Source organism: Caulobacter sp. RHG1, assembly GCF_013181195.1.
Lineage (GTDB): Bacteria > Pseudomonadota > Alphaproteobacteria > Caulobacterales > Caulobacteraceae > Caulobacter.
Window position 1 is genome coordinate 503,013 of sequence record NZ_SMZP01000003.1, and the last position, 111,063, is coordinate 614,075.

At 66.7% G+C, this 111,063-nt stretch carries 109 protein-coding genes and 3 tRNA genes (2 of these 112 running past the window's edge); 67 read left to right on the top strand and 45 right to left on the bottom strand.

What is annotated here, in order from left to right:
• Positions 1–269, bottom strand: partial view of a L,D-transpeptidase gene (locus E1H18_RS10130; RefSeq protein ID WP_172267082.1) — the 5' portion only. 241 nt of this gene lie to the left of the window's left edge; only the first 269 of its 510 coding nucleotides appear in the window; its start codon is at positions 267–269; its stop codon lies off the left edge, out of view.
• Between the two features lie 75 nt (positions 270–344).
• Here E1H18_RS10130 and E1H18_RS10135 point away from each other — a divergent pair, with 75 nt between their 5' ends.
• Complete coding sequence (locus tag E1H18_RS10135) at positions 345–1,031, top strand: response regulator transcription factor (protein WP_172267678.1); 687 nt, start codon at positions 345–347, stop codon at positions 1,029–1,031.
• 33 nt (positions 1,032–1,064) lie between these two features.
• Here the strand turns inward: E1H18_RS10135 and E1H18_RS10140 are convergent, their stop codons facing one another.
• Together E1H18_RS10140 and E1H18_RS10145 are read right to left on the bottom strand one after the other, a co-directional pair.
• Positions 1,065–1,487: an HIT domain-containing protein gene (locus tag E1H18_RS10140; RefSeq protein WP_172267085.1), complete on the bottom strand. Its 423-nt coding sequence runs from the start codon at positions 1,485–1,487 to the stop codon at positions 1,065–1,067.
• Positions 1,480–2,526: a MaoC family dehydratase gene (locus E1H18_RS10145; RefSeq protein ID WP_172267088.1), complete on the bottom strand. Its 1,047-nt coding sequence runs from the start codon at positions 2,524–2,526 to the stop codon at positions 1,480–1,482. Before E1H18_RS10145 ends, E1H18_RS10140 begins: the two co-directional genes overlap by 8 nt.
• A 135-nt stretch (positions 2,527–2,661) precedes the next feature.
• On the opposite strand from E1H18_RS10145, the gene mdh reads away from it, so the two are divergent.
• The gene (mdh, locus tag E1H18_RS10150) at positions 2,662–3,624 is read left to right on the top strand and encodes a malate dehydrogenase (protein ID WP_172267091.1); all 963 of its coding nucleotides are present in this window, start codon (positions 2,662–2,664) and stop codon (positions 3,622–3,624) included.
• A 62-nt stretch (positions 3,625–3,686) separates the two neighbouring features.
• Here mdh and E1H18_RS10155 read toward each other — a convergent pair whose 3' ends face one another.
• On the bottom strand, positions 3,687–4,118 hold the full coding sequence (locus tag E1H18_RS10155; protein ID WP_172267094.1) for a CBS domain-containing protein: 432 nt from the start codon (positions 4,116–4,118) through the stop codon (positions 3,687–3,689).
• A gap of 118 nt (positions 4,119–4,236) precedes the next feature.
• Between E1H18_RS10155 and E1H18_RS10160 the strand changes: the two genes are divergently transcribed.
• The 6 genes from E1H18_RS10160 (at position 4,237) to E1H18_RS10185 (ending at position 9,529) form a co-directional block, all read left to right on the top strand.
• Positions 4,237–4,743, top strand: a complete 507-nt coding sequence (locus E1H18_RS10160) for a DUF1993 family protein (protein WP_172267097.1) — start codon at positions 4,237–4,239, stop codon at positions 4,741–4,743.
• 339 nt (positions 4,744–5,082) lie between these two features.
• Positions 5,083–6,612: a signal recognition particle protein gene (gene ffh / locus E1H18_RS10165; protein ID WP_172267100.1), complete on the top strand. Its 1,530-nt coding sequence runs from the start codon at positions 5,083–5,085 to the stop codon at positions 6,610–6,612.
• Between the two features lie 27 nt (positions 6,613–6,639).
• Complete coding sequence (rpsP, locus tag E1H18_RS10170) at positions 6,640–7,173, top strand: 30S ribosomal protein S16 (protein ID WP_172267103.1); 534 nt, start codon at positions 6,640–6,642, stop codon at positions 7,171–7,173.
• A gap of 57 nt (positions 7,174–7,230) precedes the next feature.
• The gene (gene rimM, locus E1H18_RS10175) at positions 7,231–7,797 is read left to right on the top strand and encodes a ribosome maturation factor RimM (RefSeq protein WP_172267106.1); all 567 of its coding nucleotides are present in this window, start codon (positions 7,231–7,233) and stop codon (positions 7,795–7,797) included.
• Positions 7,798–7,818: 21 nt separating this feature from the next.
• Complete coding sequence (locus tag E1H18_RS10180) at positions 7,819–8,424, top strand: NUDIX hydrolase (protein ID WP_370526475.1); 606 nt, start codon at positions 7,819–7,821, stop codon at positions 8,422–8,424.
• A 58-nt stretch (positions 8,425–8,482) separates the two neighbouring features.
• Positions 8,483–9,529 carry a S41 family peptidase gene (locus tag E1H18_RS10185; RefSeq protein ID WP_172267109.1) on the top strand — a complete coding sequence of 349 codons (1,047 nt, stop codon included), beginning with the start codon at positions 8,483–8,485 and terminating at the stop codon, positions 9,527–9,529.
• A gap of 1 nt (position 9,530) precedes the next feature.
• Here the strand turns inward: E1H18_RS10185 and E1H18_RS10190 are convergent, their stop codons facing one another.
• Positions 9,531–10,385 (bottom strand): acyl-CoA thioesterase II, encoded by an 855-nt coding sequence (locus tag E1H18_RS10190; RefSeq protein WP_172267112.1) that lies wholly within the window; start codon positions 10,383–10,385, stop codon positions 9,531–9,533.
• A gap of 81 nt (positions 10,386–10,466) precedes the next feature.
• On the opposite strand from E1H18_RS10190, the gene E1H18_RS10195 reads away from it, so the two are divergent.
• Complete coding sequence (locus E1H18_RS10195; RefSeq protein WP_172267115.1) at positions 10,467–11,378, top strand: histone deacetylase; 912 nt, start codon at positions 10,467–10,469, stop codon at positions 11,376–11,378.
• Positions 11,379–11,483: 105 nt separating this feature from the next.
• Here E1H18_RS10195 and E1H18_RS10200 read toward each other — a convergent pair whose 3' ends face one another.
• From E1H18_RS10200 to E1H18_RS10210, 3 genes are all read right to left on the bottom strand, one after another.
• Complete coding sequence (locus tag E1H18_RS10200) at positions 11,484–11,582, bottom strand: hypothetical protein (protein ID WP_172267118.1); 99 nt, start codon at positions 11,580–11,582, stop codon at positions 11,484–11,486.
• A 221-nt stretch (positions 11,583–11,803) separates the two neighbouring features.
• Complete coding sequence (locus E1H18_RS10205; protein ID WP_172267130.1) at positions 11,804–12,223, bottom strand: PaaI family thioesterase; 420 nt, start codon at positions 12,221–12,223, stop codon at positions 11,804–11,806.
• Complete coding sequence (locus tag E1H18_RS10210) at positions 12,223–12,720, bottom strand: PaaI family thioesterase (RefSeq protein WP_172267132.1); 498 nt, start codon at positions 12,718–12,720, stop codon at positions 12,223–12,225. The genes E1H18_RS10205 and E1H18_RS10210 overlap by 1 nt, the downstream gene beginning before the upstream one ends.
• Before the next feature lie 40 nt (positions 12,721–12,760).
• Here E1H18_RS10210 and E1H18_RS10215 point away from each other — a divergent pair, with 40 nt between their 5' ends.
• Positions 12,761–13,774 carry a ligase-associated DNA damage response exonuclease gene (locus tag E1H18_RS10215; protein WP_172267134.1) on the top strand — a complete coding sequence of 338 codons (1,014 nt, stop codon included), beginning with the start codon at positions 12,761–12,763 and terminating at the stop codon, positions 13,772–13,774.
• A 96-nt stretch (positions 13,775–13,870) separates the two neighbouring features.
• On the opposite strand, the gene E1H18_RS10220 is transcribed toward E1H18_RS10215, so the two are convergent.
• Positions 13,871–15,019 carry a citrate synthase family protein gene (locus tag E1H18_RS10220; protein WP_172267136.1) on the bottom strand — a complete coding sequence of 383 codons (1,149 nt, stop codon included), beginning with the start codon at positions 15,017–15,019 and terminating at the stop codon, positions 13,871–13,873.
• Positions 15,020–15,095: 76 nt separating this feature from the next.
• On the opposite strand from E1H18_RS10220, the gene E1H18_RS10225 reads away from it, so the two are divergent.
• From E1H18_RS10225 to queG, 5 genes are all read left to right on the top strand, one after another.
• The gene (locus E1H18_RS10225) at positions 15,096–16,181 is read left to right on the top strand and encodes a citrate synthase/methylcitrate synthase (protein ID WP_172267138.1); all 1,086 of its coding nucleotides are present in this window, start codon (positions 15,096–15,098) and stop codon (positions 16,179–16,181) included.
• A gap of 31 nt (positions 16,182–16,212) precedes the next feature.
• The gene (locus E1H18_RS10230) at positions 16,213–17,127 is read left to right on the top strand and encodes a cation diffusion facilitator family transporter (RefSeq protein ID WP_172267140.1); all 915 of its coding nucleotides are present in this window, start codon (positions 16,213–16,215) and stop codon (positions 17,125–17,127) included.
• A 16-nt stretch (positions 17,128–17,143) separates the two neighbouring features.
• Positions 17,144–18,592: a D-glycero-beta-D-manno-heptose-7-phosphate kinase gene (rfaE1, locus tag E1H18_RS10235; RefSeq protein WP_172267142.1), complete on the top strand. Its 1,449-nt coding sequence runs from the start codon at positions 17,144–17,146 to the stop codon at positions 18,590–18,592.
• 126 nt (positions 18,593–18,718) lie between these two features.
• On the top strand, positions 18,719–19,405 hold the full coding sequence (locus tag E1H18_RS10240; protein WP_172267144.1) for a glutathione S-transferase family protein: 687 nt from the start codon (positions 18,719–18,721) through the stop codon (positions 19,403–19,405).
• Entirely contained in the window at positions 19,386–20,504 is a 1,119-nt protein-coding gene (gene queG, locus E1H18_RS10245; RefSeq protein WP_172267146.1) for a tRNA epoxyqueuosine(34) reductase QueG, read from the top strand. The genes E1H18_RS10240 and queG overlap by 20 nt, the downstream gene beginning before the upstream one ends.
• A 113-nt stretch (positions 20,505–20,617) precedes the next feature.
• On the opposite strand, the gene galU is transcribed toward queG, so the two are convergent.
• Positions 20,618–21,493: a UTP--glucose-1-phosphate uridylyltransferase GalU gene (gene galU / locus E1H18_RS10250; protein ID WP_172267148.1), complete on the bottom strand. Its 876-nt coding sequence runs from the start codon at positions 21,491–21,493 to the stop codon at positions 20,618–20,620.
• 169 nt (positions 21,494–21,662) lie between these two features.
• Here galU and E1H18_RS10255 point away from each other — a divergent pair, with 169 nt between their 5' ends.
• The gene (locus E1H18_RS10255) at positions 21,663–22,160 is read left to right on the top strand and encodes an FKBP-type peptidyl-prolyl cis-trans isomerase (protein WP_172267150.1); all 498 of its coding nucleotides are present in this window, start codon (positions 21,663–21,665) and stop codon (positions 22,158–22,160) included.
• Positions 22,161–22,169: 9 nt separating this feature from the next.
• Here E1H18_RS10255 and E1H18_RS10260 read toward each other — a convergent pair whose 3' ends face one another.
• From E1H18_RS10260 to rfbC, 3 genes are all read right to left on the bottom strand, one after another.
• Positions 22,170–23,372, bottom strand: a complete 1,203-nt coding sequence (locus E1H18_RS10260) for a threonine ammonia-lyase (protein ID WP_172267152.1) — start codon at positions 23,370–23,372, stop codon at positions 22,170–22,172.
• Positions 23,373–23,434: 62 nt separating this feature from the next.
• Positions 23,435–24,334, bottom strand: coding sequence for an alpha/beta fold hydrolase (locus E1H18_RS10265; RefSeq protein WP_172267155.1), 900 nt, complete (start codon positions 24,332–24,334; stop codon positions 23,435–23,437).
• Between the two features lie 2 nt (positions 24,335–24,336).
• Positions 24,337–24,900, bottom strand: coding sequence for a dTDP-4-dehydrorhamnose 3,5-epimerase (gene rfbC / locus E1H18_RS10270; protein ID WP_172267158.1), 564 nt, complete (start codon positions 24,898–24,900; stop codon positions 24,337–24,339).
• 37 nt (positions 24,901–24,937) lie between these two features.
• Here rfbC and E1H18_RS10275 point away from each other — a divergent pair, with 37 nt between their 5' ends.
• Positions 24,938–25,978, top strand: coding sequence for a glycosyltransferase family 2 protein (locus E1H18_RS10275; RefSeq protein WP_172267161.1), 1,041 nt, complete (start codon positions 24,938–24,940; stop codon positions 25,976–25,978).
• Here the strand turns inward: E1H18_RS10275 and argE are convergent.
• The gene (gene argE, locus E1H18_RS10280) at positions 25,941–27,119 is read right to left on the bottom strand and encodes an acetylornithine deacetylase (RefSeq protein ID WP_172267164.1); all 1,179 of its coding nucleotides are present in this window, start codon (positions 27,117–27,119) and stop codon (positions 25,941–25,943) included. The genes E1H18_RS10275 and argE overlap by 38 nt on opposite strands.
• Positions 27,120–27,256: 137 nt before the next feature.
• On the opposite strand from argE, the gene purU reads away from it, so the two are divergent.
• The 4 genes from purU to rfbA all read left to right on the top strand — a co-directional run bounded on the left by purU (position 27,257) and on the right by rfbA (position 31,105).
• A complete protein-coding gene (purU, locus tag E1H18_RS10285) occupies positions 27,257–28,099 on the top strand; it encodes a formyltetrahydrofolate deformylase (protein WP_172267167.1) in 843 nt (280 codons plus the stop codon).
• 64 nt (positions 28,100–28,163) lie between these two features.
• Positions 28,164–29,231 (top strand): dTDP-glucose 4,6-dehydratase, encoded by a 1,068-nt coding sequence (gene rfbB / locus E1H18_RS10290; RefSeq protein ID WP_172267170.1) that lies wholly within the window; start codon positions 28,164–28,166, stop codon positions 29,229–29,231.
• Positions 29,231–30,094, top strand: coding sequence for a dTDP-4-dehydrorhamnose reductase (gene rfbD, locus E1H18_RS10295; protein WP_172267173.1), 864 nt, complete (start codon positions 29,231–29,233; stop codon positions 30,092–30,094). Before rfbB ends, rfbD (E1H18_RS10295) begins: the two co-directional genes overlap by 1 nt.
• Positions 30,095–30,217: 123 nt before the next feature.
• Positions 30,218–31,105, top strand: coding sequence for a glucose-1-phosphate thymidylyltransferase RfbA (rfbA, locus tag E1H18_RS10300; RefSeq protein WP_172267176.1), 888 nt, complete (start codon positions 30,218–30,220; stop codon positions 31,103–31,105).
• 131 nt (positions 31,106–31,236) lie between these two features.
• On the opposite strand, the gene E1H18_RS10305 is transcribed toward rfbA, so the two are convergent.
• Positions 31,237–31,677, bottom strand: a complete 441-nt coding sequence (locus tag E1H18_RS10305; protein ID WP_172267179.1) for a COG3650 family protein — start codon at positions 31,675–31,677, stop codon at positions 31,237–31,239.
• A gap of 48 nt (positions 31,678–31,725) precedes the next feature.
• Here E1H18_RS10305 and E1H18_RS10310 point away from each other — a divergent pair, with 48 nt between their 5' ends.
• The 4 genes from E1H18_RS10310 to E1H18_RS10325 all read left to right on the top strand — a co-directional run bounded on the left by E1H18_RS10310 (position 31,726) and on the right by E1H18_RS10325 (position 35,584).
• Entirely contained in the window at positions 31,726–32,850 is a 1,125-nt protein-coding gene (locus E1H18_RS10310) for a DNA cytosine methyltransferase (protein WP_172267684.1), read from the top strand.
• 87 nt (positions 32,851–32,937) lie between these two features.
• Positions 32,938–33,924: a cysteine synthase A gene (gene cysK, locus E1H18_RS10315; RefSeq protein ID WP_172267182.1), complete on the top strand. Its 987-nt coding sequence runs from the start codon at positions 32,938–32,940 to the stop codon at positions 33,922–33,924.
• Between the two features lie 5 nt (positions 33,925–33,929).
• Positions 33,930–35,129 (top strand): NAD(P)/FAD-dependent oxidoreductase, encoded by a 1,200-nt coding sequence (locus E1H18_RS10320; RefSeq protein ID WP_255500962.1) that lies wholly within the window; start codon positions 33,930–33,932, stop codon positions 35,127–35,129.
• Entirely contained in the window at positions 35,126–35,584 is a 459-nt protein-coding gene (locus E1H18_RS10325; protein WP_206679051.1) for a very short patch repair endonuclease, read from the top strand. The genes E1H18_RS10320 and E1H18_RS10325 overlap by 4 nt, the downstream gene beginning before the upstream one ends.
• On the opposite strand, the gene E1H18_RS10330 is transcribed toward E1H18_RS10325, so the two are convergent.
• The 3 genes from E1H18_RS10330 to E1H18_RS10340 form a co-directional block, all read right to left on the bottom strand.
• Positions 35,533–37,254 (bottom strand): ATP-binding protein, encoded by a 1,722-nt coding sequence (locus tag E1H18_RS10330; protein ID WP_172267188.1) that lies wholly within the window; start codon positions 37,252–37,254, stop codon positions 35,533–35,535. The two genes, E1H18_RS10325 and E1H18_RS10330, sit on opposite strands and share 52 nt — an antisense overlap.
• Before the next feature lie 152 nt (positions 37,255–37,406).
• Positions 37,407–37,691: a DUF167 family protein gene (locus E1H18_RS10335; protein ID WP_172267191.1), complete on the bottom strand. Its 285-nt coding sequence runs from the start codon at positions 37,689–37,691 to the stop codon at positions 37,407–37,409.
• 5 nt (positions 37,692–37,696) lie between these two features.
• Positions 37,697–38,011 (bottom strand): YggT family protein, encoded by a 315-nt coding sequence (locus E1H18_RS10340; protein WP_172267194.1) that lies wholly within the window; start codon positions 38,009–38,011, stop codon positions 37,697–37,699.
• Positions 38,012–38,138: 127 nt separating this feature from the next.
• Here E1H18_RS10340 and E1H18_RS10345 point away from each other — a divergent pair.
• The 3 genes from E1H18_RS10345 (at position 38,139) to E1H18_RS10355 (ending at position 40,465) form a co-directional block, all read left to right on the top strand.
• Positions 38,139–38,214, top strand: a tRNA-Ala gene (locus E1H18_RS10345).
• Between the two features lie 310 nt (positions 38,215–38,524).
• Positions 38,525–39,979 (top strand): bifunctional diguanylate cyclase/phosphodiesterase, encoded by a 1,455-nt coding sequence (locus E1H18_RS10350; RefSeq protein WP_172267197.1) that lies wholly within the window; start codon positions 38,525–38,527, stop codon positions 39,977–39,979.
• A gap of 42 nt (positions 39,980–40,021) precedes the next feature.
• Positions 40,022–40,465, top strand: a complete 444-nt coding sequence (locus tag E1H18_RS10355; RefSeq protein WP_241735964.1) for a response regulator — start codon at positions 40,022–40,024, stop codon at positions 40,463–40,465.
• A 1-nt stretch (position 40,466) separates the two neighbouring features.
• On the opposite strand, the gene E1H18_RS10360 is transcribed toward E1H18_RS10355, so the two are convergent.
• Entirely contained in the window at positions 40,467–42,116 is a 1,650-nt protein-coding gene (locus E1H18_RS10360; protein WP_172267203.1) for a ShlB/FhaC/HecB family hemolysin secretion/activation protein, read from the bottom strand.
• A gap of 99 nt (positions 42,117–42,215) precedes the next feature.
• On the opposite strand from E1H18_RS10360, the gene E1H18_RS10365 reads away from it, so the two are divergent.
• Genes E1H18_RS10365 through E1H18_RS10375 form a run of 3 tightly spaced genes read left to right on the top strand, consistent with a single transcriptional unit; the run spans position 42,216 to position 46,872 of the window.
• Positions 42,216–44,159 carry a FecR family protein gene (locus tag E1H18_RS10365; protein WP_172267207.1) on the top strand — a complete coding sequence of 648 codons (1,944 nt, stop codon included), beginning with the start codon at positions 42,216–42,218 and terminating at the stop codon, positions 44,157–44,159.
• A gap of 3 nt (positions 44,160–44,162) precedes the next feature.
• Positions 44,163–46,466 (top strand): CHASE2 domain-containing protein, encoded by a 2,304-nt coding sequence (locus tag E1H18_RS10370; RefSeq protein WP_172267210.1) that lies wholly within the window; start codon positions 44,163–44,165, stop codon positions 46,464–46,466.
• Positions 46,467–46,479: 13 nt separating this feature from the next.
• Entirely contained in the window at positions 46,480–46,872 is a 393-nt protein-coding gene (locus tag E1H18_RS10375) for a response regulator (protein ID WP_172267213.1), read from the top strand.
• 21 nt (positions 46,873–46,893) lie between these two features.
• On the opposite strand, the gene traA is transcribed toward E1H18_RS10375, so the two are convergent.
• Positions 46,894–49,752 (bottom strand): Ti-type conjugative transfer relaxase TraA, encoded by a 2,859-nt coding sequence (gene traA, locus E1H18_RS10380; protein WP_172267216.1) that lies wholly within the window; start codon positions 49,750–49,752, stop codon positions 46,894–46,896.
• Positions 49,753–49,924: 172 nt separating this feature from the next.
• Between traA and E1H18_RS10385 the strand changes: the two genes are divergently transcribed.
• Together E1H18_RS10385 and E1H18_RS26710 are read left to right on the top strand one after the other, a co-directional pair.
• Complete coding sequence (locus E1H18_RS10385; RefSeq protein ID WP_172267219.1) at positions 49,925–50,191, top strand: conjugal transfer protein TraD; 267 nt, start codon at positions 49,925–49,927, stop codon at positions 50,189–50,191.
• Between the two features lie 76 nt (positions 50,192–50,267).
• A complete protein-coding gene (locus E1H18_RS26710; RefSeq protein ID WP_370526477.1) occupies positions 50,268–50,495 on the top strand; it encodes a conjugal transfer protein TraD in 228 nt (75 codons plus the stop codon).
• Between the two features lie 7 nt (positions 50,496–50,502).
• Here the strand turns inward: E1H18_RS26710 and E1H18_RS10395 are convergent, their stop codons facing one another.
• The gene (locus tag E1H18_RS10395; RefSeq protein WP_194247980.1) at positions 50,503–50,943 is read right to left on the bottom strand and encodes a helix-turn-helix domain-containing protein; all 441 of its coding nucleotides are present in this window, start codon (positions 50,941–50,943) and stop codon (positions 50,503–50,505) included.
• Between the two features lie 142 nt (positions 50,944–51,085).
• Between E1H18_RS10395 and E1H18_RS10400 the strand changes: the two genes are divergently transcribed.
• Positions 51,086–51,334 (top strand): hypothetical protein, encoded by a 249-nt coding sequence (locus E1H18_RS10400; protein WP_172267222.1) that lies wholly within the window; start codon positions 51,086–51,088, stop codon positions 51,332–51,334.
• Positions 51,335–51,624: 290 nt separating this feature from the next.
• On the opposite strand, the gene E1H18_RS26715 is transcribed toward E1H18_RS10400, so the two are convergent.
• From E1H18_RS26715 to E1H18_RS10420, 4 genes are all read right to left on the bottom strand, one after another.
• Positions 51,625–51,786: a hypothetical protein gene (locus E1H18_RS26715; protein WP_241735965.1), complete on the bottom strand. Its 162-nt coding sequence runs from the start codon at positions 51,784–51,786 to the stop codon at positions 51,625–51,627.
• A 323-nt stretch (positions 51,787–52,109) separates the two neighbouring features.
• Positions 52,110–52,448 carry a sigma-70 region 4 domain-containing protein gene (locus tag E1H18_RS10410; protein WP_172267696.1) on the bottom strand — a complete coding sequence of 113 codons (339 nt, stop codon included), beginning with the start codon at positions 52,446–52,448 and terminating at the stop codon, positions 52,110–52,112.
• On the bottom strand, positions 52,448–52,861 hold the full coding sequence (locus E1H18_RS10415; RefSeq protein ID WP_194247981.1) for a hypothetical protein: 414 nt from the start codon (positions 52,859–52,861) through the stop codon (positions 52,448–52,450). The genes E1H18_RS10410 and E1H18_RS10415 overlap by 1 nt, the downstream gene beginning before the upstream one ends.
• Positions 52,862–52,902: 41 nt before the next feature.
• Positions 52,903–53,361, bottom strand: coding sequence for a hypothetical protein (locus tag E1H18_RS10420; RefSeq protein ID WP_370526478.1), 459 nt, complete (start codon positions 53,359–53,361; stop codon positions 52,903–52,905).
• 573 nt (positions 53,362–53,934) lie between these two features.
• Between E1H18_RS10420 and E1H18_RS10430 the strand changes: the two genes are divergently transcribed.
• Positions 53,935–54,147 carry an AlpA family transcriptional regulator gene (locus E1H18_RS10430; RefSeq protein ID WP_172267231.1) on the top strand — a complete coding sequence of 71 codons (213 nt, stop codon included), beginning with the start codon at positions 53,935–53,937 and terminating at the stop codon, positions 54,145–54,147.
• Between the two features lie 105 nt (positions 54,148–54,252).
• On the opposite strand, the gene E1H18_RS10435 is transcribed toward E1H18_RS10430, so the two are convergent.
• Entirely contained in the window at positions 54,253–54,972 is a 720-nt protein-coding gene (locus tag E1H18_RS10435) for a hypothetical protein (RefSeq protein WP_172267234.1), read from the bottom strand.
• Here E1H18_RS10435 and E1H18_RS10440 point away from each other — a divergent pair.
• Positions 54,971–55,210, top strand: coding sequence for a hypothetical protein (locus E1H18_RS10440; RefSeq protein WP_172267237.1), 240 nt, complete (start codon positions 54,971–54,973; stop codon positions 55,208–55,210). The two genes, E1H18_RS10435 and E1H18_RS10440, sit on opposite strands and share 2 nt — an antisense overlap.
• 14 nt (positions 55,211–55,224) lie before the next feature.
• Here E1H18_RS10440 and E1H18_RS10445 read toward each other — a convergent pair whose 3' ends face one another.
• Positions 55,225–55,401 carry a YodC family protein gene (locus E1H18_RS10445; RefSeq protein WP_172267240.1) on the bottom strand — a complete coding sequence of 59 codons (177 nt, stop codon included), beginning with the start codon at positions 55,399–55,401 and terminating at the stop codon, positions 55,225–55,227.
• Between the two features lie 98 nt (positions 55,402–55,499).
• On the opposite strand from E1H18_RS10445, the gene E1H18_RS10450 reads away from it, so the two are divergent.
• Positions 55,500–56,531, top strand: coding sequence for a hypothetical protein (locus E1H18_RS10450; protein ID WP_172267243.1), 1,032 nt, complete (start codon positions 55,500–55,502; stop codon positions 56,529–56,531).
• A gap of 123 nt (positions 56,532–56,654) precedes the next feature.
• Positions 56,655–57,161, top strand: coding sequence for a hypothetical protein (locus tag E1H18_RS10455; RefSeq protein WP_172267246.1), 507 nt, complete (start codon positions 56,655–56,657; stop codon positions 57,159–57,161).
• 278 nt (positions 57,162–57,439) lie between these two features.
• Here E1H18_RS10455 and E1H18_RS10460 read toward each other — a convergent pair whose 3' ends face one another.
• The 5 genes from E1H18_RS10460 to E1H18_RS10480 form a co-directional block, all read right to left on the bottom strand.
• Entirely contained in the window at positions 57,440–58,369 is a 930-nt protein-coding gene (locus E1H18_RS10460) for an SDR family NAD(P)-dependent oxidoreductase (RefSeq protein ID WP_206679052.1), read from the bottom strand.
• A gap of 106 nt (positions 58,370–58,475) precedes the next feature.
• A complete protein-coding gene (locus E1H18_RS10465; RefSeq protein WP_172267249.1) occupies positions 58,476–58,922 on the bottom strand; it encodes a carboxymuconolactone decarboxylase family protein in 447 nt (148 codons plus the stop codon).
• A gap of 125 nt (positions 58,923–59,047) precedes the next feature.
• Positions 59,048–60,133: a bifunctional DNA-binding transcriptional regulator/O6-methylguanine-DNA methyltransferase Ada gene (gene ada / locus E1H18_RS10470; protein WP_172267252.1), complete on the bottom strand. Its 1,086-nt coding sequence runs from the start codon at positions 60,131–60,133 to the stop codon at positions 59,048–59,050.
• Positions 60,133–60,537, bottom strand: coding sequence for a nuclear transport factor 2 family protein (locus tag E1H18_RS10475; protein WP_172267255.1), 405 nt, complete (start codon positions 60,535–60,537; stop codon positions 60,133–60,135). The genes ada and E1H18_RS10475 overlap by 1 nt, the downstream gene beginning before the upstream one ends.
• A gap of 321 nt (positions 60,538–60,858) precedes the next feature.
• Positions 60,859–62,184, bottom strand: coding sequence for a tyrosine-type recombinase/integrase (locus E1H18_RS10480; protein WP_370526479.1), 1,326 nt, complete (start codon positions 62,182–62,184; stop codon positions 60,859–60,861).
• Positions 62,185–62,306: 122 nt separating this feature from the next.
• Here E1H18_RS10480 and E1H18_RS10485 point away from each other — a divergent pair, with 122 nt between their 5' ends.
• The 4 genes from E1H18_RS10485 (at position 62,307) to E1H18_RS10500 (ending at position 67,784) form a co-directional block, all read left to right on the top strand.
• Positions 62,307–62,795, top strand: coding sequence for a sigma-70 family RNA polymerase sigma factor (locus E1H18_RS10485; protein WP_172267261.1), 489 nt, complete (start codon positions 62,307–62,309; stop codon positions 62,793–62,795).
• A complete protein-coding gene (locus E1H18_RS10490) occupies positions 62,792–63,796 on the top strand; it encodes a FecR family protein (RefSeq protein ID WP_172267264.1) in 1,005 nt (334 codons plus the stop codon). The genes E1H18_RS10485 and E1H18_RS10490 overlap by 4 nt, the downstream gene beginning before the upstream one ends.
• Before the next feature lie 77 nt (positions 63,797–63,873).
• On the top strand, positions 63,874–66,849 hold the full coding sequence (locus E1H18_RS10495; protein ID WP_172267267.1) for a TonB-dependent receptor: 2,976 nt from the start codon (positions 63,874–63,876) through the stop codon (positions 66,847–66,849).
• A 17-nt stretch (positions 66,850–66,866) separates the two neighbouring features.
• A complete protein-coding gene (locus E1H18_RS10500; RefSeq protein WP_172267270.1) occupies positions 66,867–67,784 on the top strand; it encodes a glycerophosphodiester phosphodiesterase family protein in 918 nt (305 codons plus the stop codon).
• A gap of 59 nt (positions 67,785–67,843) precedes the next feature.
• On the opposite strand, the gene tkt is transcribed toward E1H18_RS10500, so the two are convergent.
• Positions 67,844–69,805, bottom strand: a complete 1,962-nt coding sequence (gene tkt, locus E1H18_RS10505) for a transketolase (protein ID WP_172267273.1) — start codon at positions 69,803–69,805, stop codon at positions 67,844–67,846.
• A 198-nt stretch (positions 69,806–70,003) separates the two neighbouring features.
• Between tkt and E1H18_RS10510 the strand changes: the two genes are divergently transcribed.
• Together E1H18_RS10510 and E1H18_RS10515 are read left to right on the top strand one after the other, a co-directional pair.
• Positions 70,004–72,040 carry an NAD(+) synthase gene (locus E1H18_RS10510; protein WP_172267276.1) on the top strand — a complete coding sequence of 679 codons (2,037 nt, stop codon included), beginning with the start codon at positions 70,004–70,006 and terminating at the stop codon, positions 72,038–72,040.
• Between the two features lie 93 nt (positions 72,041–72,133).
• Positions 72,134–73,444, top strand: coding sequence for a mannose-1-phosphate guanylyltransferase/mannose-6-phosphate isomerase (locus E1H18_RS10515; RefSeq protein WP_172267279.1), 1,311 nt, complete (start codon positions 72,134–72,136; stop codon positions 73,442–73,444).
• Here E1H18_RS10515 and E1H18_RS10520 read toward each other — a convergent pair.
• Positions 73,428–74,585, bottom strand: coding sequence for an AGE family epimerase/isomerase (locus E1H18_RS10520; protein WP_172267282.1), 1,158 nt, complete (start codon positions 74,583–74,585; stop codon positions 73,428–73,430). The genes E1H18_RS10515 and E1H18_RS10520 overlap by 17 nt on opposite strands.
• A 94-nt stretch (positions 74,586–74,679) precedes the next feature.
• Here E1H18_RS10520 and E1H18_RS10525 point away from each other — a divergent pair, with 94 nt between their 5' ends.
• The 6 genes from E1H18_RS10525 (at position 74,680) to E1H18_RS10550 (ending at position 80,003) form a co-directional block, all read left to right on the top strand.
• Positions 74,680–75,225 carry an HAD-IIIA family hydrolase gene (locus E1H18_RS10525; RefSeq protein ID WP_172267285.1) on the top strand — a complete coding sequence of 182 codons (546 nt, stop codon included), beginning with the start codon at positions 74,680–74,682 and terminating at the stop codon, positions 75,223–75,225.
• The gene (gene rfbD / locus E1H18_RS10530) at positions 75,222–76,097 is read left to right on the top strand and encodes a dTDP-4-dehydrorhamnose reductase (protein ID WP_172267288.1); all 876 of its coding nucleotides are present in this window, start codon (positions 75,222–75,224) and stop codon (positions 76,095–76,097) included. The genes E1H18_RS10525 and rfbD (E1H18_RS10530) overlap by 4 nt, the downstream gene beginning before the upstream one ends.
• Positions 76,098–76,171: 74 nt before the next feature.
• Entirely contained in the window at positions 76,172–76,825 is a 654-nt protein-coding gene (gene fsa, locus E1H18_RS10535; RefSeq protein ID WP_172267291.1) for a fructose-6-phosphate aldolase, read from the top strand.
• A gap of 143 nt (positions 76,826–76,968) precedes the next feature.
• A complete protein-coding gene (locus E1H18_RS10540; protein WP_172267294.1) occupies positions 76,969–77,202 on the top strand; it encodes a hypothetical protein in 234 nt (77 codons plus the stop codon).
• A 70-nt stretch (positions 77,203–77,272) separates the two neighbouring features.
• Complete coding sequence (locus E1H18_RS10545; RefSeq protein ID WP_172267297.1) at positions 77,273–78,667, top strand: cystathionine beta-synthase; 1,395 nt, start codon at positions 77,273–77,275, stop codon at positions 78,665–78,667.
• A gap of 157 nt (positions 78,668–78,824) precedes the next feature.
• Entirely contained in the window at positions 78,825–80,003 is a 1,179-nt protein-coding gene (locus tag E1H18_RS10550) for a PLP-dependent aspartate aminotransferase family protein (RefSeq protein WP_172267300.1), read from the top strand.
• On the opposite strand, the gene E1H18_RS10555 is transcribed toward E1H18_RS10550, so the two are convergent.
• Entirely contained in the window at positions 79,930–80,919 is a 990-nt protein-coding gene (locus E1H18_RS10555) for a mechanosensitive ion channel family protein (protein WP_172267303.1), read from the bottom strand. The two genes, E1H18_RS10550 and E1H18_RS10555, sit on opposite strands and share 74 nt — an antisense overlap.
• Positions 80,920–81,046: 127 nt before the next feature.
• On the opposite strand from E1H18_RS10555, the gene E1H18_RS10560 reads away from it, so the two are divergent.
• The gene (locus E1H18_RS10560; protein WP_172267306.1) at positions 81,047–82,207 is read left to right on the top strand and encodes a DegT/DnrJ/EryC1/StrS aminotransferase family protein; all 1,161 of its coding nucleotides are present in this window, start codon (positions 81,047–81,049) and stop codon (positions 82,205–82,207) included.
• Here the strand turns inward: E1H18_RS10560 and E1H18_RS10565 are convergent.
• On the bottom strand, positions 82,204–83,385 hold the full coding sequence (locus E1H18_RS10565) for an MFS transporter (RefSeq protein WP_172267309.1): 1,182 nt from the start codon (positions 83,383–83,385) through the stop codon (positions 82,204–82,206). The genes E1H18_RS10560 and E1H18_RS10565 overlap by 4 nt on opposite strands.
• A 126-nt stretch (positions 83,386–83,511) precedes the next feature.
• Here E1H18_RS10565 and E1H18_RS10570 point away from each other — a divergent pair, with 126 nt between their 5' ends.
• Entirely contained in the window at positions 83,512–84,762 is a 1,251-nt protein-coding gene (locus E1H18_RS10570) for a multidrug effflux MFS transporter (RefSeq protein ID WP_241735967.1), read from the top strand.
• Here the strand turns inward: E1H18_RS10570 and E1H18_RS10575 are convergent.
• Both E1H18_RS10575 and E1H18_RS10580 read right to left on the bottom strand, forming a co-directional pair.
• Positions 84,759–86,513 carry an ATP-binding protein gene (locus E1H18_RS10575; protein WP_172267312.1) on the bottom strand — a complete coding sequence of 585 codons (1,755 nt, stop codon included), beginning with the start codon at positions 86,511–86,513 and terminating at the stop codon, positions 84,759–84,761. The genes E1H18_RS10570 and E1H18_RS10575 overlap by 4 nt on opposite strands.
• Before the next feature lie 65 nt (positions 86,514–86,578).
• Positions 86,579–88,189, bottom strand: a complete 1,611-nt coding sequence (locus E1H18_RS10580) for a cisplatin damage response ATP-dependent DNA ligase (protein WP_172267315.1) — start codon at positions 88,187–88,189, stop codon at positions 86,579–86,581.
• Between the two features lie 100 nt (positions 88,190–88,289).
• Between E1H18_RS10580 and E1H18_RS10585 the strand changes: the two genes are divergently transcribed.
• Positions 88,290–88,727 carry a PaaI family thioesterase gene (locus E1H18_RS10585; protein WP_172267318.1) on the top strand — a complete coding sequence of 146 codons (438 nt, stop codon included), beginning with the start codon at positions 88,290–88,292 and terminating at the stop codon, positions 88,725–88,727.
• Positions 88,728–88,778: 51 nt separating this feature from the next.
• Here E1H18_RS10585 and gltB read toward each other — a convergent pair whose 3' ends face one another.
• Positions 88,779–93,302, bottom strand: coding sequence for a glutamate synthase large subunit (gene gltB / locus E1H18_RS10590; RefSeq protein WP_172267321.1), 4,524 nt, complete (start codon positions 93,300–93,302; stop codon positions 88,779–88,781).
• Between the two features lie 18 nt (positions 93,303–93,320).
• Positions 93,321–94,769, bottom strand: coding sequence for an NAD(P)-dependent oxidoreductase (locus E1H18_RS10595; protein WP_172267324.1), 1,449 nt, complete (start codon positions 94,767–94,769; stop codon positions 93,321–93,323).
• Between the two features lie 266 nt (positions 94,770–95,035).
• Between E1H18_RS10595 and E1H18_RS10600 the strand changes: the two genes are divergently transcribed.
• Entirely contained in the window at positions 95,036–95,836 is an 801-nt protein-coding gene (locus tag E1H18_RS10600) for an undecaprenyl-diphosphate phosphatase (protein WP_172267327.1), read from the top strand.
• Positions 95,837–95,987: 151 nt separating this feature from the next.
• On the opposite strand, the gene E1H18_RS10605 is transcribed toward E1H18_RS10600, so the two are convergent.
• A complete protein-coding gene (locus tag E1H18_RS10605; protein ID WP_172267329.1) occupies positions 95,988–96,950 on the bottom strand; it encodes a complex I NDUFA9 subunit family protein in 963 nt (320 codons plus the stop codon).
• Between the two features lie 153 nt (positions 96,951–97,103).
• On the opposite strand from E1H18_RS10605, the gene E1H18_RS10610 reads away from it, so the two are divergent.
• The 9 genes from E1H18_RS10610 (at position 97,104) to ptsN (ending at position 103,684) form a co-directional block, all read left to right on the top strand.
• Positions 97,104–97,190, top strand: a tRNA-Leu gene (locus E1H18_RS10610).
• Between the two features lie 153 nt (positions 97,191–97,343).
• The gene (locus E1H18_RS10615; RefSeq protein ID WP_172267332.1) at positions 97,344–97,961 is read left to right on the top strand and encodes a ribonuclease D; all 618 of its coding nucleotides are present in this window, start codon (positions 97,344–97,346) and stop codon (positions 97,959–97,961) included.
• Positions 97,962–97,976: 15 nt separating this feature from the next.
• Entirely contained in the window at positions 97,977–98,597 is a 621-nt protein-coding gene (gene lptC, locus E1H18_RS10620) for an LPS export ABC transporter periplasmic protein LptC (RefSeq protein WP_172267335.1), read from the top strand.
• A 65-nt stretch (positions 98,598–98,662) separates the two neighbouring features.
• Positions 98,663–99,217 carry an LptA/OstA family protein gene (locus E1H18_RS10625; RefSeq protein WP_172267705.1) on the top strand — a complete coding sequence of 185 codons (555 nt, stop codon included), beginning with the start codon at positions 98,663–98,665 and terminating at the stop codon, positions 99,215–99,217.
• 32 nt (positions 99,218–99,249) lie between these two features.
• Positions 99,250–100,008 (top strand): LPS export ABC transporter ATP-binding protein, encoded by a 759-nt coding sequence (lptB, locus tag E1H18_RS10630; RefSeq protein WP_172267338.1) that lies wholly within the window; start codon positions 99,250–99,252, stop codon positions 100,006–100,008.
• A 204-nt stretch (positions 100,009–100,212) separates the two neighbouring features.
• Positions 100,213–101,706 (top strand): RNA polymerase factor sigma-54, encoded by a 1,494-nt coding sequence (gene rpoN / locus E1H18_RS10635; RefSeq protein WP_172267341.1) that lies wholly within the window; start codon positions 100,213–100,215, stop codon positions 101,704–101,706.
• Positions 101,707–101,809: 103 nt separating this feature from the next.
• Positions 101,810–102,424 carry an exopolysaccharide biosynthesis protein gene (locus E1H18_RS10640; protein ID WP_172267344.1) on the top strand — a complete coding sequence of 205 codons (615 nt, stop codon included), beginning with the start codon at positions 101,810–101,812 and terminating at the stop codon, positions 102,422–102,424.
• Between the two features lie 73 nt (positions 102,425–102,497).
• Entirely contained in the window at positions 102,498–103,124 is a 627-nt protein-coding gene (hpf, locus tag E1H18_RS10645; RefSeq protein WP_172267348.1) for a ribosome hibernation-promoting factor, HPF/YfiA family, read from the top strand.
• A gap of 95 nt (positions 103,125–103,219) precedes the next feature.
• Positions 103,220–103,684 carry a PTS IIA-like nitrogen regulatory protein PtsN gene (gene ptsN, locus E1H18_RS10650; protein WP_172267351.1) on the top strand — a complete coding sequence of 155 codons (465 nt, stop codon included), beginning with the start codon at positions 103,220–103,222 and terminating at the stop codon, positions 103,682–103,684.
• Positions 103,685–103,730: 46 nt separating this feature from the next.
• Here the strand turns inward: ptsN and E1H18_RS10655 are convergent, their stop codons facing one another.
• From E1H18_RS10655 to E1H18_RS10670, 4 genes are all read right to left on the bottom strand, one after another.
• Positions 103,731–104,000: a DUF1150 family protein gene (locus E1H18_RS10655; protein ID WP_172267354.1), complete on the bottom strand. Its 270-nt coding sequence runs from the start codon at positions 103,998–104,000 to the stop codon at positions 103,731–103,733.
• A gap of 59 nt (positions 104,001–104,059) precedes the next feature.
• Positions 104,060–104,485, bottom strand: a complete 426-nt coding sequence (locus E1H18_RS10660) for an Hsp20 family protein (RefSeq protein ID WP_172267357.1) — start codon at positions 104,483–104,485, stop codon at positions 104,060–104,062.
• Positions 104,486–104,699: 214 nt separating this feature from the next.
• A tRNA-Ala gene (locus E1H18_RS10665) sits at positions 104,700–104,775 on the bottom strand.
• 214 nt (positions 104,776–104,989) lie between these two features.
• Positions 104,990–105,454: a TIGR02300 family protein gene (locus tag E1H18_RS10670; RefSeq protein WP_172267360.1), complete on the bottom strand. Its 465-nt coding sequence runs from the start codon at positions 105,452–105,454 to the stop codon at positions 104,990–104,992.
• Positions 105,455–105,571: 117 nt separating this feature from the next.
• On the opposite strand from E1H18_RS10670, the gene aroA reads away from it, so the two are divergent.
• From aroA to E1H18_RS10690, 4 genes are all read left to right on the top strand, one after another.
• Positions 105,572–106,903, top strand: coding sequence for a 3-phosphoshikimate 1-carboxyvinyltransferase (aroA, locus tag E1H18_RS10675; protein WP_172267363.1), 1,332 nt, complete (start codon positions 105,572–105,574; stop codon positions 106,901–106,903).
• A gap of 4 nt (positions 106,904–106,907) precedes the next feature.
• The gene (gene cmk / locus E1H18_RS10680) at positions 106,908–107,540 is read left to right on the top strand and encodes a (d)CMP kinase (protein WP_172267366.1); all 633 of its coding nucleotides are present in this window, start codon (positions 106,908–106,910) and stop codon (positions 107,538–107,540) included.
• A gap of 157 nt (positions 107,541–107,697) precedes the next feature.
• The gene (rpsA, locus tag E1H18_RS10685; protein ID WP_172267369.1) at positions 107,698–109,407 is read left to right on the top strand and encodes a 30S ribosomal protein S1; all 1,710 of its coding nucleotides are present in this window, start codon (positions 107,698–107,700) and stop codon (positions 109,405–109,407) included.
• 113 nt (positions 109,408–109,520) lie between these two features.
• Positions 109,521–111,063, top strand: the 5' portion of a protein-coding gene (locus E1H18_RS10690) for a DUF3857 domain-containing protein (RefSeq protein WP_370526480.1). 410 nt of this gene lie beyond the right edge of the window; 1,543 of the gene's 1,953 nt are visible here — the first part of the coding sequence; it begins with the start codon at positions 109,521–109,523; its stop codon lies off the right edge, out of view.

Consider the following 111,063-nt stretch of genomic DNA (forward strand, 5'->3'; position numbering starts at 1 on the left):
GTGACGGGGCGGTTGTAGTTCGGATCGCTCGCCGCATCGCACCAGCCGTCCCGCGGCTGCGTCGCGCGGACAGGCAGGGCGGTCTTCGGACCGTCGGGATAGACGTCGGGCCGATACCAGACTTCGCGCATGACCCAGGCGCCCAGCGGGCTCTTGTTGTCGCCCTCGCGCTTGTCGGCGGCGGGCAGGGCGCCAGCCTTGCCGATCGCGCAGCGCAGAGTTCGGCCGTCGAGCTCGAAACGGCCGTTGGCATGGGCGCGGAAGGGCATCGGCGGAGCTGCTCCCAAGACTTATAACGTGGCCGGGGTTGTCCCGGGGGGCCGCAGCGGTGCATGTTTCGCCTTATGGCGCAACGTAAGACCCTTCTGCTGATCGACGACGACGACGACCTGCGCGGCGCCCTGGCCGAACAGCTGGCCCTGCACGAGGAGTTCGCGGTCAACGAGGCCGCCAGCGCCGGCGAGGGGGTGCGCCTGTCGCGCGAGCTCAAGCCGGACCTGATCCTGCTGGACGTCGACCTGCCTGACATGGACGGCCGCGAGGCCTGCCGTCTGATGCGCAAGAACGGCGTCACCGCGCCGGTGATCATGCTGACGGCCGCCGCCAGCGACAGCGACACCATCCTGGGCCTGGAATCGGGCGCCAACGACTATGTCACCAAGCCTTTCCGCTTCGGCGTGCTGCTGGCCCGCATCCGCGCCCAGCTGCGCAGCTACGAGGCCTCTGAAGACGCGCTGTTCCGCATCGGCCCGTACGAATTCCGCCCGTCCGCCAAGCTGTTGGTCGACGAGAAGCAGAAGAAGGTGCGGCTGACCGAGAAGGAAACCAACATCCTCAAGTACCTCTACCGCGCCGGCTCCAAGCCGGTGTCGCGGGAGGAACTGCTGACCGAGGTCTGGGGCTACAACGCCGGGGTCACCACCCACACGCTGGAAACCCACGTCTACCGCCTTCGCCAGAAGATCGAACCCGATCCCGCCACGGCGCGGATCCTGATCACCGAGATGGGCGGCTATCGCCTGCAGCCGTGACGTCCTCCCCGGCCAGCGCCGGGGGAAGCCTTGCTAAGGAAGCGCGTTGCGGGCCGCCGCGATCGGAGCCGCCAGGGTTTCGACCGTATAGGCGCTGGCCGGGCTATGCCCCCATACCGGCCCAGGCCAGGCCGGATCGTCCGCGCGTCGCCCGACCACATGCACATGCAGCTGCGCGGTGACATTGCCCAGCGCCCCCACGTTCAGCTTGTCGATGGTCAGGCCCAGCACCGCGCCGACGGCGCGGACGGCGGTTCCGGCCAGGACGATCTCTTCCATCAGCTGGATGCGATGCGCGGTGTCCAGCTCCTCGATCTCGCGAAGGCCCGGCTGGCGCGGGATCAGCACCAGCCACGGATAGCGGGCGTCGTCCTGCAGGCGCACCTCGCACAGCGGCAGATCGGCGACCTTGTGCGAGGTGACGACGAAGGCCGGATCGAGTTGGAAATCAGCCACGCTTAGGAACCGCCGCCCAATAGTCGAAGTCGAGAATGACCGCCGGATCATAGACCCCTTCGCCGTTCTTGTCCGGGAAGTCGCCGCAGGGCTGGTCCCGCGTCGCCACCAATCTCAGCCGCAGGGCGCCGACCGCGCCCAGATCGGCCTTGTCCAGCACCTGGCTCCAGGCGAACACCGTGCCGCCGGCGAAGAACGGGGCCACGTGGCGGCCGCCGTTGATCGCCAGGATCAGGCCGGCGTTCTGCAGCCCGTTGAACGACAGCGCCTTGGCCGTGGAGATCACCACCCCGCCATAGACCAGCCGCTTGCCCGACGGGTCCTGGCTCCGCTCGAACTGGTTGAAGTGAACCTTGGCGGTGTTCTGCCACAGCCGCGTGGCCATCTGGTGCTCGGCCTCTTCCACCGCCATGCCGTCGACATGGTCGATCTTCTCGCCGACCGCGTAGTCCTCGAAAGCGTGCGGCGCGCCTGCCAGGGCCCAGTCGTAGCCGGCGAAGTCTAGACCCGGCGGGATCACCAGGTCGGCTGGGGCCACAGCGGCCGACAAGGTAGGGACCGTCTGCTCGGCGACTGCCGCATCCGTGTCCCGCTTGCGCACCATCACCCAGCGCACATAGCTCAGCACCGCCTCGCCGCGCTGATTGGTCCCGGTGGTGCGCACATAGACGACGCCGGTCTTGCCGTTGGAGTTCTCCTTCAGCCCGATCACGTCGGATACGGCGCTGAGCGTGTCGCCGGGATAGACCGCAGCCAGGAACCGGCCCTCGGCGTAGCCCAGATTGGCCACCGCGTTCAGGCTGATGTCCGGTACGGTCTTGCCGAACACCACGTGGAAGGCGACCAGCGGATCGACGGGCGCGGCGGGCAGGCCGCAGCCCCTGGCGAATTCGTCCGAAGAAAACAGCGCGAACCGGGGGCCATAAAGCGCCGTGTACAGCGCGACATCGCCTGCTGTGATCGTTCGGGGCGTGGCGTGGACCAGTCTCTGGCCCAGCTTGAAGTCCTCGAAGAAATGACCCGGATCGGTCTTGCTCATCCCCGGCTTCCCTTATCGTTGTTCAGGCAACTTTGCCGCAGCGCAGCGAAACGGGAAAGAGGACTTGAGGCCGGGACGCTACAGGTCTAGACCGCGCCCCGACATTCCACTGTCCACAGCCTTGATGGAGACCCCATGGCTCGCGCGAAGATCGCCCTTATCGGCGCCGGCATGATCGGCGGCACCCTGGCCCACATCGCCGCTCGCGAAGAGCTGGGCGACGTGATCCTGTTCGACATCGCCGAAGGCACCCCGCAGGGTAAGGCCCTCGACATCGCCGAAGCCTCGGCCGTGTTCGGCAAGGACGTGGCCCTGAAGGGCGCCAACGACTACGCCGACATCGCCGGCGCCGACGTCTGCATCGTCACCGCTGGCGTGCCGCGCAAGCCGGGCATGAGCCGCGACGACCTGCTGGGCATCAACCTGAAGGTCATGAAGGCCGTCGGCGAAGGCATCAAGGCCCACGCCCCGAACGCCTTCGTCATCTGCATCACCAACCCGCTCGACGCGATGGTGTGGGCGCTGCAGCAGTTCTCGGGCCTGCCCAAGGAAAAGGTCATCGGCATGGCCGGCGTCCTGGACTCGGCCCGTTTCGCCTACTTCCTGGCCGAAGCCACCGGCGTGTCGGTCGAAGACATCCACGCCTGGACCCTGGGCGGTCACGGCGACGACATGGTGCCGATGGTCCGTCACTCGACGGTCGGCGGCCTGCCGCTGCCGGAACTGGTCAAGCAAGGCTGGCTGACGCAAGAGAAGCTGGACGCCATCGTCGAGCGCACCCGCAAGGGCGGCGGCGAGATCGTCGCCCTGCTGAAGACCGGCTCGGCCTTCTACGCTCCGGCGGAATCGGCGATCGCCATGGCGACGTCGTACCTGAAGGACAAGAAGCGCGTCCTGCCGTGCGCCACCTTCCTGACCGGTCAGTACGGCCTGAACGGCCTGTACGTCGGCGTGCCGGTCGTCATCGGCGCCGGCGGCGCCGAGAAGATCGTCGAGTTCGAAACCAACGAAGCCGAAAAGGCGATGTTCGCCGCCTCGGTGGCGTCGGTCCAGGGCCTCATGGAAGCCTGCAAGGCCATCGACCCGTCGTTGGTCTAAGCGACCTTCGATCCCGAATGACGAAGGGCGGCTCCGCAGGGAGCCGCCCTTTTTCTTGGTCGCTAGTTCGCCGCGTCGGCCGGCTCCTGGGAAATCTCCTCCAGCGTCTTGCCGACCTGCTTGGCGCCGTAGTCCTTGGCCACGTCGCCCAGCGACAGGATGCCGGTCAGGTTGCCGGACTCGTTGAGCACGATCAGGCGGCGGACCTGGTTGTTGGCCATCTTGGCGGTGGCGTCGGCCAGGATGTCGTCTTCCTTGACGCTCAGCACCTCGCCGTCGGACATGGCCTCCGAGATGGGGCTGTCGAAGCTGCGCCCCTCGGCGACCACGCGCAGGACGATGTCGCGGTCGGTGACCACGCCCACCACCTTGCCGTCGTCGACCACGGGCACGACCCCGCTTTCGATCTTGGCCATGGTCTCGGCGACCTTGCGGATGCTGTCGGTCGGACGGGCGATCGAGACCTGGCTGGTCATGGCGTCGCTGACTTTCATGGGTAACCTCGTCGGTTGGAATTCTGAGGCTCTAAAACCCACAGCCCTCGCCAACCGTTCCGCTTCCGGTCGTCACGGAGCGCGCCTATCTAGACGCATCCTTCTTCTGGAGCTTCCCATGTCGATCTCGATCCACCAGGCCAGCGTGCCCGTCTTCATCCAGGGCCTGAAGGGTCTGAAGGGCGTTCTGGCCAAGGCCGCCGCCCTCGTCGAGGCCAAGAGCTGGGACCCGGACGCCCTGCTGAAGGCCCGACTCTATCCCGACATGTTCCCGCTGATCCGTCAGGTGCAGATCGCCACCGACTTCGCCAAGGGCGGCGCCGCGCGCCTGGCCGCGCAGGAGGTTCCGGCCTGGGACGACAATGAGGCCTCGTTCGAGGACCTGATCGCCCGCGTCGACCGCGCCGTCGCCTATCTGGAAGGCCTGGACGTCGCCGCGTTCGAAGGCGGCCATGACCGCGACGTCCATCTGGTTCGCCGCGGCGAGACCAAGACCTTCAAGGGCCTGGACTATCTGCAGGGCCAGGCGATGCCGAACTTCTTCTTCCACATCACCACGGCCTACGCGATCCTGCGCCACAACGGCGTCGAGGTCGGCAAGCGCGACTTCCTCGGCACGGTTTAAGCCTCTCCCACATCCGATCTCCCCGGCGAAAGCCGGGGCCCAGATGGAAGAGCGCTGGGGCGGGTTCCTCGAGCTCAGCGCCTTTCCAATCATCCCAAGCGCCTTGGGATCTGGGTCCCGGCCTTCGCCGGGAATACGGGATGGAGGGTCTCTTTTGACTCCTTCCCGAAAGTTGTGCATAAGCCCCGGCTTCCGGCGCTTTATCAGCAGCGCCTCCACCGTCACGACCCCGGCCTGTTAGCGCAGGATCCATCCGGACGAGGACGGCGAGGACCCCCATCGACGTGATCGTCCATGGGGGCTGATTGCGTTTGGAGCCGGTTTTACTCAGGACTATCCATGTTCGACGGCCTTACAGAGCGACTTTCAGGCGTCTTTGACCGCCTCGGCGGCCGCGGCGTGCTGTCCGAGAAGGACATCGACGAGGCGCTGCGCGAAGTCCGCGTCGCCCTGCTCGAGGCTGACGTCGCCCTGCCGGTCGTCAAGGACTTCATCAGCAAGGCCAAGGAGTTGGCCGGCGGTGAAGCCGTCATCCGTTCGGTCAAGCCGGCCGACCAGGTGGTCAAGATCGTCTATGACGGCCTGGTCGACATGCTGGGCGGCGAAGTCCCCACCGGCCTGAATCTGGCGCTGAACCCGCCGTCGGTAATCCTGATGGCCGGCCTGCAGGGCTCGGGCAAGACGACGACCACCGGCAAGCTGGCCCTGCGTCTGTCCAAGACCGAGCGCAAGAAGGTGCTGGTCGCCTCGCTGGACACCCGTCGTCCGGCCGCCATGGAGCAGCTGGCGACCCTGGCCAAGCAGGTCGAGGTCGAGAGCCTGCCGATCGTCGCCGGCCAGAGCGCCCCCGACATCGCCAAGCGCGCCCTGACCGCCGCCAAGCTGGGCGGCTACGACGTCCTGATCCTCGACACCGCCGGCCGCACGACGCTGGACGAGGCGATGATGAGCGAGGCGGCGGAAATCGCCCGCATCGCTACGCCCTCCGAGACCATCCTGGTCGCCGACAGCCTGACCGGTCAGGACGCCGTGCGCACCGCCAAGGCGTTCCACGAGCGCCTGCCGCTGACGGGCCTGATCCTGACCCGCGCCGATGGCGACGGCCGCGGCGGCGCGGCGCTGTCGATGCGCCACGTCACCGGCCTGCCGATCAAGTTCCTCGGCGCCGGCGAGAAAATCGACCAGCTGGACGTCTTCGACGCCCGTCGCGTCGCCGGCCGCATCCTGGGTCAGGGCGACGTTGTCGCGCTGGTTGAGAAGGCCGCGGCCGACCTGGACCATGCCGAAGCCGAGCGCATGGCCAAGAAGCTGGCCAAGGGCAAGTTCGACCTGGACGACCTCGCCGCCCAACTGCGCCAGATGCAGAAGATGGGCGGCATGGAAGGCATCATGGGCCTCCTGCCGGGCGTCCAGAAGGTCAAGAAGCAGATCGCCGAGAGCGGCGTCGACGACAGCATCTTCCGCCGCCAGCAGGCGATCATCAGCTCGATGACCAAGGAAGAGCGCAAGAAGCCCGACCTCCTGGCCGCCTCGCGCAAGCGTCGCATCGCGGCCGGTTCGGGCGTCGACGTCGCCGAGATCAACCGCCTGCTGAAACAGCACCGCCAGATGGCCGACATGTTCAAGGCCATGAGCAAGGACGGCGGCAAGGGCATGGCCCGCATGGCCCAGATGATGGGCGGCGGCGACATGGCCCGTCTGAAAACCATGGGCGGCGGCAAGCTTCCTCCGTCCGAAAGCAATGCAGCGGGAGGCCCTGGCGGCATCCCGGGGCTGCCCGGTCTGCCGGGCCTCGGGAGTGGCGGCGACGCCAAGCCCAACCCTCTCTCCGGCCTGGGCCTGCCCGGCTTCAACCCGTTCAAGAAATAGAACTTTAGACCCTAAGGACTACCTCAAATGCTGAAGATCCGTCTCGCCCGTGGCGGCGCCAAGAAGCGTCCGTACTACTCGATCGTCATCGCTGACAGCCACTCGCCGCGCGATGGCCGTTTCATCGAGAAGGTCGGCACCTACAACCCGCTCCTCAAGAAGGATGACCCGGCTCGCGTGACCCTGAAGGTCGAGTCGATCCAGGAGTGGCTCAAGAAGGGCGCCCAGCCGAGCGACCGCGTCGCCCGCTTCCTGGCCGCTCAAGGCCTGGTCGCCTGGACCCACGGCAACAACCCGCAAAAGGGCGCTCCGGGCAAGAAGGCTCAAGAGCGTTCGGCCGAGCGCGCTCAGCGCGAAGAAGACCGTAAGCAAGCCGAGATCGACGCCAAGGCCGCCGCCGAAGCCGAGAAGGCCGCTGCTGCTGAAGCCGCCGCCGCGGCTGCCGCTGCCGCCGCTGCTGCTCCGGCTGTTGAAGAAGCCCCGGCCGAAGCCGCTGCTGAAGAGGCCCCCGCTGCTGAAGTGGCCGCTGAAGCTCCGGCTGAAGAAGCCTCGGAAGGCTAATCAGGGTTCCAGCGCCGTCGATCCTTTCCGGGTCGGCGGCGCGACTCTGTCCAGACCATGGCTCACACTCCCGATGACCCGATGATCCTGGTCGGCCGCGTGGCCGGCGGCTTCGGCGTGCGCGGCGAGGTGCGGATTTCGACCTATACCGAAGACCCGATGAGCATCGCGGCCTTCAAGACGCTGAAGCGCCAGGACGGCTCGGTCGCTCTGACCATTGCTTCGGCGCGCAAGACCAAGGACGGCGTCGTCTGCCGCTGCCCGGGCGTCGAGACCAAGGAAGCCGCCGACGCCCTGCGCGGACTGCGCCTGTATGTCCCTCGCTCGGCCCTGCCCGAGCCCGAGGAAGACGAGTTCTATCTGACGGACCTGGTCGGCCTGACCGTCCGTCACATCACGACCGACGTCCTGCTGGGCCGCGTGAAAAGCGTCCAGAATTTCGGCGCCGGCGACATTCTCGAGATCACCCCTGACCTGGGCGGCCCGACCTGGTTCCTGCCGTTCACGCGGGCGGCTGTGCCCGAGGTCAAGATCGGCGAAGGTCTGATCCTGGCCGATCCGCCCGCGTTGGTCGGCGAGCACGAAGGCCCCGCTGAAGACGAAGAGCTGGGCGACCGGGACTAGTTGTCTCCGAAGGAGTGCGTTGTGACCTCGCCGAAATCGACCTCGATCGGAAAGTGGCGGGTCACCGCCTCGCGCATCGTTCACCAAGACCCCTGGATCCGCCTGCGCGCCGACGACTGCGTCACCGACGAGGGCGCCGTGGTCGCGCCTTACTATGTCCTGGAGTATCGCGACTGGGTCGAGGTCGTGGCGCTGGACGCCCAGAACAACGTCCTGCTGATCAAGCAGTACCGTCACGGCCTGGGCGACATTTCCGTCGAACTGCCGGCCGGCGGCATGGACGAGGGTGAAGCCGACCCAGTGGCGGCCGCCACCCGCGAGCTGTTGGAGGAGGCGGGCTGCGCCGGGACCCTGTCCCTGATCGGCGAGACCCGCCCCAACGCCGGCACTCACACCAACCGCGTCCACATCGTCCTGGCTCGTGACGTCGTCCGCGTGGCTGAACCGAAGGATGATCCGGGCGAGCGCATCGAGAGCTTCTGGGTCACCGCCGCCGAGGCCCTGCGCATGGCGTTGGCTGGCGAACTGACCGTCGGCATGCAGGCCGCCTCGCTGCTGCGCGGCCTGGCCGAGGCTGGTGTCGTGAAGTTTTCCGTGGATGACAAACAGGTCATGACGCAGGCTTAACTGGCCCGTCCGCGCGCGTGGTGGGAGAAAACGCCCGCTGTGCAAACGGGGATTGTCCATGCGCCTTCTTGCCCTCGCGGCCGCCGCCGCGCTCACCGTCGCTTCGCCTGTCCTGGCGGCCGAGGAACTGACCGCCAAGCAGGCCGGGCAGGTGGTGGATACGCTGGTCTCCAACCTCAATGGCTATTTCGACGCGGCCAAGGCCAAGCAGGTCCAGGCGGCGCTAAAGGCGGAGCGAAAACGCCTCGTGGCCATCCATGATCGCGAGCAGCTGGCCCAGGCGCTCAGCGCCATTACCCTTAAGACCTCGGGCGACCAGCACCTGAAGGTGTCGGTGACCACCGCCAGCGCCAACCAGGCCGGGCTCAGCGCCACCGAACAGGCTCTGCTCGACCAGCGCCTGGCCTACGGCCTGATGGCGGTGCGCCGTCTGCCAGGCAATATCGGCTATCTGAAGCTGCGCTACTTCGAGCAGACGGCGGCTGGCGCCGAAGTGATCGAAGACGCGATGGCCCTGCTGCAGCACACCGACGCCCTGATCATCGACCTGCGCGAAAACACCGGCGGCGGCGGCGCCTCGGACGAGCGCCTGCTGGGTCATCTGTCGCGCAAGCCGCTGGCCATGGCCGAGCTGCACTGGCGCGAGGCCGACGGGCGCGAAACGATCGAGCGCCGCCAGCCCAACACACCGGCGCGCGGGCCGCTCTATGCCGACAAACCGGTCTATGTGTTGGTCGCCAACCGAACCTTCTCGGCGGCCGAGGAGTTCGCCTACGACATCCAGGCCAACAAGCGCGGCCTTCTGGTGGGGACGCGCACCCGCGGCGGCGGCAATCCGGCCAATCGTGATGCGCCCGCGCTGGGGTTCGGCCTGTCGGTGTTCGTGCCCAACGGTCAGGCGATCCATCCGCTGACCGGCAAGGGTTGGGAGGGCGTCGGCGTCCAGCCGGACGTTGAGACCCCGCCTGAAAGCGCGCTGACCGAGGCCTATCGCCGGGCCCTGGCTGCGGCCAAGCCGCTGGTTTCGACCCCGCGCTCGGACAAGGAACGCGCCGACGCCATCGCCGACCCGGCGGCGGCGCTGACGGCCGACCAGAAGCTCTAGACTACTTCCGCACCCGCATCAGGCACTCCTGGGCCACCGAGGCCAGGAGCTTGCCGTCGCGGCTGAACATCTGGCCGCGCACCAGGCCGCGACCCTGCGAGGCGCTGGGGCTGTCCTGAGCGAACAGGGTCCAGTCGTTGAAGTCGAACGGATGGTGGAACCACATGGCGTGGTCCAGGCTGGCGCCCTGGAGGCCCGGGGTCGTCCAGATCAGGCCGTGCGGACGCAGGGCGCTCTCCATGAACGCCATGTCCGACGCATAGGCCAGGGCGGCCTGCTGCATGCGGACATTGTCGCCCAGCGGGGCCTTGGCCCGCATCCAGACTTCCTTGGTCCCCGACTTCTTCACCGGGGCGACCGGATTCTGCATGTCGACCCAGCGCACGTCCACGGGGCGTGGCTTTTCCAGGTGGGCCAGCATCTTGGGGTGGATCTGGTCGCCCAGGCTGCGCAGGAACTCCGCCTCCGTCGGCAGGGTCTCGGGACCGGGCGCGGTCGGCATCTCCGACTGGTGCTCGAAACCCTCTTCCGGCGTCTGGAACGAGCAGGCCAAGTTGAAGATCTGCTCGCCGTTCTGGATCGCGGCTACGCGACGTGTCGTGAAGGTGCCGCCGTCTCGGGCGCGCTCGACTTCGTAGAGCACCGGAACGTTCACATCGCCCGGGCGGATGAAGTAGGCGTGCAGCGAGTGGCAGACCCGGTCCGGCACGGTCTTGTAGGCCGCCAGCAGGGCCTGGGCGATCACCAGGCCGCCGAAGATGCGCGGGAAACCGTCATTGGGGCTGACGCCCCGAAACAGGTTCACCTCGATGGCTTCGAGGTCGAGGATGTCGGCGAGGTTCTCGGTGGTCTGCATGGAGCAGTGCGATAAGCGCGCTTGTGCGGCGCCGCAAGACATGACCTTGCGTCAGTCGGTCGCGCTCCCCATCGTGGGTCGATGTCGCGCAGCCCTCCGATCATCCACCATCCTGCCTTCCGCGCCGAAATGCCGGCCGGTCATCGCTTCCCGATGGACAAGTTCTCGCGCCTGGCCACCGTGCTGGAAGCCGAGGGCGTGGTGGGGCCGGAGGGCTTTGCGCGGCCCGAGTTCATCGACGTCGAGACCCTGCTTCTGGCCCACACGGAAGACTATGTGCGGGGTGTGATCGAGCTTTCCCTGCCGGCTGAGGTGGTTCGGCGGATCGGCATGCCCAACACCGACAGCGTCGCCACCCGGGCCCGGGCGGCGACCGGCGGCACGCTCCTGGCTGCGCGCCTCGCTCTGGAGCACGGCATCGCCTGCAACACCGCCGGCGGCAGCCATCACGCCTCGGCCGAGAGCGGCGCGGGGTTCTGCGTGTTCAACGACGTGGCGGTGGCGGCCAGGCGGCTGCTGGCCGAGGGCGCGATCGGCAAGGCCCTGGTCGTCGATCTGGATGTTCACCAGGGCGATGGCACGGCGCGGATCTTCGAGGGCGATCCCAGCGTCTTCACCGTCTCGATGCATGCCGAGAAGAACTTCCCGCATCGCAAGGCGGTCAGCGATCTGGACATCGAACTGGCCGACGGGACGGGCGACGACGCCTATTTGGAAAAGCTCGAAGAGATCCTGCCGGCGCTGCTCAGCAGCGTCCGGCCGGACATCGTCTTCTTCAATGCAGGAGTGGATCCCCACGCGGACGACAAGCTGGGCCGGCTGTCGCTGACCGACGAGGGTCTGGGGCGACGCGAGGCCAATGTCCTGGGCGCTTGTCTAGAGAGCGGGATCCCGGTGGTCGGGGTCATCGGCGGGGGCTACGACGCGGATATCGACCGCCTGGCTGCCCGCCACGCCATCCTGCATCGGACGGCCAAATCTCTGTATTCCTGAAGCCTTTTGGCTTCTTTCCCTAATCAGTCTTGGGCGACCCGGAGGTCGCCATCTCCGCCGAGGCGGCTCACAAGAAGCGCCTGACGGAGGCTACGCGGCGATCACTTAGAAGCTCGAAGCGAGCGAACCGGCGATGATGACGAGCGGCAGAACCGCGAGAACGAGCGAGGCGAAGCCGGCGACGGCGTTGGTCTTGATGGTCATGGTCTTGATCCCTGTTTTCATTGGCGGGCGCCACGTCGGCGTCCGATGAGCAAGGATGTAGGCGCTGACTCGGGTTAATGCACGTTACTCATGCTTCATGACGGCGATTTAAGGGAATATGTCGCACATGATCGCGCATTAACTGGGATTAATGTTTCTCTGAAAATTCGTTTCTCGGGAAACTTTATCCTTTGAGACGATCGTCCGAACACGTCGTAAACTCAGTCCTCGCTGGGCGCGACGAGGAAGAGGCCTCGCATCGTAGCGATCGGGGCCGAGCGGGTTTCCTGCCAGGCCTCGACATGGACGTTGGCGATGCGGCGCCCCAATTTTTTAATCGTGGCGCGCGCGTAGGTGGTCAGTGGGCGGCCTGAACGCAGATATTCGATCGAGACATCGATGGTGCGGGGCTGGCGCTTCATCGGCGCGGCGACCGAAAGCTGGGCCAGGGCGGTCATCTCCATGAAGGCTCCCAGCACGCCGCCATGGATGGCGGGCAGCATCGGATTGCCGACGATATGGTGGGCGAACGGCAGGACGGCGGTCATCTCGTCGCCAGCAAGTTCGGCCCGCACCCCCAGAAAGCGGGCATAGGGAATGGCGTCCAGCATCGAGACCAGGCGGGTGTCGGCGTCGCTCATCAGTCCACGCTTCCGGTCTTGGCGCGCGGTTCGCGCGAGGGCTTCAGGTTGGCGCCCGGCTTCTTGCCGGCGCTCGAGTCGAGCATGAAGGTCGCCTGGGCGGTGGCCACGGGGTCCTCCGGATCGCGGTCGTAGGCCACGGCGCGGACGAAGGCGACCGAGCGGGTCAGCTTGTAGCAGTGGGCCCGGGCCATGACGTCCAGGCCGGGCTCGGCCGGGCGCATGTAGTCGATGCGTAGATCCAGGGTGGCGATCGAGGTGAAGTTTTCCATGGCCGCGTGCACGGCCTGGCCGCTGGCGTGGTCCAGCAGGGTGGTGACCACGCCGCCAGCGATGACCCCCGTCTCGGGATCGCCGACGATCTCGGGCCGGTAGGGGACCTTCAGGATCGCCACCGCGTCGCCGATCTCCAGGGTGGAAAAGCCCAGGGCCTTGGCCTGCGGGCTGCCCTCGTTCATCGCCGTGGCGATCAGCTTGGTCTGTTCGTTGTCGCTCATGCGGATAGGCTTAGCGTCTTCCGCGTTGTGATATCCAGCCGTGATCAGACCCGAAGACCTTCTCTGTCCCCGACCGGGCGGCCTCTACTGCCCGCCGGGAGACTTCTACATCGACCCCGTCCGTCCCGTGGACCGGGCGGTGATCACCCATGGCCACGCCGACCACGCCCGCGCCGGCCATGGCGCGGTGGCCGCCACGCCCGAGACCTTGGCGATCATGGCGACGCGCTATGGCGAGGATTTCACCGAGCGACGCCAGGCCGTGCCCTATGGCGAAACGATCAGCCACAACGGCGTCGAGGTGACCCTGGTCCCGGCCGGCCACGTACTCGGCTCGGCCCAGGCGGTGGTGCGCTGGAAGGGCCTGACCATGGTGGTGTCCGGCGACTACAAGCGCCGCCGCGATCCGACCTGCGCCCGGTTCGAGCCCGTGCCGTGCGATGTTTTCATCACTGAGGCGACCTTCGGCCTGCCGGTCTTCCGCCATCCCGACGACGCCGGAGAGATCAGGAGCCTGCTGGCCTCGGTCGAGCAGTTCCCCGACCGCTGCCATCTCGTCGGGGCCTATGCTCTGGGCAAGGCCCAGCGCGTGATCCGGCTGCTGCGTGAGGCGGGCTGGGACAAGACCATCTTCGTGCATGGGGCGCTGGAGCGGCTGAACGCCCTCTACGAAGCCCATGGCGTCGAGTTGGGACCGCTGGCGCCGGCGACGTCTTCCGGCCCGAAGGACGCCTTCGCCGGCCAGATTGTCATCGCGCCGCCCAGCGCCGTGGCCGATCGCTGGTCGCGGCGCTTCCCCGATCCGGTCGACTGCTTCGCCTCGGGCTGGATGCGGGTGAGAGCGCGGGCAAGGCAGCGGGGCGTCGAGCTGCCGCTGATCCTGTCCGACCATGCCGACTGGGACGAGCTGACGGCCACGCTCTGGGAGCTGCGCCCCGGCGAAGTGTGGATCACCCACGGCCGCGAGGAGGCCCTGGAGCGCTGGTGCGAGCTGGAAGGCCTGCCGGCCAAGGCGCTGCGTCTGGTCGGCTACGACGAGGAGGAGGGGGAGTAGGTGCTGGCCCCCTCCGCGCTGACGCGCTCCTCCCCGGAGGGGGAAGACAGAACGGCGCCTTCCGCCCGCCTTTGGGGGCGGACGATCGCGAAGCGATCAGGTGGGGGGAGCCTCTCCGACATACCGCGCCCGTGGCCGGATCAGGCGGCCTGTCTGCAGTTGCTCGATGGCGTGCGCGGTCCAGCCGGCGCTGCGGGCCGTGGCGAACAGGATGAACGGCGCGTCCGGCGGCAGTTTCAGGGTTCGGGCGAGGGTCACCAGGGCGAAGTCGATATTGGGTGACAGACCCGTGGCGTCCTCCGTCGCTGTCCGCAGACTGGCCAGCAGGGGCGGGGCCTCGAACGCCGGCAGCAGCGCCGCCGCGCGCGGGTCGCCGTCGGGATAGAGCGGATGGTCGAAGCCAGGCATGGACACGCCCCGCACCAGGCGGGCCGATACCGCGTGGCCGGGATCGCGGCGCTCGGCCTCCTCGACGAAGGCCTCGACCCGAGCGGCCATGCCACCGTGCAGCGGACCCGACAGCGCCGACAGGCCCGCCAGGCAGGCCGCCGACAACGACGCCCCGGTCGAGGCCGCCACTCGCGCAGCGAAGGTCGAGGCGTTCAGCTCGTGGTCGGCCAGCAGAACCAAGGTGCGGCGGACGAGGTCGGCGCCGGCCGCGTCCAGGCCCCAAGCGGCGGCGAAGCGGGCGTGGGCCGGACCTTCGCCGGTTTGGCCGGTGGCGGCGTCGACCACCGCTTCCAGGAGGTCGGCCGCTTCCATCGCCAGGGCCAGGGGCGCGCGGCCTCGAGCCGGCGGTTCGCGACCGGCGCGGGCGGCCAGGGTCAGGAAGAGCCGCGCTCGGGCGTCATGGGCGAGGGGCGGAGCGGGGCGTTGAACCGATCTCAGCGCCGCGCCGTGGCCGCCGCGCAGCAGTCTCGCGGTCTCCTCAAAACCTAGCCTTTCGGCAAGGCTTACAGCGTCCTGGCCGCGATACCACAGGCGGCCGCCAGCGATGGTGGTAATGGCCGAAGGCAGAACCGGCTCGCCCCAGGCGATGGCCTGGGCGGCGACGTCGGCGGCGCGACGACCCCGCGCCTTCTTCTGGGCCAGGGCCGCGACATCCGAGGCGCGATAGAGGCTGCGGCGCGGGTCGTGGGGATGGGCGCTGGCCTCGATCCGGCCCCGGCTGACATAGGCGTAGAGCGTTTGCGGCCGGATCCCCAGCCGCTCCAATACCTGATCCGCGTCGAGCCAATCCGTCATATAGATTGATTATATTGATCAAGATTGACGATCAAGCGGTGCGAGCGCTCCTTCGAAACCCGAAAGGAGACCGCACATGTCCGATGGTCTTGAGGGCGTCATCGCCGCCCACACCGTTCTCTCCGATGTCGATGGCGCCAAGGGCCGCCTGGTGATCCGCGGCTATGCCGTGGAGGATCTTTCGGGCCGCACCCGCTACGAGGAGGCCGCCCATCTGCTGTTCGACGGCTTCTTCGAGGACATGCCCAGCGATCTGGCGCCGGCCCTGGGTGAGGCCAGGGTCCGGGCCTTCGCCGAGGTTGCCGCCCTGGACGAGGGCCTGGCCCGCCGCGATCCGGTCGAGGCCATGCGCGCCCTGCTGGCCCGCTTGCCCGACGGTGATGACCTGCCGACCGCACTGCTGCTGCTGGCGGCCCCGGCGGTCTTCACGCCGGCCGTGCTGCGCGTCGCTCAGGGCGAGACCCCGGTTGCGCCGGACCAGGCCCTGTCGCATGCCGCCGACATCTTGCGTATGACCCGTGGAACTCCCGCGACCGACGCCGAGGCCGCGGCGCTGGACGCCTATCTGGTCACGGTCTGCGATCACGGTCTCAACGCCTCGACCTTCGCCGCCCGGGTGGTGGCTTCGACCCGCGCCGGCCTGACTTCGTCCGTGCTGGCGGGGCTGTCAGCCTTGAAGGGGCCGCTGCACGGTGGCGCGCCGGGGCCGGTGATCGACATGCTGGATGAGATCGGCACGCCGGAGAACGCCCGCCCCTGGCTGGAGAAGGCCCTGGCGCGCGGTGACCGGCTGATGGGCTTCGGCCATCGCATCTACCGGGTCCGAGACCCGCGCGCCGACGCTCTGAAGGCAGCCGTGCGCAAGCTGGCGGCGGCTTCCGAACGCTTGCCCGGCAGGCTGACCTTTGCCGAAGCCGTCGAGCGGGCGGCGCTGGACATCCTGCGCGAGCACAAGCCGGATCGGCCCCTGGACACCAATGTCGAGTTCTACACGGCGTTACTGCTTGAGGCTCTCGGCCTGCCGCCGTCCAGCTTCACCTGCGTCTTCGCCATGGGCCGCGTCGCCGGCTGGCTGGCCCATGCCCGCGAGCAGTTGGCCGGAGGACGGTTGATCCGCCCGCAGTCGGTCTATGTGGGGCCGGGGGTGCGCGAGGCGGCTTAGCCTTCGGCTCAGGTTGCGGTAGAGAGAGGCCATGTCTCTCTCTACCGCCAACGCCAAGGCCACCCGGAACGTCGCCCTGCTGTCGGTGGCGACGGCGACGATCCTGATCGGAGTCAAGGCGGTCGCCTGGAAGGCCAGCGGTTCGGTGGCGATCCTGGCCTCGCTGTCGGACTCGTGCCTCGACTTGGTCGCCTCGCTGGTGACCCTGTTCGCGGTCCGCTACGCCCAGGCTCCGCCGGACGCCGAGCACCGCTTCGGCCACGGCAAGGCCGAGGCGTTCTCCAGCCTGATGCAGGGCGGTCTGGTCTTCGCCTCCGGCGCCCTGATCGGCCGCGAGGCCTTTCACGCCTTCCTCAATCCGCGTCCGGTCGAGCATGGCGTGATCGGCATCGTGGTGATGCTGATCTCGATCGCCCTGACCTTGGCCCTGATCACCGCCCAGAGCCGGGTGCTGAAGGCCACGGGCTCGATCGCCATCTCCGGCGACCGCGCGCACTACGCTGCCGACCTGGGTTCAAACGCCGTCGCCCTTGTCGGGGTCGCGGCGGCGTCTTGGCTGGGCCTGTCCTGGGTCGACGCGGCGGCGGGCCTGATCGTGGCGCTGTGGCTGATCTGGGGCGCGATCGGCGTGTTCCGAGAGGCCTCGGGCCAGCTGATGGACCACGAACTGCCCGAGGAAGATCGCGCGCGGATCCTGGAACTGGCTACCGCCGACCCGCGCATCCTGGGCGTCCATCAGCTGAGGACCCGAGCGTCGGGACCTTACGTCCACATGCAGATGCATGCCGATCTGGCCGCCGACATCTCGCTGGCAGAGGCCCACACGATCATGGTCGAGGCCGAGAGCCGGCTGCTGGCGGCCTTCCCGGCGGCCGATATCCTGATCCATCCCGACCCGCGCGGCCGGGCCGAGCCGCACGGCGGACTTTTCTCCGCGCCCGTGTGAGGCTACGGACTTGCGCATGCAAGACGCCCTCGCCCACCTCCCTCGCGCTTTTGCCGACAAGACCGTGCTGGTCCTTGGCGACGTGATGCTGGACCGCTTCATCTATGGGACGGTCGACCGCATCTCGCCCGAGGCGCCGGTGCCGGTGATCGCGGTCGAGAAGGAAACCGCCATGCTCGGCGGGGCCGGCAATGTCGCTCGCAATGTCGCGGCCCTCGGCGCCAAGGCAGTGCTGATCGGCCTGGTGGGCCAGGACGACGCCGGCGCGGCCCTGCGCGGCATGATCGACGCCGAACCGGGCCTGGAAGCCGAGCTGGTCGTCGATCCGGCGCGCCGCACGACCGAGAAGGTCCGCTACATTTCCGGCTCGCACCAGATGCTGCGCGTCGACCGTGAGGACCGCAGCGCCGGCGACGCCGCGACGCTGCTGGCCGCCTTCACGGCGCGCCTGCCAGCCGCCGACGTCGTGGTGCTGTCCGACTACGCCAAGGGTGTGCTGACCGCCCAGGTCGTGCGCGGCGCGATCGACGCTGCTCGCGCCGCTGGCAAGCCGGTGATCGTCGACCCCAAGAGCCGCGACTTCGCACGCTATGACGGCGCGACCCTGATCAAGCCCAACCGCAAGGAGGCCGCCGAGGCCACGGGCATTTCCGACAATTCCGACGCGGCTTCGGAAGACGCCGGCGCGGCGATCCTGGCCATGGCCCCGGGGCTGGACGCGGCGCTGATCACCCGTGGCGGCGCAGGCATGACCTTGTCGGTGCGCGGCCAGCCGCACGTTCACCTGCCGGCCACGGCGATCGAGGTGTTCGACGTTTCGGGCGCTGGCGACACCGTGGCCGCGACCCTGGCGCTCTCCGTGGCGGCCGGCGCCAGCCTCGCTGACGCCGCGCATCTGGCCAACCTGGCCGGCGGCCTGGTCGTAGCCAAGCTGGGCACCGACGTCGTCACCGCCGCCGAGCTCATGGCCCGGGCCGGTTCTGACGAAGACCCGGGTGAGATCAAGATCGCCAACCGTGACCAGGCCCGGCAGATCGTCGAGGGTTGGCGGGCGCGCGGTCTGAAGGTCGGCTTCACCAACGGCTGCTTCGACCTGCTCCACCCCGGTCACGTTTCGCTGCTGAGCCAGGCCAAGGCTGCCTGCGACCGGCTGATCGTCGGCCTCAACACTGACGCCTCGGTTTCCAAGCTGAAGGGGCCGACCCGGCCAGTGCAGAAGGAGCAGGGGCGCGCCACGGTGCTCGCCTCGCTGTCGTCGGTGGACCTGGTGGTGCTGTTCGACGAGGACACGCCTCTGGACCTGATCAAGGCCTTTCACCCCGACGTTCTGGTCAAGGGCGCCGACTATACGGTCGAGACCGTGGTCGGCTCGGACATCGTGCTGGGCTATGGCGGCAAGGTCGTGCTGGCGCAGCTGAAGCAGGGCCAGAGCACGACGAACCTGATCGCGCGCATGAACAGCTAGCTTGAGCGCAAATAGAGTCAAAACGTCGCGCAAAAGCCTGGATTTCCAGGATAAACGCCGTTCGGCAATCTCTTGTTAAGCAAAGCGGCGCATCGCTCTTTTGATGCAGCCTGAGTGTCCCTGGGCATGAGCGTCGAACGCACCCTTCACCACTTCCCCCTCGACCCTGCCTCGCGGCAGGTGCGTCTTGTGCTGGGCGAGAAGCGGCTGCCGTTCACAGAAGTGCAGGTCCGTTACTGGGAGGCGCCGCCCGATTTTGCGGCCCTGAACCCGTCGGGCCTGACGCCGGTGCTGGTCGAGACCAAGAACCAGCGCAGCGCGGTGATCTGCGAAACCCGCGCCATTCTCGAACATCTGGAAGAGACCGAGAGCGAGCCGGCCCTGCTGGGGCGCGACGCCGGCGAGCGCGCCGAGGCCCGCCGTCTGCTGCAGTGGTTCGACCGCAAGTTCGACAACGAGGTCAACGGCTTCCTGCTGCACGAGAAGATGGAAAAGCGCCTACTGCGCATGGGGGCGCCGGACCTGGCCGCCCTGCGTCAGGGGCGCGAGGCGCTGAAGGCGCACCTGGGCTACATCGACGGCTTGCTGCAGACCCGCGACTGGCTGGCCGGCCGCCGCATGAGCCTGGCCGACTTCGCCGCCGCCGCGCACCTGTCGGTCATCGACTATTTCGGCGACGTGCCGTGGAAGGACTTCACCACGGCCAAGACCTGGTACATGAAGCTCAAGTCGAGGCCGGCCTTCCGGCCCATCCTGGCCGATCGCTGGCCCGGCCTCGCGCCGGCCGCGCACTATGACGACCTCGACTTCTGAGCTTTCCCCCGACCGCATCAAGGACGAGATCCGCGCCGAGGCTCTGAACCTCGGGTTCTCGACCTGCGGCTTCGCCGACGCTGCGGCCGCCTGGCCCAATGGCGAGTGGCTGAAGGCCTTCGTCGAGGCCGAGCGTCACGGCGCCATGGGCTGGATGGAGGAGACGCTGGACCGGCGTTCGCACCCGACGGCCATGTGGACCGAGGCGAAATCGGCGGTGGTGCTGGGCGTCAACTACGGCCCCGACATCGACCCGCTGGAGCAGCTGAAGTCGGCCAGCGACGCGGCCATCTCGGTCTACGCCCAGGGCGACGACTATCACGACGTCATCAAGAAGCGGCTGAAGGTGCTGGCCGGCTGGATGCACCGCCGGTTCGGCAATGACGTGAAGGTGTTCGTCGACACCGCGCCCTTGATGGAAAAGCCCTTGGCCCAGCGGGCCGGCCTGGGCTGGCAGGGCAAGCACACCAACCTGGTCTCGCGCCAGTTCGGCTCGTGGCTGTTCCTGGGCAGTGTGCTGACCACCTTGGACCTGCCGCCGGACGAAGCCGAGGTCGACCACTGCGGCCGCTGCAGCGCGTGCCTCGATATCTGCCCGACCCAGGCCTTCCCCGCCCCGCGCCAGTTGGACGCGCGCCGGTGCATCTCGTACCTGACCATCGAGCTGGCGGGGCCGATCCCGGCGGAGTTCCGGCCCGCCTTGGCCAACCGGATCTATGGCTGCGACGATTGCCTGGCGGTGTGCCCGTGGAACAAGTTCGCGTCGCTCTCCAGCGAGGCCAAGCTGCAGGCCCGCGAGGCGCTGAAACAGCCGTCCCTGGCCGAGCTGGCAGTGCTGGACGACGCCGAGTTCCGGGCGCTGTTCTCGAAGAACCCGATCAAGCGGATCGGCCGCGATCGCTTCGTGAGGAACGTGCTCTACGCGATCGGCAATAGCGGGGATGCGGCGCTGATGGCGGTGGTCGAGCCGCTGTTGCGGGATCCCGCGCCGGTGGTCCGTGGCGCGGCGGTCTGGGCGGCGCGGCGACTGGCCGGGGAGGGGGCGCTTGCCCTCAAAGGCCGCGAAGACGATCCAGAGGTCTTGGCGGAGTGGGTGTAGCTTGCCCCCTCCGGGCCTGACGGCCCTCCTCCCCCGGAGGGGGAAGAAGGGCGCTGCTTCCTTCCACCCGCCTTTGGGGGCGGACGATCGCGAAGCGATCAGGTGGGGGGAGTTTAAGCCTTCAGCGCCGCTTCGACCGCAGCACGCGCCGCAGCGCCCAGGTCCGAACGCTTCAGGGCCAGGGCCACGTTCGCCCGCAGCAGGCCGATCTTGTCGCCGCAGTCGTGGGTGACGCCTTCGTAGACATAGGCGTGGAACTGCTGCTGGGTCATCAGCTTGGCCATCGAGTCGGTCAGCTGGATCTCGTTGCCGGCGCCCTTCTCCTGGCTGGCCAGCAGGTCGAAGATCTCGGGCTGCAGGATGTAGCGGCCAGCGATCGAGAGGTTGGACGGGGCCGTGCCCTTGGCCGGCTTCTCGACCATGCCGCTCATCGTGGCCAGGCGGCCGTCGATCTTGCTGGGGGCGACGATGCCGTACTTGTGGGTGTCTTCCATCGGCACTTCCTCGACGCCGATGACATTGCCGCCGCCGACCTTGTCATAGACCTCGATCAGCTGGCCCAAAGCCGAAGGGTCAGCATCCACGATGACGTCGGGCAGCATGACCGCGAACGGCTCGTCGCCGATGATGTCGCGCGCGCACCACACGGCATGGCCTAGGCCCAGCGGGGCCATCTGGCGCACGAAGCTCATCTCGCCCGGCTTGGGCAGTTCAGCGCGCAGCTGCTCGAGGATGTCGGTCTTGCCCTTGGCTTCCAGCTGGGCTTCCAGCTCGACCTGATGGTCGAAATAGTCCTCGATCGCGCCCTTGCCGCGGCCGGTGACGAAGACGAAGTGCTCGATGCCGGCCTTGCGGCCTTCCTCGACGATGTAGGACAGGATCGGCCGGTCGACGACGTTCAACAGTTCCTTCGGCGTGGTCTTGGTGCCAGGCAGCACGCGGGTGCCCAGGCCGGCGACGGGAAGGACGGCTTTACGAACGGGTTTCATCAGCGGCTCGTCTTATGTCTCTGTACGGGAGGCCGTTTCTAGGCGGCGTCGGGGACGAGCGCCACCACCGTTCCGTGAAAATGCGCGCCGCGCCCACCTTCGCTCGTCCACAGATGGAATCCCGCGCGGTCCGTGCTAGCTCAGCAGCCAGTTTACGCCCGAGGTCTCCATGAAGCGCCGCGCTCTCCTTCTCACCCTCGCCGCCGCCGGCCTGGCCCTGGCTGCCTGCGGTCCCAACAAGAAGGCCCAGGAGAACCTGGCCGCCGCCGACGCCTTCATGGCCGAAAACGCCAAGCAGCCGGGCGTCGTCACCCTGCCCCAGGGCTTGCAGTACAAGGTCGTTCACGAAGGGCCCCAAGGGGGAATGCATCCGACCCCGGCGGACGAAGTGAAGGTCCACTACGAGGGCAAGCTTCTGGACGGCACGGTGTTCGACTCGAGCTACGAGCGCGGCGTGCCGGCCGTGTTTCCGCTGGACGGCCTGGTTCCGGCCTGGGTCATCGCCCTGCAGCGCATGAAGGCCGGCGACGAGTGGACGCTCTACGTGCCGCCGGCCCTGGGTTACGGCGCCCAGGACAAGGGCCCGATCCCCGGCAACAGCGTGATGATCTTCCGGATCGAGCTCCTGGGCGTGAACCGGATCGCCCGGGGCGCGCGCAAGGAGTAGGGGCGAGAACTAGACTGCGCGGGGCGGGTAGCCGCTTTCGCGCAGGGCGTTCATGACGTCCTGGGTGTGCTGGGCGTCGCGGGTTTCGATGGTGATGTCGAACTCCGCGCCCTTGGCCGGCACGTCCAGGGCCAGGCGGTTGTGGTTCACCTCGATGATGTTGGCGCCCATGGTCCCGATGACGGAGGCCACGGTCGACAGCAGGCCCGGGCGGTCGTCGCCGATGATCCGCAGGGACACCAGGCGCTGGGCGCGGACCAGTTCGCGGGTCAGGACCGAGGCCAGCAGGCGGGTGTCGATATTGCCGCCGCACAGGATCAGGCCGCACTTCTTGCCGCGGAAGCGCTCGGGATAGGCCAGCAGCGCCGCCAGCGAGGCCGCGCCGGCGCCCTCGGCGATGGTCTTCTCGACATTGCAGTAGAGGGAGACGGCCTGTTCCAGGTGCGGCTCTTCCAGCAGCAGCACGTCGTCGATCAGTGGGCGCACGACGCCATAGGTCAGGTCGCCGACCTGTTTGACCGCCACGCCCTCGGCAATGGTCTGGCCGCCGCAGTGGGCGGCGACGCCGCGCATGCGGGCGGTGAAGGACGGGTACATGGCCGGCTCGCAGCCGACGATCCGGATGTCGGGCTTGAGGGCCTTGGCCGCCGTGGCCACGCCGCTGATCAGGCCGCCGCCGCCGATCGGCACAGGCAGGATTTCCAGGTCCGGAGCGTCTTCCAACATTTCCAGAGCGATCGTGCCCTGGCCGGCCATGATGTCGTAATCGTCGAACGGGTGGACGAAGGTCAGGCCCTGTTCGTCACGCAGCTTGCGGGCGTGGGCGTTGGCGTCGTCATAGGTCTCGCCCTCGATGACCACGGTCGCGCCGAAGTCGCGGGTGTGCTGCACCTTCACGAAGGGCGTGGTCTTGGGCATGACGATGGTCACCGGCACGCCCAGACGGGCGCCGTGATAGGCAAGGCCCTGCGCGTGGTTGCCGGCGCTGGCGGCGATGACGCCCTTGGCCTTCTCAGCCTCCGACAGCAGGATCAGCTTGTTCAGCGCGCCACGCTCCTTGTAGGCGGCGGTGAACTGCAGGTTTTCGAACTTCACCCAGACCTCGGCCCCGGTAATCTTCGACAGCGTCTTGGAATAGCGGCACGGCGTGCGCTCGACTTGGCCCTTCAGGCGGCCGGCGGCGGCTTGGATGGCGGCGAGGTCGAGGGTCATAGGCGCTCCGGACACGAGACTTGGGGGCGTCTAACACGGCCAAGCCATCCGGGCACACCCCTTTAGGGCGCGGTCTCCAGCAGGTTTTCTATGGCGGCCCAGGCTTGCGGCTCGGTCAGCATCGGTGCGTGGCCGGTGTTCGCGACCTCGGCATAGGCCATGTGAGGGGCGGCGATCCGCATGCGCTCAGCGATGGCGGGGTCGATCAGGTCGGAGATTCCGCCGCGCACCAGCAGGATGGGGCGGTCCTTCGTGAGCGCCCGGAACAGCGGATACATGTCGGGCGGGGCCAGCGCCTGGCCGCCCGCATCCTGCGCGGCTTGTTGCGCTTCAGCGGCGGCCTTGATCGGCGCGGCGATGTCAGGGTCGTAGGCCAGGACGAACGCGCCGTCGGTCTCGTCGAACAGGCGGCGGGCGAAAGCGTCCCAATCCTGCGGACCGTAGTCGGGGAAGGCGGCTTCGTTGATCTTGCGAGCGTAGGCCACGGCCTCGTCCCAGGTCTCGAAGCGGCTGGCCATACCGGTATAACCGGCGATGCGGGCCAGGCCGACCGGCGACAGCTCGGGGCCGACATCGTTCAGCACGGCGGCGGCGATCGCGTCGGGACGGATCGAGGTCAGCACCATGGTGATCAGCCCGCCCATGCTGGTGCCGACGAACACCGCCCGCTCGATCCCGGCCGCTTGCAGCAGCGAGACGACGTCGGCGGCGTAGGTCCCGGGGTGGTAGTTCATCGGGTTCGGATCGCGCGCCGAAAGCCCCCGGCCGCGCACGTCGACCGCCAGCACCCGGCGGCCCGTGGCGGCGATCCGCGGGGCCAGGTCCTCGAAGTCGCGGGCGTTGCGGGTCAGGCCGTGGATGCAGATCACCGGCAGCTTCTGGGCCTCGCCGGCGAGAGCATAGTCCCGCGCGTGCAGCGGCAGGCCTTCGTGCGAGGTCCAGAAGAAGTCGGTGAAGCTCATGCTCAGGCCTCGTAGACGAAGGGCGAGTCGATGTCGGCCAGCAGAGGCGCGGCGTTGTCGCGGTCGTTGGCGGTGATCTCGGCGGCCGGGATCGGCCAGTCGATGCCGACCGCCGGATCGCTCCAGCGCACCGCGCCCTCGGCCTGGGGCGCGTAGTAGTCGGTGACCTTGTAGAGCACCTCGCAGGCGTCGGTCAGGGTCACGTAGCCGTGGGCGAAGCCCTTGGGCACCAGCAGTTGCTGGCGGTTCTCGGCCGACAGCTCGGCCCCGACCCACTGGCCATAGGTCGGCGAGCCTTTGCGGATATCCACCGCTACGTCGAAGATCGAGCCGACCACGCAGCGCAGCAGCTTGTCCTGGGCGTGGGGCGGCTTCTGGTAGTGCAGGCCGCGCTGGATGCCGCGCGTCGTCGAGCGCACGTGGTTGTCCTGGACGAAGGCGGCCCTAAATCCAGCCTCCTCCAGCGCCGCCTGGCGGAAGGTCTCGGAAAACCAGCCGCGCTCATCGCCATGGCGCGCGGGCGTGATAAGCAGCACTTCGGGGATCGCCAGCGGCGTGATCTTCATGACGCGTACTTTGCCTTGAGAAACGAACCCACCACCGATGCCGCCTGAAGCGACCGAAAACAAGACTGCGCCGGCGGTGAGCGTGATCATCGTCTCCTACCAGAGCGGTCCGACCCTGGCGCCGTGCCTGGAGCGGCTGGCGGCCCAGACCTTCCGCGATTTCGAGACCATCCTGATCGACAACGCCTCGACCGACGGCGCGCCTCAGGCGGCGGCCAAGGCCCATCCGTGGGTCGATTTCGTCGAGGCCGGAGCGAATCTGGGCTTTGCGGCCGGCAACAATTTCGCCGCCCGCCGGGCCAAGGGCCGGTGGCTGGTCCTGCTCAATCCTGACGCCTATGCAGAGCCTGACTGGCTGGAAGAGCTGATGGCGGGCGTTGCGCGCCATCCTGAGGTTAAGAGCTTTGCATCCCTGCAGCTGTCGGCCGACCAGCCCGGGCTGCTGGACGGGGCCGGCGACAACGTCACCAGCGCGGGCATACCGTTCCGCGGGGGGTATGGCCGCAGGATCCCGGCCCAGCTGCCCGAAGGCGAGGTGTTCTCGGCCTGCGGCGCGGCCATGCTGATCGACCGCGCGCTGTTCCTAGAGGCCGGCGGCTTCGATGAGCGCTACTTCTGCTACTGCGAGGACGTCGACCTGGGGTATCGCCTGCGGCTCTACGGCCAGCCGACCCTGCTGCTGCCCAAGGCCAAGGTCGCCCATGTCGGCTCGGCCAGCACCGGCGTACGGTCGGACTTCGCGATCTTCCACGGCTCAAGAAATCGGATCTGGACCTTCCTGAAGAACACGCCGGGCTGGCTCTTCCCGGTCACTCTGCCGCTGCATGTGGCGGTGACGGCGGGCCTGCTGCTGCTGCACTGGCGTCGGGGCGATGTCGGCTCAGCGCTACGCGGCATAAAGGCGGCGCTGAAGCGCGAGAACCTGGATCAGGTCATGATCGACCGCCGCGCCATCCAGGCCAAGCGCAAGGCGTCACCCGGCGCGATCCTGCGGGTGATGTCGATCGATCCGGCCGCCTTCGTTGGCCGACGGTTCGTGATCAGGACGTGGAGAGGTCCTCGATCAACCGGCGCATGAACGCCGCGCCGCGCTGCATCTGGCTGAGCTCGACATATTCGTCGGGCTGGTGGGCCTGGTCGATCGAGCCGGGGCCGCAGATCACGGTCGAGAAGCCCGCGCCCTGGAACTGGCCGGCCTCGGCGGCGTAGGGCGCGACGCGGGGCGGGCCGTTGTCGCCGGCCAGCTTGCGGGCGAAAGCCTCGGCGACGCCGTCCTCCTCGGGCGCGAAGGCCGGAGTCAGCGAGCGGCGCTCGACCTTGACCCCGCCTTCCGGGGCCTTGGCCTTGATCGCCGCGTCCATGGCTTGGGCGGCGGCGAAGAAGTCGGCCAGCAGGGCCATGGGATCCTGGCCGGCCAGGGTGCGCAGGTCGAACAGGAACTTACACTCGCGGGCAAGGATGTTGCCGGCGGTGCCGCCATGGACCATGCCGACAGTCAGGGTCGCGCCCTTGGGCATGAACGGCGAGTTCGGATCGGCCTCGCGCTCCAGGGTCTCGGACAGCGCGACCAGCTTGGCCATCAGCTTGATCGCCACGGTGTTGGCCGAGACGCCCAGGTGGGTGAGGCTGGAATGGGCTTCGCGGCCGGTGACGGTGACCGTGAAGGTGGCGATGCCCTTGTGGCCGCGCACGGCGACCATGTCGGTGGGCTCGCCGACCACCACGAGGGCCGGGCGGGGGACCTCCTTGGCGATGACCGCGATCATGTCCGGCGCGCCCAAGCAGCCGATCTCCTCGTCATACGAAAAGGCCAGATGGACGGGCTTCTTCAGCGTCGCGGCGGCGAGGTCCGGCGCAGCGGCAAGCGCCAAAGCCAGGAACCCCTTCATGTCGCAGGTCCCTCGGCCATACAGCCGCCCGTCGCGCTCGGTCAGCACCCACGGATCGCTGGACCACGGCTGGCCGTCGACCGGGACGACGTCGGTATGGCCCGACAGCACGATCCCGCCCTCGACCGCCGGACCGATGGTGGCCATCAGGTTGCTCTTGGTCCCGTCGGCGTTGGGGACGCGACGTGAAGGGATATCGAGATGAGCCAGATAGGCCTCGACCCACTGGATCAGCTCGAGGTTCGAGCGGCGCGAGGTGGTGTCGAACGCCACCAGCTTGGCCAGGATGTCGACGGCGCGTTCTGACAGGACTTCGGAGGAGGAAACCATGGTCCGAGCCTAGACCGGTTCCCGCTTCCGCGCCCACCCTGCTTTAGGAAAACTCCCGCCAGGCGGTCAAAAACGGCTGCCGGCTGGGCGTTCCGGCGCTTTTCTTCGGCGGCCCGGTCGCCTAGAGGGTTCGCATCATGATCCTGACCCTCTCCTGCCCCGACCAGCGCGGCATCGTCGCCAAGGTGTCCGCTTTCCTCTTCGAGCGCGGCTGCAACATCCTCGACGCCCAGCAGTTCGACGATCAGGAGACCGGCCAGTTCTTCATGCGGGTGGTGTTCGACGCCGATGGGGCCGACCGCACGACGGTCCGCGAACAGTTCGGCGACGTCGCGACCGCGCTGAAGATGAAGTGGACCCTGCGCGACCGCACCGAGCGCTATCGCGTGTTGCTGCTGGCCAGCAAGTTCGACCACTGCCTGGCCGACCTGGTCTATCGCTGGCGGATCGGCGAGCTGCCAATGGACATCGCCGGCGTGGTCTCCAACCACCCGGCCGAGACCTACGGCAATGTCGACCTGTCGGGCCTCCCGTTCCACCACCTGCCGGTGACCAAGGAAACCAAGTTCGAGCAGGAAGCCGAACTGTGGAAGCTGATCCAGGAGACCAAGACCGACATCGTCGTGCTCGCCCGCTACATGCAGGTGCTGTCCGACGGTCTGTCGGCCAAGCTGGCCGGTCGCTGCATCAACATCCACCACTCGTTCCTGCCCGGCTTCAAGGGCGCCAAGCCCTATCACCAGGCCCATACGCGCGGCGTAAAGCTGATCGGGGCCAGCGCCCACTATGTGACCGGCGACCTGGATGAAGGCCCGATCATCGAACAGGACGTCGAGCGCATCAGCCACCGCGACACCCCTGAGGACCTGATCCGCAAGGGCCGCGACATTGAGCGCCGGGTCCTGGCCCGCGCCCTGCGTTATCGCCTGGAAGACCGGGTGCTGCTGAACGGGCGCAAGACCGTGGTCTTCACGGACTAAGGTTGCGCGTACAGGAAAAACTGGATACGGGGCATCCTCTTCTAAAGGCAGAGCATTTCAGGGCATGTCTCAGCAGACTCTACGCGTGATGGTGACCGGCGGCTCGGGCTTCATCGGCTCGGCCGTGTGCCGCCACCTCGCTGGCCAGAACGATGTCGCGATCCTCAACTTCGACAAGTTGACCTACGCGGCCTCGCCGGCCAGCCTGGCCATGATCGAGGGCAAGGCCGACTACCAGTTCGTGCAGGGTGACGTCGCCGACGCCGCGGTCGTTTCGGCCACCGTGAAGGCCTTCCGCCCCAATGTGATCATGCACCTGGCCGCCGAGAGCCATGTCGACCGCTCGATCACCGGCCCAGGCGACTTCGTCCAGACCAACATCGTCGGCACATATGTGATGCTGCAGGCGGCCTTGGAGCACTGGCGGAGCCTGGAAGGTGAGGCGAAGGATAGCTTCCGCTTCCACCACATCTCGACCGATGAGGTGTTCGGCAGCCTGGGCGCCGAGGGCCTCTTCAGCGAGACGACGCCTTACGACCCGCGCTCGCCCTATTCGGCCTCGAAGGCCTCTTCCGATCACCTGGCCCGCGCCTGGCAGCACACCTACGGCCTGCCGGTGGTGGTTTCGAACTGCTCGAACAACTACGGCCCCTATCACTTCCCCGAGAAGCTGATCCCGCTGGTCACGCTGAACGCCCTGGAAGGCAAGCCGCTGCCGGTCTACGGCAAGGGCGACAATGTCCGCGACTGGCTGCACGTCGAGGATCACGCGCGCGCCCTGCACCTGATCGCCACCAAGGGCGTCCCGGGCGAGAGCTACAATGTCGGCGGCCGCAACGAGCGCACCAACCTTGAGGTGGTCGAGGCGATCTGCGACGTGCTTGACGAGCTGCGTCCGATCGCCGGCCAGCGCCGCCGCGACCTCATCACCTTCGTCGCCGACCGTCCGGGCCACGACGCCCGCTACGCCATCGACGCCACCAAGCTGGAAACCGAGCTGGGCTGGAAGGCGCAGGAAACCTTCGACACCGGCCTGCGCAAGACCATCCAGTGGTATCTGGACAACGAGACCTGGTGGGCGCCGCTGCGCGAGCGCTATGCCGGCCAGCGCCTGGGTCTGAAGACCGACTGATGCCGCGTATCGTCCTCTTCGGCGCCAACGGCCAGATGGGTTCGGACCTGGTCGCACTGGCGCACCAACGAAGCCTCGACCTCGTCCCGGTGACCCGCGCCCAGATCGATGCGGCTGACCCAGGCGTCACATTCGACGGCCTCGCGTTCGACGTCGCCATCAACTGCGTGGCGGTGACCCGCGTCGATGATTGCGAGAAAGACCCGGGCCCGGCCGTGGCGATCAACGCCCATTTCGCCAGCCGCCTGGCCAAGGCTTGCGCCGCCAGGCGCGCGCGGCTGGTTCAGGTCTCGACCGACTACGTCTATGGCGGCCAGGCTCAGCGCGAGCCGTTGTCGGAAGTCGTTGGTCGCGCGCCGGTCAATGTCTATGGCGCGACCAAGGCTCTGGGTGAGGACCTGGCCCGTCTGGAGCATGACGACGTCATCGTCGCCCGCGTCGCCTCGCTGTTCGGCGTGGCCGGGGCCAGCGGCAAGGGCGGCAATTTCGTCGAGACCATGATCCGCTTTGGCAAGGAACGCGGCCGCCTGACCGTCGTCGCCGACCAGGTGATGTCGCCGACCGCCTCCTGGGACGCTGGCGAGGCTATCCTCGACCTGATCGCGGCGAACGCGCAGGCTGGCGACTATCACGTGGTCAATTCGGGCGTGGCCAGCTGGTGCGCGTTCGCGCAGGCGATCATCGCCAGAGCCGGCGTCGCCGCCGAGGTCGCGCCGATCCCGACCAGCCAGTTCCCGACCCCGGCCCGCCGGCCGCCCTACAGCGCACTCTCGAACGCCAAGTTGGAAGCTGCGATCGGCCGGCCGATGGCGCATTGGACCGACGCGCTGGACCGCTACCTCGCCGCCAAGGGTCACGCTTAGGACTCGATTTCGCCAAGACCTGCGCGAAATCATGGTGTCGAACCCGCAATCCCCGAAACTATGGCTCACGCCGTCGCGGAATCCCCTCTAGGGTTTCGCCACAGGACTGAAGAAGAAGACGTAATGAAGGGCATCATCCTCGCGGGCGGTTCGGGCACGCGGCTCCATCCCGTGACCCTGGCGATCAGCAAGCAGCTGTTGCCGGTCTTCGACAAGCCGATGATCTACTATCCGTTGTCGGTGCTGATGATGGCTGGCGTGCGCGACGTGCTGATCATCTCGACCCCGCGCGACCTGCCGCTGTTCGAGGGCCTGCTGGGCGACGGCGCCCGCTGGGGGATCAACATCTCCTATGCCGAGCAGGCCGATCCGAACGGTCTGGCCGAGGCCTATCGCATCGGCGCGGACTTCGTCGGTAATGAACCGTCGATCCTCGTCCTGGGCGACAACCTGTTCTACGGCGCGGGCCTGGGCCGGATCCTGCAGGGCGCCAAGGATCGCTCCAAGGACGGGGCCAGCGTCTTCGCCTATTTCGTCAACGACCCGCAGCGCTATGGCGTCGTCGAGTTTGACGGCGCTGGCAAGGCCGTGTCGATCGAGGAGAAGCCCGAGAAGCCCCGCTCGAACTGGGCGGTCACCGGCCTCTACATGTACGACAACCGCGTCGTCGACTTCGCCCGCGACCTCAAACCGTCGCCCCGTGGCGAGCTGGAGATCACCGACATCAACCGCCTGTATCTGGAAGCGGGCGCCCTGTCGGTCGAGCGCATGGGCCGGGGCTTCGCGTGGCTGGACACTGGCACCCACGACAGCCTGTTGGAGGCCTCGGAGTTCGTGCGCACGCTGGAACACCGCCAGGGCCTGAAGATCGGTTGCGTCGAGGAGGTCGCCTATCAGAACGGCTGGATCTCGACCGAGCAGCTGCTGGGCCTGGCCCACGACCTGCAGAAGTCTCCGTATGGGGCGTATCTGAAAATGATCGCGGGGCAGGGCGAGCACGGGGCGCTTTAAGCGCTCGCGAGCGCCCCTCCGTCTCGTCGCTTCGCGCCGATCCACCTCCCCCGTTTCACGGGTGAGGAAAGAACGCTCCTCCCCTGCGAAGCGGGGGAGGTGGCCCGAAGGGCCGGAGGGGGCGCTCTGCCCTAAGGCTTCGGCTGTTCCGCCAGATCCTGGGTCTTCGATGCGCAGCCCTTCAGGGTCTCGCCGTCGATCCACACCTCGGCCACATAGCCGTAGCGGCGGTCGGACATGCCGTCCGAGCACTCGCCGGGGGTGACGCGCAGCACCAGGCGCTGGTCCTCGCCGATGGTGGCGTCCCAGACACCCTGCTCGCCATCGGCCCGTACGCCGGGATTGGCTGGAGCGACGTCGGCGTGGTCTGGGCGCGACAGAGTCACGCTGCCTTCGCGCACCTTCACGTTCCAGAACGGCTCGGTCCCCACGGCGTCGAAATCGCCGGAATAGTCGGGGCCCACCGTCATCGGCGCATCGGCCGGCGGCGGCGCTTCCTCAGCCGAACCCATGGGGGTCTGACCGCAAGCGGTCAGAAGGAGAGCGGAGATGAGGAAGGCGTGGATGCGCATGTCTTTGTCTATCCCCTCAGCCGACGACGAACGCTAGAGTTCAACGTGATGAATCGCTCGACGCCCCCCACTTTCCTGGAATTCTTCGCCGGCGGCGGCATGGCCCGCCTCGGTCTGGGCGATGGCTGGTCCTGCGCCTTCGCCAACGACTTCGACGCGGTCAAGGCCGAGACCTATCGCGCCAACTTCGCCGACGCTGAAGGGCACTTCCACACCGGCGACGTCTTCGCCCTGACCGCCGAGGCTTTGCCGACCGCGGATCTGGCCTGGGCGTCCAGCCCTTGCCAGGACTTCAGCCTGGCCGGCGCCCGCGCGGGCCTGGCCGGCGGCAAGTCCTCGGCCTTCTTCGGCTTCTGGACCCTGATGAAGGCGCTGTCCGCCGAAGGGCGCGCCCCGCCGGTGATCGTCATCGAGAACGTCGTGGGCCTGCTGACCTCGCACGGCGGCGACGACTTCACCGCCCTGTGCGGGGTGCTGTCGGAAGAGGGCTACCGCTTCGGAGCGCTGGAGATCGACGCGGCCGCCTTCACCCCGCAGTCGCGTCCCCGTGTGTTCGTGGTCGCCACCCGCCTGGAGCCCGGCGAGCTGGAAGGCGGCAGCGCCTTCCACACCCGCGCCGTGCGCGAGGCCGCCGCGCGCCTGCCCGACGACCTGAAGGCGCATTGGATCTGGTGGGGCGTGCCCTCGCCGCCGGCCCGCAACACCGACCTGGCGGTGGTGCTGGAGGACGACGCCGCCGTGACCTGGAACGCGGACGAGCGAACGCAGGCCCTGCTGGCGCTGATGGCCCCCACCCACCGCCAGGCGGTCGAGCTGCGGGTCCGCGAAGGCGGTCGCTCGGTCGGAGCGGTGTTCCGTCGAATGCGCGGCGGCGAGCAGCGGGCCGAGGTGCGGTTCGACGGTCTCGCGGGTTGCCTGCGCACGCCGCGCGGCGGCTCCTCGCGCCAGACGCTGCTGGTCATCGACAACGGCGTCGTCCGCTCGCGGCTGGTCAGTCCCCGCGAGGGCGCGCGGTTGATGGGCCTGCCCGAAAGCTACGTCCTGCCGCGCTCGCAGACGGCCGGCCTGCAGGTGATCGGCGACGGCGTCGCGGTTCCGGCCGTGCGCTGGCTGGCCCAAAGCCTGCTGGAGCCGCTGGTCTATAGCAAAACTGCAAGCCTCGCCGCCGAATGACCTCCTGACAGCTGGGAATTGGGGGTCTAAGTTGCCCCTCGCTTTTTTTTGGCGCTTCCCGCAACCTCCACGCTCAGAGGCCTTCCGATGGACGACGCTTCCTCCCTGTATGACGCCGCGCGATTCAAGCGCGCTGGTCGCGGCAAGGTCTATGACTCGATCATCGACACCATCGGCGACACCCCGCTGATCCGCCTGCCGCGCCTGTCGGCCGAGCTGAACCCCAAGGGCGAGGTGCTGGCCAAGCTGGAGTTCTTCAACCCGATCGCCTCGGTCAAGGACCGCATCGGCGCCTCGATGATCGAGTCGCTGGAGGCCCAGGGCATCCTCAAGCCCGGCGCGACCATCGTCGAGCCGACCTCGGGCAATACCGGCATCGCCCTGGCCTTCGTGGCCGCCGCTAAAGGCTACAAGCTGATCCTGGTCATGCCTGAGAGCATGTCGGTCGAGCGCCGCAAGATGTTGCTGCTGCTGGGCGCCAAGCTGGAGCTGACCCCGGCCGAGAAGGGCATGCGCGGCGCCGTCACCCGCGCCCAGGAACTGGTCGAGGCCACGCCCGGGGCGGTCATGCCCCAGCAGTTCGAGAACAGCGCCAACCCGCTGGTCCACCGCGTCTCGACCGCCGAGGAGATCTGGAACGACACCGCCGGCGCCGTCGATGCGGTGGTTTCGGGCGTCGGCACCGGCGGCACGATCACCGGCGTCGGCCAGGTGCTGAAGGCGCGCAAGCCATCCCTGAAGATGGTCGCCGTCGAGCCGGAAGCCTCGCCGGTGCTGTCGGGCGGCGCGCCCGGCCCGCACAAGATCCAGGGCATCGGCGCCGGCTTCGTGCCCGGTGTGCTGGATCGCGGCGTGATCGACGACATTGTCCAGGTCGGCAATGACGACGCCTTCGCCATGGCCCGCCGCGCGGCGGCCGTCGAGGGCCTGCCGATCGGCATCAGCTCGGGCGCGGCCTTGGTCGCCGCCTTCGATCTGGCCCTGCGCGACGAGTACAAGGGCAAGACCATCGTGGCGATCATCCCCAGCTTCGCCGAACGTTACCTGTCCACGGCCCTGTTCGAGGGTCTCTGACCACCTTGCGGGTCGGCGTTGTTGGTTGCGGGGTCGGCGGCATGGCCGCCGCCCTCGCGCTCGCGCGCCGGGGCCATGAGGTCACGTTGCTCGAGGCCTTCGCCGCCCCGCGCCCGCTAGGTTCCGGCCTGCTTCTGCAGCCGACGGGTCTCGCGGCGTTGAAGGCGCTCGGCCTGGACGAGACGATCCGCGCCGCCGGGGCGCGCGTGGAGCGGCTGGAGGGTCACGACACCCGTGGTCGCCAGGTCATGGACCTCGACTACGGCGACTGGCGGACCGGCGCGCATGGCGTCGGCATTCACCGCGCGGTGCTGTTCGACACGCTGCACGACGCTCTCGTCCCCGCCGGGGTCACGGTCGTCACCGACGCCCGCATTCTTCGCATCGAGAACCCGGAGAAGCCCGTTCTGCACGACGAGCGTGGCCGCGCCTTCGGGCCGTTCGACCTGGCGGTAATCGCGGACGGTTCGGGCTCGGCCCTGCGTTCAGCGGTCCGCCCCGGAGCGCGGGCGCCCGTCTATCCATGGGGCGCGGTCTGGACCAACGCCACGGACATCGACAGCCGCTTCGCCGGCGCCCTCCGGCAGGTCTATCACCGGGCCGAGGTGATGACGGGCGTCCTGCCGGTCGGGCGCGGTCCCGAAGGCGAGACGAACCAGGTCAGCCTGTTCTGGTCTTTGCCGGTGGCCGATATCGACGCCTGCCTGGCCGGCGACTTCGAGATCTGGCGGCGTGAGCGCCTCGCGCCGCTGTGGCCCGAGGCCGCCGCCCTGCTGGAAGGCCGCGAGGACTGGGCAGGCTTCTCCCGCGCGATCTATCGCGACGTCTCGGTGGGGCGCTGGAGTCGCGAGGCCTGCGTCCTGTTGGGCGACGCCGCCCACGGCACCAGCCCGCAGCTGGGGCAGGGGGCCAATCTCGCCCTGGTCGACGCTGTCGAGCTGGCTGCGCGGCTGAACCAGGACCAGCGTCCGACCGCCATGGCCGTACGCGCCTGGCAGGGCCAGCGGCGGCGGCACACAGGCATTTATCAGCTGGCCTCCAAGGGGCTGACGCCGCTGTTCCAGGCCCATGGCGCGTTCTGGCCCTTGATGCGCGATCTCTTCTTCACCCCGATGTCCCGTTGGCCGGGCCTCAAGCAATTGGGCGTCCTGCTGCTGACCGGGACCTTGCGCCTGGGCCGTTTCCCGTCGGAGACCCGGCCTTGAGCGCCGACGTCTATGACGCCGCCAAGCGCTCGGCCGTCATGGCGCGGGTCAAGAGCAAGGACACCAAGCCGGAGATGGCCCTGCGCCGTATCCTGACGGGCCTGGGCGCGCGCTACCGCCTGCATCGCAAGGACCTGCCGGGCAATCCCGACCTGGTGATGCCCGGACGCCGGCTAGCCTTCTTCGTCCATGGCTGTTTCTGGCACGGCCACGACTGCGCGCGGGGGTCGCGTGTACCGAAGAACAATCGCGACTACTGGCTGGCCAAGGTGGCGCGCAACAAGGCCCGCGACGAACGTTCGACCGAAGCCTTGCGGGCGACCGGCTGGCGGGTCGAGACGATCTGGGAATGCGCTTTCAAGGACGAGCCGGCGCTAACGCAGCGTCTGGCGGCGCTGCTGGATCAGGCTGCGTTGGATGCGGATATGGCAGAGTCGTCGCGCGCCAGCACCTGAGCCAAGGCCCCGAACAGTTCGGCCGGGTCGATCGGCTTGGAGACGTGGGCGTCCATGCCCGCCTCAGCGCATTCGTCCCAGTCCTTGGGTGTGGCCGAGGCGGTGACGGCGACGACTGGCACAGTGCGGTTCGGACCGGTCCCGGCGCGCAGGCGGCGGGTGGTCTCGCGCCCGTCCAGGCCGGGCATGTAGACGTCCATCAGCACGGCGTCGAACACTTCGGAGCCCAGCAGCTCGAGGGCTTCCTCGCCGGATTCGGCCAGGGTCGTGTCGACGCCGAACGGCTGCAGGATCAGCTCGATGGCCCGGCGATTGACCACATGGTCATCGACCACCAGAACCCGCAGGCCGGTGAGCGAGGGGCCCTCGATCGCGGCGGGCGGCGCTTCGGCGGCGTCGAAGGTGGCGACCAGGGTGAAGTGCGCGCCGAACCCGGGCGCGCTGGTCGCGGTCAGGTCGCCCCCCATCAGACGGGCCAGCTCGCGGCTGATCACTAGGCCCAGGCCCGATCCGCCGTGCTGGCGCACGACGGCGCTGCTCAGCTGGTCGAACGGGGTGAACAGGCGCGGCAGCACGGCCTGGTCGATGCCCGGCCCGGTGTCGATGACGTCGATGGTCAGACGCACGCCGTCCGCGTCCTCGCGAGCGTGCAGATTGATGGTGACGCCGCCGCGCGCCGTGAACTTGATGGCGTTGCTCAGCAGGTTGTTCAGCACCTGACGCAGCCGCATGCCGTCGCCGCTGACCCAGCGGGGCAGACCAGCCGCGCCCTCGATGCGCAGGCGCAGACCCTTGCGAGCGGCCTCTGGCCGCCACAGGCGCAGGGTGTCGGCCAGGGTCTGGCGCAGGTTGAAGGCGGTGTTCTCGACCGACATCCGGCCCGCTTCCAGCCGCGAGAAATCCAGCAGGTCGTTCAGCAGGGTGCGCATCAGGCCGCCGGCGTCGGCGATCAGCTGGGCGTGGACCTTCGCGCTGGCCTCTGGGACCTCGCTGTGCAGGCGTCCCGCGCCGGCCAGGATGGCGCTGATCGGGGTGCGCAGCTCGTGGCTGATCATGGCCACGAACGCCGACTTGGCGGCCACGGCTTCCTCGGCCTCGTAGCGGCGGCGTTCGGCCTCCAGCTTGGCGTCGGCCTCGGCCTTCATGGCGGTGCTGAGGGTGCGGGCGGCCACCGCGACGCTGGCCACCAGCATCAGGGCGCCCAGCCACAAGGCGTTGGCCAGGGGCGAGCCCGGATTGGCCGCTCGCGCTACGAACGGTACGGCCAGCAGGTAAAGCACATGCGGAGCGGCCGCCGACAGGGTCGCCGAGCGCCGGCTGCCATTGACCACCACCACGTTCAGCAGGGCCCCGGCCAGCAACATGCCGCCCAGGGTGGGCGCAAAGCGGGCGTGTGAAGCGAACAGCGGGATCGACAACGAGCCGAACACCGTCGAGGTCAGGAAGGGAATGACATTCAGGGTCAGCCGCTTCCAGACGCCGCGGACGCGCTCGGGGCGCTTCAGCATCCAGCGGGCCAGGGCCAGCTCGGTCAGCTGTATCGCGGTGTAGAGCGCGGCCCAGAGCCACACCCAGTCCATGCCGACGAACAGGTCCAGCAGCAGGGCGATGGCGAAGGTGACGCTCAGGCGCAGATAGGTGTTGGCCCGCCGAGCGGCGAGGGCGCGCATCACATCGCTGTTTTCGACACCCGCGCCCATGTAGCGCTCAGCCTCCAAGACAGATCGAACGCGATCCTAGCCTCGGGTGACACCTAGCCGTGAAGGGCTAAGATGGAGTGAAAGAATGTCGCACCGTCAATGGCTTGGCCCAAAATGGGGAGTCACGGTTTCGGTCCGAACGCCTTCGTCAGGTCTTCGGGGGCGATTCCGTCCAATTCCAGGCGCTTGACGCGGGCGGTCTCGCCGGAGGTCAGGCGCACGGCCGAGCGCGAGATCTTCAGGGTCTTGGCCAGGAAGGCCGTCAGGGCGGCGTTGGCCGCCCCATCCACGGGCGGGCTGGCCACCCGCACCTTCAGATAGGGCCGGCCGTCCGCGTCCAGCGCCCAGCCATCGACCGCGTCGCGGCCGCCGCGCGGGGTGAGGCGGACGGCCAGGACCTCGGCCAAGGCCCTTAGCCGAGCAGGTTCAGCAGCGAAACTTCCAGCGCCGGCATGATGAAGCGTTGGATGCCGCGCAGCAGCAGCAGCACGATGATCGGGCTGATGTCGACGCCGCCGATCGACGGAATGATCCGGCGGAACGGCGCCAGGATCGGATCCGTCACCCGGTCCAGGAAGGTGGCGACGTTGTAGACGAACTGGTTGCGGCGGTTGATCACGTCGAACGCGAACAGCCAGCTCAGGATCGCCGAGATGACGATGGCCCACCACAGCAGCTCGAGCAGGGCGTTGAGGATGAAGAAGACGAGTTGAATGATCGGGGCCATGAGACTTCCGTGGTGACGCCGAAGCTTCTTGCCGCGCCGCGCCCCAACTGACAAGGCGATTGCCAAAGAGCGGTGCGAGAACCCCGCTTGACGAGCGGCTTCAGGGGCCGTATCTCCGCCGCTCCTTGGGGCCGTAGCTCAGATGGTAGAGCGCCTCGTTCGCAATGAGGAGGTCAGGGGTTCGATTCCCCTCGGCTCCACCAAGGACCCCCTTTAAGTCATTGTAATTGAATGCTTATCGGCAGCGGGCGATGGGCCGTGCCCACGTTTTTCCCCACACAATGTTTGGGCTGGGGCGGCACAAGGTGGCGCGTGGCGAGCTCCCTAGGGACTGCGCCAGATTAGCCAGCCAACTTCACAATGAGACCCCGCTCGCGCAAAAATCTTCCAAGCGCCGTGATTGCTCCGTGACAATATGACGCCCGCAAGAGACGTCATTTCTTAAGGCCAAGCTTACCCACGGCCACCGGTCTGTAACAATTAATCTGAAATTAGAGCCTGCAAGATCATCTCATGATCATGGACGCGCTCACGTCGCAAACTTCAGTATGTGAAGCTGAAGCCTTTGACATCGAGGCGGGCTGGTCGCGCTTGGCCGCCGGCGAACGCGGCTTGCGCGCGCCTGGCGGCACAGCCGCGGAACGCGCGTTCAATCAAATCGCCGCTCAGCTGGAGGCTTCGGCGCTCAGTGCGGCAGGCGCTGCAAGCGTCAGGGACTTCACCGGCGACGCTAGCGGCTATGTCGCCGCAATGTCGATCAAGGGCCTGAGCCACCTGCGCCGTGAGCTGGGGTCTTCTGTCGCCGACCGCATTATCGCTGAAACGACCGAACGCCTAAAAGCTCTACTGCCAGAATCGCGCCTTGGGCGCGTCGGCCGGGCGGGCTTGGAGTTCGGCTTCAGCGCCGCTGATGAAGCTGACGCCGCTGCGGCGCTGGCCAGGCTCGAGGTCGCCTTTGAACAACGGTTGCACGTCGACGGCCAGGTGTTTGATCTCGAGGTTGTCATCGGGTTCGCCAGCCGCGCGCGGCACGGGGAATATGCGGCCGACTGCGCCGCCGACGCATTGATCGAGGCCCAAGCCAAGGGACGCGGGGTTCTGGCCTATCGAGAGGCCGACCTCCAGCAGGCTGCCGAGACCAGCGCAATGTTGCGTGACCTGCGCGCGGCTCTGGCGGACGACGCCCTGTCGCTCGTCTATCAGCCCAAGCTGCATGTCGCCTCCCAATCGGTTCTGTCCGTCGAGGCCCTGCTGCGGTGGCGTCATTCCTCGAAAGGCTGGATCTCTCCGGAGGTCTTCATCGGTTTGGCGGAGGAAACGGGCCTGATCGCCGACATTACCCGATGGGTGGTGCGCAAAGCCATTTCGGATCAAGCCTGGCTTGCCGGTTCAGGCAAACCGGTCACTGTCTATCTCAACCTTTCTGGTCGCCTCCTTGCGGATGTTTCGTTTTGCGCCTGGATCCTGGATACGGTGCGCCAGTTCGACGGCTGCGCTCTGGGCCTGGAGATTACCGAGACTGCGGTGATCGATGACCCGGAGCGCGCCCTGGCCAACTTGCAGTTGCTGGTGGGCGCCGGCCTGAAGATCGCCATCGACGACTACGGCTCAGGCCTGTCGTCGCTCTCGTATCTTAAGCAGATGCCCGCCCACGAGTTGAAGATCGACAAGATGTTCATCTCGACGCTGACGTCTAGTCATCGCGATCCACTATTGGTTCGCTCGACGATCGACGTGGCCCATGCGCTCGGTATGGAGGTTACGGCCGAGGGCGTTGAGACAGCCGGGGTGCTGGCTCTGCTTCGTGTGATGGGGTGCGATCACATCCAAGGCTACTTTGTCTCCAAACCGTTGGAGCTTTCAGCACTCGCCGACCTGTTGGGCGACAAGGACTTCGGTACGGCGTTCGCTCGCCAAGCCTCGCCGTTCAAGCTGCCAAGGGCGTCCACACAAGGTATGGCCGGATAAGTCCTGGCAATACTGTCGGAAAGTCGACGGTATCATAAGGGATTGTCCAAGCTCGCGTTTCAGTCGATGAACGCAGCATCCAGTATTGGGAGTTTGGAATTGCGGATTTTGTTCGTCGAGGACGACGCCATGAACCGCCGAGTGGTTCGGGACATGTTGTCGGTCGCGGGCTTAGATTTGGCCGAGGCCCCGGAAGCCGAGACCGGTCTTCGCATGATCGAAAACAACGACTACGACCTGATCCTGATGGACCTGCGTATGCCCGGCATGGACGGTCTGACCGCCATCCGCGCTATTCGCGCGCGCGATGATGCCAAGGCCAATCTGCCGATTGTCGTCGTGACTGCGGACATGGCCTCTGACATCCGTCACCAATGCCTGACCGCAGGCGCCGACGACGTTATGATGAAGCCGGTCGCGATGGAAAACCTGTTCGACACGATCGGGAGAGCGATCTCCGAACGCGGCGGTCAAACGCTGATCTAGGTTAGAACGACGCAGAGATCGCGGCGAAGACGCGCCAGTCTTTGTCGCCGGTTTCGTAGGGCGTGCGGGTCAAGGGCTTAGCCGCCTCGACGCGCGCTGTGATCTTGTTGTTCACCGTCACCCGCAGACCGCCGCCGGCTGACGAGAAGGCCGCCGAGCGCAGGCTATAGACTGAGGGTGTGTTCCACACCTTGGCGCCATCGACGAAGGCGTAGGCTTGAACGAAACTGACCGGCCCGGCCTTTTTCGGCGCGACGCCGTACCGCAACTCGGCCATGGCGCCAACGCCGCTATCGCCTGAGATTTCGCCATAATTGTAGACCCGTCCGTATGGCAGGCCGCCGGGCGCGAACTCCTCGGAGAGCAACAGGTGGTTGGGGCTCCATTGGGCGTCTGTGGAGACATAGATGCCCATGCGCTTGCCAAGGTCGCGATAGTGGCTGGCGCCGACATTGACCTTCCAGAAGCCGCCATCGGCATCGAAGCGCGAGTGGCTGCGGCTGGGCGTGCGCGTGGCGCCAAGAACCTGGAGTCCGCGCGATACTTGGGCATATCCGCTAATCGAAGAGCGGTTAGTGCCGCTGTCCGCCTGAATCGAGGCACGCGCGACCCGCAGATCGTCACTGTAGGCCCCACCGTTGCGGTAAGACTGTTCGACGTGCCGGCCGTCCAGCGCGACCGCAGCCCAGACAGCTGTTTTGCGGTCGCGGACGATGGGATGGGCCAGCCGCAGGCTGACGGCCTGGCTCTCGGTGCCGACGGTATTGTTCTGAGGAGCGCTGCCTTGGCGCGACCGAGAGGCCGAAGCGCCGACACGCAGGCGTGTTTCGCCCGCCAGCGGCGCTCCGTAGGCCAAGTCGGCCTGGACATACTCGCCTGGATCGTTGGGTACGGTCATTACCGACAGCGCCAGCTGGTCACCCGCCGCGACGACACCGTTGCGGGCTAGGCGGACATTGGCCTGCACCGGCCCCAGCGATCGAGCGCCACGGTTATCGACGTAGATACTGCCGGTCCAGCGCTTGAGGCCGGCGACGACGACAAGTTTGTGCCGCGCCGGGTCATCAAGATTAGGTTCAATGCGGGTGCTCGGCCGGACGCCCGGAAGATCGCGCGCCAAGGTCAAGCGGCGCTCCAGGTCCGCGAGGCGTAAGGGTCGCCGGCCTGAGACACCGTCAAGCAGGGCCTCGACGGCCGGGGCCGCGTCGCCCGTGACCTCGATCTGATCGATATAGCCCTCGTAGACGCGGATGCGGGCGTGGCCGCCCGGGACTTGTGGCGGCACGACGGCGCGCGACAGGAAATAACCATCGGCGCGATACTTGTCAGTGATGGCCTGGGCGATCTTGACCAGGTCTTCCATGCCGACTTCGCGGGTCAGATAGTCGGAATACAGCGGTGCCAGCTGCTTCAGCGGATAGGCGCTAACCCCGTCGATCGTCAGGCCTGTCAGGACGAAACGCTCGCTGGACTGGGCTTGAGGGGGCAGCGGCTGCTGGGCAAGGGCCGGCGTTGAAATACTCAACGTTGCAAGAATAGTCGCTAGCAGGCAGGCGCATAACCTGGCAAAGGCTATGTCGACTAGCAGACGCTTAGCATTCGATACGAGATGTCCCACAACGAAGACAGTGGCAGGGATAGATAAATCCACTGTTAAGCGCGCTTCGAAACTACGGAAGTTAGGAGAGATTTAGCTTCGTGGGTTTATGTCTGACCAACTACATCGATTGGCAGGTATAGAGGTACTACCATGGGTCTGACCCGTATGGCCGTCGCGGTTTCGGCGATTGCGCTGAGCGCTACGGGCGCCTTCGCGGCGGACTGGAAACTGGTCGAGGTCGCCGGCGTCGTCCGTGTGGCAGCCCCTGGTAAGGCTCCGTCGCCCGCCGTCGCCGATCAGGTCCTACCGGTCGGGAGCATGGTTACGACGGCCGCAGGCGGCCGCGCGGCCTTATTCAATGGCAAGCAGCGCATCACCCTTGGCCCCAACAGCCGCATGTCGGTAGCGCCAGAGTCAAACGACGGTATGACCCGCGTCATGCAGGATCTGGGTTCGATCCTGTTCCAAGTCGACAAAAAGCCTTCGCAGCACTTCCGCGTGGAGACCCCGCTGCTAGCCGCTGTCGTGAAGGGCACCACCTTCACCGTCAACGTCGAGATGGGCGCCGACTCCGTCCACGTCGCCGAGGGCTTGGTCGAGGTTCACGCCAACCAAGGCAGCGCGACGCGCGATGTGGGAGCTGGGGCCACAGGCGTGGTGTCCAAGGCGGCGCCCGAGCAGCTCAACGTCGAAACGCCGCGCGCGAGTGTCGATGCACCCCTTCCCGCACAGACCGTGTCGTTGGACTACGGTGCGGTGTCGGGGGGGCTCGTCGAGGGTCCTGGGACAGCAAGTGCGGGCGTGGCTGCGCCTATGGCGCCGACGGCGAACGTGGTCGCTTCCGTTGCTAGCGAGGGCCCGGCCTCATCGGGCGGTGCCATCCCGGCTGCTTCCGTGGCGATCGCCCATGTCAGCCTCGCGGCGAGCGGCGACATCGCCAGCCCAGCCGCTGGCGCAGACGGTTCGGGACGCCCTGGGACGGCAACGGAAAACCTGGGCCATACCGGTGGCACTACCGGATCGAACACCGGTGCGAGCGCCGGCAACGGTAACGGCGACAGCGGCTCCAACAGCAACGGCCAGGGTAACGGTAATTCCGGGAACAACGGTCAAGGTCAGGTCAGCGGCAACGGCGGTACCGGCGGCAGCGGCAACGGGACTACGGGCTCGAACGAGAACGGCCAGGGCAACGGCAATTCCGGGACCAGCGGGAACGGCAACTCGGGGAACAATGGCCAAGGCCAGGGCAACGGCAACGCCGGTGGCAATGGCAACGGAAACTCAGGCTCGAACGGCAACGGTCAGGGCAACGGCAATTCCGGGACCAGCGGGAACGGCAACTCGGGGAACAATGGCCAAGGCCAGGGCAACGGCAACGCCGGCGGCAATGGCAACGGAAACTCAGGCTCGAACGGCAACGGTCAAGGCAACGGCAATTCCGGGACCAGCGGGAACGGCAACTCGGGGAACAATGGCCAAGGCCAGGGCAACGGCAACGCCGGCGGCAGTGGCAACGGAAACTCAGGCTCGAACGGCAACGGCCAGGGCAACGGCAATTCCGGGACTAGCGGGAACGGCAACTCAGGGAACAATGGCCAAGGCCAGGGCAACGGCAACGCCGGTGGCAATGGCAACGGAAACTCAGGCTCGAACGGGAACGGTCAGGGCAACGGCAGTTCCGGTGACACCGGCAGCGGCAGCGGCAGCGGCAACTCCGGCAACAGCGGCCAAGGCCAGGGCAACGGCAACGCCGGCGGCAACGGAAACTCAGGGTCGAACGGCAACGGTCAAGGCAACGGCAGTTCCGGTGACACCGGCAATAGCAACTCCGGAAACAGCGGCCAGGGCCAGGGCAACGGCAACGCCGGCAATGGCAACGGGACCTCAGGCTCGAACGGAAACGGCCAAGGCAACGGCAATGCGGGTGACACCGGGAACGGCAACTCCGGGAACAACGGCCAAGGCCAGGGCAACGCTGGCGGGAACGGCAATGGAAATGCGGGCTCGACCGACAATGGTCAGGGCAACGGCAACTCCGGCAACAATGGAAACAGCGGATCTACGGGCAACGGCAACGGCAAACCCAAGGGTTAAGTCTTGATCGAGATTAAAACGATCTTTGGCGCGCGTTTGCGGTCGGCCATTGGCGTGGCGCTGGTTACGGCGTGCGCGGCGCTTGCCGCTCAGGCCGGGGCCCTGCATCCGCTGGACGACGCTCTTTCGCAGTGGCGCTTCCAGTTGCTCAAGCGGCCGCCCAGCGCAACGCTGACCGTCGTCGAGATCGACGCCGAGAGCCTGCGCGCCGCCGGAACCTGGCCCTGGGGCCGGGACCGGTTCGCGCGGGTAATCGACAATCTGAACGGCGCCGGCGCCAAGGTTGTTGGACTCGACGTCGACTTCAGCTCCCGCTCCTCGGCCGCCGCCGACGAGGCGCTGGCCGCGACCGTTCGGCGCTGGCCCGGCCAGGTCATCATGCCCACCTTCGCCCAGGCCGGGCGCGGCCCCGACGGCCGCACCATCAGCACCCGCCCGTTAGACGCCCTGACCGAGGATGTCGTGCTGGCCAGCGTCAACGTTCCGGTCGACGCCGATGGGCGTGTGCGGCGCTATAAGCTGGGATTTGACACCCCCGCCGGCCTGCGCCCCTCGATGGCGGCAACGCTGCTGGGCCGCTCTCCGGACTCGGGCGAATTCCTGATCGACTACAGCTTCAACGCCAACGCCGTGCCTAGGATCAGTTTCAAGGACGTCTACGCCGGCAAGTTCGATCTGAATTTGGTCCGTGGCCGCAACGTCCTAATCGGCTCGACGGCCATCGAACTGGGCGACCAGTTCGCTACGCCGAAGGGCGGGATCATGCAGGGCGTGTATGTTCACGCCCTGGCTTATGAAAGCCTTCTCGTTGGCCGCGCACTACAGACGCCGGGCCTTCTACTGCTGGTCATCTGCGCGGCCCTTGTGGCGTTCTTCTTGCGCCCTAGAGACAGCGCCAACTACGGCGCGGCGCTGCGCCGCCATCTGTTTGTGGCCGGGGCGGTAATCATTCTGCCGGTGGTGCTTCAGGCGTGGACCCCGGTTTCCTTCAGCCCCGGCGTCCTGATCCTGACCCAGGTTTTGAGCATGGCCTGGCTGGTGCGCGCTGAACTCAAGCGCCGCGCCGAAGCGGTGGTGCAGGCGCGCGAAGCTCATCTGCGACAGCTGGCTGATCACATGCGCGAAAGCCGCGATAGCATACAGGCTGCCCACGACGAACTGGCCGTTGCTAACGTCGCGCTGGACAACGCGCTCAAGGCGCGCACCGACTTTCTGGCTATGACGAGCCACGAGATCCGCACGCCGCTTAACGGGGTGATGGGTATGACCCAGGTGGTCCTGGCCGATCCGACCCTGCCTGCCGAGGTTCGCGAAAAGATCCGTCTGGTCCACGCGAGCGGGGAGACCATGCTGGCCCTGGTGGAGGACCTGCTGGACGTCGCCAAGATGGAGAGCGGGACCATCGCCATCGAGAAGGCGCCGATGGACCTGGGCCGCCTGTTCGACGAGACGCTTGCGGTCTGGACCGATAAGGCCTTGGAAAAGGGCCTGCGCCTGACCGGGGACCGCGCCCAAGCGCCGGCCCTGATCGACGAGGACGCCGGCCGCCTCCGCCAAATTCTGTTCAACCTGCTGGCCAACGCCATCAAGTTCACCGAGGCGGGCGAAATCTCGCTGACCAGCGGCGTCGAGCGATCGGAGAACGGCGACACCTTGGTGTTCACCGTCACCGACACCGGCATCGGCATCGCGCCGGAACATTTCGAGCGCATATTCGAACCGTTCACCCAGGTCGATGCCAGCACAACGCGCAAGTATGGCGGTACGGGCCTGGGGTTGCCGATCTGTCGTCGACTGGCCACTGCGATGGGCGGCACATTGCAGGTGGAAAGCGAGCTGGGCGGCGGGTCTCGCTTCATTGTCCGGCTGCCTCTAACCGAAATCGTTGTGGCGGACGGAGGGGCGGCCACCGCGCTGCAGGACGCCACCGTGCTGCTCGTCGAAGCCAACCCCTTGGCGCGAGGCGTCCTGAAGGCGGCGCTCTCGGCCCAGGTTGCCCACCTCGAGATCGTCGCGACGCTTGGAGAGGCCCGCCAGGTTATCGCCGGCCGCGCCTGTGATCTGGTGCTCCTCGAAGGCAAGACCCTGTCCGAGGCCCAGCGCGAAGCCGCTGAGGTTTTGGCGGATTTCGCCGGCGAGGCGAGAGCCGCACGGATCGTCGTGCTGTGGGCCGGTGAGCCTGAGGAGGCGGGATCACTGCGAGCCGTCGGCGCGGATCTCGTCGTCCAAAAGCCGATCGCGGCGGGTGAATTGCCCGAGCGCCTGCGGGAATTGTTCGCGGCCGATGTCGTCGCCGACGCAGCTTAAAAGGAAGTCTAAGATGCGTGTGCTGTTCGTGGACGACAACGCAATGAACCGGCTGGTCGTGAAGAGCATGCTGTCGACCGCAGAGGTCGAGATGGTCGAAGCCGAGACCGCTGAAGTCGGCTTGGCGTTAATCGAGGCTCAGCCCTTTGACATCGTCCTGATGGATTTCCGTATGCCCGGCATGGACGGCTTAACGGCCATCCGCGCAATCCGGGCGCGATCGGACGCCAAAGCGCAACTGCCCATTCTGATGGTCACGGCTGATGATGGGCTTGATCTACGCGCGCGAGCCCTGGTGGCGGGAGCGGACGACCTCTTGCGCAAGCCCGTCCAGATGCAACCTCTTTTCGATGCAATCGCGATGGCGATGGCGAAGGGTTCGCGCGCCGAGGCATTGGTTATCTAGCGCCCTAGCTGAGGTGTGGTCTTAAAGGCCGATTCCACGGCCTCGTCCCAACCCGAGATATCGCGACAATCCCTCACCAACGCCGCGGCCCAGCTCGGCTGGAAGGCCCAACTCAACGCGCCGCGTCCGAAGCAGCGACTCCACCTGTGGGTCCCGCTCCAGGCTCTTGGCCATAGCGCCCATGCGATCCTTGATCTGACGGGCGCCCGTCATGTCGCCCTCGAAGTGCAGCGCTGATCGCTGACGCTCCAGACTCTGCCAACGCTCGACGAATCGATCTGCCCGCAAACGTGGATCGGCCCGCACCTCGGTCTCAAGCTGAAGAACTTGGATCGCCCGCTGTGTCCGACCGGAAGCGATCTCGCTGGCCAGACCAGGCTCTCGCATGTAGGCCCGCTCCAGATCCTTGGCGGCGTGAGGGCCGACCTCGCCCATGGCCTCGCGGGCATCCACCAGCGCCTGCCGCTGGTGCGCCGGCACCGGCAAGCCGCGGTCGTTCATCCGCAAGACGTCGACCGCGGCGCGGGCGTGACGTTCGATCGTGCTTTGCTGGTCGAACTGGCCGATCTTCCGCGTCACCGTCACCGGCTGACGCGGCGGGTTGATCGGCTTAAAGCCATCGAACATCCCGCGCTCGCGCTGCGGCGGCTCCTTCGGCCGCATCGACGCCGGCACATGGATCTCGCGCCGCTCCGCAAAATCGCTGGCCATGTCCTTGGCCCGCTCGCGCGACAAGGCGCGGGTCAGCTTGCCGAGATCCTCGAACTCGTCGCGGCCGTAGTGGAGCTGCACGCTGTCGCGGTGACGCGAGAGGGCGACATAGGCGCCGTGACGATCCATCCCCGGCGTCGCGAGCACATGCGCGCGATCGACGGTGACGCCCTGGCTCTTGTGGATGGTGGCGGCATAGCCGTGATCGACCTGGGCGTAGTCCTTCAGGTCCAAGACGACCGATCGGCCCGCGTCGAGGCGCACGGTCATCTGGCCGGCCGATACCCCCTCGATCTCTCCGAGCATGCCGTTCTTCACGCCTAGCCCGCGATCGTTCTTCAGGAACATCAGTCGATCGCCCGTCGCGAACGACCGCTCGCCGCGCTCGGCCTTCACCGTCACGTCCTTGCCCAAGGCGCCGGCCTCACGCAGCCGCTCGCGAGCCGTCAGATTGAGCTCGCGTACCTCGTCGTTGGTGTGGGTGAGGATGATCCGGGTCTTATTCGGCTCGGCCATGCGCTCGCGGTCCCAGCGCTCGACCAAGTCCTCGCGCGCCTGGTCGCGGGTCTCGGCGGCATGGACCATGCCTTGCGCGTCGTAGGCGCCCAGCGCCTCTCCCGCGCGGCCGGTCGCCAGATGTCGGGTGGCGTCGCGCTGCCATTCCTCATGCTGCCGGCGAACCTGGGTGATCTCGACGTGGGAATGACGCTCGGCGATCGACCGAAAGGCCGCGCCGGCCTCGATGGCCTGGAGCTGCTCCGGATCGCCGACCAACACCACCTTGGCCCCGGCCTTCTCGGCCGCTGACAACAACCGCTCCATCTGCCGCGAGCCGATCATGCCGGCCTCGTCGATCACCAGCACATCGCGGGCGTCAAGCAACTCGCGGTCTTTCGCCCACTGATGCTCCAGGCTGGCGATGGTGCGCGAGGCAATGCCGGAACCGCCCTCCAGATTCTCGGCGGCAATGCCCGACAGGGCTAGGCCCTGAACGCGAAAGCCGGCACCTTCCCAAGCCTCGCGGGCGACGCCCAGAAGCGCCGACTTGCCCGTGCCCGCATAGCCGACAACGACGCCAAGGTCCCGGCCCTCGGTGACATGCTCGAACGCCGCTTTCTGCTCGCTGGAAAGGACGAGGCCCCGCTGCTCGGCGCGCGCCAGGGCGCGCCGCTGTTCCAGCTCGCTGACCCCGTGCGTCTGGCGTTCCGCCATCGCTTCGCTGGCGCGATGCAGCCGGTCCTCGACGGCGAGCATCTCGCGGCTGGTGAAGCGGTCCTGACCGCGCCCGTCCTGGCCCAGCGCCACAATCTCGGGCGAGGCCTGCACCGCGCTCATGGCGCGGTCAAACTGCTCCTTGCCGTCGGAATGGCGGTGAATGAACATCGCTAGGTCGCGGCGGGTGAAGGTCGCCTGCTGGTGGGTGATAGCGTCTAGCGCGATGCGCGGATCGGCGATGATCTTCTCGCCGTTCTCCCGGGCGATGCGGTGATGATCTTCGAGCCGCTCGGTCTCGACGCCTTCGCCGGCCATGCGCCCGGCGGCCGGGCCGATCTTGTGCTGCGGCTCCAGGTCGATGCCTTGATCTTCCAGGCTGCGGTGATCGATCCGCGCGTCGATATCCAGTTGGGCCAGCCGCTCGTTGACGTGGTCGGCCCACGCCTCGCGCCAGTGCTCGACCAGCTCGGTGCGGTTCCAGTCGCGAACCTTGGCGCCAAAGCCCTCCTCGCCGACCTCGCGCATCGACAGCATGACGTGGGCGTGGGGCTTGGCCAGACCGTCTGGGCCGATGTCCCAATGCACATTGAGGTCGGCGACCATCCCGCGATCGACCATCTCGCGCTGGACGAAGTCGCGGGCGAGCGCGATGCCCTGCGCCTGGTCCATCTCGCGGGGAATGGCGAACTCGACCTCGCGGGAGAGCTGGGCGTCCTTACGCTTCTCGCCGGCCTCGACCGCGTTCCAAAGGGTGGCGCGGTCCGACAGGTGCTCGGGCGCGCCATCCGGCAGCATCACCTCGGAATGGACGACGCCGCTCTTGTTCGTGAAGTCGTGGTCGCGATCCAGCCGCTCATCGTGGAGCCGCGAGGCGGAGCGATAGGCGGCCGAGGCCAAGGCGCTGGCCCCGGTGGCGCGACTGATGACTTTGACAGAGAAGTGGTAGATCGCCATGGCGATAGACCACTTACTATCCTGAGCGCACGTCGGCACGACGTATAAGCGCGCCCTCCCAAGAAAGAATCTCGGGAGGGACCGGCCCGTCCCAGTATGTTCCGGCGACCTTAGAGCATTCCCGGATCGTCTGCTTTACGATCAGCGCATCATCGAAAATTGGAGACTTGGGATGCGCAAGCCACGAGACTTCGACGCCGAACTGAAGAACCTCGAAGACAAGGCCAAGACCCTGAAGGAGCGTAAGGTCAGGCAGCTAGGTGAGCTGGTGATCGCCACCGGCGCCGACGCCTTGGATATCGACACCCTGGCCGGCGGACTGCTGGATTTGGCCGACGCCGGGAACGCCGTGCGCAAGGAGGGCTGGAAGAAGCGCGGCGCCGGGTTCTTTCGCGGTAGGTCGAGCACCCCTGGGCCTAGCGCTGGCGGCGACCAGTGATGCCAAGCGCCGAGCGAAAGCGGCGCGCTATCGCCTGGAAGCCCAGCGGTCCAGGCGCGATACGCGGGCGTGGGTGGTGAAGCGGCGAGAGCGCACCCGCCACCTGATCGAGCTTGGCGGCCTGGTCCAGAAGTCCGGCCTCGTCGAACTCACCCGCGATGATCGCGCCGCGCTCTACGGAGCCTTCACGTTCTTGGCGACGATGTTGAAGGCCGACGACGCCGAGCACACCCTGGCGCTCTGGCGGCGCGGCGGACAGCGCGCATTCGAGGTGGAGGCCCGCTCCGCGTCAAACACCCGATGAGAGATCGTCAGACCTTGTCGGCGCCTTCGTCGTCGGCCATGGCGCGTACGAGATCGAGGACCTGCCGACGGACGCGGCCCCGGCCGATCTTCGGGAACATCTCGGCGAGTTCCAGGCCTTCGGATGTGTTGAGGAACTCCGTGACGACGCGCTCGGCAGCGGCGCCGACTTCATCGACTTCGTCCGTCATCGGGTCAGCCAGGCCATCGAAGAAGAACGACACCGGGACCTGAAGCGTCTTGGCGATCTCGTAGAGCTTGCTGGCACTGACGCGGTTGGCGCCACGCTCGTATTTCTGCACCTGCTGGAAGCTGAGCCCCAGCGCATCGGCGAGCGTCTCCTGGCTGACGCCCAGCATCTTGCGGCGCATACGCACGCGGCCCCCGACGTGGATATCGACGATATTGGGCGTGCGAGCTTCAGGGCTATCGGTCACGAAAGTCTCCATGGCCGAATCGCTGGCAACGCCGCCGATCCGGGAAAGTGCTTGGGGCACAAGCGCCCCGAAGCGTGGCTTTTCAAGGTCGTTCTCCATTCGCGCTAGTCGCGTGCAGATTCGACGTGTCCGGATCAATCGGCGATGCTGGGGAATGTCCAAGTACGATCCCCTGTCGGGTCATCTGCGCCGCCAGCGTGAAGACGAACTCGAACTGACCTTCGCCGAGATCGAGCGCATTCTCGGCGCCATGCTTCCCAAGAGCGCGGCCCGTCAACAGTGGTGGGCGAACACCACCGACCCGCACACGAGCCATGTACAGCGCAAGTCCTGGGGGGGCGCCGGCTATGACGCCTTTCTCATCGCTGGAAAGGAGCGTGTCCGCTTCAGACGCGTGCGCTGACGAGCCGGCTTGGCCGGGCCTATCCGGCCGGCCACTGAGCTTGCAGCCGTCGCCGACTTTCGCTCGGAGACAAGACGCCCTGGATCGCTTGGTGGAACAAGGGCCGGACGGGCTGGCGCGCGTCAAGGGGACGCCCTGCGGGCGTCTCGCGGAGCGACGGCGAAGCCGCCCTTGACCCGCACCATCCCGCCCGGCAGAGGCTCTCCAAGCGCTCCAGGGCGAGCACCGACCGTTCCGGTCCTGGCTCCCGCAGGTTGGGGTGGGCAAGACGGCTGCCGGAGGGGGCGGGGTTAGCGTTGGCAAACAAGCGCCCCGCAGGATGGGCAGCGCGCGGTGCGCAGCTCCTCCATCGTCGCCTTGAAGAGGTCGTAGCCGTCGCCCTGCTGATGGACCATGACCCGCAGCGCCACCTCCAGCTTGGCGACGACCCCGTACATGTCGCTGGCGCGCACAGCAGGAAGCCTCCAACCACGCGTCCCTCTGCTCGAACAGCGGCTCAAGCTGCTTGTCGATAGCGTCCATCTCGTGCGTCGGCGACAGCGCCGCGCGCTCGTCGGGCGTCATCCGCTCCCAACGCTTCTTCCGCACCAAGATCGTCTCCAAGTCCGACCAGCGTAGACCCAAGCGGTCGATCTCCGCGTCAAGCGCCATCCACTCGGCGCAGCGCGCCACGGCCGGGTCCGGTGCTGCGCCGCCGCCCGCGCCCGCGACCACCGGCGCGGCGCTGGCGGCGCCGATCACGGCACGCCGCGATACGGCGAATGGTCCCTTGTCGTCAGACATTGGGAGGCTCCGCTTTGGAAAGTTTGATTGGAGGCCGAACGCGCTCGATCAGGTCGACCGTGCGCGAGATCTCGAAGAGCGCGTCGGCCAAGTTCGTCTGGACGTCGGCAACGGAGAGACCGAGGTGACGGGCGATCAGTGCGTAGTCGAGCGCCTTGATGTGGTTGAGCAGGAAGACGACTCGTGTCTCGCGGCGAAGCCGAAAGACTGCGTAGGACATGACCTGCTGGGTGTTATGCGGATCGAAGGTCCTGCCGCGCCACAGGCTGGGATGTCGCCAGCGCCACCACTGGCTGACGACAATCGGCCAAGGCAGAGGAAGGCGGGCCATCACGCTTCCCCCTCTCGACGAGCATCTGCCCCGGCGGCCTCAACGACAGCGTCAATGAGCGCGCGGACGGTCGTGCAGGCCTCCACCCAGCAGACCGACCCGAGGGTCTCTGCCGACATCTGTGAGATGGCGTGGACGCTGTAGTACGGGCTCAGGAGCGCCGCCAACTCAGGGAGCTTGGCGGGACCGTCGGTAAAGCCAGCGCGGCGAGCGAACCGGAGCGCTTTGACGAGATCGTGCCGGAGATAGACGCGGTTCCAGTCGTCACTGATTCCTCGGTCGAGCAGGTACGCCTTCAACGCTAGCTCGATGGCGATGGCCAGGAAGTAGCGGGTGCCCTCGGGGTGTCGTGCCAGCGCCGCCTCTGCCCCTTGGTGAAACCCAGCGGCGTTACGGCGGAACGTCGCCGCCAAAGAGCGGTCGATGTCGCCGCGTCGCCGGGGAACGCGGCGAGTCACTTTTTACCGGCGAAGGTGGCAAGGTCGCGGACGGCGCGGGTGATCAGGTCGTGCGCCTCGGGGTGGTCCTCCACGAAGATCAGGCGCGCCGCTACCGAAAGGTTGGCGATAACGGCCTCGACGCTTTTCGTTGGCCTCGGTCGCATAGCTTTGAGGAGAGCGTGTCCCTCGACCTCCAGCACATCGAGCCGCGCGTCAATCTCAGCGAGCCTAGCGCCTTCGGGGATTTCGGCCTGCTGGGCGGGCGTGAGTTTGTACCAACTGCGGTGCGTGATCAGCCAGCCTTCCAGCGCGCCCCACTCAAGTTGGAGGCGGCGCTGTTCGGTGTCGATGGCGAGCCAGCGCGCGCATCTCGCGACCGCCGGGTCGACACTATCGGTGGCGGCGCCAGTGACAAACGGTGCTGCGGAGCCGCCAGCAAGCACGAAGCGCCGCGATGGTTTGCGCACGCGCACGTCCGTACTCTCCGCCTTAGAGCGCGAGTCCATGACATCCAGTCCTGAGTGTGTATTACTCCTTTAGTATCACCGACGACACTATTCAACAAGCGAAAAATATCATGCACTTTACTAATAATAAAACGACATGCTGACGGCCGCTCAGATTAGGGCCGCGCGAGCCCTTGTGGATTGGAGTGGACCAAAGCTGGCCGAGGCCGCAGGTCTATCGCTGCCGACAATCCGGCGGATGGAAAGTGCCGTCGGGCCGGGTCGCAGCTCTGTCGATAACGTCGAGGCAGTGCGCCGCGCGCTTGAGGCAGCGGGCGTCATTTTCCAAATGGCCGATGAAACTGCAGGCCCTGGTGTTCGCCTAAAAAAGTAGAACGCGCCGCAGCGAACCCTTCCCGGCCTCATTGAGGTGAGCAGCCGGCGTCATGAAGGTACGTTTCACCTTCGCTAGAGGCGCCTAGGGCCTGTCTTTGTTTCCCAGAGTACGATCTGACCCCGCAAGGCCTTGCCGCCAGCAGCGAGCAATCCAATTCTGGCCCATCGAATGCCTTCAGATCCCAGTCTGTGGAGCTTTAAACGATGGCCGACCTCGACCGCATCGTCCGCCTGAAGACCGTGCTGGCGCGCACGGGGCTTAGCCGATCGACCCTCTATCGAAAGATAAGCGAGGGCTCGTTTCCTCGGCAGGTCCCCATCAGCGTTCACGGCGCGGGATGGCACGAGTCCGCGATCAATCGGTGGATAGCGGATCCTGCCAGATACCGCCCAGAACCAGGCAAGCACTCATCCTGACTCATCGCGGGCCTCGGAGAGGTCCGCTTGCAGGAGGTCGGGACGAGGAGAACAGCACCTCCCCGGCTGCGGGAACACACCTAGGATTTCAGCGTGAGAAGTCCGTTAAATCGTCGGCCAAATCGCGGCGATCATGGCGCAAGCCGTTTCGACCTGACGAACCCTCATTGTCGTGCTGGACGGGCCATAGACTACGCGTTGTCGCGGGACGTCGATCGTCATCGACGTGGGGGCGTGCGGTGTTCCCCGGTGCCCAAGATGCGCCACGGCGTGCATGTGGGAAATGACAGCCAAGTGACTGTTGGCTTCCTGTCGTCGGTTCTCGGCGCTGTCGTTCGATCCGCCGATCGTGCAACGGATGAAGGCCTGTCCGACGCGGTCGCCGCCACGGTGGGCAATGGCGTCTGGATAGACGCTGATCTCGACGCCAGAGACCATCATGGACGCCGGGCGCTGAGGCGCGGCTTCATACCGGAGGCCTCCCCAAAGCCCGAGGGCGTTAACCGACCGTTGAAACGTGTTGATGACCTCTATACAGCGTCGCGCGTCGTCGCGGACGAGCGGCCGGTTCGCCGCATCATCGCGGCGTTGTTCAAGAGAGGTGATGGCCTGCGCAATCGTGCGGTTCATCGTTTCCGGTTCGATGAGGCAGGCGGAAATGCACTGCCTCGCGAGCTGGTACTGGATGATCAGGGGCCTAGCTTCTCCAGGGTTTTTCGCCTGCCTCAAGATCGCCATTTGCGCGATGGGAGATGTGGCGGCGAGGTAGTCGGCGAGTTGCGAGGCCGAAAGCCGAGGCAGTTCGCGAACGGGAGGACGCGCCATGGATGATTTCCTCTTTGTCGGCACGACACGCACGGACACACAGGTTTACGTCTCCGAACTCTCGTCTGAGACGCTTCGCGAGAACGGCATGGCGGGCGACCGTTCGCCTCTCTTCCTCTACGAAGAGGTGACCGACGCCGCATCGAATGGCATTCGCGTACTCGCCAGCCTTCCGGATCTTGGTGCGGCGTATCGCCTTCTGGATTTCCTCGGAGTTCGAGCCGCCGAAGCCGCCTAAGGACGAGCGCCTGATCAATCGTCGTCCAGATTGATCGGCTTGAGAGAGGTGAGCGGAAACGTCGACTTTGCCTCTTTCTTTCCGTCGAACCAGGCACACCAGGCCGTCTGGACGCCGTACTGGTCTGCGATCTGGTTGATCGTCATGACCGGACCGCCTGACTTCAACATCACCGTGTCACCAACTTGCATGGACTTCCTCCCCGTCCCGAGAATGGGAACGGCAGAGGTTTGCACAGCTACGGTTTAGGCGCCAAGGTCTCGGCAACCATAACGGGTTGGGGGACTTGATGGCGGCTTCTCGCACCGAGAGAAGGGTTTACCTGTGGCGCGTGGTGACGCGCGTGAAACCCGCTGTAGCTGAGATAGAGCACAACAAGCGCGCCACGCTTGATGAAGTCATCTCTATCTTAGAGGCGGAGTTTACCGCCGGTCGAGCAAGGTCCTTGCTATCAATCACTGGGCGTCTGTTTGATGAGAGCAGCGACGAAGTACCCGACCCCAAGAACCAGATTTACATAGCAGACATCAAACGCGACCCCAGCAAATCGGCGGTCACGATCTTGGTAAACCGTGGCGATCCGAACGCAGCCCACCCGGCGTTTCTTGGTGTGGTCGGGGACGGGAAGGTACGGGTGTCCCATCCCAGGCCACCGGAGGCTCAAGGCTGGTCAGCGCACCTATGTATATCGACGATTGAGAAGAATGGCGCCTACAGAGCGTGCTTTGAGCGGGCAACGGGGTCGTCGTCGTCGCTGGTCCTGGCCCTAATCGCCAGGGTTATAGATCGGGCACTTTCGTCAAACCCTACCTACTATTACGAGACTTCAAAAATAGTTTCTGGCAAGCGCCGCATAGAGAGAAAGTCATACAGGCCGACGCTGGAGATAGAGCGAATACCTTCTGAGAAACTTATCGATGACCTAAAGAATGGCGAACTATCGCGCATTACGCTAACTAGGTCGACTACGTCATATGCTGGTACCGGCGTCGCCAAGCTAATTACGAGGCAGGAGCGAAAGCTTGTGCTTCACACGGCAAAAGCCAATGCCTCAGATATAGAGAACTTGGTGAACAACGTGACACAGTTTGCGAAAGAAAAGCATTACGAAAAGATCACCTTCCACCTAGACAATTTACCAGGCGGTATGAGCAATACGCCTACAATAAGTCTGATGGAAGAGGACGCGTTGGAAGTGTTGTACGTTAGAGCTCAGCGACTAACAGATTTCTCCAACTTTTTGGAGAACGCATATGAAAAAGTATATTATGAAATTGAGCAAAAGATGATAGAAGTTATAGAACTTGTTGAGCAATGGTGACAAGAAATGCTATGGCCAATTAGGCAGCTTCTCGTTCCGTGCAACTACCTGCGAATTAAACACGGGGATTCCGTTCTCGCGTCTAAGTTCGTCTATGACTTCATCCTGCCAGGTATTTTGACGGTGCTGACGGTTGCCGGCTGCTGGTGGCTTGGCATACCGATGACGTTCGACAAGCAGCCAAATTTAGTCAACAACATCACACAGCTATTAGCCTTGATGATTGGCTTCTATCTCGCCGCTCTGGCGGCTGTTGCTACATTTGATCGTGCTGGGATAGATAGTCCACTGAAGGGTGGAGACGCAATATTATGGGTTCGCGATCATAATGGGGGCGGTCGCGTAAAAAAGACACTTAGCTATAGGAAATTTATTTCCTATATGTTTGGATATCTCTCGTTCCTTTCGCTGAACTTGTTTATTTTGGTCCTAATCCTAAGCCAAGCCTGGGCAAAGTTGACCAAAAAGCTCGCCTTCATACCGAACTGGTCCAAATTAGAACCGACAGTTGTAAGTCCAATCATATTCGCGGTAGTGTTTTTCGCTATATGGCAATTGGTCGTCACATCGATGCTAGCGATATACTTCCTCGCTGACCGCCTGCAAACTCTGAGCGAGTCTGAGAACTAGTTAGTCCTCTAGACGGATCGCTGTTGCTCCGATAGCAGCAAGGCATTGCAGCATGAACGCTGCCGTGAAGCCGCAATGTCCAGGAACTGGTGCAACGGAATGTCCGCTGCGTGCCATTGCCGTCCGGCGCGCCTGAATGTGGTAAGCTGAGGCGAGTGCCCAGTTTCTGGAACTAAGCCAACGGCAGCAACTGGCGCATTGGGGATCTGGCTGTGCAACTCTGCTTGGTCACCGCAATGCTTGAGGGACCTAGTTCGGTCCGCGGCATGTCCTGGCGGCTAATCTCGATGTCGTTCGATTAGCTTGACGGCCATAGTCCAAAGCCTCTCTGCGTTGCCTTTGTCTATCGAATAGGGCGCCACGCCTCGCGGGGCGTCGGCGGGACGCTGTTGTTGCACGATACCCTCATTGCAATCATCGAAGTAGCGACCGCTAACTTGAGCGACGAGTGGCGACGCCGCGAGAAGGACGGACGTTGCTGCGCCTTGCTGTGGGCTCTTCCGAAGGAGCTCCGGCGTTTTGAGGCCGCCGGTGTGTCGCTGCAGATTGGTCGCGATGGCGCCCGGGTTCAGCGCGTTAGCGCAGATGCCGTCGCTGGCCCATCGCGACGCCATGGCGACGGCGGCCAGGACGCAGGCCGTCTTCGACTGACCGTAAGCCAGTAGAGGGTCGTAAGGGATGAAGAGGAAGTGCGGATCATCCCAGAAGACCGGCGCGAAGAGATTGCCGGTAGAACTCACCCAAACCACACGCGCGCCATCAGCGGCGGCGAGGTGCGCTCGCAAGCCCAGTGTCAGAGCGAAATGACCGAGGAAATTGGTCGCGAACTGCATCTCGCAGCCTTCAGGCGTTCGCTCCAGGCTCGGCAGCGCCATGATCCCGGCGTTGTTGACCAGAGCGTGGATCGGGCCGCTCCACGCCTCGACGAAGGCGCCAACGGACCGCAGGTCGGCGAGGTCGAGAGCGCTGACCAGAATGCGGTCATTCCCCGTCTCACGTCTTAGGCGGACCGCGACAGCTTCCGCCGCATCGGGGTTGCGGGCGGCGATGGTGACCGTCGCGCCCGCCCTGGCAAGGCTGCGGACTGTTTCGGCTCCGATGCCGCCAGAGCCGCCGGTGACGATGATGTTCCGACTGGACAGATCGACGCCGTCGACAACGTCATCCGCCGTCGAGGCGAAGCTGAAGGGGGTCTTGAAAGTCGACAAGAGGTTATCCCGCGCGGTGATTGAGGATCGTGGAGGGACAGTTCTGGCTGCCATCGCAGCTCGGCTGCGGGCGCTCTCCACCATCAGAGAGCGCCTCCAGGCCAGTCTAGGCCTGGGCCGCCACCGGCAGGCGGAACGGCGCGCCAAGCCGGTTGAAGGCGTTCATTGCGGCGATGGTGATCGTCAGCTCCACCAGTTCCTTGGGCTCGAACATGGCCGAGACGGCCGCATAGGCCTCGTCCGAGGCGTGGGTCTCGCTCACCCGAGTGACCTCCTCGGCCCAGGCTAGCGCCGCGCGCTCACGCTCCGAGAAAAGGTGCGGGACTTCCTCCCAGACCGGAAGCAGCATGATCTTGTCCACCGACATTGTCTTTCGCAGATCCCGGCTGTGAAGGTCGATGCAGTGGGCGCAGCCGTTGATCTGCGAGACCCTGAGGAAGATCAGGTGGATCAGCTCTTCGGGCAGGCTGGTGTTCTTGGTGACATAGTGATGGACACCGAAGAGGGCCTTCGCGCCCTCAGGGGCGACCTCGTACCAAGTCAGACGCGTCATGGGATTTCCTTGTGGCTGGACGTTCGATGGGGATGACGACGAAGGCGCGCCGAATGTGACATGCCGCGCGCGATTTTCTGCGGCTACGCGGGTTGCGCGTTGGGAGAAGGCAGGTCGGACTGCGATCAGTCGGCGACGGAGGCTGACTGGGTTTCGGCGCCCTCGCGCAGAAGCAGCGCCCGTTTCCGATCAAGGCCCCAGGTGTAGCCCCAGTACCCGCCGTCGCTCTTGACCACCCGGTGACAGGGAATGGCCACCGCCAGCGGGTTGCTGGCGCAGGCGCTCGCGACGGCGCCGATGGCGCGTGGGCGACCGACACGTCGAGCGATCTCGTCGTAGGAGATCACCGACCCTGGCGGCACGCTCTGAAGCACTCGCCAGACCCGGCGCTGGAAAACCGTGCCGCGCACGTCCAGCGGCAGCGGCTCTGCGGTCGCGGGCTCTTCCACCAGGCCGACGACCTGGGCGACCAGCACTTCGTAAGCCTCATCGCCGCCGATCAAGGTGGCGTGGACGAAGCGCTCCTGCAGGTCTTGGAGGAGTGTCTCGGCGTCGTCGCCCAGCAGGATGGCCGCGACACCGGCGTCGCTGGACGCCACGACAATCGCGCCCAGCGAGGTTTGCCCCACCGCGAACCTCAGCGTCTCGCCGGCGCCGCCCGCTTGGTAGTGGGTCGGCGTCATGCCCAGGGATTTGCGGGTCACGGCATAGAAGCGACCGCTCGATCCGTATCCGGTCTCATAGATTGTCTCGGTGATCCCTCGCCCCTGCGCGAGACTGCTGCGCATCCGTTGCGCGCGCTTTTCCTGGCCGTAGGCCCTGGGGGTCAGGCCGGTCCGGGCGCGGAAGAGACGATGCAGATGACCCTCGCTGACGCCCAGCGCGTGCGCCAGAGCTGAGACGGACGGCACGCCTTCATCGGCTTCGATCAGCCGGCACGCTTCAGCGACCAGCTCGACATTGCGGGCAGTGGGCGTGCCCTCATCGGGCCGGCAACGCCGGCAAGGGCGAAAGCCGGCGGCCTCGGCCTCTTCCCGCTGGTCGAAGAACCGCACGTTCTCGCGCTTGGGCCTTCGCGTGCCGCAGGTGGGGCGGCAGTAGATTCCAGTCGTCGTCACGCCGCGCCAGAAGGCGCCGTCCGCCGTCGGATCACGCGCCGCCATGCGCGCCCATCGGGCGTCATCCGCGCTGCCGGCGGCGGCGCCCGCCATCAGGCGATATCCCGGCGGGCGGCGCCGAACGGATTGTCGATCAGATAGCGCCAGCAGCCGTCGTCGCCGCGGCGGGCGATATCGGTGGCGGTCGCGACCATGTTCACCTCCGTCCCGTCCCGAGCAACGCCGACATACGACCAATCTAGGATAAGCGAGGCGATGTCATCGGCCACGAAAAGGTGGCGCTGGGTGATCGACATCTGCAGTCCGAGGCTGAAGTATTTGGCCAGTTCGGCGCCGATCGCCTGGCGCCCAACATGAGGCTTGCCGGTCGCGTCGACGATCATGCCGGCCGGATCGTAGAAGCCGAGCATGGTGTCGACGTCGAGCGAGTTCAGGTGCGCGAGCAGTGCGGGAACGATGCCTTCCGGCGTAGTCGCCAGGGCGAACTTGGCAGTCATGGACAATCCATCTCGAAAGCGCCCGCCATCCGCGAGCGCCTCCTCAGTGCCAAGTTTCAGAACGCCGCGAACTCCGGTTTCTGATCTCAGATTCTGTTAGTGAGTGCTCTGCCTGAGATCGGTCGAACGTCGCCTTCCTGGAAACATGCCAATGTCTGGTGATGGCGCATCCCGGTCACCGGTGATGGCCGCGCGGGCTACGCCTGAAGACCCGGTCGCGATCTCAATTTGCCCAAGTAGAGAGGTGGAGCGTCGCGAAGAGAGCTAAATGCCTCGCTCGTATCTGTTCGCTCGCGAACCATCTTTGGGCCGACAAAAGGCTCAAACACCATGGAGATAGTCGGCCCAAGCGCTCATTAGCTTCCGCCGTTTGTCGAAGAAATCGGTCCGGCGATAGGCGGCTTCGACGCGATCTAGCACTTTGTGTGCAAGCGCTTTATCGGCCACCTCCTTTGGAAAATCTGTCTGTTCTGACGACCAATCGGTGAAAGCGCTCCGAAATCCATGAACGGTCACGTCATCGATCTTCATGTCCCGAAGAACCTTCGACATTGTCATGTCGCTGATCGGTTTCACGCCATTGGAAGAGAACAGAAGCTCATCAGTCTCAACGCGATTTTCGTACATGCGCCGTAAGAGGGCGATGGCTGGCCTTGGAAGAGGAATGGCATGTGCCACGCGCATCTTCATGCGTTCGGCGGGAATGGACCAAATTCCTTTATCGAGATCGAACTCGCTCCAGACGGCCATTCTTGTCTCGTTTGAACGGGCCGCCGTGTAGATGGTCAGTCGCAACGCGTCGCGGCCGAGCGACGGGGGCAATGAGGTGATCGCCTGCATAAACGCCGGCACGTCGGCATATGCCATCGCAGCATAGTGTCCGCTGACCTTGGCTTGGCGTGGCAGGCCCTTCCGAACGGAGCGCAGGGACACCTCTTTGCTGATCCAGCCTTTGATGTGCGCGAAATCCAGGACGGCGTTGATACGCTGAAGCACCTTGTTTGCGGTGTCAGGCACGGTCAGCCAGATCGGCTCGAGTACGTCCCGGACTGCGAGCGCATCGACTTTGTCGACGGCGCGAGAACCGATCATAGGAAAGACGTGGCGCTCAAGGCTCGAGATCCAGATTTTCGTCCGACTATCTTTCCACCCCGCCTTCAGCGTCTCGTAACAGGCTCGCGCCGCTGCCTCAAAAGACGGTGTAACGTGACGAGCGGCGCGTCGTTCTGCCGAAGGGTCAATCCCGCTGCGAACTTTGCGCCGCATGTCAGAGGCGGCAATCCTCGCGTCGAGGAGCGAGACGTCCCGTACTGAGCCCAGGCCCAGATCACGCCTCACGCCTTGGAATTGGATCCGAAGGATCCACGACCGAGAACCACTCGGCTGGACCTCCAAGTACAACCCGCGGCCGTCGCTGTGACGTCCCGCTGTCGCGTGCTTCACCTTCAACGCCGTGAGCGCCAAGTTAGAACTCCCTAAAATCGGAGCGCTAAATTTCCCCACATCTACCCCACACTTTTCGGCGGGATTGTGCGGAACAGAATGAGAATACCTGAAACATCGCGCTGTCGCAAGATATTGAATTATCAATAAAATCGGACGTTCTGGGACGAGGTGGTTATAAGTCCTCAAGATCCTCGGCTCCACCAAGGATCTCCCAAAACACGCTTGAAGATGTCGCCGCAGTCCTGCGCGCGTCGGAAAACTGTGCTTTCAAAACTGTCACACGCTGCTGTTAAGCGGCCGTCCCGTCGAAAGAGGAGACGGGCGTGTCGCGTGACGGGATCATGGCTGCCGGGTATCGGGACGCGCTGCTGCGCCTGATCCGCCGCCGTGTCCGCGACGCTTCGCTCAGCGAGGACATCGTCCAGGACGCCTATCTGCGCTACCTCGGGCGCTCAGGTCCCGCCGCTGAAGAAGGCTGGGCGCTGATCCGCACCATCGCCCTCAATCTGATCCGCGATCATTTCCGGGCCGGCGCCAGGCGCTCGTTCGAGCCTATCGACGAGGAGCACCCTGCCGATGGACACACCCCGGAGAGCGCGGTGATGCTGCGCGAGCGCGTCGAATGGTTCAGCCGCGCCGTGGAGGCCATGCCGCCCTTGCAGCGAGACGTTTTCATCCGCCGACGCTTACATGGCCAGAGCGCCAAGGAGGCTGCGGCCGAGCTGGGTCTGACCCCGGCGGCCGTCGACGCGCATGTGGCCCGGGCGCTGGTCGCCCTGCAGAAGGCCCAAGGCCGCGGAGGCCGGCGATGAGCGGCCTGCTGCAACGTCTGGCTTTGCGCCGCCGTGAGCGGGAAGCTGCGCGCTGGCTGGCCTCGCGCAAGGATGGCGCGCCGGTCGAGGCTGGCGACTTCGACGCCTGGTCGGCCGATCCGGACAACCGCGGCCGCTACGAGACACTGGAAAATACCTGGGACGACGAAGCCCTGACCCTGGCCCTGCGCCGGGTAGAGCATCAGGCGGCGCGTCGAAAGCGCCCTGCGCCAAAGATCGGCCGGGCCTGGCTGGCCCTGCCGGCGGGCCTTGCGGCCGCTGCCGCCGTCGCGGTGGTCGTCCTGGGTCCGCAGATCGAGTTGTCGACCGCCGCCGTGCAGGAGCGCGCGACCGGTCCGGGCCAGACCGCGACCTTGGACCTGCCGGACGGTTCACGCATCGACCTGGCCGGCGACAGCCGCGTGCGGGTGCGGCTGACCGGCCGTCGACGGCAGGTGGAGCTGACCCACGGCCAGGCCTTCTTCGCCGTCGCGCCCGACGCCACGCGGCCGTTCCAGGTCGTCACCCACGACAGCCGCATCGTCGTGGTCGGGACCCGCTTCGACGTCGCCGCCCTGAACGCCGGCACCGAACTGGCGGTCGAGGAGGGCAAGGTGCGGTTCGGCGGGCGGGGTTTGTTCGCCGCCAAGCGCTTGGTTGAGGGCGGCCATGGTTCGCGCCTGGCGCAGGGAGCGGCCGCCGCGCCGGCAAGCCTCGACCAGCATCCGGCGGGCGGCTGGCGCAGCGGCTGGATCGAGGCGCAGGACACGCCCCTGGTCCAGCTGGTCGAGACCTTGAATCTGTGGTCGCCGCGGAAGGTGGAGCTGGCCGATGCTTCGTTGGGCGGTCTGACCGTCACGGGCCGCTTCCGCGTCACCCGGCCCGAGCGGACGCTGGAGAACATCGCGCGCCTGCATGGTCTGGAGCTGCGGCGCAGCGGCGAGGCGCTGGTTCTGGCGCGTCATGGGGCGCGTCATGGAACTGTCGGAAAAGCGCCATGAAACCTTGTCGTCAGATTTTGGCCTGACGGTCGTCCTTCCCCACGAGCAGGCCGTGACCTGCCGCATCGGGGACCATCATGAAACCGCTTCTTCTCGGCGCCTCCGCGCTCGTCATGGCCGTGGCCGTGGCCGCGCCTGCCTATGCCCAGGCCCAAACCGCGCGCGTCGACTTCCGGATTCCGGCCGGCGACCTGGCCACCGCGCTGAACAGCTTCTCGCGCGCCACCGGCATCGAGATCGTCGGCGGCTCGCACCTGCGCGGCAAGCGCACGGCCGGCGTCACCGGCCCGATGCCGGCCCATGAGGGCCTGCGCCGCCTGCTGGTCGGGACAACCCTGACCTACGAGGTCCGCGACGGCGCCATCGTGGTGCTGCCGGCCGCCGAGGCCGCGCCCGTCAAGACCGCTGCGGCGGCGACCGTCGAGGCCAACGAGATCGACAGCCTGATCATCACCGGTCAGCGCCGGGCCCAGGCCCAGGCCGTGGCCATCAAGCGCAATTCGCAAGGCATCGTCGATGCGGTCAGCGCCGACGACATGCAGCGCCTGCCGGATCTGAACGTCATCAACGTTCTGCGCCGCATTCCCGGCGTCTCGGTCCTGCCGGTCAGCGACAACGAGCACCCGCGCGACGAGGCCATCAGCCCGGTGCTGCGCGGCCTGAACCAGGCCTACAACAACGTCACCATCAACGGCCTGCCGGTCGCCTCGGTCGGCGTGCCGCTGTCGGGCTCGGGTTCGGCCGGCCGGGGCGTGCGCCTGGACATCCTCCCGACCTCGTTCGTCAGCGACATCGTCGTCAACAAGACCTTCAGCGCGGACCTCGATCCCAACGCCGTCGGTGGCGCCATCGACCTGCGCACCCGCAGCGCCTTCGACGCCAAGGGCCGGTTCTTCGCGCTCGAGGCCGGCGGCGCCCACACAAGCGACAAGAGCAAGCCGCAGCGCCAGTCCGACTTCGGCTTTCGCAGCACCGCCACCGGCTCCCTGACCTTCGGTCCCGAGAACCAGTTCGGTGTCGTGGTCTCGGCCAATTATCAGAAGCTGCAGAGCAGCACTGACGCCCACATGACGTCGGACAGCACCTTCTACAATGTCTACACCAACGCTGGCGTGCGGGTGACCGACGGCTCGCTGGGCAATGGCCGCCTCGTCGCCCAGCAGGACAAGTACTGGTACAATCAGAACGACCGCGAGCGCTGGAGCGTGACCGGCAAGTTCGAGGCCCGTCCGAGCGAAAATCTCGATCTGTCGGTGATGCTGGGCCGCTATGTCTTCAACGACGCCTATCGCCGTAACGAGATCCTGCTGAACGGCCGCAACGCCGCGGTTTCGGCCCAGACCGACACCAGCGGTCGCTACAGCTCAGCCTCGCTGGAGGTCGGCTATCGCGAAGGCGAGACCAAGAGCACGACCAACATCGCCCAGTTCGCCGCCGACTGGCGCCCGGACGACCACGGGGTGTTTTCGATCCGGGCCAGCGCCTCCCGCGCAAAGTCCAGCGAACCGCACGCCATGATCAAGTACTCGGCCGGCGCCGACACCTTCGGCGTGGTCGGGGCGCTGAAGGACCTGGCCTTCACCTACGACTCCACGCCGTTCCATTTCAGCTTCAATCTGGACAATCCGGGCGTCTACCGGAACCTGTCGCTGTATCGGGCGGACTACTGGCGCACCAACGCCCGCGACATCGAGTCGGAAGTGGATGGCGTGCGCATCGACTATCGCCGCAACTACGAGGGCGACGACCTGGGCTTCGGCTGGGCCGTCGGCGCCCAGGCCCTGCGCAACACCATGGCCTATGACTTCGAGCGCGCGCAGTACAAGCCCAATGGCCGCGACTTCAACCTCGCCGAGATCGGCCAGATCAGCAATGTGCGCCTGCCCTATCACCAGCAGGGCCACCACCTGATCACCATCGACCCGACCCTGGGCTGGAAGGTGTTCAACACCTACCGCAGCAGCATCCTGGAGGGCGACAGCCTGGGCTCGAACAACCAGGACGACTTCGAGCACGAGGAAATGAACTACGGCGTCTACGCCATGGGCCGCTACGCCACCCAGAACGCCAGCTTCAGCGCCGGCCTGCGCTACGACAAGACCGAGCTGGACACGACCAGCCGCATCCGCGTGGCCAACGCCTGGCGGCCGTTCGACACCGGCTCGCAGTACGACAAGCTGCTGCCGTTCGCGCAAGGCTCCTACGACTTCAATCCGGACCTGCGCCTGCGCGCCGCCGCCAGCCAGACCCTGGGCCGGCCCAGCTATGAGGCCTATGCCGCCCGCGCCTCGATCAATTTCGAGCGGCCCGCCGACGAGGGCAACGCCAACGCGCTGAACGTCTCGGTCAGCCTGGGCAATCCCGAGATCCAGCCGCGCCTGTCGACCAACTACGACCTGTCGCTGGAATGGTACCCGTCCAACGATCGCGGCGGCATCGTCGCGGCGGGCCTGTTCTACAAGGACATCAAGGACGAGATCTTCGACGGGATCAGCCAGGGCTACACCTATCAGGGCGTGACCTATGTCAACGCCTCGGTCGTCCAGCCCAAGAACGCCGCCGGCGCACGGGCTTCGGGCATCGAGACCCAGGCCAGCTTCAACTCGCTGGAGTTCGTCCATCCGTGGCTGCACGACTTCGGCGTGTCGGGGAACTTCTCGATCCTGGACGGCAAGATCGAGCTGCCGCTGGCGGGCGGCCGCACCCGCAAGATCGGCGGCCTGGTCGGCCAACCCAAGAAGATCGCCAACGCTTCGGCCTTCTGGGCGCGCGGTCCGTTCGAGCTGCGCGCGGCCTGGAACTGGACCGACCAGGCGCTGCGGGCGGTGACGCCCGACATCGCCTGGCAGGACGCCTATTGGGACCAGCGTCACCAGTTCGACGTGCAGGCGCGCTATGCGATCTCGCCCAACCTGACCCTGGTGGCCGAGGTGAGCAACCTGACCCGCAGCCGCCTGACCAGCGTCACCGGCCCGAACCGCGACATGCTCAAGGACAGCTACAGCACGCCGCGCGTGGCCTGGCTGAGCCTGACCTGGACGCCGGGCCTCTAGAAGCAAGGATCTCGACCATGACGCTCATCAAGCTGTTTGGCGCATCGCTTCTGGCGCTCTCGCTCAGCGGTCCGGTGTCCGCGGACGACTGGACCAAGGCCCTGGAGCGGCGATTGGCCGGGCCCGACGGCGAGGTCATGGTCGTGGCCCACCGCGGCTGTTGGCGCGGCGTGTCGGAGAACACCCTGGACGCGGTGCGCGCCTGCATCGCGTTCGGCGTGGACATGGTCGAGCTGGACGTGCGGCGCACCGCCGACGGCCAGCTGGTCCTGATGCACGACGAGACCCTGGACCGGATGACCGACGGCCAGGGACCGGTCGCCGCCCGCACCCTGGCGGAGATCCAGGCCCTGTGGGTCAAGGCCGAGAAGGGCGGCCCCAACGCTGCGCTGACCGACCGCCGGGTCCCGACCTATGTCGAAGCTCTGGATCTGGCCAAGGGCCGGATCCTGATCAATGTCGACGCCAAGGCCGACGTCTATGAGGAAGCTTACAGGATGGCGGTGGCGCGCGGCATGGGCGACCAGGTGCTGCTGAAGTCGGGCGAACCGGCCGAAGTGGTGCTGGCCCAGCCGTGGTGGAGCGACAAGATCCGCTACAATCCCAACATCCAGCCCGGCCGTCTGGGGGCCGATCCGTTGGCGGTGATCGACAGCTACAAGGCGCTCAAGCCGATCGGCTACGAGATCAACGTCAAGACCATTGCCGCCGCCAAGCCCTTGGCCGAGCATCTGCACAAGGCCTGCGCCCGCCTGTGGGTCAACAGCCTGAACACCCGGGAAGCCGCGTTCGACGACCAGGCCCTGGTCGATCCGGACGCGGTGTGGGGGGCGATGACCGCGGCCGGGGTCGGGGCGATCCAGACCGACAATCCGTTGCCGCTGAAGGCGTGGCTGGCGGTTCACAGGCCGAAGCTGAAAAGCTGCAAGCGCTGACATGAAAACGGCCCCGGCGTCTCCGCCGGGGCCGCTGTCTTTGCGGGCTATGCCGAGCCTTAGCTCAGCGCGGCCTCGGCGACGGCTTCGGCGGTGATGCCGAATTCCTTGTAGAGGCGCTCGAACGGTGCCGAGGCGCCGAAGCTCTTCATGCCGACGAACTTGCCGTCCTCGCCGATGAAGCGCTCCCAGCCCATCTTGATGCCGGCTTCGACAGCCACGCGGACCGGCGCCGAGCCGATGACCGACGCCTGGTAGGCGGCGTCCTGCTTGTCGAACAGTTCCCAGCACGGGGTCGAGACGACGCGGGTCGGCTTGCCCTTGGCCTGCAGGATGTCGCGGGCGGCGATGGCGACGCCGACCTCGGTGCCCGAGGCGAAGAGCGTCACGGCTGCTTCACCACCGTCGGCGGCCAGCAGCTCGTAGGCGCCCTTGGCCGACAGGTCGCCGGCGCTGGTGCGGGCGTGCGGGGTCTTCTGGCGCGACAGCGTCATGACCGACGGGCTGCGCTGGCTTTGCAGGGCGACCTTCCAACACTCGGCGGCTTCCACCGCGTCGGCCGGACGGAAGACCAGCAGGTTGGGGATGGCGCGCAAGCTGGCGACCTGCTCCACCGGCTGGTGGGTCGGGCCGTCTTCGCCCAGGCCGATGGAGTCGTGGGTCATCACGTGGATGACGCGGGCTTCCATCAGCGCGCCCAGGCGGATGGCGGCGCGGCTGTAGTCGGCGAAGGCCAGGAAGGTGCCCGAATAGGGAATGATCCCGCCATGCAGGGCCATGCCGTTCATGGCCGCGGCCATGCCGAACTCGCGCACGCCGTAGTGGACGTAGCGGCCAGTGTAGTTCGGGGCGTCGAACGCGCCCATGCCCTTGACCAGGGTGTTGTTCGAGCCGGTCAGGTCGGCCGAGCCGCCGATCATTTCCGGGATCGACGGGATCAGGTGATCCAGGGCCGAACCGGAGTGGACGCGGGTGGCGTTGACCGGCTTGGTCTCAAGGGCCTTGGCGATGTGGGCGTCGACGGCCTCGAACGCCGTGGCCGGCAGTTCGCCGCGCATGGCGCGCTTGAACTCGCTGGCGTTGACCGAGGCGGCCAGCTTGGCTTCCCAGGCCTTGCGGACCTTGGCGCCGCGACGGCCGACGCTCTTCCAGGCCGTGGCGATGTCGCCCGGCACGGTGAACGGCTCGGCGTCCCAGCCCATGGCGACGCGGGCGTCGCGGATCTGGTCGTCGAACAGGGTGTAGCCGTGGCTGTGGGGGTCGCCTTCTTTCGGACCCGCGCCCTTCGAGATCAGCGTCTTGCACGCGATCATGGTCGGGCGGTCCTGCTTGGTGGCCCAGCGCAGGGCGGCGGCGATCTTGCCGTGGTCGTGGCCGTCGACGACCTTCACGGCCCAGCCGGCGGCCTTGAAGCGGGCGACCTGGTCGCCGGTCTCGGCGATGGTGGCCTCGCCGTCGATGGTGGTGTTGTTGTCGTCGAACAGCACCGTCAACTTGCTCAGCTTCAGGCGGCCGGCGATGCTGATGGCTTCATGACTGACGCCTTCCATCAGGCAGCCGTCGCCGGCGATCACCCAGGTGCGGTGGTCGACGATGTCCGAACCGAAGCGGCCGGCCAGGTGCGCCTCGGCCATGGCCATGCCGACGGCGGTGGCCAGGCCCTGGCCCAGCGGTCCCGTGGTGGTCTCGACGCCGGGGGTGTGGTGGACTTCCGGGTGGCCGGGGGTCAGCGAACCCCACTGACGGAAGTTCTCGATCTCCTTCATCGTCACGGCCTTGAAGCCGGTCAGGTGAAGCAGGGAATAGAGCAGCATCGAGCCGTGGCCGGCCGACAGCACGAAGCGGTCGCGGTCGTGCCAGTCGGGCTGGGAGGCATCAAACTTCAGGAACTTGCCCCACAGGACGGTCGCCACGTCGGCCATGCCCATCGGCATGCCCTGGTGGCCGGACTTGGCCTTGTGCACGGCGTCCATGGAAAGGACGCGGATCGCGTCGGCCATCTTGATGGGCGAAACGGGCATGGAAGTTCCGTCTTTGTTATGTTTTGCGGGGCTGCGCGAGGGGCGCAGTCGCATGGGAACCCCGGGGGGTCAACCCGCGACACGGGGTTAAACGGGGAGCCGGACGTCTCTCGTGGGCGCTATGCAACAATGTCCGTGGGCGCTATAGCTGAAGCGCGACTTATGCTCATTTTCAGCATAACCTGAAAGGCCGATCCGTTGGGTAGTCCGTCGTTCTTCTCGCCCTACCGCCACGGCTTCGTCCGGGTGGCCACCGCCGTGCCGAAGGTGAAGCTGGCCGACCCGGCCGTGAACGCCGCCTCGGTGCTGGCCTTGGTCGCCGAGGCGCATGAGGCCGGGGTGGCGGTGATCGTGTTTCCGGAGCTGGGCCTGACCGGCTACACGATCGACGACCTCTTGCAGCAGAACGCCCTGCTGGACGCCGTCGAGGCGGCGATCGCGACTTTGGCCCGGGAGAGCGAGAAGCTGGCCCCGATGATCGTGGTCGGTGCGCCGCTGCGCGACGGCGGCCGACTCTACAACACCGCGGTGGCTATCCAGGGCGGCAAGATCCTGGGCGTCGTGCCCAAGAGCTTCCTGCCCAACTATCGCGAATTCTACGAGCGCCGCTGGTTCACGCCGGGTGCGGGGGTCACGGGCAAGACGCTAAGCCTGGCTGGCCAGGACGTTCCATTTGGGACCGATGTCCTCTTCCGCGGCGAGGGCGTCTCGGCATTCACGGTTGGTGTCGAGATTTGCGAGGACGTCTGGACGCCGACGCCGCCCAGCACCACCCAGGCGCTGGCGGGCGCCGAGATCCTGCTCAACCTGTCGGCCAGCAACATCACCATCGGCAAGTCCGAGACCCGTCGCCTGCTGTGCGCCAGCCAGTCGGAGCGGATGATCGCGGCCTATGTCTATTCGGCGGCGGGGGCGGGCGAGAGCTCGACGGACCTGGCCTGGGACGGCCATGTCGACATCCACGAGATGGGCCAGCTGCTGGCGGAGACGCAGCGCTTCTCGACCGGACCGGCCTGGACCTGCGCCGACATCGACGTCGATCGGATCCGCCAGGAACGCATGCGAGTCGGCAGCTTCGGCGACGCGATGGCGCTGTCGCCTCCGAAGGTCCCGTTCCGGACCGCGACCTTCACCTTCACGCCGCCGGCCGGCGACCTGGCCCTGGCGCGTACGATCGAGCGCTTCCCGTTCACGCCGTCGGATCCCGCCAAGCTGCGCGAGAACTGCTACGAGGCCTACAACATCCAGGTCCAGGGCCTGGCGCGGCGGCTCGAAGCCTCGGGCTTGAAGAAGTTGGTGATCGGCATTTCCGGCGGGCTGGACTCGACCCACGCCCTGCTGGTGGCGGCCCGGGCCATGGACCAGCTGTCGCTGCCGCGCACCAATATCCTGGCCTACACCCTGCCGGGCTTCGCGACCTCCGATCACACCAAGGCCAACGCCTGGCGGCTGATGGAGGCGATGAGCGTCACCGCCGCCGAACTCGACATCCGCCCGGCCGCGACCCAGATGCTGAAGGATCTGGGCCATCCGTTCGGACGCGGGGAGCCGGTCTACGACGTGACCTTCGAGAACGTGCAGGCGGGGCTGCGCACCGACTATCTGTTCCGTCTGGCCAACCACAATGGCGCGCTGGTCGTTGGCACCGGCGACCTGTCGGAGTTGGCGCTGGGGTGGTGCACTTATGGCGTCGGCGACCATATGAGCCACTACAACCCCAACTGCGGGGCGCCCAAGACGCTGATCCAGCACCTGATCCGCTTCGTCGCCCATTCGGGCGACGTGCCGGCGACGACGACGGCGCTGCTGGAGGACATCCTGGCCACCGAGATCTCGCCGGAGCTGGTGCCGGGCGAGAAGACGCAGGCCACCGAGAGCTTCGTCGGCCCCTACGCCCTGCAGGACTTCAACCTCTACTATTTCAGCCGCTACGGCATGGCCCCCTCCAAGATCGCCTTCCTGGCCTGGAGCGCCTGGCACGACGCCGGCCATGGCGGCTGGCCGGTCGGCCTGCCCAAGGATGCGCGCAAGGCCTACGACCTCCCCGAGATCAAGAAATGGCTGGAGCTGTTCCTCAAGCGGTTCTTCGCCAACCAGTTCAAGCGCTCGGCCGTGCCCAACGGACCCAAGATCTCGTCGGGCGGCGCCCTGTCCCCGCGCGGCGATTGGCGGATGCCCTCGGACGCGACCGCAGACGCTTGGCTGGCCGAATTGCACGCCAACGTGGCGGTCTGAGGAAAACTCTTCGTTCCCGACGGCTTTGCCTTTAAGCCCCTTCACAATAAGGCCCTATCAGGGGCCAAAGACTAAAACACGGTGGGGTTTATCTTGGCTTCGATCTATCCGGTGATCCTGTGCGGTGGCTCAGGCACGCGTCTCTGGCCGGCTTCGCGCAGCGACCAGCCCAAGCAGTTCCTCAAGCTGGTCGGCGACCGCTCCTCGTTCCAGGAGACGGTGCTGCGGGTGAAGGACATTCCCGGCGTCGCCGAGATCGTCGTCGTCACCGGCGAGGCCATGATCGGATTCGTGGCCGACCAGACCGCCGAGCTGGGCGTCGCAGCCACCATCCTGGTCGAGCCCGAGGCCCGTGACAGCGCTCCGGCTGTCGCCGCCGCCGCCGCCTATGTCGAGAGCCGCGATCCGGACGGCGTCGTTCTGATGCTGGCCGCCGACCACCACATCGCCCAGCCCGAGATCTTCGGCGAGGCGGCCGTCACCGCTTCGCGCGCGGCCGAAAGCGGTTACATCGTCACCTTCGGCGTGCAGCCGACCGTGCCGGCCACCGGCTTTGGCTATATCCGTCCCGGCGCGCCGCTGCTGGACGGTTCGGTCAGCGAAGTCGCCGCCTTCGTCGAGAAGCCCGACCAGGCCACGGCCGAGCGCTATCTGCTGGAAGGCTATCTCTGGAACAGCGGCAATTTCGCCTTTAAGGCCGCGACCCTGATGGGCGAGTTCGCCGCGTTTGAGCCGACTGTCGCCGACGCCGCCAAGGCGGTGGTCGCCGCCCTGTCGCTGGAGAACGGCCTTGGCCGCCTCGACCGTGAGGCGTTCGGTCAGGCCAAGAAGATCTCGCTCGACTACGCGGTGATGGAACGCACGACCAAGGCCGCCGTCGTGCCGGCCGCCTTCGCCTGGTCGGACCTGGGGGCCTGGGACGCGATCTGGGAAGCCTCTACGCGTGATAGCGACGGCAACGCCCAGGACGGCGACGTCGATCTGCACGGCGCCTCGGGCGTGCTGGTCCGCACCACCGGCCCCTATGTCGGCGTGATCGGCGTCAGCGACATCGTGGTGGTGGCCGAGCCCGACGCGGTTCTGGTCTGCCATCGCAAGGACAGCCAGGCGGTCAAGATCCTGGTCGACGGCCTCAAGGCCAAGGGCCGATCGATCGCCTCGCGCAAGAGCGCTTCGCCGAGCGGCGCCGAGACCCTGGTGTCGACTGACGGCTTCGACGTCGAGCTGCGCCGTGCTCCGGCCGGTGAAATCGTCGTGCTACCGGCCTCGACCGTGCAGCTGCTGGAAGGCGGGCTCGAGCTGGACGGCGGCGTCTATGCCGCCGGCGCGGTCATCCCGCTGGCTGGCGAAGCGCGCGGTCGGGCCATCGGCGCGGCCACGCTGCTGGTCACGAAGCCGCGCTGACCACCCGGTCCAGCTCGGCGATCGCCAGGACGATGTGGTAGAAGGAGCTGGCTGGCGCCGGCTCCTCCACGAAGGTCTCGTCGGGCTGGTACTTGTCGCGCCATAGGCCTGGAACCGGCGTGCGCAGATAGGCCAGCAGGCCCTCTGCGGCGGCCGCCGCCATGTCCCAGTACTTGGTGTCGCCGATGATCTCGGCGGCCAGGGCCGCGGCCTTGATCCGCTCGGTCTGCGGCCACAGGCGGGCGCTGTCGTCATGCACCGAGAAGTCGTCGAGCAGGGCGTTGATCGCCACGCCGCGGCCCGGATCCGTGCCGTGGGTCTCGGCGGCGTCGATCATCCGCAACGCCGCAACCGTGGCGTCGGCGCGGTGGGCCAGCTGACCCCAGCGCAGCAGCAGCCAGCCCCACTCGAACTGATGGCCTGGCTCGCAGATCCGGCCGTCGACGCCCGGAGCCGGGTTCCAGTCGAGGTCGAAGAACTCACGGATCTGGCCGCTGCCCTCGTGGATGAATTTGCTCAGCGCCAGCTCGGCGATCTCGTCGGCCAGAGCGCGCCAGACCGGATCCTCGTCGATGGCGGTCCAGGCCAGCATGGCCTCGAACAGATGCATGTGCGGGTTCGATTGCAGCGGCGCGGTCGGCGGGTTGGTCTGGTGGAAGCCGGCAACGGGATGCTTGCGCTCGGCGAACAGCTTGTCGCGCACCTGGACGGCGATGCTGCGAACCTCCTCGGCTCGCTCGGGCAGGACCTTGGCCACCGCGGCCAGGGCGAACAGGGCGAAGGCCTGGTCGTAGAGGTCGGCGGTCTCGTCCAGGCTCTCGCCGTTCGGCCCGACCAGGGTGCGAAACAGGCCATCGGAGCGGCGATAGGCCTTGAGGTAGAAGTCCAGGCCGTGCTCGACCGCCTCGCGCCAGGGGCCGGTCCAGCCCAGCTCGCCGGCGATGGCGAACGAGAAGATCTGCCGCGGCAACACCCGGCCTCGGCGCGGGCCGTCGACCGGTTCGCCTTCCAGGTCGAGCTTCTCGAAGAAGCCGCCCTTGTCGTGATCGGCCCCGATCGTCCACCACAGGGGATAGGCCGCGCCCGTCGCCCAGGTTTTGAGGCGGTCGCGCAAATAGGCAGCGTCGGCGAAATTGGTCATACGAAGCTCCAGTCGCCGCCTTTCTAGGCGAGGTTGTGTGACGTCGCCAAGACGGCATGGCCTTTCAACGTGGGTCAGGTTAGTGCTCGCGCCCATGACCAGCCCCGTCGCGCTCCCCCCGCTGAAGGCCGTGTTCCTGGACCGGGACGGCGTGCTGAACATCGACCATGGCTATGTCCATGACCCGGCTCGGCTGGAATGGATCGACGGCGCCCGCGAGGCGGTGGCGGCCATGACCAGGGCGGGCCTGAAGGTGCTGGTGGTCACCAACCAGTCGGGTATCGGCCGAGGCTATTTCGATGAATTCGCGCTGGAGCGCTTCCACGCCGCCATGCAGGAGCAGCTGGGCGAAGTCGGGGGCCGGATCGACGCCTTCTACCACTGTCCGTTCCACGAACTGGCCGCCGTCGAGATGTATCGCGTCGCCGACCATCCCGACCGCAAGCCCAATCCCGGCATGGTCCTGCGCGGCCTGGCCGACTGGAACCTGGCTCCAGAGGAGGCCGTGATCATCGGCGATCGCCATATCGATGTCGAAGCCGGCAATCGCGCGGGCATGCCGGGCTACCTGTTCAAGGGCGGGAGCTTGCGGGCGTTCGTAGCCCAGGTGCTGGGCGACCGGGTTCCGGACCTCAAATGAAGATCCTGCAGTTCGGCCAGACCGGCCAGGTCGCCACCGCCGTCCAGGCCGCCGCGAAGGCTGCTGGCGTCGAGGTGGTCGCTCTGTCCCGCGCTGACTGCGACCTGGAGCATCCCGAAGCCATCCGCGCCGCGATCCTGGGCGCCGATTGCGACCTGGTCCTCAATACTGCAGCCTTCACCCAGGTCGATCCGGCCGAAGCGCAGCCCGACGCGGCGTTCGCGGTCAATGCGATGGCGCCGGGGGCGATGGCCGAGACTTGCGCCGCGCGCGGCTTGCCGTTCGTGCATCTGTCGACCGACGCGGTGTTCGATGGCCTGGCCGACCGCGCCTATGTCGAGACCGACGAGGCTCGGCCGATCAATGTCTATGGCCGTTCCAAGCTGGCCGGCGAGCACGCGGTGCTGTTTTATCCCCGCGCGGTGGTGCTGCGGATCTCGTGGGTCTTTTCCCGCTATGGCCGCAACTACGTCAGCTTCATGCTGCGCCTGGCCCGCGAGCGCGAGGTGCTGAAGGTGGTGGCCGACCAGTTCGGCACGCCCACCGACGGCGAGGCCCTGGCCAGCTTCCTGATCGCCACCGCGCCGCGCTGGGCCGCTGCGCCGGCCGGCGATCCGGCGTTCGGCCTGTTCCACTTCGCCAATGCCGGCGAGACCAGCCGCTTCGAGTTCGCCCGGGCGGCCATCGACCGCGATCCCCAGGTCCGCGCCCGCGTCGAGCCGACCACCCAGGCCGCCTTCGCCGAGCCAGCCCCGCGACCGCCGCGCACGCCGCTCGATACGAGTAAGCTACAGACCGTGTTCGGCTTCACGCCCGAGCTCTGGCGCCCGGCCGTCGAGCGCACGGCGGACCGTCTCATATCGCTGGTATGACAAGTCTGGCCTAAGGCCGCTGGTCGGGCTAAACCCGACGGAACCTTCGTTAGAAAGAACAGAGCGCAGCGACCATGCAGATCTTCCTCGACAGCACCGACACCAAGGTCATCGCCGACCTCAATTCGACCGGCCTGATCGACGGCGTCACGACCAACCCGACCCTGATCGCCAAGTCGGGCCGTCCGATGCTCGAGGTCATCGCCGAGATTTGCGACATCTGCCCGGGTCCGATCAGCGCCGAGGTGGCCGCCACCACGGCCGACGCCATGATCGCCGAAGGCAAGAAGCTGGCCGCCATCGCCCCCAACGTGGTGGTCAAGATCCCGCTGACCCGCGATGGCCTGATCGCCTGCGCCGCCTTCGCCGACGAAGAGATCAAGACCAACGTCACCCTGTGCTTCTCGCCGACCCAGGCCCTGCTGGCCGCCAAGGCCGGCGCGACCTTCGTCTCGCCGTTCATCGGCCGCCTGGACGACTACGGCTTCGACGGCATGGACCTGATCCGCGACATCCGCACGATCTACGACAACTACGGCTACGAGACCGAAATCCTGGCCGCCTCGGTGCGCAACGCCGCCCACGTCAAGGAAGCCGCGATCACCGGCGCCGATGTCGTCACCATCCCACCGGCGGTGTTCAGCGAGCTCTACAAGCACCCGCTGACCGACAAGGGCCTGGAGCAGTTCCTGAAGGACTGGGCCTCGACCGGTCAATCCATCCTGTAACGGACTTTCCGCCGGCCGGACGGGTGTTCCTGCTCGTCCGGATCGGAGTCAAGTGATCAAAGTTCATTTTGCGACGGCGAAGCTGGTTCGCAAATGCGAATTGGCGCGTTAGGGTGGTCCGTCCACAGAGGGGGCCACCTGATATGGCTACCATGACCGCCGAGACCGAAGTGCGCCTGGCAGGCCCCGAAGAGGCCGACCGCTTTTCGCGATTCCTGCAGGGTTTCCTCTCGGCCAACGACTTCCCGTTCGTGATCGTCCACGACAATCCCGAGCTGCTGGGCCAGCAGCGCAAGGTGGTGTTCGAGGACGTTTGCCTGAGCCGCAAGTTCGCCCGCGAATGGATCCGGCTTCGTCGGACCGCCGGGCTCGCCTAACCGCTTTTGTTTTTCCTCAGATGGCGCCTACCTAGGGTGAGATCGTTTCACCTCCGGTAGGAGACGCGCCATGAACGACCCCGAAAACGGCCTTCCGGCGATCGCCGGTTCCGCCCTCGACCTGATCGGCCGCACGCCGATGATCGAGGTCAAGCACCTCGACACTGGCCCGTGCCGGCTGTTCCTGAAGCTGGAAAATCAAAACCCCGGCGGCTCGATCAAGGACCGAGTCGCCCGCGCGATGATCGCCGCGGCCGAGGCCGATGGCCGGCTGAAGCCCGGCGGGACGATCATTGAGGCCACCGCCGGCAATACCGGCCTGGGCCTGGCGCAAGTGGCCACGCTGAAGGGCTACAAGCTGATCCTGGTGGTTCCCGACAAGATGGCGCGGGAAAAGATCCTGCATCTGCGGGCCATGGGCGTGGACGTGCGCCTGACGCGCAGCGACGTCGGCAAGGGTCATCCCGAGTACTATCAGGACATGGCCCAGAGCCTGGCCCAGTCGATCCCTGGGGCGCTCTACGCCAACCAGTTCGAGAACCCGGCCAATCCCCACGCCCACGAGACCACGACCGGTCCCGAGATCCTGTCCCAGATGGGCGGTGACATCGACGCCATCGTCGTCGGCGTCGGCTCGGGGGGCACCCTGACCGGCATCGGCCGCTACATGCGGGCCCACTCGCCGAAGACAAAGATGGTGCTGGCCGATCCCGAAGGCTCGATCCTGCGCGACTATGTCGAGACCGGCACTTTCGGCGAGGCCGGCAGCTGGATCGTCGAGGGCATCGGCGAGGACTTCATCCCGGCCAACGCTCAGATGGATCTGGTGTCGAAGGCCTATTCGATCAGCGACCGAGAAAGCGTCGAGACCGCCCGCACCCTGCTGCGCAAGGAAGGCATCCTGGCCGGCTCGTCCTCGGGCTGCCTGCTGGCCGCGGCCCTGCGCTATTGCCGCGAACAGACGGAAGCCAAGCGGGTGGTGACGCTCGTCTGCGACACGGGCTCGAAATACCTGACCAAGATGTTCAACGACCTGTGGCTGGCGGCGCACGGCTTCGACGACCGCGAACTGCACGGCGATCTGCGCGACCTGATCGCCAAGCGCTACGCCGACGGCGGTGTGGTGGCGATCGGTCCCGATGACACCCTGATGACCGCCTACAACCGCATGCGCTCGTCCGACATCAGCCAGCTGCCGGTGGTCGATCACGGCCGGCTGGTCGGCATTCTCGACGAGAGCGACATCCTGGCCGCCGTCGAGGACGACGACCGCGCCCTGCGCTTCAAGACCCCGGTCGGCGAAGCCATGACCCGCGAGGTTCGCACCCTGCAGGCCCATCAGGGCGTCGACACCCTGCCCGACGTCTTCGACCGCGACGAGGTCGCGCTGATCGTTGACGGCGAGGAATTCCTGGGCGTGATCACCCGGGTGGACCTGATCAATCACCTGCGGATGGCGAGCTGAGAGACCCTGCGTCCTTAGAGGCCCTTCTGACGAAAGGCGTCTCAGGATGAGGATTTCTGAAATGACAGGCCAACCCCAGCCCTCATCCTGAGGCGCCCGCGCCAATCCTGAAGATAGCGCGAGCCTCGAAGGACGCACGGCGGCTCAAGGACCCAGAATGACCCAAGACATCCCCGGCAAGAACCGTCTGGACTTCGCCACCCGCACCATTCACGGCGGCCAGTTTCCGGACCCCACGACCGGCGCGGTGATGGTGCCGATCTACGCGACCTCGACCTACGCCCAATCGAGCCCCGGCGAGCACAAGGGGTTCGAGTATAGCCGCAGCCATAATCCGACGCGGTTCGCCTTCGAGCGCTCGATCGCCGACCTGGAGAGCGGCACGGCGGGCTTCGCCTTCGCTTCGGGGTTGGCGGCGGCGTCGACGATCCTGGAGACCCTGGACAGCGGGGCGCACGTGATCGCCAGCGACGACCTCTATGGCGGCTCGTTCCGATTGTTCGACAAGGTGCGCAAGCGTTCGGCGGGCCTGACCTTCAGCTTCGTCGACATGGCCGATCTGTCGGCGATCGAAGCGGCGATCGCGCCGGCCACGAAGATGATCTGGGTGGAGACCCCGACTAACCCGATGCTGCGGCTGGCCGATCTGGCCGCCATCGCGACGTTGGCGAAAAAGCACGGCCTGATCACCGTCGCCGACAACACCTTCGCCAGCCCCTATGTCCAGCGGCCGCTGGAGCTGGGCTTCGATATCGTCATGCATTCGGCGACCAAATATCTGAACGGCCATTCCGACGTGGTGGCCGGCGTGGCGGTGGTCGGCGACAATGCCGCGCTCGCCGAGCAGATGAAGTTCCTGCAGAACGCCGTCGGCGCGGTGCTGGGACCGTTCGACAGCTTCCTGGCGCTGCGTGGGGTCAAGACCTTGGCCCTGCGCATGCAGCGGGCCTGCGACAGCGCCCTGGAGATCGCTCGCTGGCTGGAGGGGCATCCAGGCATCGAGCGGGTGATCTATCCGGGGCTGGAAAGCCACCCGCAGCACGACCTGGCCAAGCGCCAGATGCTGAACGGCTTTGGCGGCATCATCTCGGCCGAGGTGAAGGGCGGCCTGGCCCCGGCCCGCAAGCTCTTGGAACGCACGCGCCTTTTCACGCTGGCCGAGAGCCTGGGCGGGGTCGAGAGCCTAATCGAGCATCCGGCGATCATGACTCACGCCTCGATCCCGGCCGATCAGCGGGCAGCGCTAGGCATCTCGGACGGCCTTATTCGGCTTTCGGTGGGGATTGAGTCTTGCCGGGATCTGATTTCCGACCTCGACGCGGCCTTGGCAGCTTGAACAGGTGATGCTCGCCCTCGCCGGGCATGGCGGGGGAGGGGTCCTTGGCCTTGGTGGCGCGCGGCGGCGGCAGATCCTCGCGCGCCGGATCGTCCGCCAGCAGGTGAGCGGTCAGCATCAGGTCGGTCTTGACCGAACCGAAGTCGGCCGCCGCCGTCCAGGCGCGGATGGCGGCCTGGGCGTAGACCTCCGACAGGTCGGTGACCTCGATCATCACCGCCGGGTCCTTGCGGATGCGCGGATCGTTCTCGGCCCGTTCGCGCATGCGCTTGAGCACGGCGACCAGGTCAGTTTTCAGCGGCACCTTGAAGAGCACGTCCACGCGCCGGGTGCGGTGGGTCGAGTAGTTGAGGATGACGTCGCCGAACACCTTGCTGTTGGGGATCATCACCTTGACGTTGTCGAAGGTGGCGATCTCGGTGAACAGCAGGTCCAGCGACTTGACCGTGCCCTGGCGGGTGGCCGTCTCGATGACGTCGCCGACGCGATAGGGGCGGAACAGCAGGATCATCACCCCGGCCGCCACGTTCGACAGGGCGCCCTGCAAAGCCAGGCCGATGGCCAGCGAGGCCGCGCCCAGCACCGCGATGATCGAGGTCGCCTGCACGCCCAATTGCTGGAGCACCGCCACCAGGCCGATGGCGACGATGGCGTAGCGGGCCAGCGAAGACGCGAAGCTCTCCAGCGTCTGGTCGGGATTGTTCCGGTGCACGCGGTTCAGCGTCCGGCGCATGAACTTGGAGGCCCAGCCGGCGACCCAGAAGGTCACCACCAGAATCAGTGCGGCGACGCAAAGGTTCACCGCCACCTTGCCCAGCCAGTCCAGGAAATGGCCCAGCATGGTTTCGTCGGCGCGGAGGTTGGCGATGGCCGGCAGGGAGGTGTCCTCCGGGAGGATGCTCGGTTTGGTCTTCATGAGGTTCTCGTAAGCGCCCCCGCGCTTTGCGGTCAACGAAAGCGCGACCAGAACCGTTCCGATCTGGAAACAGTCGGTTACACCATTTGGCTCGAAATCGCCGCGAACGGGTCCTAGAGAGCGCGACATGAGCATGCCCTTCATCGACCTCGCCGCGCAGCAGCGCCGGATTCGCGACAAGATCGACGCCGCGATCGCCACGGTGCTGGACAGCGGCGCCTATGTCATGGGTCCGCAGGTTCGTGAGTTCGAGGCCAAGCTGGCCGCGTTCGGCGAGGCCAAGCTGGCCTTGTCCTGCGCCAATGGCACCGACGCCATCGCCCTGCCGCTGATGGCCTGGGGCGTGGGGCCGGGCGACGCGGTGTTCTGCCCGTCCTTCACCTTCGCCGCGACGCCGGAAGTCGTGCCGTGGGTCGATGCGACGCCGGTGTTCGTCGACATCCTGCCCGACACCTTCAACCTCGACCCCGCCAAGCTGGAAGCCGCCATTGCTGGCGTGAAGGCCGACGGCAAGCTGATCCCCAAGGTGGTCATCGCCGTCGACCTGTTCGGCCAGCCCGCCGACTATCCGGCCATCAAGGCGATCTGCGACCGGGAAGGCCTGAAGCTGATCGCCGACAGCGCCCAGGGCTTCGGCTGCACGCTGGACGGCAAGCACCCGCTGCATTGGGCCGATGTGGCCACCACCAGCTTCTTCCCGGCCAAGCCGCTGGGTTGCTACGGCGACGGCGGGGCGGTGCTGACCAATGATCCGGTGCTGTGGGACCTGATGGACAGCTACCGCGTCCATGGCAAGGCGGTCGGTCCGGACTTGGAAGGCAAGTCCTTCGACCACGATCCGAAATATCTGAACACCCGCATCGGCATGAACTCGCGGCTGGACACCCTCCAGGCGGCGATCCTGATCGAGAAGCTGGCGATCTTTGCCGAGGAAATCACGCTGCGCCAGGCCGTGGCCGATCGCTATGCGCAGGGCCTGAAGGGCGCGGTGCTGGCCACGCCGGGCGTGATCGACGGCGGCGTCTCGGTCTGGGCCCAGTACGTGATCGAGCACGAGAACCGCGATGGCCTGGCCGCGCATCTGAAGGCGGAAGGGATCCCGACGGCGGTCTACTATCCCGTTCCGATGCACGTGCAGGCGCCCTATGCGGCCTTCCCGCGCGGCGCTGGCGGCCTGCCGGTGACGGAAGCCAAAGCCGAGACCGTGCTGGCCCTGCCGATGCACCCCTATCTGGGCCAGGCCGATCAGCAGAAGATCATCGACGCCATCGTGACCTTTAAGGGCTAGGCGGCGGCCAGACGGCGGCGGCGCAGCAGGTTCATCGCCTGCAGGCCCGTCGCCGAGGCGGTCAGGGCCACGGCCATGGCGCAGACGCCGGTCCAGCCGGCGGATTTCCAAAGCATCACCGCGACGGCCGAGCCGGCTGCGCCGCCGACGAACATGCCGCCCATGAAGACGGTGTTCAGCCGGGCGCGCGCTTCAGGCCGTAGGGCGTAGACGATGTGCTGGTTGGAGACGAGGACGCTCTGGATCGCGAAGTCCAGCAGGATGACCCCGACCACCAGGCCGGCCACGCCCGGCCAGAAGCCCAGGATCAGCCAGGACAGCAGGGCCAGGGCCGCGCCGGCGGCGATGATCGGGCGCGGGCCGCGCTTGTCGGCGATGCGGCCGGCCAGGGGCGCGGCGAGGATGCCCACCGCGCCGATCACCCCGAACAGGCCGGCGATGTCCGAGCCCAGGTGGTAGCTCTGCAGATGCAGGGCCAGGATGGTCCAGAACGACGTGAAGGTCGCAAACAGCAGGGCCTGGGTGACGACGGCCAGGCGCAGCGAGCCGAACTCGGACCACAGGCGGCCCAGCGAGATCATCAGTGTGACGTAGGAGAGGCCGCCCTGCGGATGGCTGCGCGGCAGCTTCATCGCCATCCAGCCGCCGGCCGCCAAGGCCACCGGCGTCGCCAGCCAGAACATCGCCCGCCAGCCAGCATGGGCGGCGACGAAGCCGGCCAGGGTGCGTGACAGCAGGATGCCGCACAACAGGCCTGCCATTACCGTGCCCACCGTCGCGCCGCGTTTTTCGGGCGAGGCCAGGTGGGCGGCGAACGGTACGATCTGCTGGGCCACGGTCGCCGCCGCGCCCAGGAGCAGCGAGGCGACGATCATCAGGCCTGGGGTCGGGGCCAGGGCGGTCGCGACCAGCGCCAGGGCCAGGGCCAGAAACTGGAAGGCGATCAGCTTGCGACGCTCGATCAGGTCGCCCAGCGGCACCAGCAGGAAGAGGCCCGCCGCATAGCCAGCCTGGGTCGCGGTCGGGATCATCGCCGTGGCCTGACCGGGCATGTCGCGCAGCATCAGGCCCAGCGTCGGCTGGCTATAGTAGATGTTGGCGACGGCGATGCCGGTGGCGGCGGCCATGGCCAGGGTCAGGCCGCGGCTCAGTCCGCCGGTTTGGGAAGCTTGGATCATTGCGGCGGCTATATAGGCCTTTCCGCCTACAATGCGATGGCCACCGTTGGCTTGATCAACGACAAGCCCTATATCGCCCCCGTTGCGTCTCGCCGGATCCGGGGCGTCGGATCCGCGAGAAATCCCATGTCAGACACAACGCCTTCGCCGCATCCCGGCATGGGCTTCAAGCAATTCGTCGCCCTGATCGCGGCGATGATGGCCACCAACGCCCTGGCCATCGACTCCATGCTTCCGGCCTTGCCCAATATCGGCGAGCACCTGGGCATGGCCGACGAGAACGCCCGCCAGTGGGTGATCACCTCGTACCTGCTGGGCTTTGGCGTGGCGCAGCTGGCCTATGGCTCGCTGGCCGACCGCTACGGCCGCAAGCCGGTGATCCTGGCCGGCCTGGCGCTCTACACCGTGTTCGCCGCCCTGTGCGCCTTCGCCACCACCTTCGACATGCTGCTGCTGGCCCGCTTCCTGTGTGGCCTGGGCGCGGCGGCGACGCGGGTGCTGACGGTGTCGATCGTCCGCGACTGCTATGCCGGCCGTCAGATGGCGCGGGTGATGTCGCTGGTGTTCATCGTCTTCCTCGCCGTGCCGATCATCGCCCCGGCCCTGGGCCAGGCGGTGATGCTGTTCGCCTCCTGGCGCTGGATCTTCGGCGTCCTGGCGTTGTCGGGCGTGGCGGTGATGATCTGGACCGTGCTGAAGCTGCCCGAGACCCAGCACGTCGAAGACCGTATCCCGATCTCGGTGAAGGGTATCGGTTCGGCCTTCAAGGTCGTCCTGACCAACCGCATGGCCATGGGCTACACGATCGCCTCGGCGCTGGTGCTGTCGGGCCTGTTCGGCTTCCTCAACTCGGCCCAGCAGGTCTTCGCCCAGGTGCTGAACGCCGAGGCGATCTTCCCGCTGGTCTTCGCCTGCATCGCCGGGACCATGGCCGTATCCTCGCTGCTGAACGCGCGGATCGTCGAGAAGCTGGGCATGCGCAAGGTCTCGCACTGGGCGCTGATTGGCTTCATCGCCTTCGCCGCCGTTCACGCCGTGATCGCCATGACCGGCCACGAGACCCTGTGGACCTTCGCCATCATGCAGGGGGGGATGATGTTCTGCTTTGGCCTGACCATGTCCAACTTCGGGGCCATCGCCATGGAGCCCCTGGGCCACGTGGCCGGCGCCGCCGCGTCGCTGCAGGGCTTCATCACCACGATCGGCGGGGCGCTGGCCGGCTTCATGATCGGCCAGAGCTTCAACGGCACCGTGGTGCCGTTGACCCTGGGCTTCGCAGGCTTTGGTCTGGCGGGCTTGCTGACCGTGCTGGCCACGGAGAAGGGCCGTCTGTTCCAGACTACCCACGTGGCTTCAGCGGGTTCAGCCGCGCACTAGGCGTCGGTCCGGGTCCCCGCGCGGTCGAGGGCGGCATAGAGGGCGCGGATGTCCAGCGGCTTGGCCAGCCAGTCCGTCATGCCCGACTCGTGGCAGGCCCGCACCTCGTCTTCGGCCACGCCGGCGCTGAAGCCGATGACCGGGATGTCGCGATTGGGACCGCTGCCGGCGCGCAGGCGGCGGGTGGCTTCGCGGCCGTCCATGCCCGGCATGTTGACGTCCATCAGCACGACGTCGAAGGGCTCGGCCTCCAGGCGCTTGAGCGCTTCCAGGCCGTCGGTGGCGGTGGTCAGGCGCACGCCCAGCGGTTCCAGCACCAAGGCCAGGGTCCGGCGGTTCACCTCGTGGTCGTCGGCGGCCAGGATCCGCATCGCGCCGATGTCGGGCGTCGAGGTTTCGACAGCCTGGGTGCGGCGCGGGACCTCTTCCTCGCGGCCAGCGGGCAAGGTCAGGGTCAGGCGGAAGATCGCCCCCCGCTCGGCGCCGGGCCGTGCGTCCAGCTCACCGCCCATCAGCCGGGCCAGCTGGCGGCTGACGGCCAGGCCCAGGCCGGTGCCGCCATAGGTCCGCGCCGTTTCCTGCGAGGCTTGCGTGTAGGGCGTGAAGAGCCGGTTCATGACGTCGGTGGCGATGCCGGGGCCGTTGTCCTGCACCTCGATCTCGACGCGCATCTGGTCGCCGCCCACGGGCGTGGTCGTCAGAGCCAGGGCGATGACGCCCTCTTCGGTGAACTTGACCGCGTTGGACAGCAGGTTGTTGAGGATCTGGCGCAGGCGGAACGGGTCGCCTCGCACCCAGGCCGAAGGCTGTTCGCCGGGCGGTTCACGCAAGCACAGGCCCTTGGCCTTGGCGTTGGCGCCCCAGAAACGGGTGGCGTCGCGGATCGCGCCCAGCACGTCGAAGTCTCGGTCTTCCAGGCTCATGGCCCGGGCCTCGATCTTGGCCTGGTCCAGCATGTCGGTCAGCAGGCCGGTCATCAGATGGCCGGCGTCGATGATCAGGTCGGCAGTGGCGTAGGTCTGGGTCGGGCTGGTCCCGGCGCGGATCAGGTGGGCGCCGGCCTGGATCGCCGACAGCGGGGTGCGCAGCTCGTGGGAGACGATGGCGGCCATGGCGGTGCGGTCCGACAGGGCTTCCTCGGTCTGGATGCGGCGGCGGTCGGCCTCCTCCCGCGCGGCGACGACGGCGCGGCGGTCGTTGTGCATCCGGCCCCAGATGGTGTGCAGGGCCAGCAGGAAGAAGGCGACGCAGACCGACAGCACGGCGACCTGCTCCTGGGCCGAGCGCCAGGCCATGACCGGCATGCTGATCAAGGCGACCGCATAGGGCGCGGCCCCCAAATAGAACAGCGGCCGGCTGTCGACGCCTGAACCGACATTGTTCAGCGCCCCGCCGACCACGACCATCAGCGCCAAAGCCATCAGGGCGGGCTGGCCGCTGCGCCAGAAGATCAGCACCACCCCGGCGTGGACGGCGGCCATGGCGATCATCGCAAACAGCATGAAGACGACGCGCGCCTCCAGGCGACGGGTCGGGAAGCGGCCCTTGGCGAACGGGCGTACGGCGACGAACTCTAGAAGCTGCACCGACAGGCTGACGGCCACCCAGGGCGCGATCAGGTCCGGGCGGCCGATCAGGCTGAACGCCCAGGAGAGCAGCACGGTCAGGCCGACCCGAGAATAGACTTGCCGGTAGCGTTCGTTGGCGTTGACGGCCAGATGCGGCGTCAGGGACGCTAGGAACGAAGACATGGGCGTAAACTCCCTCGCAACCTTGCGTATGGGCACAAGGCAAACGAGTTGTGAACGCTACCGTCTCAGTCGAGCATGGCCTCTAGCGTTTTGAGTTCGTCGGCTTCCCGCGAGGGTTTGTCCCAGCGGATACGGTTGATGCGCGGGAAGCGCATGGCCACGCCGGACTTGTGTCGGGTCGAGCGCTGCAGGCCCTCGAAGGCGACCTCGAACACCAGGCCAAAGTCCAGGTCGGCGCGCACCGAGCGCACCGGCCCGAAGCGCTCGATCGTGTGGTCGCGGACGAACTTGTCGATCAGCTTCAGCTCCTCGTCGGTGAAGCCGAAATAGGCCTTGCCGACCGGGGTCAGCGCCCGCCGGCCTTCCTCATCCTCGCGCCAGACGCCGAAGGTGTAGTCGGAATAGAAGCTGGAGCGCTTGCCGTGGCCGCGCTGGGCATACATCAGCACCGCGTCGATCAGGTGAGGGTCGCGCTTCCACTTGAACCACGGGCCCTTCGGTCGGCCGGGCTCGTAGACGCTATCGCGGCGCTTGAGCATCAGGCCCTCCGACAGCCGGGCGTCGCCCTCGGGCGGGTCCAGGCGGAGGGCCGCTAGCTCCTCCCAGGTCGAAAACGGCTGCAGCGGCGACAGATCGATGCGTGGCGTCGTCAGTCGGGCGACGAAGGCTTCCAACCGTGCGCGACGCTCCACGAAGGGCAGGGCGCGCAAATCCTCCTCGCCGTCCAGCATCAGGTCGTAGGCGCGAATGCCGGCCGGAAAGCTGGCCAGCTGCTTGCCGTCGACGGTCTTGCGGTTCAGCCGCTGCTGCAGGTCGCCGAACGGGGCCAGGGCGCCGTCGCGCAGGACGAGCAGCTCGCCGTCGATCGCCCCCTCGAAATCCATGGCCTCGATCACGTCGGGGAAGGCGGCGGAGATGTCGTCTCCGGTGCGGGTATAGAGCCGCCGCTCGCCGCGTTCCGCCACGGCCTGCACGCGGATGCCGTCCCATTTCCATTCGGCGATGTAGGCGGCCGGATCCAGCTTGGGAAAGTCGACGTCCTCGTCGATCGGCTGGGCCAGCATCACCGGCCGGAAGCGGCCCGGCGCGTCGGGGGAGGGGCGTTCGGAGCGGCCTTCCAGCCAGGCGAACAGATCACCGTAAGGCGGCTCCAGCGCGTGCCAGATCTCCTCGATCTCGCCGATCTCGACCTGGCCGAAGTTGGCGCAGGCCTGCTTGGCCAGGCGTGAAGACACCCCCACCCGCAGGCCGCCGGTCATCAGTTTCAGCAGCGCCCAGCGGCCGTCGGCGTCCAGGGCGTCCAGCCAGCCCTCGATCAGCCGCTGGACCTCGGGCCGCGAGGCCGTGCGCAGGGCCTCGATGACTTCGGACAGCTCTGGCGGCCGGTTCGCGCCTGGACGCTCCGGCCAGACCAGGGCGACGGTCTCGGCCAGGTCGCCGACATAGTCGTAGGACCAGGCGAACAGCTGGGCGTCCATCCGCGCCTCGACGGCCTTGCGGATGAAGGCCGGCTTGGCGGCGTTGAACGACAGCGCGCCAGTCAGGGCCGCCAGGGCATAGCCGCGATCCGGGTCCGGCGTCTGGCGCAGATGGTCCTGGATCAGGGTCAGCTTGGCGTTGCGAGACGCAGTCAGGGACAGCCGGTCGAGCAGGTGGGCGAAGGCGCGCATGGACATGGAATGTCGAACAGCCCCGGTTCGTTCAGCGGGAGGCTCGCGCAAGAGCGTGTTCGATGCTAGATTAAAACAGATGTTTGAATTTGAGGTCGAGGCGACGATGACCGACGACGCGATCCCCGAGGGCTTCGCCCCGCACACCCGCAAGAGCCCGATCACCCAACCGTGGGAGCCGCTTTACGCCAGGGCCGAGCCGGACCGGCTGGTGCTGGCGACTCGGATTCGTGAGGCGCACTGCAATTCTCGGAACATGCCGCATGGCGGCTTCCTGGCGGCCCTGGCCGACAACGCCATGGGCCTGTCGCTGGGCGCGAACTTGGCGACTGCGGGCTTCTCCGCCGGCGGCCTGGTCACGGTGTCGCTGACCCTGGACTATCTAGGCTCGGCGAAGCTGGGCCAATGGCTCGAATTCGACACCGACTTCATCAAGCTGGGTCGGTCGATCTGCTTCGCCGAGGCGACGGTGCGCGCGGACGGGGTCCCCGTCGCGCGCGCCCGTGCAACCTTCAAGCTGCTCGAAGCTAAAGCCGCAGCCTGATTCTGGCGCGCATTTGGCGGACGAAAGCGCCCACACTTTCACCCAATGCGCTTATGCCCGCTCGTGCACCGCTTCCTCGGCCGCCAGCGGCTGAGACAGGCGGCTGATCATTTCCTTCGGGCAGACCTGCCAGAACTGATCCCGTACGCGGTCCCAGTCCCGGAGGAGCGACGCCGCGAAAGCGGAGTCGGTCTCGCGGGCATGTTCGGCGATCAGCGAGCGCAGCACGCCTTCCCAATAGGGCGAGGCCAGGCGCTGCACGACGATGCTGTCGGGGTTGATGTTGTCCTGGAAGCGATCGTGCTGGTCGAGCACGAAGGCCATGCCGCCGGTCATGCCGGCCCCGAAGTTGCTGCCCGTCGGACCCAGGATCACCACCTGGCCGCCGGTCATGTACTCGCAGCCGTTGGCGCCGCAGCCTTCGACCACCGTCACCGCGCCCGAGTTGCGGACGGCGAAGCGTTCGCCGGCCTGGCCCGCCGCGAACAGTCGGCCCGAGGTGGCGCCGAACAGCACGGTGTTGCCGATCAGGGCGTTGGTCTCCGGCGCCGCCAGGCCGCGCGCGGGCTTGATGACGATCGTCGCGCCCGACAGGCCCTTGCCGACATAGTCGTTGGCCTCGCCGGTCAGTTCGATACGCAGGCCCTGGACCGCGAAGGCGCCCAGGCTCTGGCCTGCCGAGCCCTTCAGCTGGACGGTCAGGTGGCCCGAAGGCAGACCCTTCATGCCGAACTTGCGGACGATGTGGCTGGACGTGCGGGTGCCGATGGTGCGGGCGGTGCTGCGGACCGTGTAGGTCAGCTGCATCTTCTCGCCGCGCTCCAGCAGCGGGGCGGCGTCGCGGACGATCTGGGCGTCCAGCGTGTCCGGCACCGCGTTGCGGCCGACGACCGTGTTGTACGGCTTGTTCGAGCCAGGATCGGCGCGGACCAGCAGCGGGTTGAGGTCGAGGTCGTCGAGGTGCTCGCCGCCGCGGCTGACCTGGGCCAGCAGGTCGGTGCGGCCGACGATTTCCTGCAGGCTCTTGAAGCCCAGGCCCGCCAGGATCTCGCGGACTTCTTCAGCCACGAAGGTGAAGAGGTTGATGACCTTGTCCGGCGTGCCGGTGAACTTGGCGCGCAGGGCCTCGTCCTGGGTGCAGACGCCTACGGGGCAGGTGTTGGAGTGGCACTGGCGCACCATGATGCAGCCCATGGCCACCAGCGAGGCGGTGCCGATGCCGAACTCCTCGGCGCCCATCATCGCGGCGATGACCACGTCGCGGCCCGTGCGCATGCCGCCGTCGGCCCGTAGGACCACGGAGTGGCGCAGGTTGTTCAGGGTCAGCACCTGGTTGGCTTCCGACAGGCCCATCTCCCACGGACCGCCGGCGTACTTGACCGAGGTCTGGGGCGAGGCGCCCGTGCCGCCGACGCCGCCGGCGACCAGGATCACGTCGGCCTTGGCCTTGGCGACGCCAGCGGCGATGGCGCCGATGCCGGTGGCCGCGACCAGCTTGACCGTGACCCGGGCGACCGGGTTGATCTGCTTCAGGTCATAGATGAGCTGGGCCAGGTCCTCGATCGAGTAGATGTCGTGGTGCGGCGGCGGGCTGATCAGCATCACGCCGGGCGTCGAGTGACGCAGGCGGGCGATCATCTCGGTGACCTTGAAGCCGGGCAGCTGGCCGCCCTCGCCGGGCTTGGCGCCCTGGGCGACCTTGATCTCCAGCTCGACGCACTGGTTCAGATATTCGGCGGTGACGCCGAAGCGGCCCGAAGCGACCTGCTTGATGGCGCTGTTGGGGTTGTCGCCGTTGGGCAGCGGCTTGTAGCGCGCGCTGTCCTCGCCGCCTTCGCCCGAGACCGAGCGGGCGCCGATGCGGTTCATGGCGATGTTCAGGGCGCCGTGGGCCTCGGGGCTCAGCGCCCCCAGGCTCATGCCCGGCGTGACGAAGCGCTTGCGGATCTCGTTGACGCTTTCGACGTCGTCGGTCGAGATCGGGTTGCGGTCCGAGCGCCAGTCCAAGAGGTCGCGCAGCTGGATCGGCTTTTGCGTGCGCAGGCCGTTGGACCAGCGGCGATAGAGCTCGAAATCGCCGGTGTCGCAGGCCGTCTGCAGGGTGTGCATCAGGCGGGCTTCGAAGGCGTGGGCCTCGCCCGAGCGGCGCAGCTTGTAGAGGCCGCCGACCGGCAGGGTGACGGCGGCGGTGTTCCAGGCCTTGCGGTGCAGTTCGACCGTCTTGCTCTCGATGCCGGCCAAGCCGATGCCCGAGATGCGCGAGGGCATGCCGGGGAAGAACTCGGCGGCCATGGCGCGCGACAGGCCGACGGCTTCGAAGTTGTAGCCGCCGCGGTACGAGGAGATGACGCTGATGCCCATCTTCGAGATGATCTTCAGCAGGCCGCCCTCGATGGCGCCCTTGAAGTTCAGGCAGACGTCCTTGAGCGTCTTGTCGCCGACCAGGCCGCGCTCCAGGCGATCCTGGAAGCTTTCCTGGGCCAGATAGGCGTTGACCGCCGTGGCCCCGACGCCGACCAGCACCGCGAAGTAGTGGGTGTCCAGGCACTCGGCCGAACGGACCACGATCGACACGTACGAACGCAGGCCCTTGGCGACCAGGTGGGCGTGGACGCCGCCCGTAGCGAGGATCATCGGCAGGGCCACGCGGCCCTCATCGCTGGCCTCGTCGGTCAGGACGATGGCGCCGCAGCCGCGCAGGACGGCGTCCTCGGCCTCAGCCCGGATGCGGTCGAGGTTGGCGCGCAGGGCGTCGCCGGCCCGGGCCTCGGCGGCCGGCAGCGGCATCGTGCAGTCGATGACCGCGACGTTCTTCTCGCCCAGCAGCTCGTGGATGCGGATGTACATGCCGGTGGTCAGCACGGGGCTTTCCAGCACGTAGACGTCCGCCTGCGCCGCGTCCTGCGCGAGAATGTTGCCCAGGTTCTTGAACCGGGTCTTCAGGCTCATGACGCCGGTTTCCCGCAGGGGGTCGATCGGCGGGTTGGTCACCTGGCTGAAGTTCTGGCGGAAGAAGTGGCTGAGCGGACGGTACTTCTCCGACAGCACCGCCAGCGGGGTGTCGTCGCCCATCGAGCCGACGGCTTCCTTGCCCTCTTCGACCATCGGGGCCAGGACCATTTCCAGGTCTTCCAGCGAATAGCCGGCGGCTGCCTGGCGGCGGGTCAGCTCTTCACGGCCGTACTTGCGCGGCTCGGGACCGGGCGCGATCTCCTTTTCGAGATCGACCATGTTGCCCAGCCACTCGGTGTAGGGGTGGCGGCCGGCCAGTTCGTCGATGATCTCGTCTTCGCCGTAGAGGCGGCCCTCGGCCAGGTCGATGGCCAGCATGCGGCCCGGCGCGATGGCCAGCTTGCGGGTGATGCGGCTTTCTTCGACGCCGCACATGCCCGCTTCCGAGCCCATGATCACCAGGCCGTCGTCGGTATAGGCCACGCGCAGCGGACGCAGGCCCGAGCGGTCCTTGCCGGCCACGACCCAGCGGCCGTCGGTGGCGCACAGGGCGGCCGGACCGTCCCACGGCTCCATCACGGCGTTACAGTAGGAATAGAGCGCCTTGTGGGCGTCCTTCATCTTCGGGTTCGAGGCCTCGGGTACGAGGAGGGCCTTGGCCATCGGCGCGTCGCGACCGGCGCGGACCAGCACCTCGAAGGTGTTGTCCAGGTTGGCGCTGTCGGAGGCCCCCGGCTGGATCACCGGCTTCACGTCGTCCCCGAACTCACCGAAGGCCTGGGCGGCCATCTTGATCTCGTGGGACTTCATCCAGTTGATGTTGCCCTTGATGGTGTTGATCTCGCCGTTGTGGGCGAGCATCCGGAAGGGCTGGGCCAGACGCCACTGCGGGAAGGTGTTGGTCGAATAGCGCTGGTGGAAGATCGCCACCGCGGCGGTGAAGCGCTCGTCCTTCAGGTCGGGATAGAACTCGTCGATCGCCTCGGCCAGGAACATGCCCTTGTAGATCAGCGACTTGGCCGACAGCGAGCAGATGTAGAAGTCGGTGATGTTCTGGGCGTGGACGCGCTTTTCGATGCGCTTGCGGCACAGGAACAGGGCGCGCTCCAGCGCCTCGCCTTCCAGGCCGGCCGGACCGGCCAGCATGATCTGCTCGATTTCCGGACGTGTGGCGTTGGCCTTCTCGCCGATCACCGAGGTGTCGACCGGCACCTGGCGCCAGCCATAGATGTAGAAGCCAAAGCGCAGGGCCTCGGCCTCGACGATCGTGCGGCAGGTCTCCTGGGCGCCCAGGTCGGTGCGCGGCAGGAAGATCTGGCCGACGGCGATCGGGCCCTGGCGCAGGGCGTGGCCGGTGCGGCGCACCTGATCGATGAAGAAGTCCTGCGGAACGCTGACCAGCACGCCGGCGCCGTCGCCGGTCTTGCCGTCGGCGTCCACGGCGCCGCGGTGCCACAGGGCCTTCAAGGCCTTGATCGCCAGTTCGACGACCTCGCGGCGCGGCTGGCCGTCGATGGCGCAGACCAGGCCGACGCCGCAGGCGTCGCGCTCGGTGGTCGGGTCATAGGCGTGACCGTCGATCAGCGCCTGGCGGTTCTTCAGATAGAGGTCCATCTCGCTCATGGTCTTGCGGTCCTCTTCTTATTCCGCCGCGATCAGCGCGGGCGCGCCGACCTTGGCCTGCAGGTAACGATGGATGGCGTCGGCGGCGTCGCGGCCGTCCTTGATCGCCCAGACGACGAGCGAGGCGCCGCGCACGATGTCGCCGGCGGCGAACACGCCGTCGAGATTGGTCATCTGGTTGCGGACGTCGGCCTTGACCGTGCCCCAGCGCGTGACCTTCAGGTCGGGGGCCGACCATTGCTCGGGCAGGTTCTCAGGCTCGAAGCCCAAGGCCTTCAGCACCAGCTGGGCCGGGCGATCGAAGTCGCCGCCGGGGATTTCCTCGGGGCTCTGGCGGCCCGAGGCGTCCGGGGCGCCCAGGCGCATGCGGATGGCGCGCACGCCGGTGACGGCCTCGGCTTCGCCCGACAGGGCGCGCGGGGCGGCCAGCCATTCGAAGGCCGCGCCTTCTTCCTCGGCGTTGGCCACTTCGCGCATCGAGCCGGGCATGTTGGCCTTGTCGCGGCGATAGAGGCAGGTGACCGAGGCCGCGCCTTGGCGCAGGGCCGTGCGGACGCAGTCCATGGCGGTGTCGCCGCCGCCGATCACCACGACGTCCTTGCCCTGCGCGTTCAGCTCGCCCGACTCGAAGGCCGGCACGGTGTCGCCCAGGTTCAGGCGGTTGGAGGCGATCAGATAGTCCAGCGCGGGCGAGACGCCCTTGCTGCCGCCGCCGGGGACGGTCAGGTCGCGGGCGGCATAGACGCCGACGGCGATCAGCACGGCGTCGTGCTTCTGGCGCAGGTCTTCCAGCGTCGCATCCTTGCCGACTTCAAAACCGAGCTTGAAGACGACGCCGCCATCGGCCAGGCGCTGGGTGCGGCGCTCGACGACGTCCTTCTCCAGCTTGAAGCCGGGGATGCCGTAGATCAGCAGGCCGCCGGCCCGGTCGTGGCGGTCATAGACGGTGACGTCGTAGCCGGCTTCGCGCAGCTTCTCGGCAGCGGCCAGGCCGGCCGGACCCGCGCCGACGACGCCGACCGACTGGCCACGGGCGGGACCAGCCACGAGCGGCTTCACCCAGCCCAGTTCCCAGGCCTTGTCCGACAGGTAACGCTCGACCGAACCGATCGTCACGGTGCCGTGACCCGACTGCTCTATGACGCAGTTGCCTTCGCACAGGCGGTCCTGGGGGCAGATTCTGCCGCAGACTTCCGGCATCGAATTGGTCGCCTGCGACAGGGCGTAGGCTTCTTCCAGGCGGCCTTCGGCCGTCATTCGCAGCCAGTCAGGGATGTTGTTGTGCAGAGGGCAGTGGGTCTGACAGAACGGCACGCCGCACTGCGAGCAGCGCGAGGCCTGCTCGGTGGCCTTGGCGTCGATGAAGTCGGCGTAGATCTCGTGGAAGTCGCCCGAACGCTCGGCAGCCGCGCGCTTTTCAGGCGTCGTGCGGGCTACCGTCGTGAATTTCAGCATGCGCTCGGCCATGCGACTTTCCTCGTCTTCGCCCAGGGGTTTCCATTGGGAGAAAAATTGCTCTGGTCGGCCTCTTACGGACTCTTCGAGGCAAGAAAAATGTGTTGGTCAAATATGTAGACTTATATATCCGCGTCTTGGGTGGGGTCTTTGAGATCGACTCGCAGCTAAGGCAAAAAGTGGTCCACTTTGTGGATTAACGACGTATTTACCGTAGAAGGCGCACGCCGGGGCCAACGTCTGAATGGCAAGCGTCGAAAACGCAGGTGGGGATTTCCATGCCGGATTGGCTGATCGCACTCGTACTGGGCCTGATCGAGGGCCTGACCGAATTCATCCCGGTCTCGTCGACCGGCCACCTGTTGCTGGCGGGGCATTTCATGGGCTTCCACAGCCCGGGCAACACTTTCCAGGTGCTGATCCAGCTGGGCGCGATCCTGGCGATCACCAGCGTCTATTTCGGCCGCCTGTGGGGTCTTCTGACCACCCTGCCGACCGATCCGGGCTCGCGTCGGTTCGTGATCGGCATCCTGCTGGCCTTCCTGCCGGCGGTGTTCATCGGGGTTCTGGCCCACGACTTCATCAAGACCGTGCTCTATGAGAGCCCGACCCTGGTCTGCACCACCCTGATCGTCGGCGGCTTCATCCTGCTGGGCCTGGACCGCATGAAGTTCGAGCCGCGCTATACCGATGTGTCGCAGTACCCGCTGAAGACGGCCTTCATCATCGGCGTCTTCCAGTGCCTGGCCCTGGTGCCGGGCGTCTCACGCTCTGGCGCGACGATCGCCGGGGCGCTGCTGCTGAAGTGCGATAAGCGCTCGGCCGCCGAGTTCAGCTTCTTCCTGGCCATGCCGACCATGGCCGGCGCCTTCGCCTACGACCTCTACAAGAACATCGACCTGCTCAGCGCCAAGGACATCAACCTGATCGCCATCGGCTTCGTCGCTGCGCTGATCTCGGGCGTGTTCGTGGTGAAATCGCTGCTGAACTTCATCACCCGCCACGGCTTCGCGCCGTTCGCCTATTGGCGGATCGCGGTGGGCGTGGTGGGCCTCGCGGCGCTGTACATCCCGCGATAGTCGGCAGCCATTCCAAAGTCCGATCTTCCCGGCGAAGGCCGGGATCCAGATCGTATGGCTGTGAAATTCGCGCAAAGACGCCCGCGATCCTATCCGGACCGCGGGCGCTCTTGCATCTGGGTCCCGGCTTTCGCCGGGAAAGCGGTTCTGGCTAGAACGCGCCCGCCGGGGTCTCGGCGTACTGGCCGCCCTTGCGGTAGCGGTAGAGGTAGGACGGAACCACGGCCTCGACGGCGGTGGGCGCGACGCCCAGCTCGCCCAGACCCGGCAGGCCGGCCTCGGCGACATTGTCGGCCTTCAGCATCTCGACCTGGTCGGTGGTCAGGGGCGGGGCCCACGGGATCAGCGAGGCCTGCAGGTCGCCCAGCGCGCCGATCAGGCCGGCGATCTGGAACGGCAGCGGGGCCAGCGGGCGGTTGCGGCCGGTCTCGGTCAGCACGAACTGCATGATCTCGCGCATCGTGAAGACGGCCGGGCCGCCCAGCTCGTAGGTTTGGCCGACAGCGCCCGCGCTGACGATCTTGCCGATCGCCGCGGCGACGTCGCCGACGAACACCGGCTGGACGCGGCTGTCGCCGCCGACTACCGGCATGATCGGCGACAGGGCGGCGATCTGAGCGAACTTGTTGAAGAACTTGTCGTCGACGCCGAACACCAGCGACGGGCGCACGATGGTCGCGTCCGGGAAGGCGGCGCGCACGGCCTGTTCGCCTTCGGCCTTGGTCCGGAAGTATTTCGACCCGGAGTCGGCGTTGGCGCCCAGGGCGCTGACGTGGACCAGCTGCTTGACGCCGGCTCGGGCGGCGGCCTGCGCCACGTTCTGGGCGGCCATGACGTGGACCGACTGGAACTTCTGGCGGCCGCTCTCCCAGAGCACGCCCACCAGGTTCACGCAGGCCTCGGCGCCGTCCAGCGCGCGGGCCACGGAGGCCGGGTTGCGGACATTGGCCTGGAAGACCTCGATCTGGCCGACATCGCCCAGCATGCGCATGCGATAGGCCAGGTTCGGCTGGCGCACGGCGACCCGCACGCGATGGCCCGCCTTGGCGAGGGCGCGCACGACCTGGCTGCCCACAAAACCGGTGCCGCCGAACACCGTGACAAGACCCTGCATCTTCATTCCTCGTCGCAAGACATAGAGGGGGAATTAGACGACTGGGGCGTTGTCCGCAACGAAATCACGATTTGTCGTTTTTGCCTGTTGACGCGGCCAGAAGCTGCCCCTAAACGTCCCGGCCTCGCAGCGACCTACCCGGTTGCGCAGCGGGCCCAGGTGGCGGAATTGGTAGACGCGCTGGCTTCAGGTGCCAGTGACCGAAAGGTCGTGGAGGTTCGAGTCCTCTCCTGGGCACCACCCCTATTTGCTTCGATTGTGAAGCGAAGGGGTGGCGCCAACTTCCTCAAAAGTTAGATATCCCGTTCATCGCGAGTATATGTATCGCGCGCCTATAACGGGCGTGTGGTTCGGTGCGTTCTACACGCGACCTTCGCCGGAGATGTCTGAGACTTGGCCAATTTCGTTCACGAGGGCGACCTGCCCGACGGCGTGTTCGCGGGTGCGAGCACCATTGCGATCGATTCCGAGACCATGGGCCTGCGCCTGGGCCGCGACCCGCTGTGCGTCGTGCAACTGTCGTCGGGCGACGGCAACGCCCACGTCGTGCGCCTGGACCGCTCGACCTACGACTGCCCGAACCTGAAGGCTCTGCTGACCGATCCGGCCGTCCTGAAGCTTTTTCACTTCGGACGCTTTGATATCGCCATGTTCGAGCTCCATCTGGGTGTCGTGACCGCACCCGTCTACTGCACCAAGATCGCCTCGAAGCTGGCGCGCACCTACACCGACCGCCACGGCCTGAAGGACGTGTCGCGCGAGCTGCTGGGCGTGGAGTTGTCGAAGGTGCAGCAGTCGTCGGACTGGGGCGCGCCCACGCTGAGCGCCGACCAAGTGGCCTATGCCGCCTCGGACGTGTTGCACCTGCATGCGCTGCGCGACCGCCTGAACCTCATGCTGCAACGCGAGGGCCGCATGGCCCTGGCCGACGCCGCCTTCGCCTATCTCCCCCACCGCGCCTCGCTGGATCTGGCCGGGTGGGAGGACGTCGACATCTTCGCCCATAGCTAGAGGTCGACACAGACGATGCACCCTGCCGCGGCCATGACCGGACGAGCGATGAGCGCCGACCTCGCGCGCTGGCGCCGCCGCTCGCGCCGGGTGCTGGCTGCGCGCATCGTCCTGCCCGCCGCGATCGCAGGGCTGCTGCTGGTGGTCATCGTCCAGGTCGGCTGGCGCACCTACATGGCCGCTACCCACCCGCCTGCCGAGGCCAAGACCGAGATCCGCCTGATCACGCCGCGCTTCTACGGTCAGTCGACCGACGGCCGGAGCTTCATGATCACGGCCCGTTCGGCGATCCGCGACGACAACGATCTGCGCCGGATCATTCTCGATGAGCCGGCCCTGACCCTGGACCTGGGCTCGCCGACCCCGACGCGGATGACGGCCAAGAACGGCGTCTATCGTCAGGACGACTTCAGTCTGAACCTGAAGAACGACGTCCGGCTGGACGATGGCGCCGGTTACCGGTTCGCGTCCGAGCAGTCGCTGGTCGACACGCGGACCGGCGATGTCACGGGCGACACGGTGATGAGCGGCGAAGGCCCCACGGGGCAGGTGCAATCCAGCGCCTACTCCGTATATGACAAGGGCGATCGCATCGTTTTCCGCGGCGGGGTTCGCGCGCGCCTCGAACGGCAGTAAAGAACAGTTGAATGGCGCAGGTTCGTATCGAAAGCGGACTGCGACGGATGAGGAACATGGTTCTGATGAAGCGATGGACGGCGGCGGCGACGACCGCGTTGATCCTGGCTGCGATGGCCGCGGGTGCGGCTCACGCTCGACAAAGCGCCTCGAGCGCGCCGATCGACGTGGCCGCCAACAACCAGGAAACGATCAACAGCAAGTGCATCACGATCTTCAGCGGCAACGTTGAGATCCTGCAGAACCGCTCGCGCATGCGCGCCGACAAGGTCACGGTCTACAGCGCCAAGCGGCCGGGGGCCGAAAGCGGCTGCGGCAACGCCCAGCGCATGGAAGCCGAGGGCAGCGTCTATATCGTCAGCGAGAACCAGCAGGCGCGCGGTGACCGCGCCGTCTACACCTTCGACAACAGCATCGCGATCGTGACCGGCGACGTGGTGCTGGTGAAGGGCAAGGACGTGGCCCGCGGCGACCGCCTGACGGTCAACACCAAGACCAACGACGCCAAGCTGGAATCCACGGCCAAGGGTCGTGGCACGCCGCGTCGGGTCCGTGCTGTGTTCTACCAGAACGAAGACAAGACGGCCGCCGCCCCGGCCCCGGCCGAACAGCGCCCGTAAGAAGCGTCCACGAGAAGATTAGGCGACCGTCCATGACCCTGACCTCCAACGACATGGACGGCCTGTTCGTCGATTCCGTCGGCAAGTCGTTCGGCGACCGCCCGGTCGTCAAGAACGTCTCCCTGCGCCTCAAGCGCGGCGAGGTCGCGGGCCTGCTAGGTCCCAACGGCGCCGGCAAGACCACCTGCTTCTACATGGTCACCGGCCTGATCGCCGCCGACTACGGCGCGATCTATCTGGACGGCGAGAACATCACCGCCCAGCCGATGTTCCAGCGCGCCCGCCTCGGGGTCGGCTACCTGCCGCAGGAAGCCTCGATCTTCCGCGGCATGACCGTCGAGCAGAACGTCATGGCCGTGGTCGAAATGCGCCAGAAGGACTCACGCAAGGCGCGCGAGCAGGTCACCAGCATCCTGGAAGAGCTGCGCATCACCCACATCCGCAAGTCGCCGGCCGTCGCCCTGTCGGGCGGTGAGCGCCGCCGCGTGGAAATCGCCCGCGCCCTGGCCAGCGAGCCATCGTTCATGCTGTTGGACGAACCCTTCGCCGGCATCGATCCCCTGGCCATTGCCGACATCCGTGAGGTCATCGGCTACCTCAAGGGCCGCGGCATCGGCATTCTGATCACCGACCACAACGTGCGCGAGACGCTGGACATCATCGACCGCGCCTCGATCATCCACGCCGGCGAGGTCCTCTTCGAAGGCTCGCCGCGCGAGATCGTCGAGAACCCGGAAGTTAAGCGCGTCTATCTGGGCGACAGCTTCAGCGAGCCTCGGCTGGGCGACTAAATGCGCGCAGGGGTGGGCAAAAGGCGCCTGCGTCATCGCTCCGCACGCTGATCAAGCCCTTGATCTGGCAGGGTTAATGCGGCTGGCACGATCTTTTCCAGGACGGAACGTCGCACCGGCCCGATATTTGCAAGTCTTCGTCAGGCGTTAACCAAACCGGCCGTTCAATGACGCTCGAAGTTTTTCGATCGTCAGGAGGGCGCATTGGCGCTCAGCCACCGTCTCGAGATCCGCCAGGGTCAGGGCCTCGTCATCACCCCGCAACTGCAGCAGGCGATCAAGCTGCTGCAGCTGTCCAACATCGAGCTCGACGCCTTCGTCGATGCGGAGCTGGAGCGCAACCCGCTGCTGCAACGCGACGAGGGCGAGCACGAGCCCGCGGGGGAGGTCGAAGCCGAACGCGCCGCCAGCAACACCCAGCTCGACGCCGTCGCTGACAGTGCGGCCGGCCGCGAGATGGACGCGCCGCACGAGGACGTCTCGCCGGGCGAGCGCGCCACCGGCGACGGGGCTGAAGCTGAACACGCCGGCGGTCAGATCGACTGGTCGCGCGCCGGCGGCGGCGGCTCGTTCGAGAGCGACGAGGGCTATGAGAGCGCCCTGACCGACATGCCGACCCTGGCGGCCCACCTTCGGGAGCAACTGGTCCAGGCGGCCCTGTCGCCGGCCCGTCACGCCATCGCCGAGATCCTGATCGATGCGGTCGACGAGGGCGGCTATCTGCGGCTCGACACCATCGATCTCGCCGCGCGCCTGGGCTGCAAGCTGGAGCTGGTCGAGGAGACCTTGGCGACCCTGCAGGGCTTCGAGCCGGTCGGCGTCTTCGCCCGCGACGTTCGCGAGTGCCTGGCGCTGCAGCTGAAGGACTTGAACCGCTACGACCCGTGCATGGCGGCCCTGCTCGACAATCTCGAGCTCCTGGCCAAGCGCGACATGGCCTCTCTGCGCCGGCTCTGCGGCGTGGACGAGGAAGACCTGCGCGACATGGTCGCCGAAATCCGCTCGCTGAGCCCGCGTCCCGGTGCGGCCTATCACACCGAGCCGGCCGAGACCCTGGTGCCCGACGTCATGGTTCGCGAAGGCCTGGGCGGCATGTGGCACGTCGAACTGAACACCGACACCTTGCCGCGGGTGCTGGTCGACCAGCGCTACCACGCCCGGGTCTCCAAGGGCGCCAAGAGCGACCAGGAGAAGACCTTCGTCGCCGACTGCATGGCCACCGCCAACTGGCTGGTGAAGAGCCTGGACCAGCGCGCCAAGACCATCCTGAAGGTCTCCAGCGAGATCGTCCGCCAGCAGGACGGCTTCCTGGCCTTCGGCGTCGAGCACCTGCGTCCGCTGAACCTGAAGACCGTGGCCGACGCCATCGGCATGCACGAGAGCACGGTCAGTCGCGTCACCTCGAACAAGTACATCGCCACTCCTCGGGGCGTGTTCGAGCTGAAATTCTTCTTCACCTCGGCCATCCAGTCGTCGGAAGGCGGCGAAGCCCACTCGGCCGCCAGCGTCCGTCACAAGATCAAGGGCCTGGTCGATGCGGAGAAGACCGAGAAGGACGTCCACTCCGACGACGCCATCGTCGACATCTTGAAGGCCGCCGGCGTCGACATTGCTCGCCGCACCGTGGCCAAGTACCGGGAAGCCCTGCGTATTCCCTCGTCGGTCGAACGTCGCCGGGCGATGAAGGTCGAGGCTTAAGGCCTCCGCCCTCTGGGCCTTCCGCGCCAAACCTCGTAACACTCGACCCATGCGCGCTCCGGATCGCCCTTTCGCGCGTTCCTGACCGGGCGGTGACGAGGATTTGATGAGCGAGAAGAGTCTGGCGGACGTCATCGAGGGCTTCGGCGTCAACGCCAGCCCCACCCTGACCGTCGGCGAGATGCTGGAAGCGTTCGAGAGCCGGGCGTTCGGGGCCATGTTGCTGGTCTTCGGCCTGCTCAACACCTTGCCGCTGCCCCCAGGCTCCTCGACGATCCTGTCGTTACCGATCCTGTTCCTGGCCCCGCAGATCGCGATGGGCGCCGACACGCCCTGGCTGCCGCGTGGGCTGATCGAGAAGCCCCTGAAACGCAACGACCTGCGCGGCCTTTTCAAGCGCCTGGCCCCGATCGTGCGCAGCATGGAACTGATCACCCGCCCACGTCTCAAGCCGTTATTTTCGCCGCTGGGCGAGCGCGCTATCGGCGTCGTGTGCACCCTGCTGGCCCTGGTGCTGGTTCTGCCCATTCCCTTGGGAAATCTTGCGCCCGGCGCGACCGTGGCCGTTCTGGCCCTGGCTCTGCTGCAGAGAGACGGCTTTCTGGCGCTTCTCGGCTACCTGATGGCGTTGGGCAGCGGCGCTCTGCTGTTCGTCAGCGCGCATGTCGTGGTGATGGCCGTTCGCAAGTTGATCGGGGTTTTTTCCGGACTTTTTTAAGGGGTTTTCGGACCATTCCCTAAGGGTCACGGCGCCGCTTGACACCACCCCCGGACAGGCGCGTTGTATCGGTATGCAAGTCCAAGTCTCCGGCAAGCATGTCGACGTTGGTGAGGCTCTGCGAGCGCGAGTCTCCGACGAAATCACCACGAGCATTGGCAAATACTTCGACCGAGGCGGCGCTGCCGAGGTCGTGGTCAGCAAGGAGGGTTACGCCTTCCGAGTGGATTGCTCGGTAAAGCTGGCTTCGGGTCAGCAGCTCATCAGCCATGGATCGGGGGGTGACGCCCACGCGGCCTTCGATGCGGCGTTGTCGAAAATCGACACCCGCATTCGCCGCTACAAGCGTCGTCTCAAGAGCCATTCGGCGGCGGCGACGGCCAAGCAGGTCGAGAACGCCGCCATGTTCGTCCTTCGCGCCCCTGAGGTCGATGAAGGCGAAGAGCATGACTGGGATGTTGAAACCGATCACCCGACGGGCGCGCCCGCGGCTATGGTCATTGCGGAAACCCAGGCCGCTGTGAAGACGATGACTGTTTCCATGGCGGTCATGGAACTGGACTTGACCGCCTACCCGGCAATCGTGTTTAGGAACGCCGCCCATGGCGGATTGTCCGTGGTGTATCGACGTCCAGACGGCAACATCGGCTGGATCGATCCCGAGCGCACAAAGTCGCTGAACGGACACGCCGCGAACTAACTAGACCGCTATGGTCTGGGGCGCCGCCGGCGGGTTCGCCTGGCGGCGCCAAGTGGTCGGCAAGGGCGGTCGACAAGAGCGAGCGTTGGAAGTCCATGACCATCGGCGATCTACTCGAGCCCGGCGCGGTAGCGCTGCGCGGTGGCGCGCCGAGCAAGCGCCAGGCCCTGTCCATGGTCGCCGACGTGGCCGCTCGCGTGCTGGGTCTCGACGCCGACATGATCCTGGATGGGCTGCTGGAGCGTGAGGCCGCGGGTTCGACGGGCGTAGGCGAAGGCGTCGCCATCCCGCACGCGCGCCTGGAAGGTCTGGAGGCCATTCGCGCCGTCGTGGTGCGTCTCGACGCTCCCGTGGCGTTTGACGCCCTGGACGACAAGCCCGTGGACCTCTTTATCGCGCTTCTGGCTCCGCCCGAGGCCAACGCCCAGCATCTTCGGGCTCTGGCGCGCGTCGCGCGAATGATGCGTCAGGCGGATATGCGCAAGGCGCTACGTCAGGCCAGCTCGACGGACGCCATCCATGTGCTGCTGACGCAGGATGTGGCCAGCACGGCGGCCTGAGACGCGCCAGGCGGGGGCCTTCGAGGACCCGCCGCCATCAGACTTGCTAGTGAACCGAAACCGGCGCCAGTTCATGGGCGAGGGCGGCGGCGATCGCCGTATCACGATCGATCATCACCGCCAGGCGCGCGCCGTCGGCGCGACACACTGCGTACAGGGTCTGGTCGGGCGCCAGGTTGAAATCCTCCACGCCCTCAGGGACGTCCGCTAGGATCTCGGCGGCCTTGATCGGCCGGACATAGACGAGGTCAGGCGCGCCAAGGGCCGCGAAAGCTTCGCTGGTGAACAGCGAACTGGTGTGGGTGTTGGGCGTCATGATGACCACCTCCTTCAATTAGGGAACGCGCCTTCTACCGGGCGGTTCAGCGCGGCTTCTCAGCCCGCGCTCCTGATGGGGATGCGCCGGACAAGGCGCTCGGGTTCGGGGCGGGCCAGATCGATATGCAGCAGGCCGTGCTCCAGGAGCGCTCCGCTGACCTCCATGCCGTCTGCGAGCACGAAGGTGCGCAGGAAGCCCCTGGCGGCGATCCCGCGGTGCAGGAAGGCCCTCTCGGCCTCAGGACGGCCCTCGACGTCGCGTTTGCCCGCCACGACCAGCTGGCCGCCTTCGACGGTCACGTGCAGCTGGTCGGGCGAGAAGCCGGCCACCGCCAGGGTGATGCGCACCCCGCCGTTCTCGGCTTGCTCGACATTGTAGGGCGGATAGCTTTCCGACGCGGCCTTGGCGGCGCGCTCGATAAGATCTCGGGTGTGCTCGAAGCCCAGCAGGAAGGGGCTGTCGAACAGGATCGTCCGGGTCATCGCGAAGTCCTCGCTCAAGCGACTTCGTTCGCGGAGACAAACCCGAAGATCGGCGAAGACCTCCACGACACGAGACCTGAGATGGCGAGCGTGAGTGTGGGGTTCAAGAGGGCGCTGCGCCCGGAGCTGGAGGCGCGTCCAGAAGCGCCGAGGGCGAGGCCAGAAGTCCGGCCCAGAAATGGACAAGGCCCGGACGTTTCCGTCCGGGCCTTGATGGTGGAGCTTAGCGGGGTCGAACCGCTGACCTCTTGCATGCCATGCAAGCGCTCTACCAGCTGAGCTAAAGCCCCAATTTTTTCGTCGAGAACCTTGCAGTAACTCTCGGAAATCCTTGGTCTCTTCGGCGTTTCGACTTGCGTCGCCCTCCGAAGAGGCGCGGAAACTAGTCCGGGATTTTTCGGGGATCAACCCCCTCAGCGAACTTTTTTTGAGAAAAGTTTCGCACCCCTGGAAACGCCTGTGGATAGCCGGTTTCAGCAGCCTGAAACCGGCTATCCGAACAGGTTAGTCGTCGTTGCCCTCGCCGGGCAGACCTTCGATCTCGTCCTCGAGATTGTCGTCGTCGTCCTCGTCCTCCAGGAACGGAACGTCGTCGGTTTCCTCGTCTTCGAGATCCTCGTCCTCGGCGAAGTCGACGCCCAGGTCGTCGCCGCCGGCAGGCGTGGCGCCCGGCTCGGCGTCTTCGTCGTCGGTCTCGACGACGTCCGGCTCGACCTTGTCGATTTCCGGCGTCTCATCGACCTCGTCCTCGAAGCCGTCCTCGTCCTTGGGAGCGGGGGCGGGCTTCTCGTCCTCGGCGTCATAGTCCGGCGTGATCGAGCGGGCGCGAACGCGGCGCGACTTCAGGGCCTCTTCCGGGTCGAACGACTCGCCGCACTTGGGGCAGACGGCCGGACGACGGTTGAGGTCGTAGAACTTCGATTGGCAGTTGGGGCAAATTTGTTTTGCGCCCAGGTCGGGATTGGCCAAGTGGCGACCCTTTGATCCTGATAGGAAAAGCGGCGGGTCACTTGCCATGGCGAGAGGCCGCTGTCAAAAGCAAACCCCTTCGCGAAAACCACCAAGTACTAAGGAGCCGGTTTCGGCATGTCGTCGGCTGGATTGAAGAGCGCGCCCGCAGGCGCTCTGCGAGGGATCGTGCGGGCCCCGGGCGATAAGTCCATTTCTCACAGATCGATGATCCTGGGCGCGCTGGCGACCGGGACCACGACGGTCGAAGGCCTGCTGGAAGGCGACGACGTCCTGGCCACCGCGCGAGCGATGCAGGCCTTTGGCGCGCGCATCGAGCAGGAGGGCGTCGGCCGCTGGCGGATCGAGGGCCAGGGCGGATTCGACGAACCGTCGGACGTCATCGACTGCGGCAACGCCGGCACCGGCGTGCGCCTGATCATGGGCGCGGCGGCGGGTTTCGCCATGTGCGCCACCTTCACTGGCGATGCTTCGCTGCGCGGTCGCCCGATGAGCCGGGTGCTGGATCCGCTGGCCCGCATGGGCGCGACCTGGCTGGGCCGCGACAAGGGCCGCCTGCCCCTGACCCTGAAAGGCGGCAATCTGCGCGGCCTCAACTACACCCTGCCGATGGCGTCGGCCCAGGTGAAGTCGGCCGTGTTGCTGGCCGGTCTGCACGCCGAGGGCGGCGTAGAGGTCATCGAGCCGGAAGCCACCCGCGACCACACCGAGCGCATGCTGCGCGCCTTCGGGGCCGAGGTGATCGTCGAAGATCGCGTCACCGGCGAACACACCATCCGCCACATCCGTCTTCCCGAAGGCCAGAAGCTGACCGGGACCCACGTGGCCGTGCCGGGCGATCCGTCGTCGGCGGCGTTCCCCCTGGTGGCCGGCCTGATCGTTGCGGGTTCGGAAGTGACGGTCGAGGGCGTGATGCTCAACGACCTGCGCACCGGCCTCTTCACGACGCTGCAGGAAATGGGCGCGGATCTCGTGATCTCGAACGTCCGCGTCGCCAGCGGCGAGGACGTCGGCGACATCACCGCCCGCTACTCCAAGCTCAAGGGCGTCGTCGTGCCGCCCGAGCGCGCGCCGTCGATGATCGACGAATACCCGATCCTGGCCATCGCCGCCGCCTTTGCTGAAGGCGAGACGGTGATGCGCGGCGTCGGTGAGATGCGCGTCAAGGAAAGCGACCGCATCGCCCTGACCGCCAACGGTCTGAAGGCGTGCGGCGTCCAGGTGGTCGAGGAGCCTGAAGGCTTCATCGTCACCGGTACGGGTCAGCCGCCAAAGGGCGGGGCCACCGTGGTCACCCACGGCGACCACCGTATCGCCATGAGCCACCTGATCCTGGGCATGGCCGCGCAGGAGGCCGTTGCGGTCGACGAGCCCGGCATGATCGCCACCAGCTTCCCGGGCTTCGCGGACCTTATGCGCGGCCTGGGTGCGACCCTGGCGGAAGCCTAGGCGCATGGGCTTTGTGATCGCCGTCGACGGTCCCGCCGCCTCGGGCAAGGGCACGGTCGCCTCGCGCCTGGCGGCCGCCTACGGCCTGCCGATGCTGGACACCGGCCTGCTGTACCGCGCTGTCGGCGTGCGGATCCTGGAAGCCGGCGGCGACCTGGACGATCCGGCTTCGGCCGAAACCTTCGCCCGGGGCCTGGACCTGTCCGAGCTGGAGAAGCCGCAAGTGCGCACCCGCGCCGCCGGTGAGGCGGCCAGCCGCTGCGCCGTCCATCCAGGTGTGCGCAAGGCCCTGTTCGACCTGCAACGCGCCTTCGCCGAGCGTGAGCCCGGCGCGGTGATCGACGGCCGCGACATCGGCACGGTCATCGCTCCCGACGCCCAGGCCAAGCTCTATGTGACCGCCAGCCCGGAAGTCCGCGCCGACCGTCGCTGGAAACAGCTGACGGGGCAGGGCGAAAGCGTCACCTTCGACGAGATCTTGGCCGACATCCGCAAGCGTGACGAGCGTGATGGCGGCCGCAAGGACGCGCCCATGACGCAGGCTGTGGACGCCGTCTTGCTCGACACCTCGGAAATGAGTATAGAGCAGGCCTTCGATGCGGCCCGCCGTATCGTCGAGGACGCGCGCGCCCGCTAGAGCTTCGCTCTACAGGGCAAATCCACCGCCGACCTCGCCGCGATAGAGAGAACATCGCGGGATCGCAGAAAACCCATTTCATCCGGAATCCCGAGAACCGCTTTCTCCAGCGGCGCTCATCGCAGGGTTTCCCCTAACCTAGAGACTAAACATCAGCATGGCTGACGATATGAGCTTCAACCCGACGCGCGACGATTTCGAAGCGCTCCTCAATGACTCGATGGGCGGCCGCGACTTCGCGGAAGGCACCGTCGTCAAGGGCCTGGTCGTCGGGATCGAAAAGGACTTCGCCATCATCGACGTCGGTCTGAAGACCGAAGGTCGTATCCAGCTGAAGGAATTCGGCGTCGACGAAGCCGGCAAGGCCACCATCAAGGTTGGCGACTCGGTCGAAGTCTTCCTGGAACGTCTGGAAAACGCCCTCGGCGAAGCGGTCATCAGCCGCGAAAAGGCCAAGCGCGAAGAAGCCTGGACCCGTCTGGAAGGCGTCTACGCCAAGAACGAACCCGTCATGGGCGCGATCGTTGGCCGCGTGAAGGGTGGCTTCACCGTCGACCTGGGCGGCGCCTCGGCGTTCCTGCCGGGCTCGCAAGTCGACATCCGCCCGGTGCGCGACGTCGGCCCGCTCATGGGCAAGGAACAGCCCTTCGCCATCCTCAAGATGGACCGTCCGCGCGGCAACATCGTCGTCTCGCGTCGCGCCATCCTGGAAGAAGCCCGCGCCGAGCAGCGCACCGAACTGGTGTCGCAGCTGCAAGAGGGTGAAATCCGCGAAGGCGTCGTCAAGAACATCACCGACTACGGTGCGTTCGTCGACCTGGGCGGCATCGACGGCCTGCTGCACGTCACCGACATGAGCTGGAAGCGCGTCAACCACCCGAGCCAAGTGCTCGCCGTGGGCGACACCGTGAAGGTCCAGATCGTCAAGATCAACCCGGACACCCAGCGCATCAGCCTCGGCATGAAGCAGCTGCAGTCGGATCCGTGGGATGGCGTTGAAGCCAAGTACCCGGTCGGCGCCAAGTTCACGGGCCGCATCACCAACATCACCGACTACGGCGCCTTCGTGGAGCTGGAAGCCGGCGTTGAAGGCCTGGTGCACGTCTCGGAAATGTCGTGGACCAAGAAGAACGTCCACCCCGGCAAGATCGTCTCGACCTCGCAGGAAGTCGACGTGGTCGTGCTGGACGTCGATCCGTCGAAGCGCCGCGTGTCGCTGGGCCTGAAGCAAGCCCTGGCCAACCCGTGGGAAGCCTTCGTGGAAGCTCACCCGGTCGGTTCGACCGTCGAAGGCGAAGTCAAGAACGCGACCGAATTCGGTCTGTTCGTCGGCCTCGACAACGACATCGACGGCATGGTGCACCTGTCGGACATCGACTGGAGCGCCCCGGGCGAAGAAGCCATGGCGCGCTACAAGAAGGGCGACCTGGTCAAGGCGAAGGTTCTCGACGTCGACATCGAGAAGGAACGCATCTCGCTGGGCATCAAGCAGCTGGCTGGCGACCCGATGTCGGGCGACACCTACCGCAAGAACCAGACCGTGACCGTGACCGTGACGGAAGTCACCACGGGCGGCATCGAGGTTCGCTTCGGTGAAGAAGACGCGCCGATGTCGGCCTTCATCCGCAAGTCGGACCTGTCGCGCGACCGTCAAGAACAGCGCCCCGAGCGCTTCGCCGTGGGTGACCGCGTCGACGCTCAGATCACCAACATCGACAAGGCGGCTCGCCGCGTGTCGCTGTCGATCAAGTCGCTGGAAATGGCCGAAGAGAAGGAAGCCATCGAGCAGTTCGGCTCGTCGGACTCCGGCGCTTCGCTGGGCGACATCCTGGGCGCCGCTCTGCGCGAGCGCGCCACCAAGGAATAGTCTTCCGCTCTTTCAGAGTTGAAGCAGACGGCGGCCGGAGTGATCCGGCCGCCGTTTTCTTTTGGGCGAAAGCCTGTCAGAACATCCTGGGTTGAGTTATTGGGGTGTTTCTCGTGTCGCTGCGTTTCGCCGTCGCCGTCTCTGCCATTGTCGTCGCCGGAGCGGCCCAGGCCGCGGACAAGCCGCTGTATGGGCCGCCGGCCAAGTGGGTGCAGGTCGCCGACATTCCGGCCTCGCCCCGGGACGACCAGGCGCCGTCGCTCCAGGTGCTGTTGAACGACAACCAGTCCCAGCATGATGGCGCGGGCTCGACCTTCTACAACCGTCAGGTCGTCAAGGTGCTGAAGTCCGAGGCGCTGTCGGGCGGCGCGCGCTCGGTGACCTGGGACCCGGCTCGCCAGTCGGTGACGCTGCATGGTCTGGCCATCGTCCGCGACGGCAAGCGCATCGACCTTCTGAAGAAGGGCGAGGACGTCCTGATCCTGCGCCGCGAGAAGAACCTCGAACGCGCCATGCTGGACGGCCGGCTGACCGCCTCCATCCAGATCAGGGATCTGCAGGTCGGCGACGTGGTCGACTGGTCCTACAGCTATCAGCATCGCGATCCGTTGGTCGGCGGCCGCACCCACGATTTCGAGCGGATGGCGTGGAGCGGCGTCGCCGGCCGCTACCGCGTGCGCATGCTGTGGGACGGCGCGACGCCGGTGACCTGGAAACGCGGCGTAGCCTTCCCCGAGCCGAAGCTGAGCCAGTCGGGGCGAACCCACGAACTGCTGGTGGACGTCGACAACGCCAAGGCCGCCAAGCCGCCGGCCGGGGCGCCGCTACGATTTTCGAGACTGAACGACCTGGAGGCCACCACCTATCGTGGGTGGGAGGACGTTTCGCAGACCATGGCGCCGCTCTATGTCCAGGCGGCCGTGTTGAAGGCCGACTCGCCCCTGCGCGCCGAAATCGCGGCCATCGCCGCCGAGAGCGCCGATCCGAAGGTCCGGGCCTTCAAGGCTCTGCAACTGGTCGAGGACAAGACCCGCTACCTGCTCCTGGGCATGGGCGACGGCGGCTACAAGCCCGCGCCCGCCGACGAGACCTGGGCGCGCAAGTTTGGCGACTGCAAGGGCAAGACGGTTCTCCTGCTGGCGATCCTGCGCGAACTGGGCGTCGAGGCCGAGCCAGCCCTTGTGGCGATGTATGCCGGTGATGGCCTGGATCAGCGACTGGCCTCGGCGGCGGCGTTCAATCACGTGATCGTTCGCGCCCGCATCGACGGCAAGAGCTACTGGCTCGACGGCACGCGGACCGGCGATCGGGCCGGTTTGGACGCGCTGAAGCCGCCGCCTTTCCGCTGGGCCCTGCCGCTGCGCACCGCCGGGGCAACCCTGGAGGAGATCGTCCAGTCGCCTCTCGATGCGCCCAGCACGGAGGGCCGCATGCGCATCGACGCCTCGGCCGGTCTCGACAAGCCGGCGGTGATCACCATCACCACGGTCTTGCGCGGCGACGGCGGCCTGGCGCTCGCCCGCGCCCTGCAGATTGCGCCCCGGGCCGATGTTGAGCAGCAGATGAAGCAGAGCGTCTCGTCCAGCAACAGCTGGATCCGGATCGAGACGGTCGGCTTCGACGTTTCGCCGGCGGGGGTGGTCACCGTCACCATGA

What these genes read in the sequence shown, in the direction of transcription:
- E1H18_RS10155 (WP_172267094.1), bottom strand. Translation starts at nt 4,118, where the DNA reads ATGAAAGTCAGCGACGCCATGACCAGCCAGGTCTCGATCGCCCGTCCG.
- rpsA (WP_172267369.1), top strand. Translation starts at nt 107,698, where the DNA reads ATGGCTGACGATATGAGCTTCAACCCGACGCGCGACGATTTCGAAGCG.
- E1H18_RS10330 (WP_172267188.1), bottom strand. Translation starts at nt 37,254, where the DNA reads ATGCGCGCCCTCGCCGCTCGGCGGGCCAACACCTATCTGCGCCTGAGC.
- E1H18_RS10605 (WP_172267329.1), bottom strand. Translation starts at nt 96,950, where the DNA reads ATGCAGGGTCTTGTCACGGTGTTCGGCGGCACCGGTTTTGTGGGCAGC.
- E1H18_RS10450 (WP_172267243.1), top strand. Translation starts at nt 55,500, where the DNA reads ATGGCGGCTTCTCGCACCGAGAGAAGGGTTTACCTGTGGCGCGTGGTG.
- E1H18_RS10555 (WP_172267303.1), bottom strand. Translation starts at nt 80,919, where the DNA reads ATGAAGACCAAACCGAGCATCCTCCCGGAGGACACCTCCCTGCCGGCC.
- E1H18_RS10365 (WP_172267207.1), top strand. Translation starts at nt 42,216, where the DNA reads ATGGGTCTGACCCGTATGGCCGTCGCGGTTTCGGCGATTGCGCTGAGC.
- E1H18_RS10465 (WP_172267249.1), bottom strand. Translation starts at nt 58,922, where the DNA reads ATGACGCGTCTGACTTGGTACGAGGTCGCCCCTGAGGGCGCGAAGGCC.
- E1H18_RS10520 (WP_172267282.1), bottom strand. Translation starts at nt 74,585, where the DNA reads ATGACCAATTTCGCCGACGCTGCCTATTTGCGCGACCGCCTCAAAACC.
- E1H18_RS10145 (WP_172267088.1), bottom strand. Translation starts at nt 2,526, where the DNA reads ATGAGCAAGACCGATCCGGGTCATTTCTTCGAGGACTTCAAGCTGGGC.
- rfbA (WP_172267176.1), top strand. Translation starts at nt 30,218, where the DNA reads ATGAAGGGCATCATCCTCGCGGGCGGTTCGGGCACGCGGCTCCATCCC.
- E1H18_RS10400 (WP_172267222.1), top strand. Translation starts at nt 51,086, where the DNA reads ATGTCCAAGTACGATCCCCTGTCGGGTCATCTGCGCCGCCAGCGTGAA.
- E1H18_RS10305 (WP_172267179.1), bottom strand. Translation starts at nt 31,677, where the DNA reads ATGCGCATCCACGCCTTCCTCATCTCCGCTCTCCTTCTGACCGCTTGC.
- queG (WP_172267146.1), top strand. Translation starts at nt 19,386, where the DNA reads ATGACGACCTCGACTTCTGAGCTTTCCCCCGACCGCATCAAGGACGAG.
- rfaE1 (WP_172267142.1), top strand. Translation starts at nt 17,144, where the DNA reads ATGCAAGACGCCCTCGCCCACCTCCCTCGCGCTTTTGCCGACAAGACC.
- E1H18_RS10385 (WP_172267219.1), top strand. Translation starts at nt 49,925, where the DNA reads ATGCGCAAGCCACGAGACTTCGACGCCGAACTGAAGAACCTCGAAGAC.
- E1H18_RS10210 (WP_172267132.1), bottom strand. Translation starts at nt 12,720, where the DNA reads ATGAGCGACAACGAACAGACCAAGCTGATCGCCACGGCGATGAACGAG.
- mdh (WP_172267091.1), top strand. Translation starts at nt 2,662, where the DNA reads ATGGCTCGCGCGAAGATCGCCCTTATCGGCGCCGGCATGATCGGCGGC.
- E1H18_RS10205 (WP_172267130.1), bottom strand. Translation starts at nt 12,223, where the DNA reads ATGAGCGACGCCGACACCCGCCTGGTCTCGATGCTGGACGCCATTCCC.
- rfbD (WP_172267288.1), top strand. Translation starts at nt 75,222, where the DNA reads ATGAAGATCCTGCAGTTCGGCCAGACCGGCCAGGTCGCCACCGCCGTC.
- E1H18_RS10625 (WP_172267705.1), top strand. Translation starts at nt 98,663, where the DNA reads ATGAAGCGATGGACGGCGGCGGCGACGACCGCGTTGATCCTGGCTGCG.
- tkt (WP_172267273.1), bottom strand. Translation starts at nt 69,805, where the DNA reads ATGCCCGTTTCGCCCATCAAGATGGCCGACGCGATCCGCGTCCTTTCC.
- lptC (WP_172267335.1), top strand. Translation starts at nt 97,977, where the DNA reads ATGCACCCTGCCGCGGCCATGACCGGACGAGCGATGAGCGCCGACCTC.
- E1H18_RS10225 (WP_172267138.1), top strand. Translation starts at nt 15,096, where the DNA reads ATGTCCGATGGTCTTGAGGGCGTCATCGCCGCCCACACCGTTCTCTCC.
- E1H18_RS10200 (WP_172267118.1), bottom strand. Translation starts at nt 11,582, where the DNA reads ATGACCATCAAGACCAACGCCGTCGCCGGCTTCGCCTCGCTCGTTCTC.
- E1H18_RS10595 (WP_172267324.1), bottom strand. Translation starts at nt 94,769, where the DNA reads ATGGCCGAGCGCATGCTGAAATTCACGACGGTAGCCCGCACGACGCCT.
- E1H18_RS10190 (WP_172267112.1), bottom strand. Translation starts at nt 10,385, where the DNA reads ATGCAGACCACCGAGAACCTCGCCGACATCCTCGACCTCGAAGCCATC.
- E1H18_RS10565 (WP_172267309.1), bottom strand. Translation starts at nt 83,385, where the DNA reads ATGATCCAAGCTTCCCAAACCGGCGGACTGAGCCGCGGCCTGACCCTG.
- argE (WP_172267164.1), bottom strand. Translation starts at nt 27,119, where the DNA reads ATGGTTTCCTCCTCCGAAGTCCTGTCAGAACGCGCCGTCGACATCCTG.
- ada (WP_172267252.1), bottom strand. Translation starts at nt 60,133, where the DNA reads ATGGCGGGCGCCGCCGCCGGCAGCGCGGATGACGCCCGATGGGCGCGC.
- rimM (WP_172267106.1), top strand. Translation starts at nt 7,231, where the DNA reads ATGGCTCACACTCCCGATGACCCGATGATCCTGGTCGGCCGCGTGGCC.
- rpsP (WP_172267103.1), top strand. Translation starts at nt 6,640, where the DNA reads ATGCTGAAGATCCGTCTCGCCCGTGGCGGCGCCAAGAAGCGTCCGTAC.
- E1H18_RS10655 (WP_172267354.1), bottom strand. Translation starts at nt 104,000, where the DNA reads ATGACGCCCAACACCCACACCAGTTCGCTGTTCACCAGCGAAGCTTTC.
- E1H18_RS10255 (WP_172267150.1), top strand. Translation starts at nt 21,663, where the DNA reads ATGAAGCGCCGCGCTCTCCTTCTCACCCTCGCCGCCGCCGGCCTGGCC.
- rfbB (WP_172267170.1), top strand. Translation starts at nt 28,164, where the DNA reads ATGTCTCAGCAGACTCTACGCGTGATGGTGACCGGCGGCTCGGGCTTC.
- E1H18_RS10265 (WP_172267155.1), bottom strand. Translation starts at nt 24,334, where the DNA reads ATGAGCTTCACCGACTTCTTCTGGACCTCGCACGAAGGCCTGCCGCTG.
- E1H18_RS10440 (WP_172267237.1), top strand. Translation starts at nt 54,971, where the DNA reads ATGGATGATTTCCTCTTTGTCGGCACGACACGCACGGACACACAGGTT.
- E1H18_RS10230 (WP_172267140.1), top strand. Translation starts at nt 16,213, where the DNA reads ATGTCTCTCTCTACCGCCAACGCCAAGGCCACCCGGAACGTCGCCCTG.
- galU (WP_172267148.1), bottom strand. Translation starts at nt 21,493, where the DNA reads ATGAAACCCGTTCGTAAAGCCGTCCTTCCCGTCGCCGGCCTGGGCACC.
- E1H18_RS10310 (WP_172267684.1), top strand. Translation starts at nt 31,726, where the DNA reads ATGAATCGCTCGACGCCCCCCACTTTCCTGGAATTCTTCGCCGGCGGC.
- E1H18_RS10540 (WP_172267294.1), top strand. Translation starts at nt 76,969, where the DNA reads ATGGCTACCATGACCGCCGAGACCGAAGTGCGCCTGGCAGGCCCCGAA.
- E1H18_RS10525 (WP_172267285.1), top strand. Translation starts at nt 74,680, where the DNA reads ATGACCAGCCCCGTCGCGCTCCCCCCGCTGAAGGCCGTGTTCCTGGAC.
- E1H18_RS10560 (WP_172267306.1), top strand. Translation starts at nt 81,047, where the DNA reads ATGAGCATGCCCTTCATCGACCTCGCCGCGCAGCAGCGCCGGATTCGC.
- purU (WP_172267167.1), top strand. Translation starts at nt 27,257, where the DNA reads ATGATCCTGACCCTCTCCTGCCCCGACCAGCGCGGCATCGTCGCCAAG.
- hpf (WP_172267348.1), top strand. Translation starts at nt 102,498, where the DNA reads ATGCAAGTCCAAGTCTCCGGCAAGCATGTCGACGTTGGTGAGGCTCTG.
- E1H18_RS10500 (WP_172267270.1), top strand. Translation starts at nt 66,867, where the DNA reads ATGACGCTCATCAAGCTGTTTGGCGCATCGCTTCTGGCGCTCTCGCTC.
- lptB (WP_172267338.1), top strand. Translation starts at nt 99,250, where the DNA reads ATGACCCTGACCTCCAACGACATGGACGGCCTGTTCGTCGATTCCGTC.
- E1H18_RS10395 (WP_194247980.1), bottom strand. Translation starts at nt 50,943, where the DNA reads ATGGAGACTTTCGTGACCGATAGCCCTGAAGCTCGCACGCCCAATATC.
- E1H18_RS10570 (WP_241735967.1), top strand. Translation starts at nt 83,512, where the DNA reads ATGTCAGACACAACGCCTTCGCCGCATCCCGGCATGGGCTTCAAGCAA.
- E1H18_RS10430 (WP_172267231.1), top strand. Translation starts at nt 53,935, where the DNA reads ATGGCCGACCTCGACCGCATCGTCCGCCTGAAGACCGTGCTGGCGCGC.
- E1H18_RS10575 (WP_172267312.1), bottom strand. Translation starts at nt 86,513, where the DNA reads ATGTCTTCGTTCCTAGCGTCCCTGACGCCGCATCTGGCCGTCAACGCC.
- ptsN (WP_172267351.1), top strand. Translation starts at nt 103,220, where the DNA reads ATGACCATCGGCGATCTACTCGAGCCCGGCGCGGTAGCGCTGCGCGGT.
- E1H18_RS10410 (WP_172267696.1), bottom strand. Translation starts at nt 52,448, where the DNA reads ATGGCCCGCCTTCCTCTGCCTTGGCCGATTGTCGTCAGCCAGTGGTGG.
- E1H18_RS10490 (WP_172267264.1), top strand. Translation starts at nt 62,792, where the DNA reads ATGAGCGGCCTGCTGCAACGTCTGGCTTTGCGCCGCCGTGAGCGGGAA.
- E1H18_RS10585 (WP_172267318.1), top strand. Translation starts at nt 88,290, where the DNA reads ATGACCGACGACGCGATCCCCGAGGGCTTCGCCCCGCACACCCGCAAG.
- E1H18_RS10445 (WP_172267240.1), bottom strand. Translation starts at nt 55,401, where the DNA reads ATGCAAGTTGGTGACACGGTGATGTTGAAGTCAGGCGGTCCGGTCATG.
- E1H18_RS10660 (WP_172267357.1), bottom strand. Translation starts at nt 104,485, where the DNA reads ATGACCCGGACGATCCTGTTCGACAGCCCCTTCCTGCTGGGCTTCGAG.
- aroA (WP_172267363.1), top strand. Translation starts at nt 105,572, where the DNA reads ATGTCGTCGGCTGGATTGAAGAGCGCGCCCGCAGGCGCTCTGCGAGGG.
- ffh (WP_172267100.1), top strand. Translation starts at nt 5,083, where the DNA reads ATGTTCGACGGCCTTACAGAGCGACTTTCAGGCGTCTTTGACCGCCTC.
- E1H18_RS10495 (WP_172267267.1), top strand. Translation starts at nt 63,874, where the DNA reads ATGAAACCGCTTCTTCTCGGCGCCTCCGCGCTCGTCATGGCCGTGGCC.
- E1H18_RS10220 (WP_172267136.1), bottom strand. Translation starts at nt 15,019, where the DNA reads ATGACGGATTGGCTCGACGCGGATCAGGTATTGGAGCGGCTGGGGATC.
- E1H18_RS10580 (WP_172267315.1), bottom strand. Translation starts at nt 88,189, where the DNA reads ATGTCCATGCGCGCCTTCGCCCACCTGCTCGACCGGCTGTCCCTGACT.
- fsa (WP_172267291.1), top strand. Translation starts at nt 76,172, where the DNA reads ATGCAGATCTTCCTCGACAGCACCGACACCAAGGTCATCGCCGACCTC.
- E1H18_RS10160 (WP_172267097.1), top strand. Translation starts at nt 4,237, where the DNA reads ATGTCGATCTCGATCCACCAGGCCAGCGTGCCCGTCTTCATCCAGGGC.
- cmk (WP_172267366.1), top strand. Translation starts at nt 106,908, where the DNA reads ATGGGCTTTGTGATCGCCGTCGACGGTCCCGCCGCCTCGGGCAAGGGC.
- gltB (WP_172267321.1), bottom strand. Translation starts at nt 93,302, where the DNA reads ATGAGCGAGATGGACCTCTATCTGAAGAACCGCCAGGCGCTGATCGAC.
- E1H18_RS10600 (WP_172267327.1), top strand. Translation starts at nt 95,036, where the DNA reads ATGCCGGATTGGCTGATCGCACTCGTACTGGGCCTGATCGAGGGCCTG.
- E1H18_RS10340 (WP_172267194.1), bottom strand. Translation starts at nt 38,011, where the DNA reads ATGGCCCCGATCATTCAACTCGTCTTCTTCATCCTCAACGCCCTGCTC.
- E1H18_RS10550 (WP_172267300.1), top strand. Translation starts at nt 78,825, where the DNA reads ATGACCCAAGACATCCCCGGCAAGAACCGTCTGGACTTCGCCACCCGC.
- E1H18_RS10260 (WP_172267152.1), bottom strand. Translation starts at nt 23,372, where the DNA reads ATGACCCTCGACCTCGCCGCCATCCAAGCCGCCGCCGGCCGCCTGAAG.
- rfbD (WP_172267173.1), top strand. Translation starts at nt 29,231, where the DNA reads ATGCCGCGTATCGTCCTCTTCGGCGCCAACGGCCAGATGGGTTCGGAC.
- E1H18_RS10185 (WP_172267109.1), top strand. Translation starts at nt 8,483, where the DNA reads ATGCGCCTTCTTGCCCTCGCGGCCGCCGCCGCGCTCACCGTCGCTTCG.
- E1H18_RS10275 (WP_172267161.1), top strand. Translation starts at nt 24,938, where the DNA reads ATGCCGCCTGAAGCGACCGAAAACAAGACTGCGCCGGCGGTGAGCGTG.
- E1H18_RS10195 (WP_172267115.1), top strand. Translation starts at nt 10,467, where the DNA reads ATGTCGCGCAGCCCTCCGATCATCCACCATCCTGCCTTCCGCGCCGAA.
- E1H18_RS10475 (WP_172267255.1), bottom strand. Translation starts at nt 60,537, where the DNA reads ATGACTGCCAAGTTCGCCCTGGCGACTACGCCGGAAGGCATCGTTCCC.
- E1H18_RS10545 (WP_172267297.1), top strand. Translation starts at nt 77,273, where the DNA reads ATGAACGACCCCGAAAACGGCCTTCCGGCGATCGCCGGTTCCGCCCTC.
- cysK (WP_172267182.1), top strand. Translation starts at nt 32,938, where the DNA reads ATGGACGACGCTTCCTCCCTGTATGACGCCGCGCGATTCAAGCGCGCT.
- E1H18_RS10240 (WP_172267144.1), top strand. Translation starts at nt 18,719, where the DNA reads ATGAGCGTCGAACGCACCCTTCACCACTTCCCCCTCGACCCTGCCTCG.
- E1H18_RS10135 (WP_172267678.1), top strand. Translation starts at nt 345, where the DNA reads ATGGCGCAACGTAAGACCCTTCTGCTGATCGACGACGACGACGACCTG.
- traA (WP_172267216.1), bottom strand. Translation starts at nt 49,752, where the DNA reads ATGGCGATCTACCACTTCTCTGTCAAAGTCATCAGTCGCGCCACCGGG.
- E1H18_RS10350 (WP_172267197.1), top strand. Translation starts at nt 38,525, where the DNA reads ATGATCATGGACGCGCTCACGTCGCAAACTTCAGTATGTGAAGCTGAA.
- E1H18_RS10375 (WP_172267213.1), top strand. Translation starts at nt 46,480, where the DNA reads ATGCGTGTGCTGTTCGTGGACGACAACGCAATGAACCGGCTGGTCGTG.
- E1H18_RS10435 (WP_172267234.1), bottom strand. Translation starts at nt 54,972, where the DNA reads ATGGCGCGTCCTCCCGTTCGCGAACTGCCTCGGCTTTCGGCCTCGCAA.
- rfbC (WP_172267158.1), bottom strand. Translation starts at nt 24,900, where the DNA reads ATGAAGATCACGCCGCTGGCGATCCCCGAAGTGCTGCTTATCACGCCC.